The following is a 115343-nucleotide window of genomic DNA, read 5'->3' on the forward strand; positions in this document are numbered from 1 at the left end:
TGAGCTACGGTGATGGTGTCATCGCCCGCTTCGCCATATGCACGGCTGCCGGTGTCGTCGGCTGCGGTGAGAATCGTGTCGTTGCCATTGCCACCGTAGAGCGTGTCGGCCTGGGGCCCTGCATTGGGTGCTGAACTGGCCAACGGTCCGGCCAGGGAAACCAGGCCTCCATAAATGAAGTCGGCACCGTCGCCGCCATAGATCACGTCATCCCCCGTGTTGCCCTCAAGAAAATCGACGGCCGAACTTCCGGTCAACGTATCGTTGAATTGACTGCCGATCACTCGCTCGATATTGAGCAGCACATCACCTTGAGCATCTCCGCCTTCATTGACGTTGGTCTGCAGGTTGATGTTCACGGCAGCCATGCTGTTGATGTACCAGGCAGTGTCATGCCCTTCACGCCCATCAATGCTGTCCGCACCGGCGCCACCGATGAAGTTGTCACCGAATGCCGTTCCGGACAGGGTGTCGTTGAAGCGGCTGCCCTGGAAGAACTCGATTGCGGTGTAGGTATCGCTGGCTGCATCACCCGCATTGACTTTGGTTTTCAAATCAATGGTCACGGCGCTATCGGATTGCTCGTAGCTGACCATGTCCATGCCGTTCAATCCATCAAAGGCCATGGCCGCGCTGTCAGCGATAAAAATGTCGTTGGACAGTGTGCCGCTCAACCCCTCGATACTGACGTAGGTATCCCCGGCTGCAATCCCGGAATGAACGCCGGTTTTAAGGTTGATGGTCACGCCGACAGTGGAGTCGGCGTAGCCCACCGTGTCGAACCCGGCCCCGCCGATGAACCGGTCGGCACCTGCACCGCCATAGAAAGTGTCGTTGCCGACACCGCCGGTGATGATGTTGTCGAGCGCATTGCCGTAACCCGTGAAGGCGCCAGTACCGATATACGTCAGAATTTCGACGTTATCCCGCAGACTTTGCTGCCCGAACCCCGTGCGCACCTCGTCAATGCCACCGTCGACCTTCTCGATCACATCGCTGACATTGGTGCCATTGATGTAGTAAACATCGTCACCCGCACCGCCCTCGAGTGTCACGGCCCCGCCCGCCACATAGAATGTGTCGTTGAACGCTGTGCCGATCACCTTCTCGATGCCGGTCAAGGTGTCGCCCTGTGCGTCGCCACCGATGCCGGCGCGACCTGTGCCATTGGCGACGAGATCAACATTGATCGCCTCGGCGGACGTCGAGTAATCCACCACGTCAGCTGTTCCGGCACCGCCGTCAAAGGCGAACACCCGGCTATCGGCAATGAAGATGTCGTTGAAGCCAGAGCCCTTGATCACCTCGATGTCGGTGTAGGTATCCCCCGCCGCAATCCCGGAATTGACCCCGGTCTTGAAGTTGAGCGTGACCCCTACGGTGCTGTCGGAGTAATCCACGGTGTCCCGGCCCGCACCACCAATGAATTGGTCCGCGCCGCCGCCACCCTGAAAAATATCGTTGCCGATGCCACCCGTGAGGATGTTGTCGCTGGCGTTGCCATATCCGGAGAAATTGCCGGTTCCGGTATAGGTCAATCGTTCGACGTTGGCCGACAGGTATTGAACTGCATAATTGGTACGGACCTCGTCATTTCCGCCACCGGCCTGCTCGATCACTGTGGTGACCCGCGTATCGTTGATGATGTAAACATCATCACCCGCACCGCCTTCCAGGATCATGGTCCCGCCCGCCACATTGAACGTGTCGTTGAACGCTGTGCCGATCACCTTTTCGATGTTGGTCAAGGTGTCGCCCTGTGCGTCGCCACCGATGCCGGCGCGACCTGTGCCACCGGCGACGAGATCGACATTGATCGCCTCGGCGGACGTCGAGTAATCCACCACATCCGCCGTTCCGCCACCGCCATCAAAGGCAAACACCCGGCTATCGGCAATAAAGGTGTCATTGGCGCCCGACCCCTTGATCACCTCGATGTCGGTGTAGGTATCCCCCGCTGCAATCCCGGAATTGACCCCGGTCTTGAAGTTGAGCGTGACCCCTACGGTGCTGTCGGAGTAATCCACGGTGTCCCGGCCCGCACCACCAATGAATTGGTCCGCGCCGCCACCGCCCTGAAAAATATCGTTGCCGATGCCACCCGTGAGGATGTTGTCGCTGGCGTTGCCATACCCGGAGAAATTGCCGGTTCCGGTATAGGTCAATCGTTCGACGTTGGCCGACAGGTATTGAATTTCGTAATTGGTACGGACCTCGTCATTTCCGCCGCCGGCCTGCTCGATCACTGTGCTGGTTCGCGTACCGTTGATGATGTAAACATCATCACCCGCGCCGCCTTCCAGGGTCACGGTTCCGCCCGCCACATTGAACGTGTCGTTGAACGCTGTGCCGATCACCTTTTCGATGCCGGTCAAGGTGTCGCCCTGTGCGTCGCCACCGATACCGGCACGGCCCGTGCCATTGACGACGAGATCGACATCGATCGCCTCGGCGGACGTCGAATAATCCACCACGTCAGCCGTTCCGGCACCGCCGTCAAAGGCGAACACCCGGCTATCGGCAATGAAGGTGTCATTGCCATTCGAGCCGAGGATCCTTTCGATACCGGTATAGGTATCCCCCGCCGCAATCCCGGAATTGACACCGGTTTTCAGGTTGATGCTGACGCCGACCGTACTGTCGCCGTAGCTGACGGTATCGATGCCGGCGCCACCGATGAACTGATCGGCACCCGCGCCGCCATACAGCAGGTCATTACCGGCACCGCCGGTAATAATGTTGTCGCTGGCATTGCCCCAGCCGATGAATGCTCCGGTACCCGTATACGTCAGGCGCTCGACGTTCGCACTCAGGTAGATCTGGCCGAAGCTGGAGCGCACCTCGTCGTCACCGCCGCCTGCCTGCTCAATCACCGTTCCGCCATTGTCGAGAATGTAGACATCATTGCCGGCACCGCCTTCGAAGGTGAGACCGCCCTTCGGTGCCGTGAACGTGTCGTTGAATGCGCTACCGATAACCTTCTCGATATTGGTCAGGATGTCGCCCTGGGCATCGCCTCCCGTACTGGCAAGACCCGCAAGGTTTACGTTGACCGCCTCCGAGGACGCTGAGTAATCGACGGTATCGGTTCCATCCCCGCCATCTATCTTGTCCGCCCCTGCACTGCCCCTGATGAGATCATTACCCGCCAGCCCGTTGATCTCATCGTCACCCGAAGTACCGCTCAGCGTATCCGCGCCGTTTGTTCCGTTTATGACTGCCATTGTTTCTTCCTTGCCCTTGTATGAACCGGTACTGGTCAGCGTGGCGAACACATTTCATCGCGGTGCACTGATCATTCAGCGAATCTGTTGATATCGACAGGAAAATCCCACTGCTTGAGGCCGTCGAGCAAAAAAAGTATCGGGATTGATACAAAGACGATTTTCGCAACGCAAAAAAAAACAGGCGACTCGAAAGTCGCCTGTTTTCCAGAGGGGGCTGCACGAACCGGTCAGTCCGCCAGCCAGCCTGCTTCCCAGTAGCGCAGGTTATCGCCGCGCAGTACGTAATCGCGCAGTACGACTTCACGCAACTCATCGCCCATGCGGTAGCTGGCGTCCGGGTCGGCCAGGTGCATGCGGATCGCTTGCAGCCACTCATCCGTGGTGTTGGTCTTGATCCGCGTGCAAGGCAGGTAGCCGCGATAGGCCTCGGTGTCGGTGCAGATGACCGGATAACCGCAAGCGCCATACTCCAGCAGGCGCAGGTTGCTCTTGCAGTCGTTGAAGATGTGGAACTCCAGCGGTGCCAGGGCCAGGTCGAGGTTGAGGCTGGCCAGTTTCGCCGGGTACACGTCCAGTCCGATCACACCATGGAACTCATGCATATACGGACGCAGGTCGTCCGGGCACATGCCGAAGAACACCCAGTCGACTTCGTTGGCCAGTTCGCGAACCACATCGGCGATCACCGCCAGGTCACCGTGGTGACTGGTGCCGCCGCCCCAGCCGACCCGCGGCTTTTTCGAAGTGCGGCGCTGGCTGCGCAGGTCTGCCCACAAGTGCTTGGCCAACATGTTCGGAACAACGCGAATATCGTTGTGCATGCTCGACAGTGCATTACCCAGCGGCGCGGTGGAAACCACAACCCGATCGCACATCCCGATTGCACGACGCACCAGCGCCTCCATTTCGTCCTTGCCCGGCATGTTGCGAATGTGGGCATTGCGATGAGGAACATGGATCACGTAGTCGTCGAGTTCGTAGATCCTGCGGGCGTTGGAATACTTTTGCAGGCTCGGAATTTCGTTGATCGGGCCTTCGGAATAACGACCCTGCAAAATGATCACATCCGGGGACTGACGCTCGACCTCGATGATGCTCGGCAGGTTGTAATGAATGCGTCCCAACGCCCGACCTGCCGCTTCCAGCTCGATCAGCGGTTGCGTCACGCGGTAGTGACCGATGGCTGATGCGTTGACTGGCAGCGCGAGAATTTTCGGCAATTGCGGCTGCGAAAACGGACTCCAGCCAGTACGCAGTCCCGGATCGAGACGAAAGCTCGACCCGACAATCCCGTTCAACGACAGGTTGGCGTTATACGCCGGATCGCGCGCCACAATCGGCAGCCAGCGTTTGTAGAAGACTTCCTGCTCCTGGCTGTGCAACGCCACTTCAGCGTCGTTCGCCGCTACGACCGGCTGTGCGCCGAGCGCCAGCTGGGCAAATGGCGTCCAGACCACCAGATAGCCTTCCTGACCAACGCGCAAGCACAGGTCGACCTCGTGCAGCGACTGCGCCAGATGCTCCTCATCCAGCCCGCCGACCGCATCGAAAACCGACTTGCGCACCATCAGGCAATCGCTGCCGACAGCACTCAGATCCTGTGTGACCAGCAGTCGGTACATGTAACCCGTCGCATACATCGACTCGCCGTAGAACGGTACGCCCGCCGGTCCCTGCAGGCCGAGAATCAGACCGGCATGCAATACCCGACCATCCGGGTTGAAGATCTTGGCGCCCACCACGCCGACTTCCGGGCGTTGAGCGTGATTGAGCATTTCCGTCAGCCAGTCACCGTGTGTGATCACGCTGTACGGGTTGAGCAGCAGCACATACTCGCCACGAGCCTGGCTGACCGTAACATTGCGCACTGCCGCCACATTGTCCTGCAGCGGGCAGTCGAGCACGCGAATCCGCTCGCTGCCCAATTGCGACATGCCGTCAAACCAGGCTTTCGCCTCAGCGGTCTCGCTGCCATTGTCGACCAGCAGCAACTCATATTCGCCGTAGGTGGTTTTCTCCAGCAGGCTCTCGACGCAACGCTGTACGGCAGCCGTCTGATCCCTGCTGACGATGACGATCGACACCAGTGGCTGGCTCGCGTGGCGATAGTCCACACGGTTGAGCAACGCCGAACTGCCCCGGCGAATGTCATGCGAGATGCCCAGACGGTGCAGATGCGCCTCAAGCAATTGCGCGTTGTTGTCTGCCAGTTGCGGCTCCGACAACCACTTGGCCAGATCGAATGCCGACTCCAGCAGAATCTCGGAGATGTGACCGACCGCCTGCAAGCCGTCGTTCTCGACCATACGCAGCAAGACGTCGTGCGGGGCCAGCTCACCGAACACAGAGTCAAAACCACCCAGTGCCAGGAAGCGTTCACGCTCGAACGCCAGCGCCCTGCCCACATACGGATAGCTGCGCATCAGGTCCAGGTTGAAATCCGGTTTGAACACCGGCTCTGTGGATTCACCCTGGCTCAACCCGCCTTCATCGCTGTACAGGCACATCAGCGTACGCGAAAGCGCAATACGCTCAGCCATCACCAACAACGCCGGCACGACCAGTCGATCACCGGCACGCAGCAGATAGAACCAGTCAGCGCCGTCCAGTTGCGGCAGCAGTTCATTGAGCTGCTGGCGCCAGTCATCCTGCAGCGGCATGCGCACGACCCGCTCATCCAGCCGCGCTTCGGTGCAGGATGCCGACAATACGAGTGTCAGCTCAGGCACGTATTCCTGGGCGGCGAGCGATTGCAGGGTCAGTTCCAGGGCGGAAACGCTGCCCTGTTCGTCGATGATGACCGGCACGATCTTCGGAATGCGCGGCCAGTTGGCCATGGTCTCCGGGAGCAATTCACGCTGACCCTCGGTCAGGCTGCGGCACGCCAGCCATTGCGCGTACAGCTGGGCAAAGCTGACGCTGGCAATACCGACATGCCAATCCTGAGTGGTCTGTTTGGTGCCCAGCGTCCGGCTCAGCGGCAACTCTTCCCAGACCCGAGGCGATTCACCCGCCTTGGTGACCGGCAGATAGCGCACCCAACCCGGCGCAGGCGCCGACTCGCCACTGCGAGCCTTGAGCATCTGCGTCAACCATTGCCGCTCGACCATGGTCGCATCGCGCATCGCTTGCTGAGCGCTCAAACGCTCGGGGTACAGGCGCTCGACACTCAGAATGTGATTGGACACCACAAGGTTTGCGCGGCGCAGCAGGCACACATACAACGCAAAATCCAGGGAAGCGACAAAACAATGGCCCGGTTGTGTCAGGGCCGGAAGCAGTTCCAGCACATCGGCCCGGCGGAACAGGGCATTACTGAAGCCGCCAAGTATATTGACCGGGAAGTTTTCGAAAATCGCCAGCAGGTCTTCGCCCTTGAACAGACCGGACACCGGAGACAGCGGCGTATTTTCCAATCGCGACGGCAACGGCAGGTCGTCAGCGTCCCAAAACAGGCGCTGAGCCAATACCAGATTGACATCTGTCTGATCGATGAGCGTTTGTGCCTGACTTTCGATGCAGGTGATAAACAACTGATCGTCGTCGCACAGGAACTTGATGAACACACCCTGCGCCTGTTCCAGACACGCATGGAAGTTGCCGACCATCCCCAGCGTTTGGACATTGCGTACGTAGCGCACCGCAACCCCGGTACGCTCGGTGATCGACGCAACAGTTTGCTCGATCTCGTCGCCACGACTGTCGTCACAGACAATGATCTCAAGATTGCCGTAAGTCTGACTCACGGCACTGTTCAAGGCCCGTTCGAAAAAACGTGGATTGAAAGCAGGGATAACGAGACTGACAAGGGGGAGTGAATTCACGGCGGACTCGCAAGCGGCGGGAACCCGCCCGGAACAGCGAGCCCTTTGAAACCGCAAAAGAAGAACAATAAGTACAGAGCAGTCAGAGCAACCGGGCGCTCGCGCGCCCGGCCAGTATCAGATCTTGTTGAACAGGCCCAACTGGCTGATTTTGCTGAACGCCAGTTGCGAGGCCTGCAGCATGGTCTGCTGCAGGGTCAGGCGCGTCATCACGTCGGCAGGATCCGAATCACGGATCGAACCCTGAGTCGTGGTGTTGGCCTGGATCAGACTCTGGTTGGTGGTGTTCTGGTCGTCGAGCGACTGCCCGCGCGCACCGATCGACGTCACCGCCGTACCAATCTGATTGGACGCGCTGTCGATGTTGCCCAGCGCAGACTCCATTTGGCCCTGGAATTTCTGTTTGGCTACCGGATCGCCATCGATCGGCGCTTTCAGTGCAGTGACCATCTGGCCCAGGGTATCGAGCACGTTCTGGGTCTGGTGGTTGTTGGACTGGATCGAGAACTGATCACCTGCGCCCGGCGTACCGCCGATGGTGAAGGTCACGCCCGCCGCCGTGGCGTTTGCGCCAACCATGGTGCCCGACGAAATCGGCTTGCTGTCAGCGGTGACCGGCGCCGCGTACAGATCGAAGTCGGTGGCGCTGGTGAACTTCAGGATCGCACCGCCGCCCGACGGGAACGTGGCGTCGTAGGCGCCCTGGTTGGTCACGCCGGAGCCGGTGATGACCGCGGTGGACGGGTTGCCCGGGCTGCGCGCGGTGGTGAACGAGTCAGGCGTGGCCGACAGCTGGAAGCTGTGACCGGCGATGACGGCATCCGGGTTGGTGTCGCCGGCCTTGAGGTTGATGTTCAACTTCAGATCGACGCCGCGGAAGCTGACGGTCTGGTTCGCACCGTTGCTGTTGCTGATCAGACCGTTCTGGCTGGCTTCAGTCGTCACGTCGTTGCCCAGGGCATCGGTGATTTTCAACTGGGTGCTGCTGACGAAACTGACGGTGTACGGCTGGCCACCGGCAAACTTGGCGTTATAGGTAGCGCTGGAGCCGACGATACCGTTGGTCAATACCACGCGACCGTCATCGACAGCCGGGGCGGTCATGGTGGTCTGAGTGCGGTTGGTATTGATGGTCTGCTGGAAAGCATCCCAACCGGTGGTGTTGGTGCCGACCGACATGCCATCGCCGATGTTCAGGTTGATCTGGGTCTGGTCACCGTTATAGGTGTAGGTGCCATCGGCATTCTGCGAGTACGGCGCAGTATCGGTCTTGGAACCGGAAAACAGATAGTTGCCGTTGGCGTCCTTGGAGTTCATCAGGCCCAGCACCTGCTGCTGGATCTGGCTCAACTCGTCGGCGTAGGCCTTGCGGTCAGCGTCGGTGGCAATGCCGTTGTTGGCGGCCAGGCCGATTTCCTTGGCGCGCTGCAAGGCCGTGGTGATGGAGCCCAGCGTGGACTCCTGCACGGTCAGCGCACTCTTGGTGGTATCGATGTTGCCCTGGTATTGCTCGAGCATAGAAGCTTGCTGGCCAAGCTTGAGCAGGCGCCCGGCGCCGATCGGATCGTCGGCGGCGGTGTTGATGCGCTGCAGGCTGCTCGCCTCGTTCGCAGTGGCGACGGCCTTGCTGTAGTTGCGCTGATATTGAGCAGCTTGTGTCGCGTAATACTGAGCGGTGGAAATGCGCATGAATTACGACTCCTTAAAGACTGTTGATCAGCGTTGCGAAGGTTTCCTGCGCAGCCTTGATGATTTGCGAAGAGGCGGTGTAGTACTGCTGATACTTGACCAGGTTGCCGGTTTCTTCGTCCAGGTTGACCTGGGACAGCGAATCGCGCGCGCCTTGTGCCTGATCCAGAATCACCGTGGTGGCTGCGCTGTCGGACTTGCTCTGAGCCGCCTTGGTACCAACGTTGGTCACCAGTTTGTTGTAGGCGTCGGTCAGGCTGATGCCCTTGCTCGCCGTGCCGGTATCCACGGTCTGTTTGGTCTGCAGACCGACCAGCGCCTGCGCGTTGCGGTTGTCCGAAGAGGCCGCGCCGGTCAGGTTGATCGTGAAGGTTTCGCCTGGCTTCGGCGTCGCGCCCACGGTGGTCTGCACGGTGAAAGTTTTCTGCACGTTCGGCGTGACCGAGGTATCCATCACCGGAGCGCCGGTGGAATCGACCATGCCGATTTTCAGGTTCAGGGTGTTGGCCTGGCCCGGCACGATGGTGCCGGTACCGATGGTGAAACCCTTGGCATCGACCATGTTGTACGACTGGCTGCCGCTGGTGACCGCCCCCATGACCAGTTTGACCGGCGTCGAATACTTGAGCGCATTCTGCAGCTCGGTCTGGGAGGCCGGGTTGGTGATGTCGAGGGTGTCGACCAGCGTCGGCTGGGTGTAAGTGCCGGAGTTGTTGGCACTGGCCACGCCAGTCAATGGTGCCGCCGCCGCGATTTTCTTCGGATCGGTGAGCACGGTCTGAATCGTGGATCCTGCGTTGCGGGTCGGCGTCACCTTGAAAGTGTCACCAGCGCTCAGCGCGCCGCCATTGAGGGCCAGAGTGAAACCGTCGATCACTGGCGGTGGCGTGGTGGTGGTGCTGAACGAGCCCATGTCGGTGCCGTCCGAGCGCTTTACCGAATAGTTGGTGGCGCTGGTGAAGGTGACCTGGTAATCGCTGGTGGTCAGCTTGCCGGTGTCCTTGATGGTGACATTCAGGTTGCCCGAACCCGCGCTGTTGCCTGGCGAAGCAATGCTGCGCTGGCTGACGAGTGCGGCACTGTTGATGTCATTGAAGATCGGCGCGCCGAATTCACCGTTCTTGTCGATGCCCTGGGCTTGCTGGCGATTCATCTGGTCGGCAATGACCAGTGCTACACGGCCCAGCTCGTTGAGCGAAGGGTTCAGCACTTCATTGCGATAGGTCAGCAGACCGCCGATTTCGCCGCCGCTCATCGCCGAGGTGATGTCGATGGTGCTTGAACCACGGTCCATCTGGATACCCATGCGCGTCGGGTCATCCTTGCCCGGAACGGTGCTCAGGGTGTTGGTGGTGTTACCGACGACCAGTGGCTGGCCGGTGCCGATATACACGTCGAAACTGGTGCCACGCTCGACGACTTGTGCACCGGTCAACTCGGAGAGCTGGCGCACGGCTTCGTTACGGGTGTCGAGCAGATCGTTCGGCTGGCCGCCGCTGGTGGAAATCTCGCCGATCTTCTGGTTCAGGTTGGCAATCGAAGTGGCCAGCTTGTTCACCTGGGAAGCCATGTCCGTCAGGTTGCCGTTGATCGTGGTGTTCTGATCGTTCAGCTGTTTGGCCAGGGCGTTGAAGCGACTGGTCAGCGCCTGCGCACCGGTCAGCACCGACTGACGGGAAGTGTCGTCGGTCGCCGAGGTCGCTACACCTTGCATCGAGGTGAAGAACTTCTGCAGTACACCGGTCAGGCCAGTGTTGGTATCGGACAGCGAGGCGTCCAGCGCGGTCGCCTGGGCACCGTAGGCTGCCGCTTCGCTGTTGAGCGAGGTGGCGGTGTGCAGTTGAGTTTCGAGGTAAGAGTTGTACACCCGGCGCACGTCGGCCAGGGTCGTGCCCGTGCCGATGAAAACGTTGCCGACCTGCTGCGAGGCCTTGGTGCCCTGCACGGTTTGCTGGCGTGAATAACCGGCGGTGTCGACGTTGGCAATGTTGTTACCTGTCACAGCCAGAGAGGACGAACTCGCGGCCAACCCCGACATCCCGATATTGAGCAAACTCATGATTCAAACCTTACCTTGTGTTTATAAAGGCGTTGTTGAAACGCCGGCCGCAGCGTAGTTCTGATTTACCGTCATCTGCCTGGCAATCTGCGAAATCTTGCTTGCGTAGTTCGGGTCGGTTGCGTAACCGGCCTTTTGCAACTCGCGTACAAACTGTTCTGGGTTATCGGCCGACTTCAGCACATCTTGATAGCGATTATTGCTCTGCAGCAAAGTCACCAGATCGTGGAAGCTGTCCTTGTACGAGGCGTAGGAACGGAACTCGGCCGTCTCCTTGACCATCTGCCCGTTGCGGAACTCGCTGGTGATCGCCCGGGCCGAATCGCCCTTCCAGTTGCTGCTGGCCTTGATGCCGAACAGGTTGTGGCTGCTGGTGCCGTCCTGGGCGCGCATGACCGATTTGCCATAACCGGTTTCCAGTGCGGCCTGAGCCACCAGATAACGCGGATCGACGCCAATGCGCGCCGCCGCCTCTTTGGCCATCGGCAGCATGGTGTTGACGAATTCGTCGGCGTTGCTGAACGCCTTCTTCGCCGGCGCCAGCGGAATCTGCGCCATGGCCCGACCGTAAATCTGCATCTGTCCGCCGGAGGCCTTTTCCGCCTCGGCGCGGGCCAGCCAGTCGCCGTTGTACAGCGGACCGGAACCGGTGGCGGCAGCCATCGTGTCGCGCTGCGGCAATTGAGTGGCTGTGGTGTTCGTAGCCGAAGGCACCAGACCGGCGAGCAGGCGATCAGCCAGTTTCGGCGGCAGCGCCAGGCGACGCTGGTTGATCATTTCCATGTCATTGCGATGGGCCAGCTGGGTGTTCGGCGCATGCACCGAACGCGAAGCCCACAACGGACGCTCGCCATTGAGGCGCGACAGCGGACCATTGGTGGCCACGGTGCCGGCGGCAATCGGCGTTTCCACCGCAGCGGCCTTGGCCAGCGCTTCCTGCTGCTTGGCAGCGGACGCGGCGGCGGCCTCGCCCGGCGCCATCGGTTTGTTCTTCGACATCTGCTTCATCAGCACGTCGGCCAGACCGATACCACCACCCTCGCGGGACAGGGAAACGGCCAGTTGCTGGTCGTACATTTCCTGATATTGCTTGGCTGCCGGGGTGTTGAGCGGGTTGTCCTGGCCCAGTGCTTCAGTGGCCGAGCGCATCGACTTGAGCATCTCGCCCAGGAACAGCGATTCGAATTCCTGCGCCACCTTGCGCATGTTGCCGTCGCTGTTCTTGTCGCCGACCTTGAGCTGGTTCAGGCGATTGAGGTCGGAGTACGAACCCGAATCGCTGCTGCTGACCAGACCGCTTTTGCGCATATCCATGGGCGGCGTCCTCAGATCACGATCAGGTCGGCTTGCAACGCGCCGGCCTGCTTCAGTGCTTCGAGAATGGCCATCAGGTCACCCGGTGCCGCGCCGACCTGGTTCACCGCACGGACGATTTCGTCGAGGGTGGTGCCCGGGCCGAACTTGAACATCGGCTTGGCTTCCTGCTGGGCGTTCACGCGCGAGCGCGGCACCACGGCGGTCTGACCGTTGGACAACGGGCCAGGCTGGCTGACGATCGGGTCTTCGGTGATGGTCACGGTCAGGCTGCCGTGGGTCACGGCGGCCGGCGACACCTTCACGTTCTGGCCGATGACGATAGTGCCGGTACGGGAGTTGATGATGACTTTCGCCACCGCCTGACCCGGGTCGACTTCGAGGTTTTCCAGGATCGACAGATAGTCGACGCGCTGGCTCGGATCGAGTGGCGCGGTGACGCGGATCGAGCCGCCGTCGATGGCCTGGGCGACGCCAGGGCCGAGCATGTCGTTGATCTTGTCGACGATGCGCTTGGCGGTGGTGAAGTCGGAACGGTTGAGGTTCAGCGTCAGGCTGTTGCCCTGGTTGAAACCGCTCGGCACCGAACGCTCGACCGAGGCACCGCCGGGGATGCGACCGGCCGACGGAACGTTGACGGTGATCTTCGAACCGTCACGACCTTCGGCGTCGAAACCACCCACCACCAGGTTGCCCTGGGCGATGGCGTAGACGTTGCCGTCGATACCCTTGAGCGGGGTCAGCAACAGGGTGCCGCCGCGCAGGCTCTTGGAGTTACCGATGGACGAAACGGTGATGTCGACCTGCTGACCCGGCTTGGCGAACGCCGGCAGATCGGCACTCACCGACACCGCCGCGACGTTTTTCAACTGCACGTTGCCCGATCCCGGCGGCACCTTGATGCCGAACTGCGAGAGCATGTTGTTGAAGGTCTGCAGGGTGAACGGGGTTTGCGTCGTCTGGTCGCCGGTGCCATTAAGCCCGACCACCAGGCCGTAGCCGATCAACTGGTTGGAACGCACGCCGGAAATGCTGGCGATATCTTTCAGCCGCTCGGCTTGTGCGTTGAAGGCCGCCGACAACAAAACGGCAGCCACCATGAGGCTCTTGAAATTCAACTTGGCCACCTAGAAAGGGAACAGCGGGCTGAGGAAGAAACGGTCGAACCAGCCTGGCTGACTCGCATCGGCAAACGAACCGGTGCCCGAGTAGGTGATGCGCGCATCGGCGACCCGAGTCGACGACACGGTGTTGTCAGTGGCGATGTCATCGGCACGTACGAGGCCGGCGATCCGCACCAGTTCATCACCAGTGTTGAGGGTCATCCACTTCTCGCCGCGCACGGCGATGATGCCGTTGGGCAACACGTCGGCGACGGTCACGGTGATCGAGCCGGTCAGAGTGTTGCCCTGGGCCGCCTTGCTGTCGCCCTTGGTCGCGCGGTCGCCGCTGTAGCCGACGTCCAGGCTCAGATCGTTACCGCCCAACGGATTGTTGGTGGTGCCGCTGCCGCCGAACAGCGAAGTCAGGCCGATGCCGGTCTTGCTGTTCTTAGCCACTTGCGAGTTGGCGTTCTTGCTGGCCTGAGTCTTCTCATTCAGGGTGATGGTGATGATGTCACCGACCCGGAACGCCTTGCGGTCGCTGTACAGGTTCTGTTCGAAACCGGCCTGATAGATCGAGCCGTTGTTGGCGGCCGCCGGCAACGGCGTACGCGGCAACACCGGGGCGTAGTAAGGGTCATTGGGCTTGGGCGTCGGAGCGACGCAGCCCGCGAGCGAGACGACCCCACCCAATGCCAGAACAGATACGAAGCGTTTCATGACCCTTACCTCACGGTGTTGCAGGCGGCCTCATGGCCGCCTCATAGACTTGATTACAGATTCTGCGTTACGAACGAGAGCATCTGGTCGGCGGTGGAGATCACCTTGGAGTTCATCTCGTAGGCGCGCTGGGTGGTGATCATGTTGACCATCTCTTCCACGGTGCTCACGTTGGAGGTTTCCAGGGTGTTCTGCAGGGTGGTGCCGAAACCGTTCAGGCCCGGAGTACCGACTTGCGGCGCGCCGGAAGCGGCGGTTTCCAGGAACAGGTTGTTGCCCACGGCTTGCAGGCCGGCCGGGTTGATGAAGTCGGCGGTCTGCAGGTTGCCGATCACTTGGGACGCGGCGTTGCCGGCAACGGTGATCGACACGGTGCCGTCACGGCCGACGGTGAAGGTCTGGGCGTTGTTCGGGATGACAATCGCCGGCTCCAGAGCAAAACCGCTGGCGTTGACGATCTGGCCGTTGGAGTCGAGGTGGAAAGTACCGTCACGGGTGTAGGACGTGGTGCCGTCCGGCTGCAGGATCTGGAAGAAACCACGGCCGTCGATGGCCATGTCCAGCGGCTGCTCGGTGGTTTGCAGGCTGCCGGCGGTGAAGTTTTTCTGGGTGCCGACGATGCGCACACCGGTACCCACTTGCAGACCCGACGGCAGTTCGCTGTCCTGGGTCGACTGGGCGCCTGGCTGACGTTTGATCTGATACAGCAGGTCCTGGAACTCGGCGCGGTCACGTTTGAAACCCGTGGTCGACACGTTGGCCAGGTTGTTGGAAATGGTGGTCAGGTTGGTGTCCTGGGCGGACAGACCGGTTTTGGCAACCCATAGAGCCGGAAGCATTCGATTCTCCTCGTGCGCCTGTTTTACGGCGCGACGTTCTGATAATTAGCTGATCTGCAAGACCCGAGCCATGGCCTGGTCGTCGTCTTTGGCGGTGTTCATCATCTTGACGTGCAACTCGAACTGCTTGGCCAGGGCCAGCACCGAGGTCATCTCTTCCACGGCATTGACGTTGCTCGACTCCAGGAAACCCGACACCAGTTTGACGTTGGCATCGGCCGGCGCAGGCTGGCCGTCCTTGGTGTAGATCGAACCGTCCAGGCCCTTGTTCATGTTCTTGATGTCCGGGTTGACCAGCTTGATCCGGTCGACTTCGGCCATGACGCGCGGGCCCTCGCCCATCGCACGGATACTGATGGTGCCGTCTTCACCGACTTCCACCTGCTGCTCCGGCGGAATGGCAATCGGACCACCATTGCCCATGACCGGCATGCCGTTGCCGGCACGCAGCACGCCAAGGGCGTCGATATTCAGGCTACCGGTGCGCACGTAGCTTTCGCCGCCATTGGGATTCTGCACGGCAATGAAACCGTTGCCGCTGACGGCCACGTCGAGGTCACGCCCGGTCTGCACAAGGGAGCCCGGAGTGAAGTCGGTGGCAGGCCGTTCGCTCATGGCAAACGCACGCGCCGGAAAGCTGTCACCGAACACCGGCATCGAACGCGCCTGCTCCAGGTCGCGCTGAAAACCGTTGGTGGAGATGTTCGCCAGGTTGTTGGCATGAGCCTTTTGCGCCAGCGCGTTCTGGCTGGCGCCGGTCATTGCCACATAAAGGTACTTGTCCACACTCTTTCCTCTGCATGCCGGACGTTTGCCGCCCACCGCTGTACTGCTGAGCCACAAGCAATTTGCAGACCAACTTTTTTCTGGCGGCCAGGGACCCGATAAACAAAGGACTTGAGGGATTTTGCGGGAAAGAAGGAAATGTATCGAAGACGAAAAACCGGCGGTGTCATGCCGCTTCGCGGCAATCAACCGGGCCGGTCTAAATCACTCGGACGCGTCTTTGCCGACTTCGTATTCACGCAACTTGTTGGCAATGGTCGTATGGGAAACCCCAAGCCGCTTGCCCAGTTGCCGACTGCTCGGGTGCTCCGAATACAGTCGCTCCAGCACCGCTTTCTCGAAGCGACCGACGATCTCGTCCAGTCCGCCTTCGAGGGAGAAATCGCCAAGCGGCTGACGCACGCCATAGTCCGGCAGCCGAATATGCTCGGCCTTGACCGTCCCGCCATCGCACAGCGAAACCGCCTGGAACAGCACGTTCTCCAGCTGCCGTACGTTGCCCGGCCAGTGGTAATGACTGAGCCGGTCCATCGCCGCCGGTGCCAGTTTCGGCAGCGGGCAACCGATCTGCCGACTGGCCTGATCGAGGAAGTGCTCCACCAGCGGCGTCAAACCGTCGAGGCATTCACGCAGTGGCGGGATGTGCAGGGAAAGCACGTTGAGACGGTGATACAAATCCTGGCGGAACTCGCCACGGGCGCACAACTCGGACAAATCGACCTGGGTGGCGCAGATCACCCGCACATCCAGATAAACCTCTTCATCACTGCCTACACGCCGGAAGCAACCGTCCTGCAGGAAGCGCAGCAATTTCACCTGCAGGCGCGGGCTCATTTCGCCGACGCCATCGAGGAACAGCGTGCCGCCCGCCGTCAGCTCCAGCAGCCCGAGCTTGCCTTCCGCCCGCGCGCCCTCAAAGGCACCGGGGCCATAGCCGAACAGTTCGGTCTCGGCCATCGATTCCGGCAACCCCGCGCAGTTGAGCGCCATCAAAGGCGACTGGCCGCGCGGGCTCGCCAGGTGACAGGCCCGCGCCAGCAACTCCTTGCCGGTTCCGGTTTCGCCTTCTATCAATAGCGGCGCATCCAGTGGCGCCATGCGCCGGGCTTCGCGCACCACCGCCGCCATCACTTTCGAGCTCTGGAAGATGCTGTCGAAGCCACGCAGCTCCTGCTTGCGCACGTTATAGATGCGCTCACCGACCCGATCCGCCCGGTGCAAGGTCAATACCGCACCGGCCATGGCCTCGCTGTCATCGTGCTCCGATTGGAGGGGAGCGATGTCGGCCAGAAAGATGTCGCCCTTGACCTTGACCCGCATGCCGTTGATTCGCGACTTGTTGGCGCGCACCAGTTCCGGCAGGTCGAAGTCTTCGGCGTAACGCGACAGCGGAATCCCCGGCACCTCATCCACCCGCACGCCAAGCAACTGCGCCGCCGCACGGTTGGCGGCAACGATCGAGCCGCCCATGTCGATCGACAGCACCGGAAACTCCAGCGCACCGAGTAATGCATTCAGCTCCATGTGCCGACGCTCGCTGGGCATCAGCCCTACCCGCTTCACACCGAAAACCCCGGCGATGGCTTCGAATTTGGGCCGCAACGCCTGGAACTGCAGGTTGATCAGGTTCGGGCAATGCAGATAGATGGCGTTGCCGTGCTCACCGCCGACCTCGCCGCGGGCGACGTTGATCCCGTACTCCACCAGCAGATTGAGAATGTCGCGCAGGATGCCGATGCGGTTCTGGCAGTGGACTTTGATACGCATATAAAGGCCCGAAACAGGTAAAGGGGCGGATTTTTCTCTGCCGCCCGCAAGATAGTCGTCAAGATTATGTGACAGACACAGGTCGTTTCAAACCCGCGAATCACCGTAATCACGACTTATCGCACAAAGCGTAACGATAATTTTACGATTTAAAGAGATTTTTCCTACTCGAGCGATCTTCAACCTGCTGCAACACGGCACGCTCTGGGTTATTTCTCAGTCCATAGCAGGACATAACAAGAACGAATTCCCCTCGCAGGAGAGCAGTATGAAGCAGACGCAATACGTGGCCCGCGAGCCCGATGCGCAAGGTTTTATCGACTACCCCGCCGAAGAACACGCGGTGTGGAACACGCTGATCACCCGCCAGTTGAAAGTGATCGAGGGTCGGGCGTGCCAGGAATACCTGGACGGTATCGAAAAACTCGGCCTGCCCCACGACCGCATCCCGCAACTGGGCGAGATCAACAAGGTGCTCGGCGAGACCACCGGTTGGCAGGTCGCCCGCGTCCCCGCGCTGATCCCCTTCCAGACCTTTTTCGAATTGCTCGCCAGCAAGCAGTTTCCGGTGGCCACCTTCATTCGCACCCGTGAAGAACTGGACTACCTGCAAGAGCCGGACATTTTCCACGAGATCTTTGGTCACTGCCCGCTGCTGACCAACCCGTGGTTCGCCGAATTCACCCACACCTACGGCAAGCTCGGCCTGCAAGCGACCAAGGAAGAACGCGTTTATCTGGCGCGCCTGTACTGGATGACCATCGAGTTCGGCCTGGTCGACACCCCGCAAGGCAAACGCATCTACGGCGGCGGCATCCTGTCTTCGCCAAAAGAAACCGTTTATTCGCTGTCGGACGAACCTGAACATCAGGCCTTCGATCCGCTGGAAGCGATGCGCACGCCGTATCGCATCGACATCCTGCAACCGCTGTACTTTGTCCTGCCGAACCTCAAGCGCCTGTTCGACCTCGCCCACGAGGACATCATGGGCATGGTCAAGCAAGGCATGCAGCTGGGTCTGCACGCACCGAAATTTCCGCCGAAACCAAAAGCTGCGTGAACCGTGGCTTTTACTTACAAGTGAGTCTGTCAGTCGTCGCGGCTTTGGTTTAGCGTGACGACATTGTCAGCCAATATAAAAAAACACCTCTAGATTTCAGGAAGTACACCATGTCCACCTTGAACCAAGCCCATTGCGAAGCGTGCCGTGCCGATGCTCCACAGGTCAGCGATGAAGAATTGCCGATCCTGATCAAGCAGATCCCTGACTGGAACATCGAAGTACGTGACAGCATCATGCAGCTGGAAAAAGTCTTCCTGTTCAAGAATTTCAAGCATGCCCTGGCCTTCACCAACGCCGTCGGCGAGATCTCCGAGGCCGAAGGTCACCACCCGGGCCTGCTGACCGAGTGGGGCAAAGTCACCGTGACCTGGTGGAGCCACTCGATCAAGGGCCTGCACCGCAACGACTTCATCATGGCCGCGCGCACCGACGAAGTGGCCAAGACTGCAGAAGGACGCAAGTAATGCACTTCGACGCCATCGGCCGGGTGCCCGGCGACCCGATCCTCGGCCTGATGGAGGCCTACGCGCAGGATTCCAACCCGCGCAAGTTCGACCTCGGCGTGGGCGTCTACAAGGATGCCCAGGGCCTGACGCCGATCCCCGAGGCGGTGAAAATCGCCGAGGCGCGACTGGTCGAGACCCAGGACACCAAGACCTACATCGGTGGCCATGGCAATCCGCTGTTCGGCAAGGTCATCAATGAGCTGGTGCTCGGTGCCGATTCGGCACTGATCGCCCAGCAGCGCGCCGGTGCCACCCAGACCCCGGGCGGCACTGGCGCCCTGCGTCTGGCAGCGGACTTCATCGCGCAATGCCTGCCGGGCAAAGGCGTATGGCTGAGCAACCCGACCTGGCCGATCCACGAAACGATTTTCGCGGCCGCCGGGGTCAAGATCAGCCATTACCCTTACGTCGGCAGCGACAACCGCCTCGACGTCGATGCGATGCTCGCCGTGCTCAATGAAGTGCCGAAAGGCGATGTGGTGCTGCTGCACGCGTGCTGCCACAACCCGACCGGTTTCGACCTGAGTCACGACGACTGGCACCGGGTGCTGGACGTGGTGCGCAGCCGCAATCTGCTGCCGCTGATCGACTTTGCCTATCAGGGCTTTGGTGACGGTCTTGAGCAGGATGCCTGGTCAACCCGGCTGTTCGCCGCCGAGTTGCCCGAGCTGCTGATCACCAGCTCCTGCTCGAAGAACTTCGGCCTGTACCGGGACCGCACCGGTGCGCTGATCGTCTGCGCGAAAACCGCCGACAAGCTCATCGACATCCGCAGCCAACTGGCCCACATCGCCCGCAACCTGTGGTCGACGCCGCCGGATCACGGCGCGGCTGTGGTCGCCACGATCCTCGCCGACCCGGAGCTGAAACGCCGCTGGGCTGACGAAGTGGAAGCCATGCGTCTGCGCATCGCCCAGTTGCGCAGTGGTCTGGTGGAAGCGCTGGAGCCCCACGGCCTGCGCGAGCGTTTTGCGCACATTGGCGTGCAACGCGGGATGTTCTCCTACACCGGCTTGTCGCCGGAACAGGTGAAAAACCTGCGCGAGCATCACAGCGTGTACATGGTCAGCTCGGGCCGGGCCAACGTCGCCGGGATCGATGCGACGCGTCTCGACCTGCTGGCCGAAGCGATCGCCAACGTCTGCAAATAAACACAATTGTGGGAGCGAGCCTGCTCGCGATAGCGGTGTATCAGTCAGCACAAATGTAGACTGACACGCACTCATCGCGAGCAGGCTCGCTCCCACACTTGCCCTGCGTCACCCTGTCGCACTTGTCTAGACAATCCCGCCCGTCGCAACAAGCGGAATTAAAAATCTGTTTGTCATTTTTACTGCTGTATCCTTCGCAGGCTTTCTGAAAGCGCGGATCTACCAGATCTATCAACAGACTTAGCGAGGAGCGCAACCATGCACGAGATTCCCAATCTCCCCTTCCCAAGCCTGCACGTACCTGAGCAGACGACCACGCAACAAGCCGGTGCCCAACAGCCCGAGCCGAAAGAAGCCGCCGAAAGCCGTCCGGCCGACAGCAAAGAGTAAGTAACACCCGCCGTACAGACCGTGTGGAAAGCGCTAACATGCGCTTTCCACACTGCCTGAAACCGAGCCCGCCATGACCGACGAATCCTTCAACGAACACCAGGCTGAAATCCTCATCGGCGCCACCGAGAAGATGATCGAGATCTGGAGCCGCCTCTCGCCCGAGAAACAGGCCGCCCTGCTCGCCCGCTTCGGCAGCGAAGAAAACGCACTCGCGGCGCTGGTCACCACGCAACTGGTCGCCCCGGCCAAATAGTTTTACTTTTCCCCGCCGCAGCATCGTCCACGCCGGTATCATGAGCAGCCTATCTATTCTGCTCTCCCCGTGGATCGTTACCCATGTCGCCCTCTATGCCAGAACCCCAGCGCCCCCTGGCGGTCACGCTGCAAGTCGTTTCCATCGTCCTGTTCACCTTCATCGGCTATTTGAACATCGGCATTCCGCTGGCGGTGCTGCCCGGCTATGTGCATAGCGACCTGGGCTTCGGCGCGGTCATCGCCGGGCTGGTGATCAGCGTGCAATACCTCGCCACCCTGCTCAGCCGTCCGTATGCCGGCAAGATCATCGACAACCAGGGCAGCAAACGTGCGGTGATGATTGGTCTGGCCGGGTGCGGCTTGAGCGGTGTGTTCATGCTGATTTCGGCTTGGACACCGAACCTGCCGATGCTCAGCCTGATCAGCCTGTTCGTCGGGCGACTGGTGCTGGGCAGCGCGGAAAGTCTTGTCGGCTCCGGATCGATCGGCTGGGGCATCGGCCGCGTCGGCGCGGCCAACACGGCCAAAGTCATCTCGTGGAACGGCATCGCCAGTTATGGCGCGTTGGCCATCGGGGCGCCGCTGGGGGTGTGGTTGGTCAGTCATTTCGGTCTGTGGAGCATGGGCGTGAGCATTCTGTTGCTCGCATCGCTGGGCCTGCTGTTGGCCTGGCCGAAGACTGCTGCGCCGATTGTCGCCGGCGAGCGCTTGCCTTTCATGCACGTGCTGGGTCGCGTTTTCCCGCACGGCTGCGGACTGGCGCTGGGCTCGATCGGTTTCGGCACCATCGCCACTTTCATCACCCTGTATTACGCCACCCAGCATTGGGATAACGCCGTGCTGTGCCTGAGCCTGTTCGGCGCCAGCTTCATCGGTGCGCGACTGCTGTTCGGCAACCTGATCAACCGCCTCGGCGGCTTTCGCGTGGCGATTGCCTGCCTGTCGGTGGAAACACTGGGCCTGTTGCTGCTATGGCTGGCGCCGGACGCACACTGGGCACTGGCGGGCGCGGCATTGAGCGGTTTCGGCTTCTCACTGGTGTTCCCGGCACTGGGCGTGGAAGCGGTGAACCTGGTGCCGGCCTCCAGCCGTGGCGCGGCGGTCGGGGCCTATTCGCTGTTCATCGACTTGTCTTTGGGGATCACCGGGCCGCTGGCCGGGGCGATCGCGGCGGGCTTCGGTTTTGCTTCGATCTTCCTGTTTGCCGCGATCGCCGCGTTGAGCGGCCTGGCGTTGAGCGTGTACCTGTACAGACACACGGCAAAGTACCGCGAAGACTAGAAATCCACCTTGCCGCGCCCGGCCTTGATGCTGCCGCGCTTGGTTTTCGACTCGAGCCGACGCTTCTTTGAACCCAGCGTCGGCTTGGTCGGGCGGCGTTTCTTCTCGACCTTGGTGGCGCTGAGGATCAGCTCGGTCAGACGCTCCAGCGCATCGGCACGATTCTGTTCCTGCGTGCGGTATTGCTGGGCCTTGATGATCAGCACGCCGTCGCCGGTGATGCGACTGTCGCGCAGCGCCAGCAGCCGTTCCTTGTAAAACTCGGGCAAGGACGAGGCCGGAATATCGAAGCGCAGGTGTACGGCACTGGAGACCTTGTTGACGTTCTGCCCACCGGCGCCCTGGGCGCGGATGTACGTCAGTTCGATCTCGGCATCCGGCAGATGCACGTTGTTGGAAATCACCAGCATGGAAAAGCGTCCGTATTCAGAACCCGCAGGATACCGCGAAAGCACAAAAAACCCGGCACTTGGCCGGGTTTGTTGTTTTTTGCAACGACGCTTACTTGGCAGCGTTCGCCGCGTGCAGCGCCTGCTGTGCGCCGCGCTTGTTCTTGATCACGTAGCAGACCCACATGAACACGACCCACACCGGAATCGCATACACCGAGATCTGGATACCCGGGATCAGCAGCATCACGCCGAGGATGAACACCACGAACGCCAGGCAGATGTAGTTGCCGTACGGGTACCACAGCGCCTTGAACAGCGGCGTCTGGCTGGTCTTGTTCATGTGCTGGCGGAACTTGAAGTGCGAGAAGCTGATCATCGCCCAGTTGATCACCAGCGTTGCAACCACCAGCGACATCAGCAATTCCAGCGCGTGCTGCGGCATCAGGTAGTTGAGCAGCACAGCCACCAGCGTTACCGCTGCCGAAGCCAGGATCGAACGCACCGGTACACCGCGCTTGTCGATCTTCGCCAGACCTTTCGGTGCATCGCCCTGCTCGGCCATGCCCAGCAGCATGCGGCTGTTGCAGTAGGTGCCGCTGTTGTACACCGACAACGCTGCGGTCAGGACCACGAAGTTCAGGATGTGCGCCGCGGTGTTGCTGCCGAGCATCGAGAACACCTGCACGAACGGGCTGCCGCTGTAGGAGTCGCCCGACGCGTTGAGGGTTTCCAGCAGGCTGTCCCACGGGGTCAACGACAGCAGGATCACCAGTGCGCCGATGTAGAAAATCAGGATCCGGTAGATCACCTGGTTGATCGCTTTCGGGATCACGGTTTTCGGCTTGTCGGCTTCGGCTGCGGTGAAACCGAGCATTTCCAGACCGCCGAAGGAGAACATGATGATCGCCATGGCCATCACCAGACCGCTGACGCCGTTCGGGAAGAAGCCGCCGTGAGACCACAGGTTGCTCACCGACGCCTGCGGGCCGCCATGGCCGCTGACCAACAGGTAGCTGCCCAGGGCAATCATGCCGACGATCGCCACGACCTTGATGATCGCGAACCAGAATTCGGCCTCACCGAAGACTTTGACGTTGGCCAGGTTGATCGCGTTGATCAGCAGGAAGAACGCGGCTGCGGTGACCCAGCTCGGGATATCCGGGGCCCAGTAGTGGATGTACTTGCCGACTGCCGTCAGCTCCGACATGCCCACCAGGATGTACAGGATCCAGCAGTTCCAGCCCGACAGGAAACCGGCGAAGCCGCCCCAGTATTTGTGCGCAAAGTGGCTGAAGGAACCGGCCACCGGCTCTTCGACGATCATCTCGCCGAGCTGGCGCATGATCATGAAAGCGATGAAGCCGCAGATGGCATAGCCGAGGATCATCGACGGGCCGGCGGATTTCAGCACCCCGGCCGAGCCGAGGAACAATCCGGTACCGATCGCGCCACCGAGGGCGATCAGTTGAATATGGCGATTTTTCAGGCCGCGTTTCAGCTCGCCTGATTGCGAGTTTTGTCCACTCATGAAAAAGGTCTCACGCAAGGTTTGATGATGTTCAGTAGACGTTGCTGCAAGGTTGCGATTTCAACCAACCTTGATCAAACCCCAGCGCAGGCACCAGGAATTCAGCTTTCTTACAACGGTCATGCGTCACCTGTTTGTTTTTATCTGTGACGAAATCGAACCCGACACGCTTGTGACGCGGCGGAGTGAACAAGGCGGATAATCCTTGAGGTTTGCGCGATTACGCAGAGGGTCACAGTTAAAACGCGGCGTATTGTACACCGCTAACCCCCTGCTGCCAGACCCCGCTGGATCAGCGTGTCGGTTGCCGGGATTGCGTGTGTCCGCCCCGAGAGGCCCGGGCGGATGCAAAAATTGAGTCAGGCCTTTGCAGGCCATCGGCGTGGACGATGGAAAATCCGCCCCACGTGGAGAAGTGAAATTGGATATCGGCGTTCATTGCGCCTCCTTCTTGTTATGCACCTGCACGACAGGCATGGGGCGCATCTCACCTCTCAAACGAACCTGAAACAAGCACGCCAGAGCGCTGCGTCAGGCCCGGCGGACGGGGCTTCGGCAGATTTTCCTTACAGCCTGGCAGAGGCGCACGATTCACGGGACTTCGCGGGCTTTTCCGTAAATATTCACTGACAGCGCGTAACGTAAAGTTTCCACTCCAGACCCGTTGAAGCCGAGAGCGATGTTTGACGTTAGCTGGCTAACTATTTGAAAGACGTCAATTTTTTTGTTTTAAAACAAGAAAAAAACACCCAAAAAAAAGAAATAAAAAGTCCAAAAAAAAACGCCAACCCTGAGGTTGGCGTTTCTGTTTTCCGCTTCAAGCTTACCGCTCGAAGCTTACAACTGCCTTATTCCGGCTTCTTGCGACCGAAACCCGGACGCTGACCGGAACCGGCCGGCGCGCCACGACGCTTGCCCGACGGCTTGTCATCGTCAGCCAGTTTGATGCCTGGACGCTTCGGTGCCGGCTTGGCCGGACGCTTGGTCTCGGCAGGACGATCCGCCACCGGTGTACCGCGACCGGACGGTGCACGACCTTCACCGCGCTCGGTGCGGCCGCGTGGAGCGCGCTCGCCATCCGGACGCGCTGCCGGCTTGCGACCCGGACGCTCGCCTTCGATCTGCGGCTCACGCACGGTACGCGGGCCGGCAGCCGCCGGTGCGCCGTTGGCCGGACGCAAGGTACGCACGCGCTCGGTACGAGGCATCGGGCGCGACGACTTGCGCTGCATGCGGTCGAGCTTGTCTTTGCTCTTGGCGTTCAGTTGCGGCATGGCTACCGGGGTCAGGCCGACTTCGGCGCTCAGCACGTCGACTTCGTACTGGCTCATTTCGCGCCAGCGGCCCATCGGCAGGTCGGAGTTGAGGAACACCGGACCGAAACGCACGCGCTTCAGGCGGCTGACCACCAGACCCTGGGATTCCCACAGACGACGCACTTCACGGTTACGACCTTCCATCACCACGCAGTGATACCAGTGGTTGAAGCCTTCGCCGCCCGGTGCCTGTTGAATGTCGGTGAAACGCGCCGGGCCGTCTTCCAGCACGACGCCGGCCTTCAGGCGCTCGATCATCTCGTCATCGACTTCGCCGCGAACACGGACTGCGTACTCACGGTCCATCTCGTAGGACGGGTGCATCAGGCGGTTGGCCAGCTCACCGTCGGTGGTGAACATCAGCAGGCCGGTGGTGTTGATGTCGAGACGGCCGATGTTGATCCAGCGACCTTCTTTCGGACGCGGCAGCTTGTCGAACACGGTCGGACGGCCTTCCGGGTCGTCACGGGTGCAGATCTCGCCATCGGGCTTGTTGTACATGATCACGCGACGGACCGACTCGGCGGCCTCTTCGCGCTTGATGACCTTGCCATCGATAGTGATTGCATCGTGCATGTCGACGCGCAGGCCGAGGGTCGCCTCTGTGCCATTGACCTTGATCCGGCCCTGGCTGATCCACGCTTCCACGTCACGGCGCGAGCCGACGCCGATACGGGCGAGGACTTTCTGCAGTTTTTCGCCTGCTGGGCCGATTTCCTGGTCGTCTTTCTGGTTGTCACTCATCTGTGCACCTCCCGGTGTGATCTGTTCGGCGGCTCTGGATCGGGCCTGCCGAAGCATTGAAATCTGGGTTTTCAGGCGAAGGGATCGCCGAAGGGTCGAGAATCATACGCGGATGTGTTCGTTCGCGCATCAGAGACTAGTCGATCGAGGCCAGGTTATTTCTTTTTCCGCCGACCGGTGGCGCCGAGCTTGATCAGGCGCAACGCGGCTTCGGCCAGCACCGTGCGCTTGTCGTCCTTGTCGAGTTTCTTCCAGGCCCGGATCTCGCGTTTACTGCGGCCGCAGCCGAGGCAGATGTCATCGCTGAACTTGCAGACGCTGATGCACGGGTCCTTGGTCGAACTCATGCTCAATCTTCGAACTCGCGGCGTTCGGCTTCGATGGCCTCGGCCAGGGCGCGGGCTTCGGCTTCTTCTTCGCTCAGTTCTTCCTCAGGTTCTGGTGCGGGTTGTTCGAGACGGGCAACGGCGGCCAGCAGCTTTTCCCGGGCTTCGGCCACGCCGAGGACATCGTCTTCCTGCTCAGGCTCAGGCTCGCGCTCAAACTCCGGCTCAAATTCCGATTCAGGCTCGAAATCGACCTCCGGGTCCGGTTCGACATCGACCGGTGATTCAGTCGGATCGGATTCAAACCCGGACGGCATCGGCTCGCCATCCGCAACATCACGCAGCAAATCGTCGAAGTCGGTCTTGATCCCCTCCTCCATGCTGTCCAGCTCCAGCAGCAGCGAGTGGAAACTGGTTTCCTCCTTCGGCTCTTCCGGCTCGGCGCTGGCATCGGCCAGTTCCTGCAAGCCCGCAGGCACGGGGGCGTCGTCGAAGTCGAGTACCGGGTCCGGCTCGATCTCGCGCAGCTCCGCCAGCGGCGGCAATTCGTCGAGGCTCTTGAGGTTGAAATGATCGAGGAACAACTTGGTGGTGGCGAACATCGCCGGCTTGCCCGGCACGTCGCGGTAGCCGACGACGCGGATCCACTCACGCTCCATCAACGTCTTGACGATGTTGGTGTTGACCGCCACGCCCCGCACGTCTTCGATCTCACCGCGGGTGATCGGCTGGCGATAGGCGATCAGCGCCATGGTTTCCAGCAGGGCCCGGGAATAACGCTGTGGACGCTCTTCCCAAAGGCGACCGACCCACGGCGCGAACTTCTCGCGAATCTGCAGGCGATAGCCGGAGGCGACCTCCACGAGCTCGAACGCCCGCCCCTCGCAGGATTTGCCGAGCAGGGTCAGGGCTTTCTTGAAGACCGGCGGCTCCGGCCGTTCGCCTTCCTCGAACAACTCGTACAGGCGTTCAAGGGTTTGCGGCTTTCCCGAGGCCAACAGAAAGGCTTCAAGCAGGGGCGCCAGCTCGCGGGGTTCACTCAGGTTCATGTTCGGACTCGTTATTCGACTCGGGCTCGCACGTGGATCGCGGCGAACGGCTCATTCTGCACCAGCTCGACCAAGGATTCCTTGACCAGTTCAAGGATCGCCATGAAGGTCACCACCACACCGAGCCGGCCTTCCTCGGCGGTGAACAGCTCGACGAACGGCACAAAGCCGCCGCCCTTGAGCCGCTCCAGCACATCGCTCATGCGTTCGCGGGTGGACAGTGCCTCGCGGCTGACCTGATGGCTTTCGAACATGTCGCCACGGCGCAGCACTTCGGCCATGGACATCAGGATTTCTTCCAGTGCCACATCCGGCAGCAACTTGCGCACCGTGACCTGAGGGGCGTCGAGCTTGGGCACGATCACGTCGCGACCGACCCGGCTCAGGCCGTCGATGCCTTCCGCCGCGGCCTTGAAACGCTCGTATTCCTGCAGGCGGCGGATCAGTTCGGCGCGCGGGTCTTCCTCTTCCTCTTCGACGGTTTCGGCCCGGGGCAGCAACATCCGCGACTTGATCTCGGCCAGCATCGCGGCCATCACCAGGTATTCGGCGGCCAGCTCCAGGCGCACCGACTGCATCAGCTCGACATAGCCCATGTACTGGCGGGTGATTTCCGCCACCGGGATGTCGAGGATATTGATGTTCTGTTTGCGGATCAGGTACAGCAGCAGGTCGAGGGGGCCTTCGAAGGCTTCGAGGAAGACTTCCAGGGCGTCCGGAGGAATGTACAGGTCCAGCGGCATTTCCGTGACGGCCTGGCCATAGACCATGGCAAACGGCAGTTCCTGCTGGGCACCGGCCTGGGGATCAACGGTTTCTACTGCGGACATTCAGGCCTCGACCATGAACGGCGCAGGATCGCCGCAACCGACGCGGACCACTTCCGGATCGTCGCCGGTCAGGTCGATCACGGTCGACGCTTTGATACCGCCGAAACCGCCGTCGATGATCAAGTCCACCTGATGCTCCAGCAACTGGCGCATTTCGTACGGATCGCTCAACGGGTCTTCATCACCGGGCATGATCAGGGTCACGCTCATCAGCGGTTCGCCCAGTTCGGCGAGCAGCGCCAGGGCGATCGGGTGGCTAGGCACGCGCAGGCCGATGGTGCGTTTCTTTGGATGCAGCAACAGCCGGGGCACTTCGCGGGTGGCGTTGAGAATGAAGGTGTAAGGCCCCGGCAGATGGGCTTTCAGAATACGGAAGGTACCGGTGTCGATCTTGGCGTAATTGCCCAGTTGCGACAGGTCGCTGCAGATCAGCGCGAAGTTGTGCTTTTCGTCGAGCTGACGCAGGCGTCGAACGCGCTCGATGCCGTTCTTGTCACCGATCTGGCAGCCGATTGCGTAGGAAGAGTCCGTTGGATAGACCACCACCCCGCCCTTGCGGATGATCTCGACCGCCTGTTTGATCAGGCGCGCTTGCGGGTTTTCCGGATGGATCTGGAAAAATTGACTCACATTCTCTACCTGTTCAGACGGCGGCAATAACTGTGTCATGTTTGAACCGACACCACAGGGGTGGAAGGTCCTCAGGGAGCGGCCGGTACTGGCCGATCTCCGACCAGCCTCCAGGGCCATGAAAATCACTGCCGGCGCTGACCAGCAGACCGAACTCACGGGCAAGGATCGCCAGGCTGCCCACCTGTTCCGCAGGCTGATGGCCGTTGACCACCTCGAGCGCCTGCCCGCCCGCTTGAATATAGTCGGCAATCAGCTTTCGGCGCTTGCTGCGCGTGAAATCGTAGTGCCAGGGATGCGCCAGGCTGACCCAGGCCCCGGCGGCGCGCAGCGTGCCGACGGTGTCTTCGAGGGTCGGCCAGTGCTGCTTGACGTCCCCCAGCTTGCCGGCGCCGAGCCATTTGCGGAATGCTTCGGCGCGATCCTTTACAAAACCTTCACGCACCATCCAGTCGGCGAAATGCGGACGGGCCGGGGCGTTGCCGCTGTCGCCCAGTTCCTGCTGGATCTGCCGCGCGCCGTCGAGGGCGCCGGGCATGCCCTTGAGGGCGAGCTTGCGGCTTATTTCTTCAGACCGCAGCCAGCGGCCATCGTGCAGACTGGCGATCGCCTCGACCAACGGCGCGGCGTTGACGTCGAAACCGTAGCCCAGCACATGAATGGTCGCGCCGCCCCAGGTGCAGGACAGTTCGACGCCGTTGACCAGTTGCATGCCCAGCGCTTCGGCGGCCGTGCGCGCTTCGGCGAGGCCTTCGAGGGTGTCATGATCGGTCAGGGCCAGGACTCGCACGCCGTTTTCGAACGCACGCGCAACCAGTGCCGCAGGCGCCAGGGCGCCATCGGAGGCCGTGCTGTGGCAGTGCAAATCAACATTCACGGGGATGTGTAACCTCAAATCAGCTGGCGCTATCGCGCGCCCATATGTTTGTTATTATGCCGCCACATCCAGCTTCTGGCTCTCACTGTGAAACAATTCATCGATTTCATCCCGCTTCTGCTGTTTTTCATCGTCTACAAACTCGATCCCCGCACCGTCGACGTTGCCGGCCATGAGTTGACCGTAGGCGGCATCTACAGCGCCACCGCCGTGCTGATCATCAGCTCCCTGGTGGTCTACGGCGCGCTCTTCATCAAGCAGCGCAAGTTGGAAAAGAGCCAGTGGCTGACCCTGATCGCCTGCCTCGTGTTCGGCAGCCTGACCCTGGCCTTCCACAGCGAAACCTTCCTGAAATGGAAAGCCCCGGTGGTCAACTGGCTGTTCGCCCTGGCCTTCATCGGCAGTCATTTCATCGGTGACCGCCTGCTGATCAAGCGCATCATGGGCCACGCGCTGACCCTGCCGGATGCGGTCTGGACGCGTTTGAACATCGCCTGGATCGGCTTCTTCCTGTTCTGCGGCGCCGCCAACCTGTTCGTCGCGTTCACCTTCCAGGACTACTGGGTGGACTTCAAGGTGTTCGGCAGCCTGGGCCTGACCGTGCTGTTCCTGGTCGCTCAGGGCATCTACCTGTCCCGTCACCTGCACGACGCCGATACCACAACACCAAAAACCGAGGACTGACATGCTCTACGCAATCATTGCCACCGACGTCGCCAACTCCCTGGACGCGCGCCTCGCCGCCCGCCCGGCGCACCTTGAACGCCTGCAAGTGCTCAAGGGCGAAGGCCGTATCGTCCTGGCCGGCCCGCACCCGGCGGTCGACAGCAATGATCCGGGCGCAGCGGGTTTCACCGGCAGCCTGATCGTTGCCGAATTCGAATCCCTGAGCGCGGCACAGGCCTGGGCCGACGCCGATCCGTACATCGCCGCCGGCGTCTACGCCAACGTTGTCGTGAAGCCGTTCAAGCAAGTCCTGCCGTAATCCTTCCCCACGCGATGAACCTTGTCGGTTCATCGCGTTCTCAATCGCTCATTATTCTCGTTTGCCGGCCGACAACCTGCCCAATATCCATTTGGTAACAGGAGTCGCGATGCGCAAGGGTCCGTTGTGTCTGATGCTGGTCACGTTGTCGATCATGGCGCCCGCCCATGGTGAAGAAAGCACCGAAAGCGGCAATTCCACGCCGCTGTCGTTGAGCGCCGGCAGCCAGATCACCGAGTTGCAGCAGCGCCTGAAGGCCAGCGAGCAACAGCGGGAAGAACTGAGCAAACAACTGCAGAATGCCGATAACACCCGCGAAAGCGCCCAGCTTGCCCGGTTGCGCCAGGAGAACCAGCGCTTGAAGCTGCAACTCAAGGAAGCCCAGGCCAGCCCGCTGCCGCGCCTGCTGACCGAACAGCAGCAATGGTTCGTCACCGGCGCCGGGGTAGCGCTATTGGCCCTGCTCTGCGGTATCTTTGCCAGTGGTGCAAGTCGAAAACGTCGACAATGGCTAAATTGAGTGAGTCATGAGCGAGCTGTTACTGATTGATGATGACCAGGAGCTGTGTGAGCTTCTGAGCAGTTGGCTGAGCCAGGAAGGCTTTCAGGTCCGTGCGTGCCACGACGGCCAGAGCGCCCGCAAGGCTTTGGCAGAATCCGCCCCCGCCGCCGTGGTGCTGGACGTAATGTTGCCCGATGGCAGCGGTCTGGAGCTGCTCAAGCAATTGCGCAGCGAGCACGCCGATCTGCCGGTGGTGATGCTTTCGGCCCGTGGCGAACCGCTGGACCGGATCCTCGGCCTGGAACTGGGGGCCGACGATTACCTGGCCAAACCCTGCGATCCGCGAGAGCTCACCGCCCGCCTGCGCGCCGTGCTGCGCCGCAGTCATCCGGCCGCCGTGTCGACCCAGCTCGAGCTGGGCGATCTGAGCTTCAGCCCGGTACGTGGCGTGGTCAGCATCGACGAAAAGGAATTCACCCTCACCGTTTCCGAAAGTCGTCTGCTCGAAGCTTTACTCAAGCAGCCGGGCGAGCCGCTGGACAAACAGGAACTGGCGCAGATCGCCCTCGGCCGCAAGCTGACCCTCTACGACCGCAGCCTGGACATGCACGTCAGCAACCTGCGCAAGAAGATCGGCCCCCATGCCGACGGCCGCCCGCGCATCGTGGCCCTGCGCAGCCGTGGCTACTATTACAGCCTCTGAAGCCCCGCACGCGGACGCTTTGTCAGTTCGATGACAAAGCGTCTTTACCCAAGCTTTACCCAGCGCTGACCGCCGCTGACCTTGATCTCCGTAATCTGTACTCATCCGGAACGTACCGGGAACGAGACAAGGAGATACACCATGCGCAAGACTCTTATCGCTCTGATGTTCGCTGCCGCTCTGCCAACCGTCGCCATGGCCGTGCCGCAAGATGGTGGCCCGATGGGTGGGCCGGACGGCGGCTGGAGCCACGGCGGTCAGATGCACCGCATGCACGGCAAAGGCCCGTACAGCCAGCTGGACCTCTCCCGTGAACAGCGCGAGCAGATCCGCAAGATCATGGGCGAGCAGATGCACGAACGTAAGCAGACGGTCGAGAAGTACCTGGAGAAACTCTCGCCAGCCGACCAGAAAGCCATGAAGGACGAGATGGCGGCCAACCACAAGAAAGCCGAATCCGATGTCCGCGCCGTGCTGAAACCGGATCAACAGAAGAAATTCGACGAGATCCAGAAGAAACAGGCCGAGCGTCGTGCTGAATGGGCCGAGTTCAAGGCCTGGAAAGCGCAACAGCCGCAAAAGGCGCAATAATGTTCTAGCGTCACGCCCCGACCCAACGGCTAACTGCCGTTGGGTTTTCTTTGTTTGAGGATTTTCTGTGCGTTCATTGTTCTGGCGTATTCTCGCGAGCTTCTGGCTGGCCATCGCTCTGGTTGCGGGGCTTTCCATTCTGCTGGGGCACATGCTCAATCAGGACGCATGGATCCTCAGCCGCCATCCGGGCCTGAATACGCTGGCCGCAGACTGGACGCAGACCTACGAATCCCAGGGCGAGGACGCCGCTCAAGACATCCTCCAGCAGCGCAAACGCCAGTATCACATCGACGTCCAGGTGCTGAACGAAAGCGGCGACCCGGTGGTGCGCGGCACCTTCCCCCGTCGCGCGGCGGCGTTCGAGGCCCGGCAGAACAACGACGACCGACGCCTGCCCTGGCGGCGCCTGACCGATGAGTTCACCAGCGAAAAGACCGGTGACACCTACCTGTTCATCTATCGCATCCCGCACCCGGAACTCGACGCCTGGCACCGCGAAAGTCTGCTCTGGCCATTGAGTGCGCTGGGGATCGCGCTGGTGGTGCTGACCCTGTTCAGCCTGCTGGTGACACTCTCCATCACCCGCCCGCTCAACCGCTTGCGCGGCGCAGTGCATGATCTGGGACAGACCACCTATCAGCAGAACAGCCTGGCGAAACTGGCCAACCGCCGTGATGAATTCGGCGTACTGGCCAACGATTTCAACCGCATGGGCGCACGCCTGCAAAGCCTGATCGGCAGCCAGCGCCAGTTGCTGCGCGACGTGTCCCACGAATTGCGCTCCCCGCTGGCACGGCTGCGCATCGCCCTGGCACTGGCCGAACGGGCAAGCCCGGAAGAACGGGAAAAACTCTGGCCACGCCTGACCCGCGAATGCGACCGGCTGGAAGCGTTGATCAGTGAAATCCTGGTGCTGGCGCGGGTCGATGCCGACAATGCCAGCGCCGAAGCCGTGGATCTGAATGCCCTGCTGGGCACTCTGCAAAAAGACGCGCAACTCGGCTCCCCGGAGCAGACCGTACGCCTGGAAGCCGAACCGCAGCTCAATCTGACCGGCTGGCCGACCATGATCGAACGCGCCGTGGACAACCTGCTGCGCAACGCCCAGCGCTTCAACCCGGTGGGGCAGTCGATCGAAATGCAGGCTTCACGTCAGGGCGAGCGAATCGTGGTCAGTGTGCGCGACCATGGCCCTGGGGTGCAGGCCGAGCATTTGAGCCAGTTGGGTGAACCGTTTTATCGGGCACCGGGGCAGACCGCTGCCGGCCATGGACTGGGCCTGGCGATTGCCCGGCGGGCGGCGGAGCGCCATGGCGGGACGCTGGTACTGGCCAATCACCCGCAGGGCGGGTTTGTGGCCAGTCTTGAGTTGCCGTTGGAGCCGGGGGCGATTGTCCAGCCCTGATGGGGTTTTCAGTGTCAGGCTTTACCCGGCCAGGCACTGACAAACTCAGCCAGATCAACCTTCTCCGCCACCCGCGGTTCTTTCTGCGGCGTGCCGAGGTAAAGGAACGCAATCACCTCTTCGTCATCCGTCAGGCCCAGGCCCTTGGCGACGTGTTTCGAATAAGCCAGATCACCGGTGCGCCACACCGCGCCAATCCCCTGCGCGTAAGCCGCCAGCAGAATGCCGTGGGCGGCACAGCCTGCGGCCAGCAACTGCTCGGCCTTCGGGTATTTGACGTGATCCTGCAACTTGGCGATGACCACGACCACCAGCGGCGCCCGCAGCGGGCCGTTACGCGCCTTGTCGATCATCGCTTCGGTCACTTCGCCTTCCTGCATCTGCGCCGCTTCGGCCAGCAACTCGCCCATCTGCTCACGCGCCGCGCCTTCGACGGTCAGGAAACGATACGGCTGCAAATGGCCGTGATCCGGTGCACGGGTCGCGGCGGCAAACAGCACTTCGCGCTGTTCGGCGGTGGGGGCCGGGTCGATCAGTCGTGGAACGGAAACACGGTTGAGCAAAGCGTCGAGAGCCTGCATCGGCCACCTCCTGAAAAAAATGTCCGGCTATTCTAGCTGCAAGTGATCCGGCCGCGTCGGTTTACATGCCTTGCCCCGCAGGTAGAATGGCGCCTTTCCCACATCAGCCCGAGCGGACTTCATGGCGTTGCCGACCTTACGGATCATTGGTTTCATCATCGGCATCTTCCTGATCACCCTGGCCATCGCCATGGTCGTGCCCATGGCCACCCTGGTGATTTTCGACCGCACCGGCGACCTGCCGTCGTTCCTCTGGGCGAGCATGATCACCTTCGTCGCCGGCCTGGCACTGGTGATTCCGGGGCGCCCGGAACACATTCACCTGCGCCCCCGCGACATGTACCTGCTGACCGTCACCAGCTGGCTGGTGGTGTGCATTTTCGCCGCGCTGCCGTTTCTGCTGACCCAGCACATCAGCTACACCGATTCATTCTTCGAAAGCATGTCCGGCATCACCGCTACCGGTTCGACCGTTCTCAGCGGCCTGGACACCATGTCCCCGGGCATCCTGATGTGGCGCTCGCTGCTGCACTGGCTCGGCGGCATCGGCTTCATCGGTATGGCGGTGGCGATTCTGCCGCTGCTGCGCATCGGCGGCATGCGCCTGTTCCAGACCGAATCCTCGGACCGCTCGGAAAAGGTCATGCCCCGTTCGCACATGGTGGCGCGACTGATCGTGGTGACCTACATCGGCATCACCATTCTCGGCAGCCTGGCGTTCTGGTGGGCCGGGATGAGCCCGTTCGATGCGATCAACCACGCGATGTCGGCGATTTCCACCGGCGGGTTCTCGACCTCCGACCAGTCCCTGGCCAAGTGGACGCAACCGGCAGTGCACTGGGTGGCGGTGGTGGTGATGATCCTCGGCAGCCTGCCGTTCACCCTGTACGTGGCAACGCTGCGCGGCAATCGCCGAGCGTTGATCAAGGATCAGCAGGTGCAGGGCTTGCTCGGCATGCTGCTGGTGACCTGGCTGGTGCTCGGCACCTGGTACTGGTGGACCACCGACCTTCACTGGCTGGACGCGCTGCGCCATGTTGCGCTGAATGTGACATCGGTGGTCACCACCACCGGTTTTGCCCTGGGTGACTACAGCATGTGGGGTAACTTCTCGCTGATGCTGTTCTTCTATCTGGGTTTTGTCGGTGGTTGTTCCGGCTCGACGGCGGGCGGGATCAAGATCTTCCGTTTCCAGGTCGCCTACATCCTGCTCAAGGCCAACCTCAATCAGCTGATTCACCCGCGCGCGGTGATCAAGCAGAAGTACAACGGTCATCGCCTCGACGAAGAAATCGTCCGGTCGATCCTGACGTTTTCGTTCTTCTTCGCCATCACCATCTGCGTGATCGCCCTGCTGCTGTCGCTGATCGGTGTTGACTGGATGACGGCGCTGACCGGCGCGGCCAGTACCGTGTCCGGCGTCGGCCCGGGACTGGGTGAAACCATCGGGCCGGCGGGCAACTTCTCGACCTTGCCGGATGCGGCCAAGTGGATTCTGTCGTTCGGCATGCTGCTCGGCCGACTGGAGATCATTACGGTGTTTGTGCTGTGTATTCCGGCGTTCTGGCGTCACTGATCGCGTTCGGCGCCTCCAGCAAACGCGCCCGGTAATCGCCGGGCGTGGTGTCGAACCAGCGACGGAAGGCGCGGAAGAAATTGCTCGGGTCGGCAAATCCCAACAGGTAGGCAATCTCCAGCAGAGTCATGCTTGGCTGCGCCAGGTATTGTTCGGCGAGTTCGCGACGGGTGTCATCGAGCAACTGCTGAAAACTGGTGCCCTCCTCCTGCAGACGCCGTTGCAGGGTGCGTTGCGACAGGTGCAGGGTCTGCGCCACCGTATCGCGTTTGGGCTCGCCCTGGGGCAGTAAACGGCACAGCACTTGACGCGCCTTGTGGGTCACGCGGCTTTCGGAAAACCTTGCCAGATATTCCCCGGCAAACCGGTCATGCAGCAGCGCCATCGCCTCGTTGGCCGTGGGCAGCGGCGCTTCCATGTCGGCGCGTTCGAAGATCAGCGCGTCATACGGCGCGTTGAACACCAGCGGTGCATGGAAGGCTTGTTTATAAGGTTCAAGATCATCCGGCTCGTCGCCCTGCACCAGCACTTTGCGCGGATGTAACGTGCGTCCAGTCAGCCAGCCGCACAGCGCCAGCGCGCAGGCCAGCGAGGCTTCGGCACTTTGCCGGGTCGGCGGCAGATGATCGCCGTGCACCGTCAGGATCAGCGCATAACCTTCGTCGAGCAGGCGAAAACTCAAGTCGGCACTTTCGGCAATGATCCGCTGATACCGCACCAGTCGCTGAAAACCTTCGGCCAGGGTGTTGCTGGACATCAGCGCATAGCCCGCGACATGGAACGAGGCCGGTCGCACCACCTTGCCCATGTTCAGGCCGATCGCGGGATTACCGGACAGCTCGACCGCCCGCTGCCAGAGTCGAGTCATGGAATCCTGCGGGAAGCGTGCGTCCGGATCCTCCAGCGCCGCGTAGTCGAGCCCCAGCTGTTTGAACAGAACCCGGCAATCCAGGCCGTCCATTTCCAGTGCTTTGACAATCCCCATCGCCCAGCTTGCAGATGTCGTTCGTTCGCTCATGGCGTTTTTTCTTGGATGACATGGTGAGCCGCATACTACGGCCAATTTCCCAAGGATAGTAAAGTGGCGCCGATTGTCACTGGCCGACGCCAATGATCACTCTAGACTCAAATAAGCTACCCGCCGAACAACTTGCAATCAGAACAATAACCACAGAGATCGCGGTCGTGGAAACTATCAAGCCTTTCAACAGCTTCGCCGAGTTCTATCCGTATTACCTCAGCGAACACAGCAACAGCACCTGCCGTCGCCTGCATTTCATCGGCACGACACTGGTGATCTTCATTCTCGCCATGACCATCGCCAAGGGCGCCTGGCTGCTGTTGCTGGCCCTGCCGCTGGCCGGTTACAGCTTCGCCTGGGTCGGCCATTTTTTCTTCGAGAAAAACCGTCCGGCGACTTTCCAGCATCCGTTCTACAGCCTGCTGGGCGACTTCGTCATGTACCGCGACATGATCCTGGGCCGCGTGGCGTTCTAGAAACCTGACCAAGAGAATTGCCGATGAATGTCACTGCCCGTTTCACCCACATGAAGGATGGCACGCAGGAAGACTGGGCGATCATCGCGGCGGATTTCAGCGCCTACGCCCGTCAGTTGCCGGGCCGGATCATGGCGCACCTGAAACTGCTCGAGGGTGATTTCGGCGGGTTCCCGGTGGATCGTCTGACCCACTCGCTGCAGACCGCGACCCGTGCCCATCGCGACGGGCGCGACGAGGAATACGTGGTCTGCGCCCTGCTCCACGACATTGGCGACACCCTCGGCTCATACAATCACCCGGACATCGCCGCCGCGATTCTCAAGCCGTTTGTCAGCGCCGAGAACCTGTGGATGGTGGAAAAGCACGGGATCTTCCAGGGCTATTATTTCTTCCATCACCTGGGCATGGATCGGCACCTGCGCGAGCAGTTCAGCGGTCATCCGCAGTATCAGGCGACCGCGGAGTTCTGCGCGAAATATGACGCAGCGGCATTCGACCCCGACTACGACACCCTGCCGCTGAGCTTCTTCGAACCGATGATGGATCGGCTTTTCGCCCAGCCGAGGAACTCCATCTACAAAGCCGCGATGGAGGAACACTCCCCGGCTTGAGTTGATTTGAAAAACTCAGGCCAGCTCGGCAACCTTGGCCGCTTTCAGTTCGGCCTCCCGCGCCTGCGCATCCGCCAGGCGATACAGCTCGATCGTGCCGTCCCAGTGCTCGATCAGCGCCGTGCACGACTCCACCCAGTCACCGCAATTGAGGTAATCCACCTCGCCGACCTTGCGGATCTCGGCGTGGTGAATGTGCCCGCAGACCACACCGTGCAACTCACGTTTCACGCACTCGTGGGCGATGGCTTCTTCAAAGTCGCTGATGAAGCTCACTGCGGTCTTCACCTTGTGCTTGAGATAGGCCGACAGCGACCAGTAGCCGTAACCGTATTTCGCCCGCCAGTGATTGAGCCAGCGGTTGAGGGTCAGGGTGAATTCGTAGGCCGAGTCGCCGAGAAAGGCCAGCCAACGGTGATAACGGGTGATCACGTCGAACTGGTCACCGTGGATCACCAGCAGATGCCGGCCATCGGCGGTGACGTGCACGGCTTCGTCGACCAGCTGGATGTTGCCCAGGATAAGCTTCGAATAGCGCCGCAGGAATTCATCATGGTTGCCGGTGACGTAGATCACCTCGGTGCCGCGCTTGCTCATGGTCAGCAGTCGGCGAATGACGTTGGTATGCGCCTGGGGCCAGTACATGCCGCCGCGCAGTTTCCAGCCGTCGATAATGTCGCCGACCAGGTAGATCTTGTCGGCGTGATAGCCCTTGAGAAATTGCGACAGATGCTCGGCCTGGCAATCCCGCGTGCCCAGGTGCACGTCGGAGATCCACAAGGTGCGAACCCTTTGTTTACGGCTGGGTCTGGCGAGCTCGGCGCTGGTCATGGGCAACCCTCTGCGATGTTTTCGCCACTGTGCGCGAGCCCGGTTAATCGACCATGACAGGTGTGCGTCAGTCTTGTGACAAACGCGGCGCTCTCGCGCCGGTGTAGACTGGCAGCTCGCCCGGAGACCGCCATGCAACCGATCCTGACCCTGCGCCATTACACCCACGACCTGATCGTTCACAGTCACGACCACGCGCAACTGGTATTCGGCTTGTCCGGTGCGCTGGATTTCGAGGTCGAAGGACATGGCAGTCAGGTCTTGCAGCAGAGCTTCGTGGTGATTCCCTCCGGTGCGCATCACGCGTGCGGCAGCCCCAAGGGCAGCCGTTGTCTGGTGCTGGACGTGCCGGACGAGCAATGGCTGAACCGTTCGCTGGGCGATCACGCCGAGGCCAGCCGCCGTCTGCTGGATAACACCGCACGCCTGTCGCTGGATGCCGGCCAAGGCCAACTGGTCAACTGGCTGGCGAACAGTCCGGTGGACGATCCGCTAATCGCACAACAGGGCGCGGTTTTGTTGCTGGCGAGTCTGAACCACGCCCGGCCTGCCGAAGTCTGCGCCCGTCGCCTGCCCTACGCGGCACTCGATGCGCACATCGAGCAGTACGCGGCCTATCCGCTGCAAGTCGCGGATCTGGCGCGTGTCGCCGGACTGTCCAGCGCCCGATTGCATGCGCGATTCGTCGCCGAATGCGGGCAAACGCCCATGGACTACATTCGCAGTCGACGACTGCACAAGGCCGTCGCGCTGTTGCGGGAAACCACGCTGCCCATCGGCGAAGTGGCCAGCCGCGTCGGTTATGGATCGCAAAGTGCGTTCTCGGCCGCCGTCCTGCGCGAGTTCGGGACCTCTCCTACACAATTGCGACGCGAGGCTGACGACAAAAGTCGATAGTCTGCCGACAGACTTTTCGACGGGTACAGGCTTCAATGTGTGCCTGAAATGGTGTTTGGAAAAAGGACCGCAATGACTCCCCGTACCGCCCTTGGCGCCCTGCATATCGGCGCACTGATGTTCGGCCTCACCGGCGTCTTCGGCAAACTCGCCGCCGCAACCCCGGCGGTCATCGTCTTTGGACGGGCCGCGTTTGCCGTTGTCGCGCTGGCGTTTTTCGCCCGTTTCGCCCAACAGGGCGGCTGGCAGAAACTGCAAGCCGTGGACTGGCGACGCCTGGCCCTGAGCGGTGTTTTGCTGGCCGGGCACTGGGTGAGTTTCTTCATTGCGGTGAAGGTAGCCGGTGTTGCGGTGGCCACCCTGGGTTTCGCCAGTTTCCCGGCCTTCACGGTGATTCTCGAAGGGCTGATTTTCCGCGAACGTATCCGCGCCAACGAAATCATTCTGGTGGCACTGGTCAGTGTCGGTCTGGTGCTGGTGACCCCGGCGTTCGACCTGGCCAGCGGCGCTACCACCGGGTTGCTCTGGGCGATCCTGTCCGGCCTGCTGTTTTCCCTGCTGTCGCTGACCAACCGTGCCAGTTCCGGACGCATTCCGGCGGTGCAGGCAGCACTGTGTCAGAACGTGGTGGTGGCGTTGTGTCTGCTGCCGGTGGCGGCGCCGCAACTGAGCGACGTGCGCGCCATCGACTGGTTGTGGATCGCCCTGCTCGGGGTGTTCTGCACCGGCGTCGCCCACAGCCTGTTCGTTGCCAGCCTTGCGGTGATCAAGGCGCGCACCGCGGCAGTGGTGTTCGCCATGGAGCCGGTGTACGGCATCACCGTCGCGTGGCTGCTGTTCGATGAAAACCCGACCCTGCGCATGCTGGTCGGTGGCGCGCTGATCATCGTCGCCATCGTGGTGTCGAGCCAGATGTCAGGCAGCGCCAGCAAAAAAACGGTGGAGGCCGAGGCCGCGTCTCATTGAGTGCGATCGTTGTGTCCGAGGTCACGCTCAGGGTCGATCTGATCGCGGACTCGCTGCTTGAGCACCTTGGCTTCGGGGAAGCCACCGTCGGCCTTGCGCTCCCAGATCTGCACACCGTCGCAACTGATGTGAAAGATCCCGCCGGTGCCCGGCACCAGTGACACCTTGCCAAGATCGTCGCCAAAGGTGCTGAGCAGCTCCTGCGCCAGCCATGCGGCGCGCAACAGCCACTGGCATTGCGTGCAGTAGGTGATGACGATTTCCGGTTTTGTCGCGGTCATGATCGCTGAAACTCCTGAGCCAGAGGGCGCCGCTATAATAGCCGGCTTTAACGCTCGCCCCGAGACTCACAATGCGTCGTCTGCTGATCTGCCTTTTGCTTGGTTTCCTTCCGCTGTTCGTTCATGCCACTGAAGCGCCGCGACCGAAAGTCGGCCTCGTGCTGTCCGGTGGCGCGGCCCGTGGGCTGGCACACATCGGCGTGCTCAAGGCGCTGGAAGAGCAAGGCATCAAGATCGATGCAATTGCCGGTACCAGCATGGGCGCGGTGGTCGGTGGGCTGTATGCCTCGGGTTACAAGATCGACGAACTGGAAAAACTCGCCCTCAACATCGACTGGCAGCAAGCCCTGTCCGATGCGCCGCCCCGGGAAGACGTACCGTTTCGGCGCAAACAGGATGACCGCGACTTTCTGGTGAAGCAGAAACTGAGCTTTCGCGACGACGGCAGCCTCGGCCTGCCGCTCGGAGTAATTCAAGGGCAGAACCTGGCGCTACTGCTGGAAAGCCTGCTGGCGCACACCAGCGACACCCGTGATTTCGACAAGCTGCCGATCCCGTTCCGCGCCGTGGCCACCGACATCGCCAACGGCGAAAAAGTGGTGTTTCGCAAAGGCCATCTGCCCCAGGTGATCCGTGCCAGCATGTCGATCCCGGCGGTGTTCGCCCCGGTCGAACTGGATGGCCGGCTGCTGGTGGACGGTGGCATGACCGACAACATTCCTCTGGATGTGGCCCGGGAAATGGGTGTCGATGTGGCCATCGTGGTCGACATCGGCACCCCGCTGCGCAACCGCAAGCAACTGACCACCGTGGTCGATGTGCTGAACCAGTCGATCACCCTGATGACCCGGCGCAACTCCGAAGAGCAACTGGCGGCGCTGCATCCGGACGACGTGCTGATCCAGCCGCCGCTGGCCAGTTTCGGCGCCACCGATTTCGGTCGCGCCGAGGAAATGATCGATGCCGGTTATCGTGCAGCCAAGGCCCTCGACGCCCGCCTCGCCCGTTTGAAACCCGCAGAATCTCAGGACGCCGAGCTCAACGCTGCCCGCGCACCGGGCCAGCGCACGCCGATCATCACCGCGATCAAGGTCGAGAACGACTCGAAAGTCGGCGACGACGTGATCCGCTACTACATCCGCCAGCCCATCGGAGAGCCGCTGGACCTTGGGCGCCTGCACTCGGACATGGGCACCCTGTACGGCCTGGACTACTTCGAACAGGTGCAATACCGCGTGGTGCACAAGGGCCATGAACACACACTGGTGATCAGTGCCCGGGGCAAGCGCAGCGGCACCGACTACTTGCGGGTCGGCTTGAACCTGTCGGACGACATGCGCGGCGACAGCGCCTTCAACCTCGGCGCCAGCTACCGAATGAACGGTATCAACCGCCTCGGCGCCGAATGGCTGACCCGGGCGCAGATCGGTGACAAACAGGAACTCTACACCGAGTTCTACCAGCCGCTGGATGTTGGCTCACGCTACTTCGTCGCGCCCTATGCAGCCTTCGAAGCGCAGAACGTCGATTCGGTGCTCGACAACGATCCGATCGCCCAATATCGCGTCGAGCGCTACGGCTTCGGCCTCAATGTCGGCCGCCAGATCGGCAACAACGGTGAAATCCGCTTCGGTGTCGGTGAAGCCTGGGGCAAGGCTGATGTACGGATCGGCGATCAGAATCTGCCGAGCGAACACTTCAACGAAGGTTTCTATGCGCTGAAATATTCGTTCGACTCACTGGATAACGTGTACTTCCCCCACGACGGCAAGGACGTCAGCCTGACCCTGATGCAATTCGAACCGAGCCTGGGCTCCGACACGCGCTACCGGCAGTGGGAATTCAAACTGGACAAGGCCATGAGCAGCGGCCCGAACACACTGATTCTGGGCGGGCGTTACGGCCGCACGCTGGACGATGCGAATGTGGTGACGTCGAGCTTCCTGCTCGGCGGCGCCCGACAGCTGTCCGGCTTCCGCGAAGATGCCATCTCCGGGCAGAACGTCAGCCTGATGCGGGCCGTGTACTACCGCCGCCTGACGCCACGCGCCTACCTGCCGCTGGACTTCCCGTTGTATGCCGGCGGCTCGCTGGAGCGTGGCCGGGCCTGGAACAACGACAACGAGTTCGACAGCGGCTACATCAACGCGGCCAGCGTGTTCATCGGCTTTGACACACCGCTGGGCCCGCTGAATTTCAGCTATGGTCTCAACGACGCCAATGAACAGGCGGTTTATCTGAATCTGGGGCAGACCTTCTGACCCGGATCAGCGAATCCCCGCCAACAGGGTGCGGGCGGTCTGCCTGAGCGGCTCATCGCCCTCTTTCAGCAACTCATTGAGCAAGGCGATCGCACTGTCGAGGTCGCCATCGTCGATGCAGGTCTGGGCCTGTTCGAGCTTGCCGGCGTTGGCGGCTTCTGTCGGATCCAGCTCGGGCTCCGGCGCCTGCAGGTCCAGCGGTTCCAGGGCCAGTGACTGACCGGGATCGCCAAACTCGTTGAGAAAGTCTTCATCGATAGCCTGGACTTCAGGCTCGGCGATCCACTCCAGCTCTGTCGTTTCAACGTCATCGCCGGTGGTTTGCGGCAATTCGAAATCCTGCGGCAGGACTTGCAGGCTCGAGCCAAGTGCCGATGGCGCCAAGGACTGTGGGTTCGTTGCCGGGCGACTGTCTTCCAGATCCCAGCTGGAATCCATCGACAGTTGCTCCAGATTCAGCTCGAAATCATCCTCGGCCAGCGGTGTTGTGGGTGCAGGTTGCTCAACGGGTAACGCGGCAATGACCGGAGCCGCTGCAACCAAAGGTTCAGTCCTGGCCAGTTTCGGATATCGGGCGCGAATCTCCTGCAACCGTTGCTCCTCGACACCGAGCTGGCGCAAGTGGTTTTCCTGATCGTCATAGGCCACCTGATCGCCCTGGCGCCCCAGCACCTCGAGCAACTGCACGCCGAGATCAATGCGCTCCGGTTCTTTTTGCAAGGCGTCGCGCAGCAATCCGAGCGCTTCGCCCAGTCGTCCGTAAGCCAGATAAATGCCCACGGCTTCCAGCACATCGCCGTTTGTCTGCTCGTCTCGATGCTCGACGGCGCCATGGGCAGCATTCGGACGAACATGTTCGCTGTCATTGAGCTCCGGTTCGCTTCGCTGCGGCAGCACGCGTGCCGGCACGTCCGGGATCACTGCCGGCTGACGTCGGCGGCGAACGATCAGCCCCGCCACCAACCCTCCCAGTAGCACCAGCAAGCCACCGAGCAATGGCCAACTGACGGAGTCGTCTTGATTCTCCGCCGGCGCAATGACCGGCGCCGGGATCGAGGCAGGCGCCGCCGGGGTTGCGGGTGCCGGAGGTGCTTGCTGAACCTGTGCGAGATGCGCCTGCAGATCGGCAAGCTGTTTTTTGCCGTCGGCGATTTGCACGTCCTGAGCCTGAAGCTTCAGGTTCAGCTCATCGATGGTTTTCTGCAGTTGCTGGTTCAGCAACACGCTGGCCGCCAGCTGTTCCGCTTGGGCGTCGTTGGTTGCGGACGTTTGAGGCGTCGGCGCGGCCGGTGCTGCAGCAGGTTTGTTCTGGGGGGTGGCGGCAGGCGCCTCGGGCGTTGGAAACTCCGAAGACTGCGCATGGACATCAGGTTCGTCGGTGGCCGGCACGATGCCCGGCGAACCCGGCGGATCGATCAGCACTGTGTATTCGCGCAGCACATGGCCGTTGGGCTGATTGAGCTGCACCAGGAAGTTCAGGAAAGGTTCGTTGACCGGTTTGGTCGAGGTCACCCGGATCAGATTACGATTGCCATGCAGGATCGGGGTGAACTTGAGGTCGTTGAGGAAGAACACCCGCTCGACCCCGGCACGGCCGAATTCGTCCGCCGAGGCCAGGCTGGCCGACAGCTCGCCGGCACTGAGCCCTGCGGCGTCCACCAGGGCGATGTCGGCCTTGAGCGGTTGATTGAGCGCTGAATGCACGGTGATGTCACCGAGACCCAGCGCCAGTGATGCCGTGGACCAGGTGAGTACACCGGCCACCAGCAGCGAATTGGCGCAACGCAGTACTACGTGCCGACTGTCGAGCATGAGCATCCCTTAAATAAGCAAAACCGACTTCTATGGGTTCGCACATCCGGTACGAACACGATATTGCCCAGTAGTTCTTATAGTCTGCCCAGCGCGATCCCTCAAAAAAACGGCACGTCGTTGTGCCTCAAGATTTTTCCAGGTTGGCCAGAATGTGCCCGTGAACCCGCATGCACACCTTCATGTCAGCCTCATCGATGCCCTCGAACAACTCCGTGCGCAGTTGCGTGGCGATGGTTTCGATCTGTTCGATCAACGGGCGGGCCGGGGCACACAGTACGATCTTTTTCGCCCGACGGTCTTCCATCACGGACTGGCGTTGCACCAGCCCCTGGCTTTCCAGGCTGTCGAGCAATCGTGCGAGGGTCGGTCCTTCGACGCCGACGCTTTGCGCCAGCTCCCGTTGGGTCGGCGCCTCTTCGAAACGAGCCAGATGCAGCAGCACCAGCCAGCGCGCCTGGGACAGACCCAGACCGGCCAGCCGGCGATCCAGTTCGGCACGCCAGCCACGGGACATCTGGGCCAGTTGCATGCCAAAGCGGTGTTGATCGGTTAACGGCATAAAACACTCATGGTTAGACTGAAGAAATAGAGAAAAACTAATTATTAGTCAGCTAAGCATGACATTTGGCTATAGGCAAGAGCCGCCCTGTACTGAATCGTTACATCCGTATAACGGTTTGTGTAAGCAAATGCTCACATCTCGAATTCAGATTGCAGCGCAGCCCTTACGCAATACAGCACACCTTCCGGTACACGACCGGCGAACAGCTGCGCCACTTCGGCGACCGACGGCAACTCGCCCTCGCCGTCGAGGAACGCGTCCTGAACTTCGCCCATCAAGTCTTCCGGCAAATCCAGCGCCTGCTCCAGCGACAATTGCTGCTTGCCGATGGCTTCGGCGAGCATGGTGTAGACGTTCTTTTCCGAGCACTGCAACTGACCGGCAATCTGCAGCGGCGTCATGCCGGCGCGGGCCAGGGTGATCAGTTCGTGGCGCACGTCGGCCACCACTTTCGGCGCCTCGGCCTCGCCGCCCAGCACCTCGAGGAAGGCCTCGCCGTAGCGCTCCAGCTTGCGCGCGCCGACGCCGCTGACCCGGGCCATGTCCGCCAGCGAAGTCGGCTGGCTGCGGAGCATTTCCAGCAGGGTCGAGTCGGGGAAGATGACGTACGGCGGCACACCATGTTCTTCCGCCAGTTTGCGTCGCAAGGCACGCAAGGCTTCCCACTGTTCGCGTTCTTCGCCACGCACCAGCTGGCTGGCCTGGCTCTTGCTGCCGCTCTTGGCGGTGATTTGTGGCTTGAGGTCGCGGCGCAGCTCCAGGCTCACCTCGCCCTTGAGCAGCGGCCGGCACGTGTCGCTCAGACGCAGCCCGCCATAGCCTTCATGATCGACGTCCGCCAGACCACGGGCCACCAACTGGCGGAACAGCGAACGCCATTCGCTCTCCCCCAGCGCCTTGCCCACGCCGAACACCGACAGGTGCTGATGGCCGAAGCTGCGAACCTTTTCGTTGTCCTTGCCCAGCAGCACGTCCACCAGATGGCCGACGCCGTAACGCTGGCCGGTGCGATAGATCGCCGACAGCGCCTGACGCGCTGGCTCGGTGGCGTCCCAAGTCTGCACGCCGTCGATGCAGTTGTCGCAGTGGCCGCAAGGCTCCGGCATGTCTTCGTCGAAATACGCCAGCAGCGCCTGACGGCGGCAGCGGGTTTCTTCGCAAAGCGAGAGCATGGCATCGAGCTTGTGCTGCTCCAGACGCTTGTGGCGCTCGTCGCCCTCGGAGTTCTGCAGCATCTGCTTGAGCATCACCACGTCCTGCAGACCGTAGGCCATCCACGCATCCGCCGGCAGACCATCACGGCCGCCGCGTCCGGTTTCCTGGTAATACGCCTCAAGGGATTTCGGCAGGTCGAGGTGAGCAACAAAGCGCACGTTGGGTTTATCGATACCCATGCCGAACGCCACGGTGGCGACCATGATCAGGCCTTCCTCGTTGAGGAAGCGCTTCTGGTGATAGGCGCGCAGATCGTTGGGCAGACCGGCGTGATACGGCAGCGCCGGGAAGCCCTGTTCGGTGAGGAACGCGGCCACCTCCTCCACCTTCTTGCGCGACAGGCAGTAGACGATGCCGGCGTCGCTGCGTCGCTCGGCGAGGAACGCCAGCAACTGCTTGCGCGGCTGCTCCTTGGGCACGATACGGTAGAAGATGTTCGGACGGTCGAAGCTCGACAGGAAACGCTCGGCGTTCTGCAGGTGCAGACGGGTGACGATTTCTTCGCGGGTACGCTTGTCGGCAGTGGCGGTCAGGGCGATGCGTGGCACGTCGGGGAACATTTCCGCCAACTGGCCCAGTTGCAGGTATTCCGGGCGGAAATCGTGGCCCCATTGCGATACGCAGTGCGCTTCGTCGATGGCGAACAGGGCAATGTTCAAGCCTTGCAGAAATGACAGCATGCGCGGCTGCACCAGACGCTCCGGCGCCAGATACAGCATCTTCACTTCGCCGCGCTTGATCCGGTTGGCGAGGTCGCGCTGTTGTTCGGCGCTCAGGGTGGAGTTCAACGCAGCGGCTGCCACGCCCAGCTCTTCGAGGGTGGCGACCTGATCGTCCATCAGCGCTATCAGCGGCGACACCACCACCGCCAGGCCGTCGCGCAGCAGCGCCGGCACCTGGAAGCACAGGGACTTGCCGCCGCCGGTCGGCATCAGGACAAGGGCATCACCGCCACTGGCCACGCGCTCAATGATTGCACCCTGACGGCCACGGAAACTGTCGTAGCCGAAGATGTCCTTGAGGACGCGTTGAGCCTGTTCGAGCATAAAAACTCCAAAAATCCACCGAAACATCCCTGCACAGGCTGGTTCAAGACAGCCGAGGCTGCTTTAAACAAAACGTAAGGGCGCATTGCATGACGCCGTACGGATTCAGCCGCGACACCGGCAGGGATCGCAAAGCGCGGCAGTATACCCGAGCCCTCCCCGGCAAAGGGCACCGCCGATAAGAAGCTTGTGCGGGCAAATCTGCCGTGCGGCTGGCTTGAGGGCTCAAGAAGGCCTAGAATTCCCGCATTGTTTATTCCCCCAAGGTAGCCCTTTAATGTCCTTCGCCGAGCAACTAACCCGCCTGCAAGTCTTCCTCGACGCCGACGAGCTGCATGAAGAGGCGCTGGACTACGTGGCCGCTCACGGTTACCTGACCGCGCTGTCGATCTGCGCCGACGTGGTGCCGGACCGTGAGTGGATCGACGCCCTGTTCGCCGAAGAGCCGCATTACAGCAGCGAAGCCCAGCGCGAAGAGATCGAAGCCACGCTGATCGGCCTCAAGGCCCACATCGCCCGCCAACTGGCGTCCGATGAAGAGTTCGAGCTGCCATGCGAACTGGACCTGGGCGACGAGCCGGACGATTCGGAACTGCGCGGCTGGTGCATCGGCTTCATGGAAGGCGTGTTCCTGCGCGAAGCGGCCTGGTTCGAAACCGCCGAAGAAGAAGTCAGCGAAATGCTCCTGCCGATCATGGTCGGTTCGGGCCTGTTCGACGAACAGCCTGAATTCGAAGACATCGCCAAGGACGCCAACCTGATGGACGACATGATCGTGCAGATTCCGGAAGCCCTGACCGCGCTGTACCTGCTGTGCCAGGCACCCGACGAAAAACCGGCGATCCTCAAGCCACGTCACCACTAAGATCCAGCCTATGGACAGCCCCATAGGCAACCGCCCCCTGATGTTGCGCTACATCCTGCTGGCCATCGGCTGGCTCAGCGTGGCATTGGGGGTGATCGGGATTTTCCTGCCTGTTCTCCCCACTACCCCTTTCCTCCTGCTGGCAGCCGCCTGCTTCGCCCGCAGCTCTCCGCGTTTCTACCAATGGCTGGTCGAGCATCCCCGGCTCGGGCCATGGATCCGCGATTACCTCGATGGCAACGGCATACCGCTCAAGGGCAAGGTCTACGCGATCGGGCTGATGTGGACGAGCATTCTGTTCTCGTGCTACCTGGTGCCACTGGTGTGGGCGCGGGGTTTCATGCTGACCAGTGCGGTGCTGGTGACGGTTTATATCTTGCGGCAGAAGACGTTGCACAAACCCTGAATCACAGCGACATCAGCTCGCAGGTATTCACCTGTTTTCATTCACAGTAGAATTTGCGCCACATTGGTTCCCGCAAATACAGCGACTGCCGTAGCCTGACATCGGTCTACATGGAGGAAAGTCTTTGAAACTGATCAGGCTCGAGCTGGAAAACTACCGCTGTTTTCCTGCACTCACTCTTGAAATCGACCCGCAATTAACCTTATTGGTTGCCAAGAACGGGAAGGGAAAGACCAGTCTGCTCGATGCAGTAAAGGTTGCCTTATGGCCTTACGTTCGCGGATTCGACCTTGGCAGTATTACAAACGACTACACGGGTATACATCCTGACGATGTTTTCTTGCGCCCGCTCAAAGCACATCAGATGGAGCCTTCACTTCCCACTCGACTGACCGCTCACGCACTTATTCAGGAGAACCAGTATCAATGGTCGCGCCGCAGAGAAAGTATCCGAAAAGGCACGCAAACGCGTGAAGACTCTGCAGCTCTGGAATTAGTAGCTACAGCCCAGGCATTGGAAACCATAATATTTGACGGAACTTCAGATAAGCACCGTCAACCCTCATTATCCGTGCTCGCTTACTACGGCACCGGGCGACTCTGGCGCCAGAGGTGGAACACGCCTTCTGAGAAGACCGAGAATGCTGAACTATCCCGAACCTATGGATACAGAGATTGTCTGGACTCATCTTCAAGCTATAAACACTTCGCCAAATGGTACACGCGAATATTTCGCAGCTATCGCGAAGAGCAGATACGTAATATTGAACGCGGAAAGCTCAGCGTTGATGTGAAAGACGAATTCGCACATCCTGTTCTGGCTGTCCAGAACGCAGTGAATGCCGTTCTCGCGACGCAAACTGGCTGGCGAGATCTGGCCTATAGCAGCGAATTCTCCGATCTTGTACTGGAACATCCACTTCACGGCACGTTGAAGGTCAGCCAACTCAGTGACGGGATTCGCAGCATCGTCGCGCTTGCTGCCGATATCGCCTACCGCTGCGTCAAGCTCAATCCTCATATGGGTATTCACGCGCCAATTAAAAGCCGTGGTGTTGTATTGATCGATGAAGTCGATATGCATCTTCATCCTGCCTGGCAACAAACCGTGATACCTGATTTGCTGGGAGCGTTTCCTCTCCTCCAGTTCATAATGACATCGCACAGTCCGCAGACAATAACTTCCATCCCAGCTCACTGTATTCGTGTACTTCAAACCATCAAGGATGAAAACGGTCAGCACGTTTCGATAAGCAATGTCGATCAACAAACTCAGGGCGTTGCCAGCTCTCAAGTGCTGGCGCATGTAATGGGCATCGACCCGACACCCGATAATGAGCCTGCACGAAAACTGAGTTTGTACATGGGATTGATTCAGCAAAATCTACATGAGGGTGCGGAAGGACTGGAACTGCGAACCTATCTGGACAAGCACTTCACTCCCCAGCACCCAAGCATGCTGGACTGCGATCGGCTGATCCGACTCGAAGCCTTCAAGCGCAAGCAACTGACGAAACAGTAAGGACAAAGGAATCGGCAAATGCGAAAGCTTGTCCGGGGTGAAGGCCCACACTGTCTGACCCGCTATAGGCATGGAGTGCATAGATGGTCCCTCGAATCTCCGACACCACCCGAGCGCGAACAGGTATGGGAGCATCTTCGAACCATGCAGGGTACCCGTTGTGCCTACTGTGAAGCAGATATTGGTCGACCCGGTCGTTCTCATATTGAGCACTTTCGACAGAGAGACCGGCACCCACAAGGTACTTTTGACTGGTCGAATCTGTTTGGCTCATGCAACCGCGAAGATACCTGCGGTAAATTCAAGGACGCCTGCGGTCCCTATGAACACAGTGACTTGCTCAAACCTGACGTAGATGAACCTGATGATTTCTTCATCTACGTCAACGACGGCACTATCGCACCGCGCGACAACCTGGATGAACCAGCACGTAAAAGAGCTATCGAGACTCTGCGCATTTTCAATCTGGATGCTCAAAACGGAGCACTGCGTGAAATGAGGCGGGAGGCAATTCGCCCGTACCTGGATACGGCACAGACAATCATGGAGATGCTTGAAGAGTTCTCGCCGAGCGATATTCAAGCGTTCATAGATGGAGAGATTCAGAATATCGCGCACCTCCCTTTCGCAACTTCGATCCGGCACACGCTCTCCGTGATGGCCTGATCAAACCAATTAAATTGCTCAAAAAAGCCCATCCTCCAATTCAATAGAGAGTTTGGGCTTTTTCGTTTTTGCACAAACCCAAGCTGTTGTTGAAGAGTGTTGAATGTTATGTCCGCAAAGCCACGCCACCTTGCGCCTTTGCCTACGCATCCGCCAGAATCCGCCGGCTTGTGCGCCTTGGGGGCGGGTTCTATTGTTTGGCGGTCGCTGAAAAACAGCGATCGGGTTTAGCAGCCCGGATTCACTCTAGACGCACAATGCCGTTCGCTCGTGATCAGGCTGACGCCTGTCCGTTCACGTTATGGCGGCTTTGCGTGGGGCACTTCGGTGCGCCGGGTTCTAGAGTCCTGGTCTGCTAACCCGCGTACGGCCGCCACCTCTTTCGTTTAGCAGCGAAGCGTGGCGCCTCCACTACTCTAGAGGCTTTACCCATGATCAAACCAACGCCAAACCCGCCGGAAGTCGATTCGACTTCCCCCTACGAAACCCTCGATTCCAAGAAATTCCACGAAGCCGCCGAACGCGCCCTCGATCACTACCTCAACCCCTTCCACCCCAGAAAGCCGCTGCTCAAACCCAACACCTGCTACCTCATCGCCCCCGGTATGCCGAGCGAAGAACTGTTGGCCGACGCCTGCGAAACCCTGACCTCGGCCAAAACCATGGCCAGCGATTTCGCCGGGATGATCGATGCACCGCAGCGGCATGTGCTGCTGGGTATCGGGCAACTGATCATGCTGGCGGAACTGGCGGTGAACCGGGTGCTGGATAATCTGGAACTGAAGGCAGAGGCGCCGCTGTAGCCTTAGCAAAGAAAAAACCCGCCGCCCCGTTAGATCGGGACGGCGGGTTTTGTCGTTTCAGCCCCGGCTCACACCGTGTCCACCTTCAACGAATGATCATTCAACATCCCGTTGATGATGGTCGCCGTGTCATGGCCGCCGGCAATCACCCCGCCCGCCCCCGGTGTCACGCCGTAGTGGCTGGCGAGGTTGACGCCGGCCAGGTCGATGGTCTGGTTCGGCGTGGCGCCGGCCATGGCGCTGACGTCGATGGTGGTGACCACCGAAGCGCCGCTGCCGGTGACGGTGAAGTGCAGGTAGTCATCCAGTGACGCCGCGGTGCCGTTTTCACCTTGCAGCAGTTGCGACAGGTCGAGCTTGTCGGTGCCGGGGGTGAAGTCGGTGACCGTATCGTGGCCGCTGTTGCCCTTGAGCCACTGGAAGGTGTCGGCCCCCGGCCCGCCGGTCAGGGTGTTGTTGCCCATCCCGCCGATCAGCAGGTCATCACCGCCACCGCCATTGAGGATGTCGTTGCCCAGGCCTCCATTGATCACGTTGTTATTGTTGTCGCCGGTCAGGGTGTCGTTGAAGTTGGAGCCGACGAGGTTTTCGACGTTGCTGATGGTGTCGATGCCGGCGCCGATGGTGTTCTGCGCACCAAGCAGGCTCAGGTTGACCGTGACCCCGGCCGTCGCGTGGGCATAGCTGACCGTGTCGATACCGGTGCCGCCATCGAGGATGTCATTGCCCGGGCCGCTGTAGAGCAAGTCATTGCCGGCGCCGCCGTGCAGTTCGTTGTTGCCGGAGCCGGCGGTGAGCACGTCGTTGCCGTCGCCACCATTGAGGATGTTGTCGCCGCTGCCCGCCACCAGCACGTCATCGCCGGACGTACCGGTGAGGGTGTGGCCGTCCTGATAGCTGATGGTCACGTTGGCGGAGTCGCTGCCGCCGTGGTTGTCGTTGGCGGTGTAGGTGCCATGGAAGTCCGGGGTGACGTCGTGGGCCCCGGCGTAGTTGACCGTCATGGTCAGTTGGTAGTTTTCCGCAGCGTTGGTGTTACTGCCACTGGTGTTGGTGATGTTGGTGATGTTGGTGATGTGGATCTGATACGTGCCATCGGCGCTGGCGGTGATGGTGCCGCCATCGGCGATGCTGACGAACGCCCCACCGTTCACCGAATACTCCATGGTGATGTGCCCGGCCGCCAGGTTGTGATCGAGGTTGAGGGTCTCGCCCTGTTTCAGTTTGACGGTGATCAGGTCTTCATCGTTGGCATTGGCGTTGGTCACCGCGCCGAGGTAGCCACTGACCACCAGCACCGCCGTCATGGCCGCCGTGTTGGCCGCAAAGGAGCTGCGCACATCGGCCAGGTTCTGGTTGGCGCTGGTGTTGGTGGTGCCGGTGAAGCTGATCGCGCCGCTGCCGGTGAAGTCCGCACCCTTGGCGGCCCAACCGGTGTTGAAGGTGGTGGGCGAAGCACTGAGGGTATCGTTGTCCGGATCGGTGTCGTTGGCCAGCAGCAGCTCGCCCGGCACAGTCACATTGCTCGACAGCACGTTGGTGATGATGTGGTCATCCACCGCCACCGGTGGCGAGTTGGGGATCACTTTCACCGTCAGCGTGGAGCTGGCGAGGTCGCCGTCGTTGTCGCTGAGGGTGAAGCCAATGTTCTCGGTGATCACCGTCGTGGTGGTTTTCTGAGAGGTGTAGCTGTAGTCGCCGGTATCGAGGTTGACCACCAGCGTGCCGCTGTTGTTGGTGGCGATGCTCAGGGTGTTGTTCACCGTGTTGAAGGTGCCGTGGTTGGTGCCGCCGCTGGCGGTCAGCGAACCCTGGCCGCTGTTGGCTTTCGGATCGTAGGTGTAGGTCGTGCCGTCGACCACGATGGACTTGATGAAACCGCCATCGGCGCCGAACGAACCACTGTCACCCAACAGCGAACCGGTGACTGGTGCGCCTTCCACGGTTCCGGACAGCACCGAGTTCAGTTGATTGAGATCGGTGACCACCACCGCATTGGTGTTGGTGTGGCTGATGCCGTCGTAGGCCAGTGGATCGAGGTTGGCGTTGCTGACGCCGTTGCCCAGGCCGATCGCATAGTTCTTGATGTTGTTGGCATCGAGGAAGTTTTTCAGCGCGGTCTCGTCGGCGGTGCCGATTTCCTGGCCGGTGGTGGGTTTGCCGTCGGAGAAGAAGTACCCGACATTCTGCGCCCCGGTGAGTTTGCCCGAGGTGTTGAACGCGGTCTGCATGGTCGCCACGGCCGCATCGTAGTTGGTGCCGCCACCGGCGCTGAGGCCGGCGAGCAGGGTCTTGGCCGTCGCCACATCGACCCACACCGAAGTGCGATCGGTGGCGTTGCTGCTGAAGGTGACGAGTTGCACTTTCACATCGCCGAGATCGTCGTACTTGTCGAGCAAGGCACTGATCGCCTGCTTGGCCAGGTCCAGGCGCGACAGGCCCGGCACGCCGGAGGCGTCGGCCATGCTGCCGGAGATGTCGAGCACGATGAGGATGTTGGAGTCGATCTCCACCGCCGCCACCGAACGATCCGACGCCACAGCCTTGGGCACGTCGTCGACGATGTTGACCACGATGGTGCTGGTGGTGCTGTTGCCCAGCGCATCGGTGGCTTTGTAGGTGAAGCTTTCGCTTAGCGTGTTCGCACCGTCATTGGCGTTTGGCGTGGTTTTCGGTGCCGACGTCAGGGTGTAGGTGTAGGTGCCGTCGGCGTTGAGCTGGATCTGCCCGTACGTGCCGGTGCTGCTGCCGACCAGGGTGTAGGTGATCGCGCCGCTGCCGCCGGTGACCGCGCCGACCAGGGTGCCGCTGGCGGTTTCGCCGGTGTTGGTCGGGTCGCTGCCGATGACCGTGCCGGGGGCCAGGTCTTGCCCGTCCTTGGTCAGGTCGAGGGCTTTTTCGTAGACGGTCACGTCCTGATCCACCGAGGCCACGAGTTTGCTGTCAGCCACGTTGACGGTGATGGTGGTGGTGCTTTCGTCGCCGTCACTGTCGCGGATGGTGTAGGTGAACGTGTCGGTGGCGCCCGGCGGGCTCACTGAGTTCGGGTTGCTGTGATAGACCGCGTTGCCCGCCGCATCCAGGGTCAGGTAACCGTAGGTGCCGTTGATGTTGCTGTTGAGGCCGCCGATGGCCGAGGTCGAGGTGTCGCCGCCGGCCCTTACGCCCACCACCGCACCGCCCGCTGCCGGGCCGTCGGCACCGGTGACGTCGTTGCCCAGCACACTGATATTGACGGTGCCGCCCTCCACCACCGAGCCGGTGTCGGCCTTGGCGGTCGGCAGGTCATCGACGATGTTGACGTTGATCTGCCCCGACGCGGTGCTGCCATCGCCATCGGTAGCCACCACGTTGAAGTTTTCGGTGATGCTGTTGGCACCGTTGCCGGTCGGGTGCGCGTCGTTGTGCACCAGGGTGTAGCTGTAACTCACGACACCGGTTGCGGCGTTGAAGCCGGTGACCGTCAGCGTGCTGCCCAGCGGCGTGGTGACCGATTGCGGGAAGCCGGCGGCCACGCCGTTGGTGACCACCGCGATGCCGCCGACAGTGAGGGTTTGCAGACCGTCGAGTGCGGTGACGGTGAAGGTGCCGCTCTGGGTCAGGGCCGTGGCGTCCGGCGCAGTGCCGTTGCCGAGGTTTTTCTCGTAGACGGTGAGTTCGCCGCCGTTGACGTCGAGGCCGCTGAGAATCACCGGATCGTCGTTGTTGTGGATCTGCAGCACGAGGTTCGCAGTGCTGGTATCGCCGTCCGAGTCGGTGATGGTGTAGGTGAAGGTTTCGGTGCCGTTGCCACCGCCGTGCAGGTTTTTGAAGTCGGCGTCATTGGTGTTGAGGGTGTAGGTGTAAGTGCCGTTGGCGTTGAGCACCAGCGTGCCGTAAGTCCCGGTGAAGGTGCCGGCGGTGATCGGGCCGGCGTTGGGGCCGGTCGGAACGCGGTCGGCGCCTTGTACGTCGTTGGTCAGGACGTTGCCGGTCAGCGTGAGGTTGGTTTCCGAGGCGGTGCCGGTGTTGGTGTCGTTTACGGCTTTTGGAAGGTCGTCGACGATGTTTACATCCAACGAAGCATTCGCAGTAGTGCCGTTATCGTCCACCACCGTCACAGCGAATTGCTCACTCAGTGTGTTCGCGCCATTGGCGGTTGGGTGTGCATCGTTGTGGTCGAGGGTGTAGCTGTAGCTGACGACGCCGGTCGTGGCGTTGAAACCGGTGATGGTCAGCGTGCTGCCCAGCGGTGTGGTGACGGATTGCGGAAAACCTGCTGCTACACCGTTGGTGACGACGGCAATGCCGCCGACAGTCAGCGTGGTCACACCGTCCAGCGCGGTGATGGTGAACGTGCCACTTTGAGTCAGGGCGGTGGCATCCGGCGCACTGCCGGTGCTCAGGTTTTTCTCGAAAACCGTCAGCTCGCCACCGTTGACGTCGAGACCGTTGATGATCACCGGATCGTCGTTGTTGTGAATCTGCAGCACGAGGTTCGCGGTGCTGGTGTCGCCGTCCGAATCGGTGATGGTGTAGGTGAAAGTTTCCGTGCCGTTGCCGCCACCGTGCAGGGCTTTGAAGTCGGCATCATTCGGATTGACTGTGTAGGTGTAAGTGCCGTTGGCGTTCAACACCAGAGTGCCGTAAGTACCCGTAAAAGTACCGGCAGTAATCGGGCCAGCGTTCGGCCCTGTTGGCACGCGGTCAGCGCCTTGTACGTCGTTGGTCAATACGTTGCCAGTCAGCGTCAGGTTGGTCTCAGAAGCGGTGCCGGTATTGCTGTCGTCCACACCTTTTGGCAGGTCATCGACAATGTTCACATCCAGCGATGCATTGGCTGTGGTTCCATTGTCATCAACCACCGTCACAGCAAATTGTTCACTCAGGGTGTTAGCGCCGTTGGCAGTCGGATGCGCATCGTTGTGATCGAGGGTGTAGCTGTAGCTGACGACACCGGTCGTTGCGTTGAACCCGGTGATGGTCAGTGTGCTGCCCAACGGCGTGGTCACCGATTGCGGGAACCCGGCTGCCACGCCGTTGGTGACGACGGCGATTCCGCCGACAGTCAGCGTGGTCACACCGTCCAAAGCAGTGATGGTGAAGGTGCCGCTTTGAGTCAGCGCGGTAGCATCCGGCGCACTGCCGGTGCTGAGGTTTTTCTCGAAAACGGTGAGTTCACCACCGTTCACATCCAGGCCGCTGATGGTTACCGGATCGTCATTGTTGTGGATCTGCAAAACCAGACTCGCAGTACTGGTGTCACCGTCCGAATCGGTGATGGTGTAGGTGAAAGTTTCGGTGCCGTTGCCGCCGCCGTGCAGGTTTTTGAAGTCGGCATCATTGGTGTTCAGTGTGTAGGTGTAAGTGCCGTTGGCATTGAGCACCAGCGTGCCGTAAGTCCCGGCGAAGGTACCGGCAGTGATCGGCCCGGCGTTGGGGCCGGTCGGCACGCGGTCGGCGCCTTGCACGTCGTTGGTCAGGACATTGCCGATCAGGGTCAGGTTGGTTTCCGAAGCGGTACCGGTGTTGCTGTCGTCCACGGCTTTGGGCAAGTCATCGACGATGTTGACGTCGAGGCTGGCATTGGCGGTCGTGCCGTTGTCATCAACCACGGTGACAGCGAACTGCTCGCTCAACGTATTGGCGCCGTTGGCGGTTGGGTGCGCATCGTTGTGATCGAGGGTGTAGCTATAGCTGACGACACCCGTCGTGGCGTTGAAGCCGGTGATGGTCAGCGTACTGCCCAGCGGCGTAGTGACCGATTGCGGGAAACCGGCGGCCACACCGTTGGTGACGACGGCAATGCCGCCCACGGTCAGTGTGGTTACGCCGTCCAAAGCAGTGATCGTGAAAGTACCGCTCTGAGTCAAAGCCGCAGTATCCGGCGCACTGCCGGTGCCGAGATTTTTCTCGAAAACAGTGAGTTCACCGCCGTTAACGTCGAGGCCGCTGATAACCACCGGATCGTCGTTGTTGTGGATCTGCAGCACGAGGTTCGCGGTGCTGGTATCGCCATCGGAATCGGTGATGGTGTAGGTGAAGGTTTCAGTGCCGTTGCCACCGCCATGCAGATTCTTGAAGTCGGCGTCGTTAGGGTTGACGGTGTAGGTGTAGGAACCATCGGCATTCAGCACCAGGGTGCCGTAAGTTCCGGTGAAGGTTCCGGCGGTGACCGGGCCGGTCGGCACACGGTCGGCGCCCTGCACGTCGTTGGTCAGGACGTTGCCGGTCAGCGTGAGATTGGTTTCCGAAGCCGTACCGGTGTTGCTGTCGTCCACGGCTTTTGGCACGTCGTCGATGATGTTCACATCCAGCGAAGCATTGGCCGTGGTGCCGTTGTCATCGACGACGGTGACCGCGAACTGTTCGCTCAAGGTGTTGGCGCCATTGGCGGTTGGGTGTGCATCGTTGTGGTCGAGGGTGTAGCTGTAACTCACTACACCAGTCGTGGCGTTGAAACCGGTGATGGTCAGTGTGCTGCCCAAAGGAGTTGTGACCGACTGCGGGAAGCCTGCGGCCACACCGTTGGTAACGACCGCTATACCGCCCACGGTCAGCGTCGTTACGCCATCCAAAGCAGTGATGGTGAAGGTGCCGCTCTGAGTCAGCGCGGTAGCATCCGGCGCGCTGCCGCTGCTGAGGTTTTTCTCGAAAACAGTGAGTTCACCGCCGTTAACGTCGAGGCCGTTGATGATTACCGGATCGTCGTTGTTATGAATTTGCAGCACCAGATTCGCGGTACTGGTGTCGCCGTCAGAATCGGTGATCGTGTAGGTGAAGGTTTCAGTGCCGTTACCACCGCCATGCAGATTCTTGAAGTCGGCGTCGTTAGGGTTGACGGTGTAGGTGTAGGAACCGTCGGCATTCAGTACCAGCGTACCGTAGGTTCCGGTGAAGGTTCCGGCGGTGACCGGGCCAGTCGGCACACGGTCGGCACCTTGCACGTCATTGGTCAGCACGTTCCCGGTCAACGTGAGATTGGTTTCCGAAGCCGTGCCGGCATTGCTGTCGTCCACGGCTTTTGGCACGTCGTCGACGATGTTCACGTCCAGAGAAGCGTTAGCGGTGGTGCCGTTGTCATCCACCACAGTGACCGCGAACTGCTCACTCAAGGTGTTGGCGCCGTTGGCGGTCGGGTGCGCGTCGTTGTGGTCGAGGGTGTAGCTGTAGCTGACGACACCCGTGGTGGCATTGAACCCGGTGATGGTCAGCGTGCTGCCCAGCGGCGTCGTGACCGATTGCGGGAAACCGGCGGATACACCATTGGTGACGACGGCAATGCCGCCGACAGTCAGCGTGGTCACGCCGTCCAGCGCGGTGATGGTGAAAGTGCCGCTCTGAGTCAGCGCGGTAGCATCCGGCGCACTACCGGTGCTCAGGTCTTTCTCGAAAACCGTCAGCTCGCCGCCCTCGACGTTCAACCCGTTGATGAGCACCGGATCGTCGTTGTTGTGGATCTGCAGAACGAGGTTTGCAGTGCTGGTGTCACCATCGGAATCGCGCAGGGTGTAGGTGAAGGTTTCTGTCCCGTTGCCGCCGCCATGCAACGCCTTGAAATCCGCGTCGCTGGTATTGAGCGTGTAGGTGTAAGTGCCGTTGGCGTTCAGCACCAGCGTGCCGTAAGTCCCGGTGAACGTACCGGCAACTACCGGGCCGCTGTTGGGGCCGACAGGAATGCGGTCGGCGCCCTGCACGTCGTTGGTCAGCACGTTGCCGGTCAGGCTCAGGTTGGTTTCCGAAGCGGTGCTGGCGTTGCTGTCATCCACCGCTTTGGGCACATCATCGGTGATGTTCACATCCAGCGAGCCGGTCGCGGTATCGCCATTGATGTCACCGGCAACCACGGTGAAATGTTCGCTGAGGCTGTTGGCACCGTCGCCCGCAGGATGGGCATCGTTGCCGTTGAGGGTGTAGCTGTAAGTGACCGTGCCGTTCGCCGGGTTGTAACCGGTGATGGTCAAGGTGTTGCCCAGTTGCGTGGTGATCGATTGCGGGAAACCGACCGGCACGCCGCCTACGATGACGTTGATACCGCCGATGCTCAGGCTGGTCAGACCATCGGGCGCGGCGATGCTGAAGCTGCCGGCCTGGGTCAGCGCGCCGGGATTGGCGGCAGAACCGTCCGGCAGATTGGCTTCGTTGAGCGTCAGTTCGCCCCCGGGTACATCGAGGCCTGTGAGGGTGACCAGGTTATTGACCGGTGGCGGGATGACCGGCGCTGGCGTGTTGTCGCCGTTGTCGATCACCGCGTAGTGCCGCTCTTGCGGGAACTCGGGAATGCCATTGAAACCGGCGGTGGGAAAACCGACGACCGGATCGACCCGCCCGGCGACTTCTGTCAGCAATACGAAACTGTGGCCGCCGCCCTTGCCGCCATTGGCATCGCCCGGGGCATCGGGGCCTGCGGCAGTGGCCTCAGCAGATTTAGTCGGGTCTTCACCGGCGGCAATGGCTTTCTGGATCTGTGCCACGTCGGTGAGTTGGGCATCGCTCGGGGTCAGCGCTTCCGGGGCATCCACATGGGGCGCGTGGTTGGCCAGCAATTGGCCGGTCAGGGTCATGCTGCTGTCGCGGCCCAGGGTCAGTTCCTGACCGTTTTGCAGATGGACGGCGACCGCCCCTTCCGCACCGGTGATCAATTGATCCCCCGTAAACAGCCGATCGCCTTCGACCAATGCACGCCGACTTCCGTCAGCGGCTTGAGCGAAAACCTGACCAATGACTTTGGTGACGGTCCCGATGAGCGTTGCCATGTGCATTTCCTCCGCTGCCGACCACCGTCGGCACTGGTTCGCGAAGCAGCCCATGGCTCAAGCGGGTTGTCGGGGCGACGCTCGCACCTCGACAGTTCGTTTCGCAGGTTGTGCAAGTTCAGAAACTCCAGCGCCCTCAGGCACTTGGAATCCCTGATCGATGCAGCACGCCCACTAGCGCTACGTAACGGTGGTGAATCACCCGAGTGACAAAAAACTGTCGCCCATTTGCCGCTACGCGTCCCTCCCCTTTAGCAGTACTTCGCCCGTATGTCGCAAAGTGAGTGGAACTTTCCTCAAGCCTTCATGCGCTCCCTAAAGCACATAAAACAAAGGCTTTCGAATGGAACAATGTGCCGGATTCGGCGAAGCGCATAAGTTTTTTTTGGCATAAGCCATATGAAAAATTTTTCTTAGCTACGCTTCAGGATGTTCTTAGCTCTGTTGTAACAGCGATGAGACGCTAAACACTAAAAATATCGTCAATAAATTGGCGACAGCGGAATACCATCAGGACTCAGGGAGATGCACCCATGCGCGTTCTAACCCCCCTCTGCAGTGCGGTTTTGCTGGCCATGGCTTGCACATCCCAAGCTCAGGCCATGAACCTCACCGAAGCCATCCAGAGCACCATTGCGACCCACCCGGATCTCGCTTCGCGCGTCGACGCGAAACTGTCGGCGGATGAACAGGTGAACGTCGCCAAGGGCGGCTACTATCCGTCCGTCGATCTGAATGCTTCCTATGGGCGCGGCTACAGCGATAACACCAACACCCGGGCGCTGACCCCGAGCGGCCACAACACTGAAACCCTCAACTACACCCAGTCCGAGCTGCGCCTGCGTCAGATGCTGTTCGACGGTTTCAACACGTCCAACGAAGTCGCGCGCACCAAAGGCGTCTCCAATTCGCGCGCGTACTACGCGCAAGGCACCGCTCAGGATCTGGCCCTGCGCACCATCGAGGTCTACCTCGAAGTGCTCAAGCGCCGCGAACTGGTGACCCTGGCCAGGAACAACCTGCAGGCGCACCTGCGGGTCAACGACCAGATCGGCCTGCGTACCCAGCGCGGTATCGGCAGCACCGCCGACTCCGACCAGTCGGTGGCCCGTAAGGCGCTGGCGCAAAACAACCTCGACACCGCCGAGGTCGATCTGGCGGACGCCGAATCGAACTTCTACAGCGTCGTCGGACGCATGCCCGACGAGCTGGAAACGCCCGCCTCGACCCGTGGTGAATTACCCGCCACCCTGCCCGAAGCCCAGCAGAGCATGGTCGAGAACAACCCCTATCTGAAATCCGCCCAGGCCGACGTGCAATCGGCCGAGAGCCAGTACGAAGTCGCCAAGTCGCCGTTCTATCCACGCTTCGATGCGGAAGCGGCGGTCGGCGCCAACAACAACGTGCAGGGTGACGAGGGCCACGACAACGAATGGCGGGTCGGCGTGGTGATGAACTACAACCTGTTCCGTGGCGGCAGCGACAAGGCGCGCCTGGCCTCCGATGCGCACCAGATCAACCAGGCCATGGACATCCGCAACAACGCCCTGCGCCAGCTCAACGAGAACATTCACCTGGCGTGGAACGCCATGGTCAACGCCAAGAAACAGACCCCGACCGCCCGCGAATACGCCGAGACCACCAAGCGTGTGCGCGCCGCGTATCAGGATCAGTTCGGCCTCGGCCAACGCACCCTGCTCGACCTGCTCGACAGTGAAAACGAGCTGTACAACGCCAACCGTCGCTACACCGAAATCCGCTACACCGAGGAGTTTTCGATGTACCGCGTGCTGGCGAACATGGGTCAGTTGCTGAGCAAGCAACGGGTGGTGCTGCCAGCCGACGCGATTGCCGCTGCCGAAGTGAAGAACGAGGCGCGCTTGCCCGAACTGAAGTAGTCCCGATGATGTAGCCAGGGAGCGATCAATATGACCAGCATGGAACCCGGGGTTTCCGGGATCGATCCGCGGCTGAGCTTCGATGACCCGTTACTCGACGGTCTGTTGATCCTCTGCAAACTCCATGGCGCGACGGTCAGTCGCGCCAGCCTGAGTGCCGGGCTGCCCCTGGACAAACAACGCCTGAGCCTGGACCTGCTGCCCCGCGCCGCCGCCCGGGCCGGTTTGCAGGCGCGGCTGCTGCGCCGCGACCTCAAGGACATTTCCCCGCTCAACCTGCCGGTGCTGTTGCTGCTGGGCAATGGCCGCACGGCGGTGCTGCGCCGTTTTGCCGATGACGGCAAGGCCCTGATCCTGCCCAGTGAAGCCGATGGCGGCGAGCAGTGGGTCAGCCGCGAAGAACTCGCCGAACACTACAGCGGCCAGGCCCTCTTCGCCCGGCCACGGCATGAACTGGAAGACCTGCGTTCACCGCTGGTGCCACGGGTCCAGGCGTGGTTTCGCGACACGTTGAAGCTGTCGAAATGGCTGTACAGCGACGCGATCCTCGCCAGTTTCCTGATCAACCTGCTGGGCCTGATGGTGCCGCTGTTCGTCATGCAGACCTACGACCGCGTGGTGCCAAATCAGGCCACGTCGACCCTGTGGGTGCTGGCCATCGGGTTGCTGATCGGCACCGGTTTCGAACTGGTGCTGCGGGTGGTCCGCGCGCACTTGCTGGACACCGCCGGCAAGAAGACTGACGTGATCCTTTCCGCCACTTTGTTCGAGCGCATCACCGGCATGGCGATGAAGGCCCGGCCGGCGACCATCGGCGGTTTTGCCCAGAGCATTCACGACTTTCAGGGGCTGCGGGAGTTTCTCACCGCCGTGACCCTGACCAGCCTGATCGACCTGCCGTTCGTGGTGCTGATGCTGGTGGTGATCGGCCTGCTCGGCGGCTGGCTGGTGGTGATTCCGTTGCTGGCGTTTCCGATCACGATCGTGTTCGCGATGATCATTCAGGTTCGTCTGCGCGACACCGTGCAGAAAAGCCTGAGCCTAGGCGCCGAGCGTCAGGCGCTGCTGATCGAAACCCTCGGCGGCCTGGAAACCCTCAAGGCCTGCAGCGCCGAAAGCGAGCGCCAGCACAAATGGGAAAGCACCCACGGCGCCCTCACCCGCCTAGACAGCCATGCGCGCAACCTCTCGGCACTGGCCACCAACGGAACGCTGTTCATCCAGCAGTTCTCGGGGATGGCAACCATCGTCGCCGGGGTCTACAGCATCATCGCCGGCAACCTCAGCGTCGGCGCACTGGTGGCCAGTTACATGCTTGGCAGTCGCGTACTCGCGCCACTGGGCCAGATCGCCGGGCTGATCACCCGCTACCAGCAAGCGCAACTGACCATGAAAAGCACCGACGCCCTGATGGCCCTGCCTCAAGAGCGCGACGGCAAACAGCGGCCCCTGGAGCGCACGCAACTGCAAGGCGCGCTGGACGTCAGCGGTGTGACCTTCCATTACAACGGCCAGAATGCGCCGGCCCTGAGCAATGTCAGTTTCAGCCTCAAACCCGGCGAACGCATCGGCATCATCGGCCGCAGCGGTTCCGGCAAAAGCACCCTGGCGCGACTGGTGATGGGCTTCTACGAACCGGAAGAAGGCCAGTTGCTGCTCGACAACCTCGACCTGCGGCAACTGGATGTCGCCGACCTGCGCCAGCAGATCGGTTACGTCGCCCACGATCTGCCGCTGCTGGCTGGCAGCCTGCGTGACAACCTCACCCTCGGCGCCCGTTACGTCAGCGATTCGCGGATGCTCGAAGTCGCCGAACTGACCGGCGTCACCGAACTGGCCCGCCAGCACCCGCAAGGCTTCGACCGGCCAGTGGGCGAACGCGGGCAATTGCTCTCCGGCGGTCAGCGTCAGGCCGTGCTGCTGGCCCGGGCGCTGTTGCTCGACCCGCCGATCATGCTGCTCGACGAACCCACCAGCGCCATGGACAACAGCAGCGAAGACGTCCTGCGCCAGAAGCTCCACGGCTGGGTGCAGGGCAAGACGCTGTTGCTGGTCACCCACCGCACCTCGATGCTGAGCCTGGTGGACCGGTTGCTGGTGCTGGACAACGGCCGGATCGTCGCCGACGGTCCGAAGGATGCGGTCATCGATGCACTGCGCAAGGGCCGGGTCGGCTCGGCAGCGGTCTAGGAGTTGCACATGTCTGCTTCCTCCTCTTCAAAACAGCGCGGCTACTTCGACAGTTTCGGTAAAAGCGCCGAAGCCGAATTCATGCCGGAAACCGCCGGCGCGTCGTTGCAGGATTCGCCGCGCTGGTCGCGAATTACCGTGTGGCTGGCGGCAGCGTTGCTGATCAGCGCGCTGGTCTGGGCCAAGTTTGCGGTGCTCGAAGAAGTGACCATGGGCGAAGGCAAGGCGATTCCGTCGAGCAAGGTCCAGGTGATCCAGAACCTCGAAGGCGGGATCGTCACCGAGATCTTCGTGCGTGAAGGGCAAATGGTGAACAAGGGCGACACCCTGCTGCGCCTGGATGACACGCGGTTTCTGTCGAACAAGGGCGAGAGCGAGGCGGATCGCTATGCGTTGATGGCGCAGGTCGAGCGTTTGTCGGCGGAGTCCGAAGGCCGGCCGATGAAGCTCTCGGACGAGATCGTCAGCAAGGCGCCGCAAGTGGCCGAAGACGAACGTGCGCTCTACGACCAGCGCCAGCGGCGCTTGGCCAGTGAGCAACGCACCCTCACCGAGCAACTGCGGCAGAAGACCCAGGAACTGGCGGAGTTTCGCTCCAAGCAGGGTCAGTACAGTTCCAGCCTGGCGCTATTGCAGCAAGAGATGAACATGTCGTCGCCACTGGTGGGCACCGGGGCGGTGTCGCCGGTGGAGATCCTGCGGCTCAAGCGTAGCGCGGTGGAAATTCGTGGCTCGTTGAACGCCACGACCCTGGCGATTCCCCGGGCTGAATCGGCGATCAACGAGATCAAGAGCAAGATCGACGAATCGGAACAGACCTTCCGCTCTGACGCGGCCAAGGACCTCAACCAGAAGCGCACCGACCTGTCGAAAATCACCGCGTCGAGCATCGCCATCGACGACCGCGTCAGCCGCACCACCGTGACCTCGCCGGTACACGGGGTGATCAAGCAATTGAAGGTCAACACCATCGGCGGCGTGGTGCAGCCGGGCAGCGACATGGTGGAAATCGTGCCGCTGGAAGACAACCTGCTGATCGAAGCCAAGGTGCGTCCGCAGGACGTGGCGTTCCTGCACCCGGGCCAGAAAGCCATGGTCAAGTTCAGTGCCTATGACTACACGATCTACGGCGGGCTCAGCGCCAAGCTGGAGCTGATCGGTGCCGACACCATCACCGACGACAAGGGCAACAGCTTCTACCTGATCCAGGTGCGTACCGACAAAAACCATTTGGGCGGGGATGTGAAGCCGTTGCTGATCATCCCGGGGATGGTCGCCACGGTGGACATCATTACCGGGGAGAAAAGTGTGCTGGATTACTTGCTCAAACCGGTGCTGAAGGCCCGGACCGAAGCGATGCGCGAGCGTTAGCCGCACTCGTTCCCACGCAGTGGGAACGATCAGCCTACGTGATTCTTCTGGAAGGTCTCCTCCCCCATCGCCGCAATCTGCCCCTCGATCAGCGCCTCGAAAGGCTTGAGCAACGGATCGAAAGAGGCCGGGGCTTCCAGGGTCTGCAACGCCTGCACAATCGCCTCGATAGTCGACAACGCCCCCGGCCCCGGTGCCTTGCGCAGCCGATACCGTGATACCCCGCCTTGCGCCAGCGTCACCCGTGGCAACGCCGCCAGCAACGGATTCAGGTGCAGCATCTTGCGCGCCTTACGCCACGTGCCGTCCGGCACCACCAGCAACAGCGGCTCATCCGATGCGGTGTAAGCCTGCATCGGCTGCGCATCGTCCGCCGGGAACAATAATCGCGCCTGATAGCCCGGCCGATTCAACAGCGCGGGCAGATCCTCGAACACCTCGCCGACGATCAGTTCGGCATTGTTCAAACCGAGCGCCGCCAGCCGTGCGGTGTTGAGCGCGTGATTGACCTCGCTCGGGTGCTGCAACAGCAACACCCGGGTGCGGCTGTCGAGGCTCGGGATCAACGGACACAGGCAGTGGGTTTGTGGGCGCAGGCAGCGCGGGCATTGAGGTCTGGACATGAATTCTTATGCCTGATTGAGCTGCGCTTTGAGCAGATCGCGGAAAGTCTGGATCAGCGGCTCGCGGCTGCGGCCCCGGCGCATGATCATGGAAAACGGCGCCTGATAACCGAAGGTCGCCGGCAGCAAAACCCGCAAATCGCCCTTGTCGGCCCAGGCCTGGGCGTAGTGCTCCGGCAGGTAGCCGATGTAGGCGCCGGACAGCACCAGAATCAGCTGCGCCTCCATACTTTCCACGGTGGCGGCGCTGTGTTTGAAACCGTGGCGCGCCAGTTCCGCCTGGCTCCAGTAGCCGCGCCCGACCATGCGTTGCTGGGTGATGACCTGCTCGGGAATCCGCCGTTCGTTGAATAACGGGTGACGGCTGCTGCAATACAGCCAGTGCTGTTCGCGGTACAGCGGCATATACACGAGACCGCTCATGCGCGTGGAAAACGCGCCGATGGCCAGATCGAGGCGGTTGTCCTGCACGCCGAGTTGCAATTCGTAGGGACTCATCACCGACAGATGCAAATGCACCGCCGGGTGTTCCTGGCTGTAGGCGCCGATGGCTTCGGCGAACGGCAAGGCCTTGTCGCTGACCGTGGAGTCGATCACCCCCAGATTGAGCGTGCCGCGCAGTTCACCCTTGAGCGCAGCGGCGTATTGCTCGAACCCTTCGAGTTCGGCCAGCAGGCGCAGGGTTTCCTGATGGAACAGCTCGCCCTTGCTGGTCAGGCTGAACCCGCCGCGCCCGCGATGGCACAGCACCAGACCAAGCGCGGCTTCGAGCTGGCTCATGTAGGTGCTGATCGCCGAGGTCGACAGGTTGAGTTCCTGCTGCGCGTTGGCAAACCCCTGATGCCGCACGACGCTGACGAAGATGCGCAAAAGTTTCAGGTCGGGTAAAGCGTTGGCCATGGGGACTCCACTGATCGGGCAACGAGCATGGGCGAGAAGTCTATCTCCAGCCTTTCGATTAGTTTAGAAAAATCTGAACTAAGTTTTTGTTCGTAGCGATTCTTCCGCCCCACTACATTTCGCAGAATCGGCCCACAGCGGTGCCCGTGACCTTGCGAATGCGGCGCGCCGACATAAATAAAACAAAGACGATGAGGCCCTACCCGTGGACAAGATTCTTCACCAACCACTGGGCGGCAACGAAATGCCGCGCTTCGGCGGCATCGCCACCATGCTCCGACTCCCCCATGTACCGACCGCTGCCGGCCTGGACGCTGCCTTTGTTGGCGTGCCCCTGGACATCGGTACTTCGCTGCGCCCCGGCACCCGCTTCGGGCCGCGCGACATCCGCACCGAATCGGTGATGATCCGCCCGTACAACATGGCCACCGGCGCCGCGCCGTTCGACTCGCTTTCGGTTGCCGACATCGGTGACGTGGCGATCAACACCTTCAACCTGCTCGACGCCGTGCGCATCATCGAAGAAGCCTACGACAACATCCTCGAGCACAACGTGATCCCGATGACCCTGGGTGGCGACCACACCATCACCCTGCCGATCCTGCGTGCCATCCACAAAAAGCACGGCAAGGTCGGTCTGGTGCACATCGACGCTCACGCTGACGTCAACGATCACATGTTCGGCGAGAAGATCGCCCACGGCACGACCTTCCGTCGCGCCGTCGAAGAAGGTCTTCTGGACTGCGACCGCGTGGTGCAGATTGGTCTGCGGGCGCAGGGTTACACCGCTGACGACTTCAACTGGAGCCGCGATCAGGGCTTCCGCGTGGTGCAGGCCGAAGAGTGCTGGCACAAGTCGCTGGAACCGCTGATGGCCGAAGTGCGCGAGAAAGTCGGTGGCGGTCCGGTGTACCTGAGCTTCGACATCGACGGCATCGACCCGGCCTGGGCACCGGGCACCGGCACCCCGGAAATCGGTGGTCTGACGACCATTCAGGCGATTGAAATCGTTCGCGGCTGCCAGGGCCTCGACCTGATCGGCTGCGATCTGGTAGAAGTCTCGCCCGCTTATGACACCACCGGCAACACCTCGCTGCTGGCCGCCAACCTGCTGTACGAAATGCTCTGCGTACTACCGGGCGTGGTCCACCGCTGAGGGTCGGGTCATGAACGAACGTGATCAGGTTCTGAAAGCGGCCGCCGATCTGGTGTCCGCCTTCGCCCGCAACGATCGCGAAGCCTACTTCGGCGCGTTCAGCGCCGATGCGAGCTTCGTGTTCTACACCCTCGAACAGCCCCTGCTGTCGCGCGATGCCTATCAGGCGTTGTGGGACAGCTGGCGCGCCGAGGATGGCTTCGAGGTGCTGTCGTGCACTTCGAGCAACGCCTTCGTCAGCCTGCAGGGTGACGTGGCGATTTTCATCCATGACGTGGCCACCGAGCTGCGCATGCAAGGGGAGCAACACTTCAGCCAGGAGCGCGAGACGATTGTTTTCAAGAAACAAGCGTCGAGCCTAGAACAACAAGGCCATTGGCTGGCCTGCCACGAACATTTGTCCGCAATGCCGGAAGGGCTGCCACCCCCTTAGCCAAGACAGGTGACGCTCACGCACGATGAGCGCGCCTTTATGATCGGAGCAGATCATGAATAACAACAACAAAGACCAAAGCCTTACGCAGATTGAAACCCACGGGGTCGAACAGATCCCGGACAACGAACGCACCGCCGGTCCCGTGGACTTGTTCCGCATGATCTTTGGCGGCGCGAATACCTTTGCCACCGCCGTGCTCGGCAGTTTCCCGGTGCTGTTCGGCCTGTCCTTCCAGGCAGGCGTCTGGGCGATTGTCTCGGGCGTGCTGCTCGGCTCGCTGATCCTCGCACCGATGGGCCTGTTCGGTCCGCTCAACGGCACCAACAATGCCGTGTCGTCCGGTGCGCACTTCGGCGTGCACGGGCGGATTGTCGGTTCGTTCCTGTCGCTGCTGACCGCCATCGCCTTCTTCTCGCTCTCGGTGTGGAGTTCGGGGGATGCGCTGATCGGGGGGGCCAAACGCTTGATCGGCCTGCCGGAAACCGACCTGACCCTGGGCCTGGCCTACGGTCTGTTCGCGGTGCTGGTGCTGACCGTGTGCATCTACGGCTTCCGCTTCCTGCTGTGGGTGAACAAGGTCGCGGTGTGGAGCGCGAGCCTGCTGTTCCTGCTGGGCATCTTCGCCTTCGCCGGTCCTTTCGATTCGCACTACGCCGGCACCGTCAGCCTCGGCCAGCCGGGCTTTTGGGCCGCGTTCATCGGCGCCGCGCTGGTGGCCATGAGCAACCCGATTTCCTTCGGCGCGTTCCTCGGCGACTGGGCCCGCTACATTCCGCGTGAGACCTCGCGCAAGCGGATCATGGCGGCAGTGATTTTCTCGCAGGTCGCCACGTTCATTCCGTTCCTGTTCGGCCTGACCACTGCGACCATCGTAGCGATCCAGGCACCGGACTACATCGCGGCCAACAACTACGTCGGCGGTCTGCTGGCGGTGTCGCCGAGCTGGTTCTTCCTGCCGGTGTGCCTGATCGCAGTGATCGGCGGCATGTCCACCGGCACCACGTCGCTGTATGGCACCGGGCTGGACATGTCCAGTGTGTTCCCGCGCCTGCTGTCGCGAGTGAAAGCGACGCTGCTGATCGGCGTGCTGTCGATTGCCTTCATCTTCATCGGGCGCTTCGCGGCGAACCTGGTGCAGAGCGTGTCGACCTTCGCCGTGCTGATCATCACCTGCACCACGCCATGGATGGTGATCATGATCATCGGCCTGGTGGTGCGTCGCGGCTTCTACTGCCCGGACGACCTGCAAGTGTTCACGCGCGGCGAGCAAGGCGGACGCTACTGGTTCAGCCACGGCTGGAACTGGCGCGGTCTGGGTGCCTGGATCCCGAGCGCGGCGGTCGGCCTGTGTTTCGTCAACCTGCCGGGGCAGTTCGTCGGTCCGCTGGGTGAACTGGCCGGCGGCATCGACATCAGCCTGCTGGTGACCCTGGGCCTGGCCTCGGTGATGTACCTGATGCTGCTGAGCCTGTTCCCGGAACCGGCGCTGGTCTACGGGCCGAAGGATCAACGGAGCAAAGGCGCCCATGCGCCGGCGGAAGCGGCGCTGCGTCAGGCCGCCTGAAGAAACGAATCGCCTGTGGGAGTCAGCCTTCTCCCACAGTGTTCCACCCCATAAAAAAGACAATCGGAGACACGCCATCATGGCTTTGGATTTATTCGTCGTCCTCATCTACGCGGCCGGCATGCTGTTGCTCGGCTATTTCGGCATGCGCAAAGCCAAGACCAACGAGGACTTCCTCGTCGCCGGGCGTAACCTCGGCCCGAGCCTGTACATGGGCACCATGGCCGCGACCGTTCTCGGTGGCGCGTCCACCGTCGGCACCGTGCGTCTGGGCTACGTGCACGGCATCTCCGGTTTCTGGCTGTGCGCGGCACTGGGTTGCGGCATCGTGGCGCTGAACCTGTTCCTGGCCAAGCCGCTGCTGAAGCTGAAGATCTACACCGTTACCCAGGTCCTGGAAAAACGCTACAACCCGATGGCCCGCTCGGCGAGCGCGGCGATCATGCTGGCCTACGCGCTGATGATCGGCGTGACTTCGATCCTCGCCATCGGCACCGTGCTGCAAGTGCTGTTCGGCCTGCCGTTCTGGGTCTCGGTACTGCTCGGCGGCGGCGTCGTGGTGGTGTACTCGGCCATCGGCGGCATGTGGTCGCTGACCCTGACCGACATCGTCCAGTTCATCATCAAGACCGTGGGCCTGATGTTCATCCTCCTGCCAATCTGCCTGTACAAAGTCGGTGGCTGGGACGAACTGGTACTGAAACTGCCGGCCACCGCCTTCAGCTTCACCACCATCGGCTGGGACACGATCATCACCTACTTCATGATCTACTTCTTCGGCATCCTGATCGGTCAGGACATCTGGCAACGGGTGTTCACCGTCAAGACTGCCAAAGTCGCCCAGTACGCCGGCAGCATCGCGGGCATCTACTGCATCCTCTACGGTCTGGCCTGTGCCCTGATCGGTATGGCGGCGCACGTACTGATCCCGGATCTGGACAACGTCAACAACGCCTTCGCCGCCATCGTCAAACTGTCGCTGCCGGACGGCATCCGTGGTCTGGTGATCGCCGCTGCCCTGGCCGCAATGATGTCCACCGCCAGCGCCGGCCTGCTCGCCGCCGCCACCACCCTGACCGAAGACCTGTTGCCGAAACTGCGTGGCGGCAAACAGTCGAGCCTGGGCATCAACCGCCTGTTCACCCTGCTGACCGGTGTCGTGGTGTTGTGCATCGCGCTGGTGGTCAACGACGTGATCAGCGCCCTGACCCTCGCTTACAACCTGCTGGTGGGCGGCATGCTGATCCCGCTGATCGGTGCGATCTTCTGGAAGCGCGCCACCACCGCCGGCGCCATCGCCAGCATGGGCCTGGGTTTCGCCACCGCCCTGCTGTTCATGGTCAAGGACGGTCTGGACGCCAACACCCCGATCTACTACAGCCTGGCTGTGGGTCTGGTGAGTTTTGTGGTGGTCAGCCTGATGTCCCGCCGCCCAAACGTGGTGGCCAGCGCGATCTAAGCTGAACATAACGACTTGATGCTTTCTTCGACGGGTGTGGCGTCGGTTGCCACACCCGTTTTTTTTCGTCTGGAGAAAATGCTTGATGAAGATTGTTTCTCGCGATCAGTGGTTCGAAGTGCAAACCCTGAGCGACGGCATTCGCCTGATTCATGAGCCGTATATCCGTCCCTTCTACCGCTGCAACCTCTGGCACGTTCAGGGGCGGGACAAGGATCTGCTGCTCGACAGCGGTTCCGGTCTGGTGAGCTTGCGCGAGCAACTGCCGTGGCTGACCGAACGGCCGCTGGTGGCGGTGGCCAGTCATTGCCATTTCGACCATATCGCCGGTCACCACGAATTTGCCGAACGGCTGGTCCATCCCGCCGAGGCAGACATTCTGGCGGCGCCGGATGGCGAGAACGACTTGAGCCGGGCTTTTGTCGGCGACGACATGTTCGAAGCGCACCCCGATTGCCCGTTGTGCTACGCCGAATACCGGGTCAAGGCTGCGCCGGCCACCGGATTTGTCGAGGACGGTGATGTGCTGGACCTGGGCAATCGCACGTTGCAGGTGCTGCACACGCCGGGTCATTCACCGGGCGGGATCAGCCTCTATGAAGCGGCCACCGAAACCCTGTTCAGCGGCGACATCATCTACGACGGGCCGTTGATCGAAGACGCCTACCACTCCAATCTCGAGGACTACGCCGCCAGCCTGCGACGCTTGCAGGCCCTGAGGATCCGCACGGTGCATGGCGGGCATTTCGGCAGTTTCTCGGGAGAGCATTTGCGTTCGATGATTGACGAATGGTTGCGCCGACACGCCTGAGGCCTGCTGTACTCCAGTCAGATCCCGCCACTTTTTGAACATCTGCCATGAGAAGAGCTGCCGTGCGTGCCGCCGTGCACCGATTCATCAAACGCCTGCTGGAACACCGCGACTTCAATGACAACACCAGTCTGGCGGAACTGGGTCTGGAGAAGGCGGACATCGAGGATCTGATCTTCCATCTGGAAGATGAATTCGGACTGACGGCCTTCACCGCAGAAGAAGACCGCATGCTCAAGAGCGCGAAAACCGCGAATGACTTGAGCCGGTTTCTGTTGGAAATCGGGCGGCACTGAAAAGCAAAAGGCCGCCGTTTCGAGCGGCTCCAGCCTCTTTCTGCCGGAGCCGCCCGAAACGGCGACCTCTCTAATCTTTAATCCTTGAAGCCGGAAGGCATTACCGCCGACGCTGCTGACGCCGACGCTGTTCGTCGTCAGTGCGAATCGGGACCGGTTGCAGAGGCGGTTCGATCAAGCCGAGGGCAACACCCAAATCGTGCAGCCAGTTCTGAATTTTCTCTTTCATCGTCATGCCCCCTTCAGGGTGGTGCTGAGCGGCCGGAATTCTGTAGCCGCTTCGCACTGATAATAGTCCGAAGTCCTACGCAATGCTCGGCGAAATCCGCAATGATCTGTTACTGAATGGATCAGAATCCCTGACCGATCGTTCAAGCCGTTTCCCGGGTATCTTCGCCAGCCACGGGATAGAGCGCCTGCTGCTGCTCAATCCACGCATTGAGGTTGGCGCCGACCATGCCCCGACGCCACATGAGCCACGTTGTCGCACTGGCAAAAGGTTCGGCCAGCGGGTGCACCGCGACACTTTCACGGCCCGGCAGGCTGGCGAGCATCGACTCCGACATCAGCGCCACGCCGCTGCCGGCAATCACGCAAGCCAGCATCCCTTGGTAGGACTCGATCTCCATCGCCCGGCCCATCGCCGCTTGATAGTGGGCGAACCACGACTCCAGCCGCGCGCGGTAGGCGCAGCCATGACGAAAGGTGAACACCGCCCGCCCCTCGACATCCTTGGCACTGCGCACCGGCGGATGATCGGCCTCGCTGATCAGCACCAGCCGCTCGTTGCACAACGGCACCCCGTCGATCCCGGCCAGTTGCGGCGGGCCGTCCACCAGCGCCGCATCGAGCCGCCCGGTAAGCAGCCCCTCAAGTAACTCGCCACTGGGCCCGGACTGCACCTGCAGATTCACCGCCGGATACTGCTTGTGATAGCGCGCCAGCAACGCCGGCAAGTGAATCGCGGCAGTGCTGTACAAGGTGCCAAGCACGAAATCCCCCGCCGGTTGCCCGCCCATCACCGCCGCACTGGCCTGATCGCGCAGGGCGAACAGTTTGCCGGTGTAATCCAGCAGGACTTTTCCCGCAGGCGACAACTGCAAACGCTGACGTTCGCGGACGAACAGTTCGACGCCCAGTTGCTCTTCGAGCTGTTTGAGCCGGGTCGACAGGTTCGACGGCACGCGGTGCAGGCGTTCGGCGGCGCGAGTGATCGAGCCTTCCTCCGCCACGGCCTGGAAGATCCGCAATTGGCTGAACTCCACAACCTTTCTCCTGAACAGAACAAGTTACTCACTATTATTCAATTTTAAAGAAAGTCAATCAGTCCTAGCCTGACGGTCATTGAACCTCTAACGGAAGCCAGACCATGTCGCCGCTGATTCGCTTATCCGCCAGCTTCATTGCCCTGATGATGGCCATGGGCATCGGGCGTTTCGCCCTCACACCGCAGCTTCCCCACCTGATCAGCGAAGGGCAGATCGACCTGACTGCCGCCGGTCTGATTGCAGCGGCCAACTACCTCGGCTATTTGCTTGGAGCGGTGGATGCGATGTTTTCCCGCCGGCCGGATCAGGTGCAGCGGCGCCTGCATGGCGGCTTGTGGTTGTGTGTACTGCTGACGCTGGCGTCGTTCTGGGCCAATGGTTTCTGGTCGCATCTGCTGCTGCGCTTCGGCACGGGTGTGGCGAGTGCCTGGGTGCTGGTGATGATTACGGCGCTGAGCCAGCCACTGGCTGCGGCGGCGGGTCGCCCGAGACTGGGCGCGTTGGTATTTGCCGGGCCGGGGCTGGGGATCTTTCTGACGGGGTTGCTGGCGCTGTTCTCACATCTGGCGCAGCAGACTTCCGCCACTTTGTGGCTGATCTATGCCGCCGTGGCGCTGGTGATGTTGCTGGGGATCGTGCGGATCCTGCCGCAACCGGGCGTCGGCGCAACCGTCGCCCCTGCCGCCGTCAATCATTCAGATCGCGGCATCGGACGTTTGGCAGTGGTGTATGCCTTGTACGGCGTGGGCTACATCATTCCGGCCACGTTCCTGTCGCAGATGGCCAACGCGCAGTTTCACGGACAATGGCAGGCCGATCTGTTCTGGCCATGCTTCGGCCTTGCTGCTGCGATTGGCGTATTGCTGGTGAGTTTGCGCCGGCACGATCCGGAAACCACCCGTCACTGGCTGATGGCGACGTTGTGGCTGCAGGCCGCCGGAGTGTTTGCCTGCCTGCTGGGCAGCGGCCTCGGCCTGGCTTTGGGCGTGATCCTGTGCGGCACGCCGTTCCTGGCCTGCATGCAACTGGTGATGCAGCGCTCCCGGGAGCTGGCGCCCCACGCCACCCAGCGCAACGCCGGCCTGCTCACCGCGTGCTTCGCTGTCGGTCAGCTCAGCGGGCCGTTGCTGGCGGCGCTCAGCAGCCACTTCAGCGGCGGCCTGCAACCGGCGCTGGTGATCGCCGGCAGCGGCCTGCTGATTGCCGGCGGCCTGGCGTGGAAACCGCTTACGACTGGCCGAGCGCTTTGCGCAAACGCCGACGCACCCACTGTTCCGCGCTGACGAAGGTGATGCCGAGCAACACCAGCACGGCGCCGATGATGAAGTTCAGGCTCAGTTCTTCGCCGAGCAGCACCACGCCGAACGTGACGCCGAACAACGGCGTCATGAAGGAAAACACCGCCAGATTGGCCGCGAGATAACGGCGCAGCAGCCAGAACCAGGTCAGGTAACTGAAGAACGACACCACCAGGCCCTGGAACAGCACGCTGCCCACCGCCACGGCGGTCAGGCTGACATGGGTGATCTGACCACTGAGCAGCGCGATCAACAGCAGGCCGACGAAACCGACGATCAGTTGATAAAACAGCGTCAACGTCACCGGCGCTTCCGACAGGCGCGAGGCGCGCACTACCACGGTGGTCGCGCCCCAACTGGCCCCGGCCAGTACGCCGAGGGCATCACCCAGCAGCATGCGGTGATCGAGGCTGTCCCATGACACGCCGCCGGCAAACACTACCGCGATCCCGACAAATGCCATGAAGATTCCCAGCCATTGCACCGGTCGCAGACGCTCGCTGGGCAACAGGAAATGCACGCCCAGCGCGGTGAAGATCGGCGCGGTGTAGAGGAACACCGACATGTGCGCTGCCGTGGTCAACTGCAAGCCTTCAGAGATGAACAAGAACTCCAGCCCGAACAAGGCGCCGGCCAGCAAACCGCCGCGCCATGTGGTGCCGACCAGATCCCAGCCGCCCTTCCAGCAGATGAGCAGTCCTACAAGCAACGCGGAAATTCCCGACCGCCCCGCCGCCTGCATCACCGGCGCAATGTCGCTCGCCGCCCACTTGATCAGCACCTGCTGCACGCCCCAGATCAGGCACAGGCCGATCATCACTTGCAGAGCAAAGCCGTCGGCACTGCGCCGACTGACGCTCACCGCAACACCTCGAACACACACAACATGGCAGTTTTTCCAAAGGTCAAACAAAGCCCCGGCTCTTTGTCCGGGGCGAAAAGTAGTAAGTGGATTATTAACCAGTCAGCCAGAAAAAGCCGTCTGGAAAAGACATTTGATGCTCCTGCAACGTCAGCGGTGAAGGGCTGATCTGCCAAACCGGCTGACCACGACAAATCCGACCGTACAGGCCAGCGCCGTGGCAAACGTCCCCCATGCCCAATCCAGCAACGTCACCTGCACCGACCAGTCGCGCAGCGTCGCCCAGTTGGTCAGGTCATAGGTGCCGTAAGCGACCAGCCCGAGCAGCGCACCCATGCGGGCGGCGCGTTGCCAGGTCAGCGCCGGCAACACCACGAACGCCACGCAGCCGAAAACATACAGGCAATAAAAAACCGCTGCTGGCACCAGCAACGGTTTTTCGAGCATCAGCGGACCGAGCAGTTCGCGATAGGTCGGCGCCATCAACACGCCGAGCCAGAGGCCGTCGAGCAAAAGAAACGTCAGCAGCGTGGCGACGTAGGCAATCAACGCTTTTTTCATCTGCCCGACCTCAGGTTGGCCCATGCAACATGGGCCACGTCAGGCTCAGGTTAGTTCAATGCGATCGGCATGAATGACGATCTTGCCTTCCTTGTACAACGAACCGATGGCCTTCTTGAAGTTGCCCTTGCTGACACCGAACAGGCTGCTGATCAGCGCCGGGTCGCTCTTGTCGCTGACGGCCAGGGTGCCGTTGCTTTCGCGCAACTTGGCGAGGATCTTCGAACTCAGGCTGCTGGCCGCTTCCTGCCCCACCGGTTGCAGGCTCAGGCTGATCTTGCCATCGGCGCGCACTTCCTTGATGAAACCTTTCTCGCGCATGCCGGAACGCATGAACTTGAAGATTTCATTCTTGTGGATCAAACCCCAGTGCTTGTTGTTGATGACGGCCTTGAAACCCATGTCGGTGGCTTCGGCCACCAGCAGATCGACTTCCTGGCCCACGCTGTAGTTGGCCGGGGTCTTGTCGAGGTAGCGATCAAGACGCGCGGTGGCGGTGATGCGGCGGGTGTGTTTGTCGAGGTAGACATGCACCACGCAGTATTCGCCGGCGGTCATCTGGCGTTTTTCTTCGGAGTAAGGCAGCAGCAGATCCTTCGGCAGGCCCCAATCGAGGAACACACCGATGCTGTTGACTTCAACAACTTTCAAACTGGCAAATTCACCGACCTGAACTTTTGGTTTTTCAGTGGTGGCAATTAGTTTGTCATCGCTGTCCAGATAAATGAAAACATTGAGCCAGTCTTCATCTTCGCTGGGAATATCTTTGGGGATATAACGGTTGGGCAAAAGAATTTCGCCGTCGGCACCGCCGTCCAGATATAAACCGAAGTTAGTGTGTTTAACCACTTGCAAACTGTTGTAGCGCCCGACTAAAGCCATTTCCAATACCCTCATTGCGTGGGCGGCATTCTACCCGGTTTTGCCGGGTTCGTTGGCCGGCAGATGCTCCCGCAAACTGAAATTTGCGCGAAGCCTTGATTTTCCTTGGTTTGCCGCCGCGCAGGCGCCACTCGTCAGACCACCTCGGCGGCTTCGCGGCGCACCGCCCCCGTAAAAAAGCCACCGATGCCGATAAATGTTGTTATTTAAAACAGCAGGTTAGCAGGATATTTCTAATAATTAATCGAGAATAATCCACCCGCACGCTGGGTTATTCCGGGGGATATTTACCAAGCAATTGTCAAGTTATTCCTGTACGATGCCTGGCCGAGTTACTTTTCTACAGGTTAATGGCCGCCATGCGTGTAAAAGCATCCACCAGCAAAGCAAAGCCAGCTCCAGCCGTTGAAACCAGCGAATCGATCAACGATCAGATCGCGGCATTCCTCAAGTCCGGCGGCGAGATCCAGCAAATTGCCAAGGGCGTCAGCGGCCAGACGTTCGGCCCGTCCAAGCAGATCAGCCTGGGCAAGAAGTAACACCCCGCAACACACCAGTCCCAAGACGCTTTGAGCTTCGAAGCGTCTGGACCGGAACCCTCGCAAGACCTCTCTCGCGTTTAATCAAACCGACAAAACAACAGAAATCGACGAACGGCCCTCGATGCCGATCATTCGCCGGTATCCTTGCACGCGTCTGGATCAAGCGTTTCAGCAGGTACGTCACCCTGCGCTCGCTGTTCAAGGAGTGACGCATGCTCAAAACCCTCTGTTTATTTCTTGCAGGACTGCTGGCGAGTCCGGTGGCGCACGCGCAGATTTTCCAGCGCGAACTCGGCGACTTCGACCTCAAGCTCGGCACCACGCCCAGCCGCAGCATGGCCCAGGGTCTGGTCAAGCCCTCGGCGGCCGGTTCGTTCCACGGCGGCCTCGATCTGAGCCACGACAGCGGCCTCTACGTCGGCCAGTACGCACCGAGCATGGGACTGACGCCGGGCAAGAATCTGGAGATCGACTCCTACGTCGGTTTCAAACAACCCTTCGATCAAACCCTCGGCTACGAAGTCGGGATGATCCATTACAGCTATCCCAAGGTAGACACCCTCGACAGCCAGGAACTGTTCGGCGGCCTGACCCTGCTCGGCAGCCGTTTCGGCATCGCGTTGAGCAACGACCCGGACAAACAGAACAACACCCTGTTTGCCGATCTGGGCGGCAACCAGCCGTTCGGCATCGGGATCAGCATGAAATACACCACCCACCAGCTCAACACGCCGGTCTCGGTGGACGGCGGGTATGTCAGCAGTTTTACCGATTGGTCGGTGAAATTTTCCCGGCCGGTGATGGGCATCGACCTGGACCTGATCTATAGCAATTCCAGCCTCAGCGGCAGCGATTGCTCCGCCTATTCCGGGCACAACAGCCAGTGCGACGGGCTGGTCACGCTCAAGGCCGAACGCGCGTTCTATTGATTGGCTGAACTGCCGGGAGCATCCTGCGTTCACATAAGAATCAGACGCCAGGCTTTCGCAAGGACTCGCTCATGTCTCGCTGGTTCAAACACTGCGCCACCCTGTTGATCTTCGCCCTCGCCCTCGGCGCTTGCAGCCGCGTCGGCCTGGCCTATCGCAATCTCGACGTGATCATTCCATGGACGCTCAGCGACTACCTGGACATGACCGGCGAGCAGAAAGGCTGGTTCAACGAACGCCTCAAGGAACACCTGAGTTGGCACTGCACCACGCAATTGCCGGGTTATCTGGACTGGCTGGATCGCCTGCAGACCATGGTCGAAAGCAACCAGGTCACCGACGCCGCACTTCAGGCCCGCACTCTGGAAGCCAAGCAGGCGATTGCCGAAACCGCCCGGGAGATCACCCCGTCGGCCATCGAGCTGCTGCAAGGGCTGGACGACAAACAGGTCGCCGACATGAACGATGCGTTCGCCAAGGACCTGCGCAAACGTCAGCAGGAGTATGTGAAGCCACCGCTGGCTCAGCAGATCGCCGAGCGTGGCGCCCGCATGGACAAGCGCCTCAACGACTGGCTCGGGCCATTGAGTGTCACGCAAGAGCAACGGGTGATGGCGTGGTCGACCGCACTGGGCGATCAGAACACTCAATGGATCGCCAACCGTGCGCACTGGCAACAGCAATTCAGCGCCGCCGTTGCCCAGCGTAAAAGTCCGGATTTCCCACAGCGGATCGAGACCCTTCTGGTCTATCGCGAGCGTTTATGGACAGCGGATTACCGCAAGGCCTACGCCGACACCGAGGCCCAGGCCCGCTCGCTGGCGGTGGATCTGATGGCAGAAAGCACACCGCAACAACGCCAGCGCCTGTTGAAGAAAATCGAAGGGGTGCGCAAGGACTTCAATGATTTGAAGTGTTTGAAGGCTGCGAAAGCAGGCTGAGGTTCATTGAACCTGCGGGAGCCGGAAAACCCGGCCCCAGAGGGATTACAGCAGGCGCTCAGGCAATCTGCGCTTTTGACGCCACACGGTCGAAGGTCGCCTCATCCAGCGCATCCTCCTGTTCATCCAGCACCTGACGCGGATGATCATTACCAGGAATGCTGCTGTCGATCAGGCTCAACAGGCTCGAGCCGCGCGGGGTCAGGCTGAAATTGTTGCCGGTGCTGCCTTCATCGTCGCCACGAGGCTCGATAAAACCGCGCAGCAACAGCTTCTGCTCGTATTCACAGGCGATGGTTTTCAGATGATCCAGATTCTCGATCGGCTCGCCTGCCGCGGCTTTTTCCGCTGCGTAGTCTTCGGCATAGGACCGCGGTGCGAAGCTGTGGCCTGCGCCGTTCTGCACTTCATGCAGCAGGCGTTCAATCAAATCCCAGTTATAAGTCGTCATCCTGATTCAACCTCCGGTGCGCGTGATTAATGGCGCTGTCCTAGGTTGTGACCCGAGCGGGCAATAGCCGTTCAGCTTCATTTGCGGCCCCGACCGACCGGCGGTCTGTCGAATCCCGTGGGCCTCGAGCGACTAGTCTGAAACAGACGGTTTCAACCCCGCAGGAGAAATCATCATGAACGTTGAGAATCATCCGGTGGTGTCGCGCGAAGAATGGCTCGCGGCCCGCAAGCAGCATCTGGCCGATGAAAAGGCCTTCACCAAAGAACGCGACCGCCTCAGCGCCAAACGTCGCGCCCTGCCCTGGGTGAAGGTCGACAAGGACTATCGCTTCATGGGGCCGGACGGCGAATTGAAACTCGCCGACCTGTTCGGACAACACAGCCAACTCGTCGTTTATCACTTCATGTTCGCCAAAGGCTGGGAGGAAGGCTGCCAGGGCTGTTCGTTCCTCGGCGACCACTTCGACGGCGCCAACCTGCACCTGGCCCATCACGACATTGGGCTGGTGGCGGTATCCCACGCGCCATTCGCCGAATTCCAGGCGTTCAAGCGGCGGATGGGCTGGAAGTTCGACTGGGTGTCGTCGGACGGTTCCGATTTTAACTACGACTTTGGCGTGTGCGCCCGTGCTGAAGACGCCGAAGCCGGAAAGGCCACATACAACTATGAAAAGACTGACAGTGGCGAAGAGGAAATGCCGGGGCTGAGCGTGTTCTATCGCGCCAATAACGGCGAGATATTCCACACCTATTCAACCTACGCCCGGGGTCTGGACATGCTGGTGGGCGCCTACAACTTTCTCGACCTCACGCCCAAGGGGCGGAACGAGGACGAGATCATGGAGTGGGTGCGGCATCATGATCGGTATGACGGAGAACAAAAATCCAGTTGCTGCCACGGCGACTGAGCCGGCAAAGACACTGAACTTTTCACTGGTCACGGCCCTCAACCGGTTAACCCGCCTTAACCGGATCCGAGGCCTGCCCCCATGAAAACCCTGCTCACACTCACACTCGCCACCACCTTCGCCTGCGCCCTGCCCGTCTGGGCCTGCACGCCCGAAGAAGCCACCGCCAAACGTGAACAACTGGCTCAGGAAGTGGCAAAGCTCACCGAGCAAAACCCGACCAAGGCCAAGGAAATCAATGCCGAGCTGCAGAAAATGGACTTGGGCACCGCCTCTGCCGATCTGCCGGACAAATGCCAGTTGATCGACCAGCGCTTGAAGGAGCTGGATTCGGCCGAGCACAAAACCGAGGGTTAACGGCCTCGGGCTTCAGCCTCCACCACAAAGGACATGCTCAAAGCAGTGTCCTTTCGTCCGTAGAATTGCATTTGTGCATTTATTTATTTGCACAGATGCATATTCAGACCTAGGGTTACCTCGAGCCTGCTCGGAACCCGCCGCAGAAGTGGCACCCCTTAACCGCCGACGGCTCGCAAATCTACGCAGGACATTTGTTTTCATTCATGGAGGATTGAAAAATGTTAACCACTGAAACAACGCAATACACCGGCAACACCCTGCCCGGGTGCCTGACCGGCCATCTGCTCGACGCGCAACTGGTCGAGGTCGAAGCCGCTCCACAGGCCGAGGCCCTGGCGGCCTCAAGCCTGAACTTCACGATGCAGCAACAGACCCAGACCAACTGGTGCTGGGCCGCGGTTTCCGCTTCGGTCGGCAACTATTACGGCACCGGGTCCTGGACTCAGTGCGGCGTTGCCAGCACCCAGTTGAACCGCAACTGCTGCAGCCAGCCGGGGCCGTGCAACGTCTACGGCTATCTGGATTCGGCCCTGCAAACCACCCGCAGCTACAACGGGATGAATCAGGGTTCGTTACAGATGTCGGCCATCCAGAACCAGATCAACATGGGCCGGCCTGTCGGTCTGCGCTGTGCCTGGTACGGCGGCGGTGCGCACTTCCTGACGATCTACGGCACCAACGGCAACTACGTGCTGGTCGCGGATTCGATCTACGGCTATTCGACCCGCGCACTGAGCTCGTTCCCCGGTTCCTACAACGGTGGCGGCAACTGGACCCACACTTACTTCACGGCAAAAAACTAGGAGGGCGACATCATGCAACTGACTTATCCAAAGGCGCCTTCCAACGGCGTACAGACCTTGCGTCCGGTGCTGCAAGCGGCGCTGCAAACCCAGGGGTTTGGCATCAATCGCCAGTTCGCCAGTGCGGCGCCGGCGAAAATCAGTCTCAGCGAGGCCTATCGCGGCTACTCGCTCAGCCTGGAGGATCTGAGCCAGGGCAAAGGCCTCAAGGACGCCCGACTCGGCGACTGGCATTACCTGGTGTTTGCCGACGGCGTGTCGATTGCCGATGCGCAATTGGCCGAAGTCCGCGGTCACGTCGAGTTTGCCTCGTTGAACCACGGCAACCTGGCGGCGGCCACGGTCGATGCGCTGAAACTGGCCGAGCAATCGCCGCAGCTGCAGGGCAAAACCGTCGAGCTGCGAGTGCTGTTCGTTTCGGCGCTGCATGTCGTAGCCATCTGGCTGCACGCGGCCGGCGAAGATGTGCTGATCCCGATCGAGCCGACGCCCAAGGAGCTGGCCCTGACCGGGCTGTACAGCGAGGCAGCCCTGCTCGCACAGCTCAAACCGAAGGCGGATCAGACAAAGCAGCGCTTTGATGCCGACACCCGTGGACAGCTGGGCAGCTGATAAACGCAGGCAATAAAAAACCCGGACAGTGTCCGGGTTTTTTATTGCCTGCTTGAAACGCCTTACTCGGCCGCAGGTGCAGCCGGCTTGCGGCGCTTGAGCGGGGCCATGCCGTCGCTGCTCACCAGAGAATCCGGCTTCGGACGGTTGGCGCTCTTGCGCTTGGTCGGGGTCTTGGCGGCGGCTTTTTTCTTGTCGCCCTTGGCGTCGGTCTTTTTCTTCTTCACGCCGACGGCCTTGCCCGAGGCCTTGACCTTTTTCGGTCCGCCGTAGGTGCCTTTGACTTCCTTGATGGTGCGGCGCTCGAAGCTCTGCTTCAGATAACGCTCGATGCTCGACATCAGGTTCCAGTCGCCGTGGCAGATCAGCGAGATCGCCAGACCGTCGTTGCCGGCACGGCCAGTACGACCGATGCGGTGTACGTATTCGTCGCCGCTGCGTGGCATGTCGAAGTTGATCACCAGATCCAGGCCATCAACGTCCAGACCACGGGCCGCCACATCGGTGGCCACCAGGATCTTCACGCCGCCCTGCTTCAGACGGTCGATCGCCAGTTTGCGATCCTTCTGGTCTTTTTCGCCGTGCAGCACGAACGCCTTGTATTCCTGGGCGACGAGGCGACCGTAGATGCGGTCGGCCATGGCCCGGGTGTTGGTGAAGACGATAGCCTTCTGATAGGTCTCGTTGGCCAGCAGCCAGTTGACGATCTGTTCTTTGTGCTGGTTGTGGTCGGCGGTGATGATCTGCTGACGGGTGGTGTCGTTCAGCTGGCTGACCGCGTTGAGCTGCAGGTGCTCAGGGTTGTTCAGCACCTTGGCGATCATCTCGCGCAGGCCGGAACCGCCGGTGGTGGCGGAGAACAGCATGGTCTGCTGACGGTTCGGGCATTCGTCGACCAGACGCTGCACGTCTTCGGCGAAACCCATGTCGAGCATGCGGTCGGCTTCGTCGAGCACCAGCACTTCGACTTCTTTCAGATCGAGGTTGCCGGCGTTCAGTTGCTCGATCATCCGGCCCGGGGTGCCGATCAGGATGTCCGGCACCTTGCGCAGCATGGCGGCCTGGACCTTGAAGTCTTCACCGCCGGTGATCAGGCCGGACTTGATGAAAGTGAACTGCGAAAAGCGCTCGACTTCCTTCAGGGTCTGCTGGGCCAGCTCTCGGGTCGGCAGCAGGATCAGGGTCTTGATGCTGACGCGGATCTTGGCCGGGCCGATCAGGCGATTGAGGATCGGCAGGACAAACGCGGCGGTCTTGCCGCTACCGGTTTGTGCCGTCACCCGCAGGTCACGCCCCTGAAGCGCCAGCGGAATGGCCGCGGCTTGCACAGGCGTTGGCTCGACAAATTTCAGCTCGGCCACGGCTTTGAGCAGGCGTTCGTGCAGGGCGAATTGGGAAAACACGGGTGCTACCTCGAAGATATGCAAAAAATCAGCTGCATAGGTTACCGGTTTCGAGCGCTCAGGCCGAGTTTCTTTGTGAAATCAGCCGTAATCAGTGGCTTTTTTGTTGCTCGATTTGTCTCCAACGGTAATACACAGCGTCTTAAATGCTCTAATCGCCCGTCGCGTCCTACAGAAGAATCGTCGCCCTCATGGATTTCAAACAGCTCTGGCTCAACGCCCAAGACCTCTGGGGTGCCCTCGATCAGCACCCGCTCCTGCACGCCGGCCTGGCGCTGATCCTGCTCCTGGTGATCGCCCTGGTCCTCGGACGAGTGGCGCGTTACCTGATCCTGCATGCCAGCCGCATGCTCGGTCGCCAGCCCGCGCTGCACTGGATCAACGACTTTCGGCATAACAAGGTGTTTCAGCGCCTGGCGCAGATGACGCCGTCGCTGGTGATCCAGTTCGGCCTGCACCTGGTGCCGGAGCTGAGCAAGACCGCCATGGTGTTCCTCGGCAACGTGGCGCTGGCGTTCACCATTCTGTTCCTGCTGCTGTCGGTCAGCGCCCTGCTCAATGCGCTGCTGGACATCTACGCCCGCACCGAACACGCCCGCACCCGCTCGATCAAGGGTTATGTGCAACTGGCGAAAATGGTTTTGTACGTGTTCGGCGCGATCATCATCGTCGCCACCCTGATCGACCGCTCGCCGCTGTTGCTGCTGTCGGGTCTGGGTGCGATGTCGGCGGTGATCCTGTTGGTCTACAAGGACACCCTGCTGTCGTTCGTCGCCAGCGTGCAACTGACCAGCAACGACATGCTGCGGGTCGGCGACTGGATCGAAATGCCGCAAGTCGGCGCCGATGGCGACGTGGTCGACATCACCCTGCACACGGTCAAGGTGCAGAATTTCGACAAGACCATCGTCTCGATCCCGACCTGGCGCCTGATGTCCGAGTCGTTCCGAAACTGGCGCGGCATGCAGCAGTCCGGCGGGCGACGGATCAAGCGCAGTCTGTTCATCGACGCCAGCGGTGTCCGCTTCATCCGCGATGATGAAGAAGAAAAACTGTCCCAGGTGCACCTGCTGACCGCCTACATGGGCCGCAAGAAAGCCGAGCTCAAGGCCTGGAACGAAGCCCAGGGCAACGTCGCGGCGATGTCGGCCAACCGCCGGCGCATGACCAACATCGGCACCTTTCGCGCCTATGCGCTGGCCTATCTGAAGAGTCACCCGGAGATCCAGCCGAACATGACCTGCATGGTCCGCCAGATGCAGACCACGGCCCAGGGCATACCGCTGGAAATCTACTGCTTTACCACCACCACGGTGTGGGCCGATTACGAGCGGATCCAGGGGGATATTTTCGATTACCTGCTGGCGGTGTTGCCGGAGTTCGGGTTGAGTCTGTATCAGCAGCCGAGTGGTGGGGATTTGCGTTCCGGGATATTGCCGGCAGTCCTTGGCGCGAGCCACATTCCACAAGCCGAGAAACATCTGATGTAGCGCTTTCTTCAGCGCAAAAAAAGACGCAACCCAGGTTGCGTCTTTTTTGTCCGGCCGATTTGTCAGGCCTGCCGCTGCGGTGCCTTGTGCACCATGGTGTAGGCATAGTCGACGCCCATGCCGTACGCGCCACTGTGTTCCAGCACCAAGTCCATCACCGCCTGATAAGTGTCTTTGTGCGCCCAGTCACGCTGGTACTCGAGCAGCACTTGCTGCCAGGTCACCGGTACGGCGCCTGCCTGAATCATCCGTTGTACCGACATGTCGTGGGCTTCCTTGGTGGTGCCGCCGGACGCGTCGGTGACGATGTACACCTCGTAGCCTTCAGCCAGCGCTTCCAGGGCCGGGAAAGTCAGGCAGACCTCGGTCCACAGTGCGGCGATGATCAGTTTCTTGCGGCCGGTGGCCTTCACTGCGTCAACCAGCGCCTTGTCTTCCCAGGAGTTCATCGAGGTGCGCTCGATCGGTTTCTGCTCCGGGTGCACCGCCAGCAGTTCCGGCCAGATGTAGCCGCTGAAGCTTTCGGTTTCGACCGAGGTGTAGATGGTCGGTACGTTGAAGATCTTCGCTGCCTTGGCCAGGCCGACGGTGTTGTTCTTCAGGGTCTGACGGTCGATCGACTGTACGCCGAAAGCCATTTGTGGCTGGTGGTCGATCAGGATCAGGGCGGAGTTGGTCGGGTTCAGCAGTTCACGGATAGACATGGCGCGTTCCTTTTGATGTCGATTCAGAGTTTCGATTGGGTAATGGGTGAGTCGAGTGGCTTGCCGTCTTCGGCGTTGTTGTCTCGGCTTGGATGTCACTTTAGGGGCTAGCCGATAAAGGGACAATTACCTAAAATCGAGAATCATTGATTCTAAAAAAGGGACAATCATGGATCGCATCGAATGCATGCGTGCCTTCGTGGTAACGGTCGGCGAAAACGGCTTTGCAGCCGCCGCCCGGGCCATGGACGTGCCCCGGTCGAAAGTCAGCAAACAGATTCAGGCACTGGAAGAAGCCATCGGCGTGCAGTTGCTGCAACGCACCACCCGCAGCCTGCACCTGACCGAGGCTGGTGCCGAGTATTTCGAAGCGGCGCGGGAAGTGATTGCGGCGCTGGACGAGGCCGAGCAGCGGGCACGGGACGGGGTGGGCGAATTGCGCGGTGTGTTGCGGGTCAACGCACCGATGTCGTTCGGCCTGCGACGGTTGGGCAAATTGATTCCGCTGTTCCACGAGCAGCACCCGAACATCGAGCTGCAACTGGTGCTCAGCGACCAACAGGTCGATCCGGTGCGCGGCGGGTTCGACGTGACGATTCGCATCGCCAGCCTGCCCGACTCGACCATGATCGCCCGACAACTGGCGCCGGCCCCACGGATCATGGTCGCTTCCCCCGCTTACCTCGAACGCGCGGGCACGCCGCAGACCCCGCAGGATCTGCGCTCGCATCAATGCTTGAACTACGGCTATCTGCAGAGCGGCGTCAGCCTGCAACTGTGCAACGGCAAGGAGACGCAGCGGGTCAACGTCACCGGCCCGCTGCACGCCAACAACGGCGACTTGCTGGCGCAAGCGGCCGAGGCCGGCATGGGCATCGCGCTGCTGCCGGACTTCATCGTCGAAGAGGCGTTGGCCGCCGGGCGACTCGTGCCGGTGCTGTGCGAATGGCAAGCCCCGGCGATCACCATCAACGCGGTGTATTCGTCAGCGCGGCGGGTGCCGCAGAAGACCCGGGTGTTTATCGAGTTTCTGGTGGGGCAACTGGCGCCGGAGTAGTGCCGGCCGCCTGAGCAAACTCCAATGGGTTCCTGAACATGACATACACAGGTTCCAGGCCTGAATCGGCAGGAAACACCACAACATAGTCATCGAAGACCACGGTTGAAGGTTCGGTGAATGTTTCCAGTAATGGCACCGCCAACGAGCGCAGAAACCCCAGGCGATGATCGGCGAACGTTGTCCGTTTCGGGGAACTCTCATTTTCGCCCGGAAGAGCCCAAATCACAGTCAGCGGAGCAGTTCCTTCGGCTGTGAACGAGTAAGTTTGGGTGATCTCACTCCAGACTGCCGGGCGAACTCTGACACCCGACGACGAGTCGCCCGTACTCACCGGTGAAAGGGCCACCTGGTGCAAAGTCTCGATTTCCCTGATGCCCTGGGACAACGTTCCGGGCGGAACGGAACAGGTGCCACTGCTCAATCTGAACGGGACATCGACCGCACCCTGCGTTTGCGCAAGGTAGTGCCAATCCAGCCCTTCAATCGGGAGAAGGTCCGCCAGCGGAACGCAAACCCCAAACCGGCCCACCTCGGCGCGACTGCGAAACTCGAATTGCAGCACTGCGGCATACTGATCTTGATGCGTCGGAGCATTGGAGGTGATCTGCCAGGTGAACTCCGCCACCGCCGAACGAATCGCCTTTTGCAGATCGACGCGATGGTTTTCCAACGGTGGCGACAGTGCGCCTTCAACGATGATGGCCGGACGCGCATCGGCGAAAACCAGAGGGGAAAACATCTGAGCCCCGACCTGCGCGGGCCCGAGTTGCTGCTGATTGCGCAGCCCTACAAGCTGAGTCTGCGCCGTAGACAACAGCGCTTCGGCCTCCACTTGAAGTTGCCTGAGACGCGGATTGAGGTGATTCAACATCGCCACATAACCGTCGTAAATGGAACCGATCTGCTGCGCAAGGCTTTGCCATTGCCCTCGCTCCGCGCCTGCGTACGTGACTTCGCGCTGCGTGTTGTCTCTTTTGAGTTGCACGTGCAATTGCCAGAATCGAAAGCGTTGCATGGCAAGACGGGAATCAAATTCGCTTCCTTCCAGCGCACGGATATCCAGCTCTCGTTGGGCAATGAGCGTTTGCGTACTCAGTTGCTGACGAAGATGGCTGATGCGCAGTTGCAGATCCGCGAGTGCCGCCTGGGCGTCGCGCTCGGAAACAGCCAGATCGGCGACGAGTTTTTGTACCTCGGCCTGAGTCTGGGCAATGCGTTGTCGGGTGATCTGCGCCCAGTCCATCGGCGCCGGAGGCCATTGCGCAGGCGCAACCGCCGGGGACGCGGCCTGTCCCTTGAACGCAACGCGGCCCTGTTTGCGATGCCAGTCTTTGACGTAATAAACGACCGAGCCACTGGAGTTCGGATTGGGATCATCCTCGGGGTGATAGAACAACAGATCCGCCCCTTTGGGATGACCTGAAATCCGGTCGAAGTGATTGATCAATCGGTCGTGATCCGCTTTGGGTACATCGACAGCCCAGATCCGGTCGACCAGTGCCTGGAACTCCGGCTCGGTGTAATCGCCGAGGGTTGATTTGAGTTTCATGGTTTTTAACTTCCTTGTTTGTCCGCATGACTCCGGAGGGCATTCAAGCGAATGCCCTCCATCCTTGGTCACTTGCTTCATAGTTACTCAGGTTTGAAGCCAGGTTTGTTATTGAGCGCGCGCCACTCTTTCACTTCTTTCAGGATGCCTTCGGGGCTGTCTTCACGTCCTTCCTTGGGGTAGAAGATGACGTCCGAGCGATCGGGGTGTTCGGTGACTAACTCGAAATGTATTACGCGCCTCATCATGTAGCGATCAAACTCGTCACCTGACAGCTCCTCCCCTCCCTCAAAAAGCTCTGTAAGAAACGCTCGGAATTCGGACTCTGTGTAGTCTTCGATGCGTGCAGTATTTTTCATTGCGAACCCTCCCCTCTATGCACCGATATATGTCGCTTTGGCGTCATCACCAATATGTTTTCCACGTCATAAACCGCGCCTCCCTTCGCTACTGGAATTTTATGATGAAGCTCAAACTTCACTCTTCCGCCATGCTGATCTTCCAGCGCGGGAAAAGGCGCAGTTCCCTTACGCATGAATCTAAGATTGGTCTTATTAAACTGCGATACAAGAAACTCATCTGCCGCCACAGCTTTCCAAAACGCCTCCCTGAATCGATGGAAATTGGCAAATTCCTTCCCTCTTAACTGGTCAGCAATTTGCGCTGGAATAGGCGCCCCCTCGGCCCTGGCATTGTCTCCCAACCAAACTCCCGTAACCTGCTGCCCGGTTCCCGTCGCAACCCCCGGATCATCCCTACGATCCAGAAACAGCACATCCGGCGAAGGCAGCTCCATATCCCCCGGGAACCCCGGAATACTCGCACCCGCCTGCCCTTCATCAACAGCCGGAAACGTCTCGTTTGCCGGTAGGATCGGGATGAGTGGGTTGCCGGGATAAGCCGTGGGTGTCGAGGGGGAAATCGGTGTGGTGGTCGGCCCGAGGTGTTCGCTGCCCGGTGGCACCAGAGGTGTCCAGGTTCCAATGCCCACTGGAGGAATCGGCCAAGGCTGGACGGCAGGTAGAACGCCACGTCGTCCGTGGGCACTTTGCGGCGCAACGATGCTGACCCGGTCGAGATTGAACGGGTTCTCGCCGACTGATGCATCGTCCTGAAAGCGCAGTTCGAACTCGCGGCGTTCGCCCACCCAGGTGCTTTTCGGCGCATAAGGGGCGAAACCTTGCTCGACGCGTTTTTTGTTGACCTCATCGAACTGGCTGGTGAGTGCAGATTGCTCACCCAATGTCCGCCACAGCGCGTCACCAAATGCGCCGAACGACTGAATCTCACGCCCGCGCATCTGGTCGCCGATCTGACTGGGAATGGCTGCACCGGTGCTGCGGCTGGCGGTGTTCCACCAGTCAGCCGTGGCGGGTTGACCCTTGCCGGTGACGACGCCCGCACCCAACGGTGGCAGGTTGAAGGACAGGTACATCGGCGCTGAGCCCGGCACGTAGATGATGCAGTCCTGAATGCGCAGGTCGACGCCCTTCGGCAAGTCCTGAACAACCGGTGGCAGCAGCGCTATCCGGCCCTGGCTCGGAACCTCTTTGGCGATGCTCGCATCGGGCGTGAACTGCAGGTGTCGGGGTGGTGAACCGGGGACTTCTGCGGTGTAGTTGCCCGTCAGCGGATCAAGCAGCGCGTTGATGACCGGCACACTGGCGCTGATCTCATTGCCGGTGGTGACGGCAATGACGGCGGTGCCTTGCGCAACGGCCTCAGGCTTGAGCCGATAAGGCATGTCCGCAGACCCGCCGGAATCGGCGATCGTGCGCAGCGCCTGCTCATCGGAAAGTCCCAGCGCCTGGGCAGGTACGGCGACGGACTGAAACAATCGTCGTCGCTGCTCCGGCGTCAGTTCTCCATCGCCCAGCGTTGGCGAGTACACCAACCCGCCGATCAATACCGTGGAAGGATGGGGAACAAGCATGGCGAGGGGAAGGTGTTTGACCGCTTGCCGTACACCGGCCTCGATGAGTGCCCCCGCTTGCTGGGCGACGAGTGCTCCGGAACGCGTCAACACCATCGCACCATGCGTCATCGACGACAGCGGAACGGTCAGCGTATTGGCCTGTCGGCTTCGACTTATCCGCGCATCTTCATCGGCCTGTTGCTTGAATCGAACCCGTGATTCGCGCTGCGCAGCGTATTGGCGCTGAGCCTCCCAGACCGCTTCCCTGGCACGCCAGACCACGGTCTGCTCGGCATGATGCGTGGCCAGCGCAGCAGACTTTTCCCGCAGGGTATGAATCTGCGAGGTCAATAAGCGCGCTTCATGGGCGGCGTTGTACGCGCTTTCCCAGATCCGGTGGCCGTCATCGAGTGCTTCGCCGAACTGGCTGAGTCGGGTCAGGTAATCGTTGGAAGTTCGAATCAGCGGATCCTGACCATCGAAGGCGCGGGCGGTCGCGCTCTTTGCATCGAGGTCTATGGACTTGCGGGCAATCAGCCCGTCGATTTCATTTTTTTCCTTGGAAATAAGATAGAGCTGCCAGCGCTCGCTGTAGCGGCTGTCAGGGGCCCTGCGCGCCGCCAAAATCTCCTGATCCAGAAGCGGCGCAAGTTGCCTGGCCCGTTCGGCAAAGCGACGATCGACCTCGGCCCTGATGGCGTCATGTCGTTGCGCCAATCCCGCCAGGAACTGCATCAGCGCTTGATGACGCGCCTGTTCCTGAGCCTGCGTAGCGGCGGCCTGGGCCTGGGCTGCCGCTTCTTGTGCCTGAGCCGCCGCTTGAGCCTGCTCTTGCTGTTGTTTTTGCCGGTGCGCCGCTTTGGCCCGGGCCCGAGCCTTTTGCTTGCTCTTGCTGACCTTGCCGAAGCCGCCCGATACCCCGCCGCCACCGCCAAAACCGCCACCCGGTCCGCCACCCGACGCGGGTGGCCCGGTTCGGATGACGACGCTTCCCGACGTTCCATCGTTGAAATTGTTCTGTGCCATACAGTCACTCCTTGTCTGTAGGGCACAGCGTGTCGATCAAGCGGTAGTCAGTTGCGGTACATAGTTATGTGGTGGAAATAAAGGGGTGATTAATGATTCAGCCAATGGCCTGCGGCTTGCGAATCCCCAACCGGCTGATCCATACCGCTGCCAGAATCACGCCGCCACCGAGGAACAACCGCCCCAGTTCTTCATGCTGATTCCAGATCAACAGGTTCAGCAGCAAGCCCACCGGCACGTGCAGGTTGTTCATCACCGCGAGGGTGCCGCCGTTGACCAGGCACGCACCTTTGTTCCACCAGTACAGACCGAGTGCGGTCGAGACCAGGCCAAGGAACACCAACACGCCCCATTGCAGCGGCGCTTCGGGCAGGAAACTGGATTTGCCGAACAGCAGGAACGCCGGGAGTGCCACCGCCAGTGCGCCGAGGTAGAAGAAACCGAAGCGCCGGTAGTGCGGCAGATCGCTCGGGTGCTTCGCCACCAGATGCTTGTACAGCACCTGCCCGGCGGCGTAGGTGAAGTTGGCCAATTGCAGCAACAGGAAACCCATGAAGAAGTCCGGGTTGATCCGGTCGTAGCGGATCACCGCAGCGCCTGTGACCGCCACCAGTGCGGCGATCAGTGCCCACGGGTTGAAGCGGCGGTTAAGCGCGTCTTCGATCAGGGTCACGTGCAACGGCGTGAGGATGGTGAACAGCAACACCTCTGGCACCGTCAGCACCCGGAAGCTCAGGTACAGGCAGACGTAGGTCACGCCGAACTGCAACGCGCCGATCAGCAGCATGCCGCGCATGAACGCCGGCTCCACCGAACGCCAGCGCGTCAGCGGGATGAACACCAGCCCGGCCAGCACCACACGCACCAGCACCGCGAAGTAGCTGTCGACATGCCCGGCCAGGTATTCGCCGATCAGACTGAAGGAAAACGCCTGGATCAGCGTGACAATAAGTAGATAGCCCATGGTCGCCTCGATTTCGAATGGCGGCGACGATAGCGGTTTTTCCCGGCCATCGCTAAATCCCGGGCAAAAAAAAGCCCGATCTCGCTAAAGCGTTCAATCGGGCTACAGCACTCAGGAGCAACAAGTGCAAAGGGAGGTTCGATGCGCGTAGAGCCTTGAAGGGGTTGCGCCAGGTCACTAGAACAATCGGCGATTATCTGGCGATTAACATATCAAGCGACCTGGGACAGTTTGGCGTTGGCCTGGTTGAGGCCTTTCTCCTGGAAGTCGCCGCCCAGGTTCATGCCTTCAGCGTGGATGAAGGTCACGTCGTGGATGCCGATGAAACCCATCACCTGGCGCAGGTACGGTTCCTGGTGATCCGCCGGGCCGCCGGCGTAGATGCCGCCGCGAGCGGTCAGCACGTAGGCACGCTTGCCGCTGAGCAGGCCTTGCGGACCGGTTTCGGTGTACTTGAAGGTCACGCCGGCACGCAGCACGTGGTCGAGCCAGGCTTTCAGGGTGCTTGGAATCGCGAAGTTGTACATCGGCGCGGCCATCACCAGCACGTCGGCGGCCAGCAGTTCATCGGTCAGCTCGTTGGAGCGATCCAGCGAGGACTGTTCGTTGGCATTGCGCTGTTCGGCGGGTTTCATCCAGCCGCCCAGCAGGTTGCTGTCCAGGTGTGGCACCGGGTTCACGGCGAGGTCACGGACGGTGATCTGATCGGCCGGGTGTGCAGCTTTCCACTGACTGATGAAGGTCTGGGTCAGTTGACGGGATACCGAGTCTTGCTGGCGGGCGCTGCTTTCGATGATCAGAACGTGGGACATGGTGTGTAGCCTCCATCCGAGAATGTTGTAAGTCGATGGAGTGAAGGTTAAACAGAGTTGTATCGATGAAAAAGCGCAAATAATTGCTGCAAACCATCGAAATATTCGTTTAGATGCAAGCTGCACCTGTAGGAGCGGGCTGACTCGCTCCCACAGAGAGGCAAAACCGCTATTTCGGGTTGCAGCTCAGCTCGACGCGCAGCTTGATGATCTCGCGGGAGAACTTGGCGGTGGCGTTGGTGTGTTTGCCGGCCGGCACCTCGATATTGCGGGTGCGCGGCGCCTCCGGGCCGTTGCTGAACACGACTTTGCAGACCGCGTCGACTTCGCCGTAGTTGGCGACCCGGATGGAGCCGATGTCTTTATCGGTATCGAAGGACTCGTAGTCGATCTTCAGGCCATTGAGATTCTTCTGCACATCGATCGGATACGCAAACGCGGTCAGCGGCAGCAGCGCCAGTACCACACAACAGAATTTTTTCATTCGGCAGTCTCCATGAGGGACCGCCAGCTTAGGACAAGAGGAGCTATCGATGAAAGCGCCCCGCGTGACCCTAGATCAATGGCGAACGTTGCAGGCAGTGGTCGACCACGGCGGATTCGCCCAGGCCGCCGAAGCGTTGCACCGTTCGCAATCGTCGGTGAGCTACACCGTCGCCCGCATGCAGGACCAACTCGGTGTGCCGTTGCTGCGCATCGACGGCCGTAAAGCCGTACTGACTGAAGCCGGCGGCGTGTTGCTGCGGCGTTCGCGACAACTGGTGAAACAGGCCAGCCAACTGGAAGACCTCGCTCATCACATGGAGCAAGGCTGGGAAGCCGAAGTGCGGCTGGTCGTCGATGCCGCCTACCCGAGCGCCCGCCTGGTTCGCGCACTGACCGCGTTCATGCCGCAAAGCCGTGGCTGCCGTGTGCGTCTGCGTGAAGAAGTGCTGTCGGGTGTCGAGGAAGTGTTGCTCGAAGGCGTGGCCGATCTGGCGATCACCGGCCTGAGCATTCCCGGCTACCTCGGCGCAGAGCTGAGCGATGTGGAATTTGTCGCCGTCGCCCACCCCGAACACGCACTGCATCGGCTGAACCGTGAACTGAATTTCCAGGACCTGGAAACCCAGATGCAAGTGGTGATCCGCGACTCCGGCCGCCAGCAACCCCGGGATGTCGGCTGGCTCGGCGCCGAACAGCGCTGGACCGTCGGCAGCCTCGCCACCGCCGCCAACTTTGTTTCCAGCGGCCTGGGGTTCGCCTGGCTGCCACGGCACATGATCGAACGGGAATTGAAGGAAGGCCTGCTCAAGCTGCTACCGTTGGATCAGGGTGGCAGCCGCAATCCGAGTTTCTATCTGTATTCGAACAAGGACAAACCGCTGGGCCCGGCTTCGCAGATCCTCGTCGAACTGTTGCGCACCTTCGACACCTTGCCGCTGGACGCACCGTTCGCCGCCCCCGAACAAGCCTGACACGGAGTTCACCGATGGCGTATTTCGAGCATGAAGGCTGCAACCTGCACTACGAGGAATATGGCCACGGCGATCCGTTGCTGCTGGTTCACGGGCTCGGCTCCAGCACGCTGGACTGGGAAATGCAGATCCCGGCACTGGCCGCGCAATACCGGGTGATCGTCCCGGACGTGCGCGGTCATGGCCGCTCCGACAAGCCCCGCGAGCGCTACAGCATCGCTGGCTTCAGCGCGGACATCGTCGCCCTGATCGAACACCTGAAGCTCGGCCCGGTACATTACGCCGGCCTGTCCATGGGCGGCATGATCGGCTTCCAGTTCGCCGTCGATCAGCCACAGATGCTCAAGAGCCTGACCATCGTCAACAGCGCACCCGAGGTCAAGGTGCGCAGCCGCGACGATTACTGGCAGTGGTTCAAGCGCTGGAGCCTGATGCGCCTGCTGAGTCTGGCCACCATCGGCAAGGCCTTGGGCGCCAAACTGTTCCCCAAACCGGAGCAGGCGGATTTGCGACAGAAGATGGCCGAGCGCTGGGCAAAAAACGACAAACGTGCTTATCTCGCCAGCTTCGATGCGATTGTTGGCTGGGGGGTTCAGGAACGACTTTCGAGGATCTCCTGTCCAACGCTCGTCGTCAGCGCCGACCGGGACTACACCCCCGTCTCGCTGAAAGAAACCTATGTCAGACTGCTGCCCGATGCGCGGCTGGTGGTGATCGCCGATTCGCGCCACGCCACCCCGCTCGATCAACCCGAACGCTTCAATCAAACGCTGCTGGCGTTTCTCGCCACAGCCGATATTCACCCTCAGGATCACTGAACCATGCTGAAAAAACTCGCCCTCGCCGCCGGCACTGTGCTGTTCGCCGCCAACCTGATGGCTGCCACGCCGGCCAAGGCGCCACACGTCGAACTGGTGACCACCAACGGCACCATCGAAATCGAGCTGGACCCGGTCAAGGCGCCGATCAGTACCAAGAACTTCCTCGATTACGTCGACAGCGGTTTCTACACCAACACCATTTTCCACCGCGTGATCCCGGGCTTCATGGCCCAGGGCGGCGGTTTCACCCAACAGATGCAACAGAAAGAAACCAAGGCACCGATCAAGAACGAAGCCAGCAACGGTCTGCACAACGTTCGCGGCACCCTGTCGATGGCCCGCACTTCCGATCCGAACTCGGCCACCAGCCAGTTCTTCATCAACGTCGCCGACAATGCGTTCCTCGATCCGGGCCGCGACGCCGGTTACGCGGTGTTCGCCAAAGTGGTCAAGGGCATGGACGTGGTCGACATCATCGTCAACTCCCAGACCACCACCAAACAGGGCATGCAAAACGTGCCTGTCGACCCTGTGATCATCAAGTCGGCCAAGCGCATCGACTAAGCTTTACAGGGCATATCGAGCGGCGGCGGTTGAACACCGCGCCGCTCACACTGATAAAAGGAGAGCCCGTACTCCGGGCGGTTATCTGATGCTCTATCGCCGTTTCGAACAACTGATCGACATATTCCGTGACGCGCCTACGGCATCCCCGCCGGACCGTGTTCTGCCCTTCTATACCTATTACCTGAAGCAGGTCTGGCCGAGTTTCGCCGCCCTGCTGATCGTCGGCCTGTTCGGTGCCCTGATCGAAGTGGCGCTGTTCAGCTACCTGAGCCGCATCATCGACCTTGCCCAAGGCACGCCGAACGTCGATTTCTTCAAGGTGCATGGCGCCGAACTGGCGTGGATGGCCGTGGTGGCCCTGCTCCTGCGGCCGCTGTTCCTGGCGCTGCACGACATGCTGGTGCACCAGACCCTGAGCCCGAGCATGACCAGCCTCATCCGCTGGCAGAACCACAGTTACGTGCTCAAGCAGAGCCTGAATTTCTTCCAGAACGACTTCGCCGGGCGCATCGCCCAGCGCATCATGCAGACCGGCAACTCGCTGCGTGATTCCGCGGTGCAGGCAGTGGATGCGTTGTGGCACGTGCTGATCTATGCGATCAGCTCGCTGGTGCTGTTCGCCGAAGCCGACTGGCGCCTGATGATCCCGCTGCTGACGTGGATCGCCGCCTACATCGGCGCGCTCTATTACTTTGTGCCACGGGTCAAGGATCGCTCCGTCGCCGCTTCCGACGCGCGCTCGAAACTGATGGGGCGCATCGTCGACGGCTACACCAACATCGCCACCCTGAAACTGTTCGCCCACACCAACTTCGAACAGCACTACGCCCGCGAAGCGATCCAGGAACAGACCGAAAAAGCCCAACTGGCCGGCCGCGTGGTCACCAGCATGGACGTGGCCATCACCACCATGAACGGCCTGCTGATCGTCGGCACTACGGGGCTGGCCCTGTGGCTATGGACGCAATCGGTGATCAGTGTCGGCGCCATCGCCCTGGCCACCGGCCTGGTGATCCGCATCGTCAACATGTCCGGCTGGATCATGTGGGTGGTCACTGGCATCTTCGAGAACATCGGTATGGTCCAGGACGGCCTGCAGACCATCTCGCAACCGGTCAGCGTCACCGACCGCGAACAGGCCAAACCGCTGGCCGTGGCCCGTGGCGAGGTGCGTTTCGAGCACGTGGATTTTCACTACGGCAAGAAGAAAGGCATCATCGGCGACCTCAACCTGACCATCAAACCCGGCGAGAAAATCGGCCTGATCGGCCCGTCCGGCGCCGGCAAATCGACCCTGGTCAACCTGCTATTGCGCCTGTACGACGTCGAGGGCGGGCGGATCCTGATCGACGGCCAGAACATCGCCGAAGTCGGCCAGGAAAGCCTGCGTGCGCGGATCGGCATGATCACCCAGGACACGTCGCTGCTGCACCGTTCGATCCGCGACAACTTGCTGTACGGCAAGCCTGACGCCACCGATGCCGAACTCTGGGAAGCGGTGCGCAAGGCCCGGGCTGACGAGTTCATTCCACTGCTATCGGATGCCGAAGGACGCACCGGATTCGATGCCCATGTCGGCGAGCGCGGGGTGAAGCTGTCGGGCGGCCAGCGCCAGCGGATCGCGATTGCGCGGGTGCTGCTCAAGGACGCGCCGATCCTGATCATGGACGAAGCGACCTCGGCGCTGGACTCGGAAGTCGAAGCGGCGATCCAGGAAAGCCTGGAAACCCTGATGCAGGGCAAGACGGTGATCGCCATCGCTCACCGTCTTTCAACCATTGCCCGCATGGACCGGCTGGTGGTGCTGGAGAACGGCAAAATCGCCGAGACCGGCAACCATGCCGAACTGCTGGCCCATGGCGGATTGTACGCACGGCTATGGGCGCACCAGACCGGAGGGTTTGTCGGCATCGACTGATCTGGCACGAAACGCAAAAACCGCCACAGCCCTTCCACCACGGGCTCTGGCGGTTTTTTCATGGCTGCTGGAAATCCCCGCATTCCCTGCTGTACTCAGCGAAGGCTCTGGAGATGAACCTGTCGTAATTGCAAGGAAGCACAACTCGATGCAGTCTCGATAGCGCGTCTATCAAGGACTCTCTCATGTCTCTGTTAAAACGTTCAGCCACGGAGTTGTTGGGTACGTTCTGGTTGGTGCTGGGTGGTTGCGGCAGTGCGGTGATCGCCGCGTCGTCACCTGTGGGGATCGGCGTGCTGGGGGTCGCCCTGGCGTTTGGCCTGACGGTGCTGACCATGGCATTTGCCATCGGCCACATCAGCGGCTGTCATCTCAACCCGGCCGTGTCGGTCGGTCTGGTGGTCGGTGGTCGGTTCCCGGCCAAAGAACTGCCCGCCTACATCATCGCCCAAGTGATCGGCGGGATCCTGGCAGCGGCGCTGCTGTATCACATCGCCAGCGGCAAGGAGGGTTTCGACATCGCCGCCGGCCTTGCTTCAAACGGTTATGGCGAGCACTCGCCGGGCAAATACTCGATGGCCTCCGGGTTCATCACCGAGCTGGTCATGACCGCGATGTTCGTGCTGATCATCCTCGGCGCCACCGACAAACGCGCCCCTGCGGGACTGGCACCGATCGCCATCGGCCTGGCCCTGACGCTGATCCACCTGATCTCGATTCCGGTGACCAACACCTCGGTCAACCCGGCCCGCAGCACGGGCCCGGCGCTGATGGTCGGCGGCTGGGCAATCGCGCAGTTGTGGATGTTCTGGGTCGCGCCGCTGCTGGGTGCGGTGGTGGGCGGCGTGGTCTATCGCTGGCTGGGCAAGGAAGACAGTTGAAGGCAGAAGAGGCGAGGATCAGGCTTGCCGATACGGCAAGGCGTTCCTCGCCTCTTCCGCGTAAGCCAGCACACCGGTGCGTTCCTGCTGAAGAAAATCCTTCACGGCGGCTTTCAGGCCGGGATGGCGCAGGTAATGCCAGGAATGAGTGATCACCGGTTCAAAGCCGCGAATCAACTTGTGTTCACCCTGGGCGCCGGCGTCGAAACGTTGATAACCCTGGGCAATCGCGTAATCCATGCCCTGGTAGAAACAGGTTTCAAAATGCAGCCGATCGAACTCTGCAAGGCATCCCCAGTAACGCCCGTAGAAACTGTCGCCGCCCACCAGACTGAACGCCATCGCCACCGGCCTTGAGCCCTGCCTGGCCAGCACGACACGAATCGATTCCGGCATGCGCTCGGCCAACAGACTGAAGAACTCCCGCGTCAGGTACGGCGCCTGACGACGCACCGCATAAGTGTTGGCGTAGCAGGCATAGACAAAATCCCACTGCGCCTCATCCAGCTCTCGCCCCTCAAGCCATTCGAATTCGAAGCCCTGCCCCGCCACTTGCTCGCGCTCCTTGCGCATCTGCTTGCGCTTGCGCGAACTGAGCACGTCGAGAAAGTCCTGGAAGTCGCGATAGCCGCGATTCTGCCAGTGGTACTGACAGCCGATGCGTTGCAGCCAGCCCGGCTGCTCGGCCATGGCGGCATCGGTAAAGGCATCGGTGAAGTTGATATGGGCGCCGGAGAGCTCTTCGATTTCCAGATAACCCGGCAGGCTCTTGAGCAGTTCGAATCCATCCTCGACGTTAGCCGCCAACAGACGTGGCCCGGTGACCGGGCTGAACGGCACCGCACTCAAAAACTTGGGGTAGTAATCGATGCCGGCACGGGCGCAGGCATCGGCCCAACCGTGATCGAACACGTATTCGCCGTAGGAATGCCACTTGCGATAACCGGGCAGCGCCGCGATCAGACGGCCGTCTTCGACGTGCAGCAAATGCTCCGCCTGCCAGCCGGTGTGCGGGCCGACACTGCCGCTGTCTTCCAGCGCGCCTAGGAAGGCATGGCGCAGAAACGGCTGGTTGTCCGGCACCAGTGCATCCCAGAGTGCCGGTTCGATTTCCGACAGTTTTTGCAGGCGCTGCAACGGCATTTTCCTCTCCACTTTTGGCCCTGAAAGCCTCGCGAGTATCGCTGATCGGCCCTGTCTTGCCCACGTCCGATTGCGCGACAGCGCTCTAGATCAATAGTTCACGCAAGTTTTGTATCGTCATCAACCTGCCATCACCGTGCCACTGCTCTGTCATAAACCATCGCGATACTGGCGCCTGTTTTTAGAGCGCCGGGTTCTACCCGGACACAGTTTTCCGACGTTCAAATCGTCGGTTGTGCCCAGGATGGTTCAGCCATCCCTCTCATCTTCGGAGATTGCTATGCGTCTTGCTTCCACGAAAACTGCGGCGGCCCTGTGCGGTGGCCTGTTGCTGGCCATGAGTGTTCCGGCCAGTGCCGCAGTCGACGCCAAACTGCTCGACATGCTCAAGGCTAACGGTTCCATCACCCAGGCGCAGTACGTAGAACTGCAAACCGAACTGGCCCAGGATCAGAAGGCCCAGCAAATCGCGCAGCAGGCGCAGCAAGAGACCAACGAGCAAATCGCGGCAACCGCGAAGAAAACCAACGAGCTGAGCAGCTTCGACCAGAAGCTGGCCTGGGCTGCCAAGACCCAGTTCAAGGGTGACGTACGTTTCCGTCAGGAAACCGTGAAGAACGATGGCGTGCCGAACGCCAAGGACCAGGACCGTCAGCGCATTCGTGCCCGTCTGGGCGCCTACACCGAAATCAACCCGCAGGTGGACACCGGTATCCGTATCGCCACCGGCAGCAGCGACGACGCCCGCTCCACCAACCAGGACCTGAACAACTACTTCGACAAGAAGCAGATCTGGCTCGACCAGGGTTACGTCGACTACCACCCTGACGCCATCAAGAACCTGCACCTGATCGCCGGTAAGATGAACCAGCCTTGGGTAAGCATGGGCGACATCATCTGGGACAGCGACATCAACCCGGAAGGCCTGGCCGTCACTTACAAGTACCCGCTGAACGGCAGCGCCGAACTGTTCGGTAGCGCCGGTCACTACACCCTCAAAGACAACGTCGACGGCGAAGGCGTGCAGTTCAAGCACGACCTGCGTCTGTACGCTGGCCAGTTGGGCGGTCGCTTCGCACTGACCGACAGCCTGAAACTGACCCTGGGCGGCAGCATCTACTCCTACGACAACGACAAGGACAGCGCCTGCCCTACCAGCGGCACCGTGACTGCGCCATGCGCCCTGGCCGTCAACGGCAACAGCCCGAACGAAACCTTCAAACTGTATGAAGGCTTCGGTCAGCTGGACGTCGCCAACCTGCCGGTTCCGCTGTCGATCTACGGTCAATACGTGAACAACAACGACGCCAGCAACGACCAGGACACTGGCTGGCTGGCCGGCGTGAAGACCAAGGTCTATGGCTTCGGTATCGACTACAACTACCGCGACGTACAGCGTAACGCGGTGGTGGGTGCCTTCACCGACTCCGACTTTGCCAACGGTTACACCGGTTCCCGCGGCAGCAAGCTGAAAGTGAGCTACGAGCTGGACAAGAACTTCACCCTAGGCGCCACCTACTTCATGGCTAACTCGGACTACACCAACGCCAGCCTGAAGAAGACCGACTCCGACATCAACACCCTGCAACTGGATGCTGAAGCCAAGTTCTAACACCGCAGTGACAAGCTTCAGGCAACCAGTGAATGCCTCATTTGTAGCCTGAAGCTGATTTTCTCCTACAGCCCGGCGCCGCAGCAGCGATCCCCATCATCCGTTCGCTGCTGTTACGCCGGGCTGTTTTTTTTCCTCAGGAATTGTCTTTGCGGCGCTGCGCCGCCAGCCGCTCGGCCAACGCATCCACACCCTCCTCCGGTTTCTCCGGCATCACCCGCAATGTCGCCTGCATCAAACGCATCTGGCGGATGAAGCGCCGGCAATTTCGGCAGAACATCAGGTGATGACGCACCATCAGCTTCTCGCGAAAGCTCAACTGGCCATCGAGATAATCGCTGGAGCGCGCCACTTGTTCTTTACAGGTCAGCATTCGCCGGTCTCCTCGAAATGCTCCACGGTGGCGAAGACTTTCAGCCGCGCACGATGCAGCAGCACACGGACATTGGAGAGCGAGATCTCCAGAAGATTACAGATCTCTTCCAGCTCCAGGCCCTGACGCTCGCGCAGCAACAGCACACTGCTTTGCAGTTCTGACAGGCTGAGCAACGTGTGCTCCAGGCATTCGCGCAGTTCATTTTCAGTCAGCAACGCTTCGGGCGTGTCCTGATGCCAGGCGAACGGTGCGATCAGCCAGTGGCCGTCGCCGGGGGAAAAGCGATCATCGTCGATGGTGCCGTGGGGCGATGGCAGATCATCCATCAGCACTTCACGACGGTTCTGCTTGTAGCGGCCCTTGGCCGAATTGGCGGTGATGGTCAGCAGCCAGGTCTTGAGACTGGAGCGTCCCTCGAAGCTGCCAATATGGCGCACCACCGACAGCCAGGCATCCTGTACCACTTCCTCGACATGACGCTGGCCAACAATCGCGTACGCCACTGCACGCATGGCGCTCTGGTAGGTGGTGACCAGTTCCTTGAAAGCCCTCTGCTCGCCAGCCAGCAAACGTGCCAGCAGTTGGGTGTCGTCAGCCGCCATCCCTCAATCCCCTTGTCCTGACTTCGAAAATGATAACGGCAGGATGGCGCGCAACACACCATCCTGCCGTCAACGTCGAAAATTACAGCGTTATAGCTGATTAGGCTGTAGGAAAGATCAGCGCGGTTAAGAGGAAATTAACCTCAATCTCAGCGCTTGCGCAGAATCACGCTACCAATCGAATAACCGGCACCGAACGAACTCAGCACCGCCAGCGATCCGGCCGCCAGATCGTCCTGATACTTGTGGAACGCGATCACGGAACCGGCGGAGCTGGTGTTGGCGTAGGTGTCGAGAATCACCGGTGCTTCTTCTTCGGTCGCTTCGCGGCCCAGCAGCTTGCGCACGATCAGGTGGTTCATGCTCAGGTTGGCCTGGTGCAGCCAGAAGCGTTTCACATCACCGACGTTAAGCTTGTTCTCTTCCAGATGCTCACCGATCAGCTCGGCCACCATCGGGCACACGTCCTTGAACACCTTGCGGCCTTCCTGCACGAACAGTTTGTCCCGGGCACCGATGCCCTCTTCCGCTGCGCGGTTGAGGAAGCCGAAGTTGTTGCGGATGTTGTTGGAAAACTTGGTCAGCAATTTGGTGCTGACTACGTCGAACTGGTGCTTCGACGTTGCCGTATCGGCTCGCTCGATGACGACGGCGGTAGCGGCGTCACCGAAGATGAAGTGGCTGTCGCGGTCACGGAAGTTCAGGTGACCGGTGCAGACTTCCGGGTTGACCATCAGGATCGCCCGGGCCTGGCCCAGTTGCACAGTGTTGGCGGCTTGCTGGATGCCGAAGGTCGCCGACGAGCAGGCAACGTTCATGTCGAAACCGAACCCCTGGATGCCCAGTGCTTCCTGGACTTCGATGGCGATGGCCGGGTAGGCACGTTGCAGGTTGGAGCAGGCGACGATCACGCCGTCGATGTCGGCGGCGGTCTTGCCGGCGCGCTGCAAGGCTTGCTCGGCAGCGCCGATGGCCATCTGGCAGAGCACCGACCATTCGTCGTTGGAACGCTCCGGCAGGCGTGGCGCCATGCGTTGCGGATCAAGGATGCCGTCCTTGTCCATGACAAAGCGGCTCTTGATGCCCGAGGCTTTTTCAATGAACGCGGCGCTGGATTCGGTCAGGGCCTGGATCTCGCCGCTGGCGATGGCATCGGCGTTGTCCGCGTTGAACTGCGCGACGTAGGTATTGAAAGACTGCACCAGCTCTTCGTTGGAGATGCTGTTGGCCGGGGTGTACAGGCCGGTGCCGCTGATGACGACGTTATGCATGGTCGTTTCTCTAATCTGTTCAGGCAGAAAGTGCTGGCACCGACGTGCCAACACGCAAAGGGTCTATTCCCATAGAGGGGACGCAAAAACCTGGCATCGCTTTATTCCGACCTCGCCCGCGGCTGACAAGGCTCAAAACCGCGGGGCCGGCGTTTATAGGCGCGAAGTTTGCCATAAACCTTGGCATTTGGCGCCTTTTGCAGGATCGGAGGTCAGGCCTCGACCTGCGTCCACTGCTTGTTCAGGCGCTTGTCGGAGATCGGCACTTTCGTCCCCAACTGCTGGGCGAACAGCGAAACCCGGTACTCCTCCAGCCACCAGCGGTACAGCTCGAGCTGCGGATCGCGCTTGCCTTCCTGGGCATGTTTGGCGGCGCGAGTCTGATATTGCGTCCAGAGGCCGGCGAGTTCGCCGCTCCAGACCCGATCCTTCTGCACCTGCGCGCCCAGTTTCTCGAAACGTTGCTCGACGGCCTTCAGATAGCGCGGCAGCTCCTTGAGCCACAGCATCGGTGTTTCCCGGACGAAGCCTGGGTACACCAGATGACTGAGCTGCTGCTTGATATCGTTAAGCGCCACCGCCTGAGCCAGGTCGATCTTGCCCTTGAAGCGTTTTTGCAGACCGTGCCAGAGCTTGAGGATTTCCAGGGTCAGACGCGCCACGCGCTCCGCATGCTCGGTCCAGCTGCCACGCTTGCGCTCGGCCAGTGCCGCCAGGCCTGCGCCGTCGCGAGGCAACGGGTCTTCGCCATCGAGAATGCAGCTGTCGAGGCTCGCCAGCAGAATGTCTTCGACCAGCGCATCGACCCGGCCCAGTTCGCGGTACAGCAGGCCCAGTTCGGTCAGGCCCGGCAACTTGCCGCGCAGAAATTTGGCCGGTTCAGCCAGTTGCTGCATCAGCAGACGTTGCAAGGCGCGGCGATGCTGGAACTCGGCTTCGGCCGGGGTCGAGAAGCGTCCTTCCTTGACCGTGCCGCCCTCTTCCACCAACGCCGGATAGACCGTCATCGACAGCCCGGCAATCTTCTGTTGCGTCTTTTCCGCCACCGGGGCGAAGACCTTGGCTTCCACCGGTTGCTGACTTTTCGCACTTTGCGGCACGGCCAATGCGGCCTGACTGGCTTCGGCGAAACGCGCCGTCAACTCCGCCAGATCCCGCCCTTCGCCGAGGAACTTGCCCTGGCCGTCGACGATTTCCAGGTTCATCCGCAGATGGCTTTCGACCTGTTGCGCCGCTTCGGCCCAGGCCTCATCACTGACCCGCGCACCGGTCATGCGGAGCAGCTCACGGCCCAGCGCTTGCGGCAACGAACCTTCGGCAAACGTCATGCGTTGCAGCGCAGCCTTGATGAAGTCCGGCACCGGCACGAAGTTCTTGCGCAGGGCCTTGGGCAGGTTGCGCACCAGCGCGATGCACTTGGCCTCGATCAGCCCCGGCACCAGCCATTCCAGGCGCTCCGGCGGCAGCATCGGCAACAGCGGTGCCGGTACGCGCAGGGTCACGCCGTCGCGCGGGTGATTGGGTTCGAAGTGGTAACTCAGCGCCAGTTCAAGATCGCCGATGTGCAGCGTGTCCGGGTAATGCTGGGCGGTGACTTCGCTGGCTTCGCGGGCCAGCACGTCCTCTTCACGCATGATCAGCAGTTGCGGGTCTTTCTGGCTGTTGACCCGATACCAGCTGTCGAAGGTCGCGGTCTGGTGAATCTCCGCCGGCAGTCGCGCATCGTAGAACGCGTAGAGGGTTTCCTCGTCGGCCAGAATGTCCCGGCGACGGGCCTTGGCTTCCAGTTCGTCGAGTTGTTCCAGCAATTGCTTGTTGGCGGTCAGGCACTTGGCCCGGGACTGAATCTCGCCCCGCACCAGGCCTTCGCGGATGAACAGTTCCCGCGAGACCACCGGATCCACCGGGCCGTAATGCACCGGTCGGCGACCGACCACGATCAGCCCGAACAAGGTGATCTGTTCGAATGCGACGACCTGACCGCGCTTCTTCTCCCAGTGCGGTTCGAAGTGGTTCTTCTTGATCAGATGCCCGGCCAGTGGCTCGATCCAGTCGGCGTCGATCTTCGCCACCATCCGCGCGTAGAGCTTGGTGGTTTCCACCAGTTCGGCGGTCATCACCCACTGCGGGCGCTTCTTGCCGATGCCCGACGACGGGTGAATCCAGAAGCGCCGCTGACGGGCGCCAAGATAGTCGCCGTCTTCGGTTTTCTGGCCGATCTGGCTGAGCAGGCCGACCAGTACTGCCTTGTGCAGTTTCGGATAGTCCGCCGGCTCTTTGTTCAGGCTCAACTGCAGGTCACGGCAGATCAGGCTCAACTGGCGATGGGAATCACGCCACTCGCGCAAACGCAGGTAATTGAGGAAATTCTTGCGGCACCAGTTGCGCAGCGGGTTGGCGGTCAACGCCTGGCGTTGTTCTTCGAAGCCACGCCACAGATTGACCAGCCCGGCGAAGTCCGAATCGGCGTCCTTCCACTGCGCATGGGCCTGATCGGCGGCTTGCTGACGCTCCGGCGGACGCTCGCGCGGGTCCTGAATCGACATGGCACTGGCGACGATCAGCACTTCCTGCAAGCTGCCGAGTTTCGCCGCTTCCAGCAGCATGCGGCCCATGCGCGGGTCCACCGGCAGGCGCGCCAACTGGCGGCCGAGCGGGGTCAGCTGACTGTTACGATCCACCGCCGACAGTTCTTGCAGCAGATTGAAACCGTCGCTGATCGCCTTGCCGTCGGGCGGCTCGATGAACGGGAAATCCGTGATCTCGCCGAGGCGCAGATGCAGCATCTGCAAGATGACGGCCGCGAGGTTGGTGCGCAGGATTTCCGGATCGGTAAACTCCGGCCGACCGAGGAAATCCTCTTCGCTATACAAGCGCACGCAAATGCCCGGCTCGACCCGGCCGCAACGACCTTTACGCTGGTTGGCGCTGGCCTGGGAAATCGCTTCGATCGGCAGGCGCTGGACCTTGGCGCGGTAGCTGTAGCGGCTGATGCGCGCAGTGCCGCTGTCGATCACGTAACGGATGCCCGGCACGGTCAACGACGTTTCGGCGACGTTGGTCGCCAGCACCACGCGACGGCCTGGGTGGGACTGGAAAATCCGCTGCTGCTCGGCCGGCGACAGGCGGGCGTACAGCGGCAGGATTTCGGTGTGTTTGAGCTGGGCCTTGCGCAGCATGTCGGCGGCGTCGCGAATCTCGCGTTCGCCCGGCAGGAACACCAGCACATCGCCAGGGCTGCGGCGTTCACTGCGCTCATACGCGGCGATTTCGTCGAGGGTGGCGAGGATCGCCTGATCCACGGTCAGGTCGTCCTCGACGCGGTTGCCCTCTTCGTCCTGCTCCAGGGTCAGCGGGCGATACCAGGTTTCCACCGGGAAGGTGCGGCCGGACACTTCAACAATCGGTGCGTCATCAAAATGTTTGGAGAAACGCTCCAGATCGATGGTCGCCGAGGTGATGATGACCTTCAGGTCCGGACGACGCGGCAGCAGGGTTTTCAGGTAGCCGAGCAGGAAGTCGATGTTGAGGCTGCGTTCGTGGGCTTCGTCGACGATGATCGTGTCGTAGCGTTCGAGGTAGCGGTCGTTCTGGGTTTCCGCCAGCAGGATGCCGTCGGTCATCAGTTTGATCAGGGTGTTGGCATCGCTCTGATCCTCGAAGCGCACCTGATAGCCGACCAGCGCGCCCAGCGGAGTACCGAGTTCTTCCGCGACCCGACTGGCCACGCTGCGCGCCGCAATCCGACGCGGCTGGGTGTGGCCGATCAGACCATGCTGGCCGCGACCGATTTCCAGACAGATTTTCGGCAACTGCGTGGTTTTGCCCGAGCCGGTTTCGCCGGCGATGATCAGCACCTGGTGCTTTTCCAGGGCCTTCTTGATTTCGTCACGCTTGGCCGCAATCGGCAGGCTGTCGTCGTAACGGATCACCGGCAGGCTGGCCTTGCGCGCCAGCACCTGATCGCAGGACGCCTGCATGCGCGCCACCCACTGGGCCAGCTTGGCCTCGTCGGGTTTCTTGCGCAGCTCAAGCAACTGCCGCCGCAGCCGGTGGCGGTCGGCGAGCATGGCGTGATCGAGGTTTTTCAGCAGTTTGTCGATGGAGGGCGATTCGTCGGTCATCGGGTACGCAATTCGGTCGTCTAGTGGCGCAAGGACGCGATTGTGGCAGAAAAGCAGCGGCAAGCGGCAAGCTGCGAGCCGCAAGTTGAAAGCGGAGCCTGTAGTTTGCTGCTTGTGGCGGCTTTATTCGTTTTCAAGGCCCTTGCGCCGATACGGGAAGACGTCGATGACTTTTCCGGCCCGAATCGCCTCCTGCAGGCCCTTCCAGTAATCGGCGTTATACAGCTCGCCATGCAACTGATCGAACAATTTGCGCTGCGCCGAGTCGGCAAACAGAAACGGCGGAAACTCCTCAGGGAACACGTCCAGCGGCCCGATCGAGTACCACGGTTCGGAGGCCATTTCGTCCTCAGGCGTGCGCGGTGGCGGGATATGGCGGAAGTTAGCTTCAGTGAGGAAGCAGATTTCGTCATAGTCGTAGAACACCACCCGGCCATGGCGGGTGACGCCGAAGTTCTTCAACAGCATGTCGCCAGGGAAGATGTTGGCTGCCGCCAGTTGCTTGATCGCCAGGCCGTAATCCTCCAGCGCTTCGCGCACCTGGGCTTCGTTGGCGTTGTCCAGATACAGATTCAGCGGGGTCATCCGGCGCTCGGTCCAGCAGTGGCGGATTAGCACGGTTTCGCCTTCCAGCGACACAGTGGACGGCGCGACTTCCAGCAATTCCGCCAGACACGCCGGATCGAACTTGCTCAGCGGGAAACGGAAATCGGCGAATTCCTGGGTATCGGCCATGCGCCCGACGCGGTCGACGCTTTTCACCAGTCGGTACTTTTCGATCACCGTGGCGCGGTCGACGTTTTTCGACGGTGAGAAGCGGTCCTTGATGATCTTGAACACGGTGTTGAAACCCGGCAGCGTGAATACGCTCATGACCATGCCGCGCACGCCCGGGGCCATGATGAACTGGTCGTCGGTGTTGGCCAGGTGGTTGATCAGCGCGCGATAGAACTCGGATTTGCCGTGCTTGTAGAAACCGATTGAGGTGTACAGCTCGGCGATGTGCTTGCCCGGCAGGATGCGTTTGAGGAAACCGATGAATTCCGCCGGCACCGGCACATCCACCATGAAATACGAACGGGTGAACGAGAAGATGATCGACACATCCGCTTCGTCGGTGATCAGCGCATCGATCTGAATCCCCCGCCCCTCGCGGTGCAGCAGCGGAATCACCAGCGGCCATTGATCGTCGTTGGTGTAGATGCGCCCCACCAGATAGGCGCCCTTGTTGCGGTACAGCACCGAGGAAAACAGCTCGACGCTCAGTTCCGGATCCTTGCACACCCAGTCCGGCAGGTTCTCGCGCAGTTGCGCTTCAAGGCGCTGCAGATCCCGGGGCAGATCGGCGTAATCCTCGCTGAATCGGTAATCGGCAAAGATGCTCGCGAGCATGCCCGACAACTGTCCTTGCGGCTTGTAGGTGCGGGTTTGCGCAGCCCGGGCCCGGCGCAGGCTTGGCCGGGTGGTATGGATGAACATGCAGCCGTCGCTGATCAGGTCGTGGCTGAACAGACCGCAGAAAATCGAGTTGTACCAGGTCTCGGAGAGTTCATCGTCGAAGCGCAGGTCGATGATGCTGATGTAGGCGCTTTTCACCAGCGGCCAGCAACTGACTTCCATCAGCGTGTCAGCCTCGAAATACTCGCGCAGACGCACGACGGTTTCGTTGACCTTGTCTTCGTAGAGGTTGATCCGCGCCGCCGACGCGGTTTGCGTGTCCTGCCAGCGCGCCTGTTCGAAACGTTCCCTGGCGCCGTCGGTGATCCGCCGGAAATGCTCGCGGTAATCGTCAAAGCCATCGAGGATCATGCGGGCGATGTCGGTGGCTGGCCATTGCTGCGGCATAGATGAGACCTCTGCGGGAATTGAAGAATCTGTGCTCGAAGGCCTGAGCTTAGCCACGGAACCGGGGACAGGAGAAGCGTAATTTCTGCCAAATCCGCGACCGGGTTGTACAACGACACAGTTTTTATCAAAGTTTTTTTAATCGACCGTTCGGTCAGCAAACACGTCCATCAGTCTTTCTCTCCGTTCGGCGCCAGCCCGCGAATTCTCTGGGTTTCGGATCCAATCACAACGTGACATCTCTATTCCGCGGCTTTGCCCCACCTGCGCATTCCTGTCCATCGTCCGTGACCTTGATTGCTGAGTGACCTTACCAAGGTGATGGCACTTTGATATACAGCCCGCCATCACCCGCCTCACAACAAGATCCTCGGCCCACGAGGACGCCCTCTTTCTCAACGTTCAAGGAGCACATTGATGTCTATCCGGAATCTGCGCATAGGTTTGCGCGCCAGTTTGAGTTTTGCCGTTCTGGCCGGTCTGCTGATGGTGGTGGGCCTGTTCGGTCTGGGCCAGATGAAGGCCCTGCGTGAAAGCGCAGCGGTGATCGAAGAATCGTGGATGCCCAGCATCGAAAGCATTCATGACGCAGCGGCGAACATCGCCAGCATCCGCCTCGAATCCCTGCGCCTGATCACCAGTACCCAGGCCGCTGTGCGCGAACGCAGCAAGGGCATCCTCACGGCGCAGCGTCAGGAGTTGCTCAAGCGCCTCGACGATCACAATACCCTGATTGCCAATGATCAGGAACGGGCGATGCTGGAAGGTCTGGGCGCCGACACCGCCAAGTACCTGAGCATCCTCGACCAGATCATCAAACAGATCGATGCCGGGCAGAACGATCAGGCCTACACGCGGCTGACCACTGAACTGGCGCCTCAGGGCAGCGTGCTCGACAAGACCCTGGAGCAAATGATCACCCTCAATCAGCAAGGCGCCGATGCCGCCGCAAAATCCGCTGCCGCGACCTATCAGCAGTCGCTGTGGATCGTCGCGACAATCATCGTCATCGCCCTGATTGCCACATTGCTGCTGGCCTGGCTGCTGACCCGCAGCATCACCGCGCCGATCAATCAGGCGCTGAGCGTGGCCCGGCGGATTGCCTCCGGTGATCTCAGCGGCCGCATCGACAGCGAGGGCCGCGATGAAGCGGCGCAGTTGCTCACCGCGCTGGCCGAAATGCAGGGCAATCTGCGCTCGACCATTCGCGGTATCAGCGAGTCGGCCCAGCAACTGGCCTCCGCCGCCGAGGAGATGAGTTCGGTGATGGAACAGAGCACTCGCGGCCTGCAACAGCAGAATGACCAGATCGAACAGGCCGCCACGGCCGTCACCGAGATGAGCACGGCGGTGGATGAAGTCGCAGCCAACGCGGTGTCCAGCGCCGAAGCGTCCGAAGCCTCGAACGAGGACAGCAAGCACGGGCATGTGCAGGTCAGCGAGACCATCAGTTCGATTCAGGAACTGGTCAGCGCGGTGCTCGGTGCGTCCGAACAGGCCGAGGGCCTGGCGACCCAGGCCCAGGACATCAGCAAGGTGCTGGAAGTGATTCGCGGCATCGCCGGGCAGACCAACCTGCTGGCGCTCAATGCCGCCATTGAAGCGGCGCGGGCCGGTGAGGCAGGACGTGGCTTTGCAGTCGTTGCCGACGAAGTCCGTTCGCTGGCCCAGCGCACGCAGAATTCCACCGAAGAAATCGAGCTGATGATCAGCAGCATCCAGCAAGGCACCGGTGCCACCGTCGGCGCGTTGCAAAGCAGCGCCGAACAGGCCAGCCAGACCCTGCGCCGGGCCAACAGTGCCGGCCATGCGTTGGAGAAAATCACCGCGTCGATTTCGCAGATCAACCAGCGCAACCTGGTGATCGCCAGCGCTGCCGAGCAACAGGCACTGGTGGCCCGGGAAGTCGATGAAAACCTGGTGACCATCCGCGACCTGTCGACTCAGACCGCCGCTGGCGCGACCCAGACCTCTGCCGCCAGTCAGGAACTGTCGCGCCTGGCCGTCGACCTCAACGGGCTGGTGACGCGCTTCGTGCTCTGACGGGGAAATTAAATGCCCGATTAGCGGTTGCCATCGTCAGGGCGCTCGGCAACACTCTCGTCCCCATCAAGGAAGGAGTTACCCGTGAGCCCTGTCGATATTTTCCGCATGTTGTCGCTGGCTGCGATCTGGGGTGCGAGCTTCCTGTTCATGCGCATCATCGCCCCCGCGATAGGCACCGTTCCGACCGGATTTTTCCGGGTCTCGATCGCGGCGGTCGGTTTGCTGGTGATCCTTGGCCTGATGCGCATCAGCTGGGATTTCAAAGGCAAACTCAAGACCGTGATGATGCTGGGGGTGATCAACTCCGGCGTTCCGGCCACTCTGTATTCCGTCGCCGCCCAGGTGCTGCCGGCCGGGTACTCCGCAATCTTCAATGCCACCACGCCGCTGATGGGCGTATTGATCGGCGGGCTGTTCTTCAGTGAAAAACTCACGGTGGCCAAACTTGCCGGGGTTTTCCTTGGCCTGCTCGGCGTGGGCGTGCTGACCCGCGCCGGCCCGGTCGCGTTCGACCTGCCTCTGTTGATGGGTGCCGTCGCCTGCCTGCTTGCAACGACCTGCTACGGCTTCGCCGGTTTCCTCGCCCGGCGCTGGCTGGATCAGGCCGGCGGGCTCGACAGCCGTCTATCAGCGCTGGGCAGCATGCTCGGTGCGACACTGTTCCTGTTGCCGCTGTTCGGTTACAACGTCATCACCCAGCCACCTGTGAGCTGGGGCGGCTGGAACGTCTGGCTGTCGCTGCTGGGCCTGGGTCTGGGCTGCACCGCGTTTGCCTACATCATCTACTTCCGCCTGTTGAGTTCCATCGGGCCGGTGAAATCGATGACCGTGACGTTCATGATCCCGCCGTTTGGCGTGTTGTGGGGGGCACTGTTTCTGGATGAACCGCTGTCGATGGCCCACGTGTATGGCGGAGTGTTGATCGCAATTGCGCTGTGGCTGGTATTGAAGCCGGCGGCAGTGAAACCGGCAGAAGTCGTGACTCGCTGATCGACAGATGCACAAAGGCCCGGGAGTTTCCTCCCGGGCCTTTTTTATGTGCGGCTGTTACGCCGACTTACGGAACACGAATACCAGACCGACGATGATCAACAGCATCCCCAACACGCTCAACGCTGCCAGGCGGTTGCCGAAGATCAGGTAGTCCATCACCGCCGTCACGGCTGGCACCAGATAGAACAGACTGGTGACATTCACCAGATTGCCCCGGGCGATCAGTCGGTATAGCAGCAAGGTTGCCAGCACCGACACCACCAACCCCATCCAAAGCACCGGCACGATGAAACCTGCGCTGTGTTCGAAGTGGAACGGCTGGAACGGCACGAAGATCCCGCACAGCAACAGTCCCGCCAGATACTGCACCGGCAGCGTACCGAGAGGATTGTCGGTGATGCGTTTCTGCATGATCGAGCCGAACGTCATGCTCGCCAATGCCAACAAACCGAACAGCATCCCCGCCAGCGACATCCCGGCCAGGCCGATGCCCTGGTAAACCACCATGATCAGACCGGCCAATCCCAGCGCCAGGCCGAAAATACGGCTCGCCGAGCGCTGCCGCTCCATGATGACCACCGTGAGGATCGGTTGCACGCCCATGATGGTCGCCATCACCCCGGGGGTGACCTTCAGGTCCAGCG

General features: G+C 61.0%; 99 protein-coding genes (2 of these 99 running past the window's edge). 50 read left to right on the plus strand and 49 right to left on the minus strand.

Annotation, left to right across the window (positions count from 1 at the left end; translation table 11 throughout):
• The 10 genes from AC07NR_RS00830 to AC07NR_RS00875 all read right to left on the minus strand — a co-directional run.
• Positions 1 to 3224: the 5' portion of a beta strand repeat-containing protein gene (locus tag AC07NR_RS00830; RefSeq protein ID WP_495077935.1), read on the minus strand. It extends 424 nt beyond the left edge of the window; 3224 of the gene's 3648 nt are visible here — the first part of the coding sequence; its start codon is at positions 3222 to 3224; the stop codon falls past the left edge of the window.
• A 230-nt stretch (positions 3225 to 3454) separates the two neighbouring features.
• Complete coding sequence (locus AC07NR_RS00835) at positions 3455 to 7051, minus strand: glycosyltransferase (protein WP_495077613.1); 3597 nt, start codon at positions 7049 to 7051, stop codon at positions 3455 to 3457.
• 117 nt (positions 7052 to 7168) lie between these two features.
• On the minus strand, positions 7169 to 8740 hold the full coding sequence (locus AC07NR_RS00840; RefSeq protein WP_495077614.1) for a flagellar hook-associated protein 3: 1572 nt from the start codon (positions 8738 to 8740) through the stop codon (positions 7169 to 7171).
• Between the two features lie 13 nt (positions 8741 to 8753).
• Positions 8754 to 10799 (minus strand): flagellar hook-associated protein FlgK, encoded by a 2046-nt coding sequence (gene flgK / locus AC07NR_RS00845; RefSeq protein ID WP_495077615.1) that lies wholly within the window; start codon positions 10797 to 10799, stop codon positions 8754 to 8756.
• Positions 10800 to 10820: 21 nt separating this feature from the next.
• Positions 10821 to 12113 carry a flagellar assembly peptidoglycan hydrolase FlgJ gene (flgJ, locus tag AC07NR_RS00850; protein ID WP_248737974.1) on the minus strand — a complete coding sequence of 431 codons (1293 nt, stop codon included), beginning with the start codon at positions 12111 to 12113 and terminating at the stop codon, positions 10821 to 10823.
• An 11-nt stretch (positions 12114 to 12124) separates the two neighbouring features.
• On the minus strand, positions 12125 to 13213 hold the full coding sequence (locus tag AC07NR_RS00855) for a flagellar basal body P-ring protein FlgI (protein WP_065260802.1): 1089 nt from the start codon (positions 13211 to 13213) through the stop codon (positions 12125 to 12127).
• Positions 13214 to 13240: 27 nt separating this feature from the next.
• On the minus strand, positions 13241 to 13936 hold the full coding sequence (gene flgH, locus AC07NR_RS00860) for a flagellar basal body L-ring protein FlgH (RefSeq protein ID WP_007965503.1): 696 nt from the start codon (positions 13934 to 13936) through the stop codon (positions 13241 to 13243).
• A 53-nt stretch (positions 13937 to 13989) separates the two neighbouring features.
• Positions 13990 to 14775 (minus strand): flagellar basal-body rod protein FlgG, encoded by a 786-nt coding sequence (gene flgG / locus AC07NR_RS00865; protein WP_007958342.1) that lies wholly within the window; start codon positions 14773 to 14775, stop codon positions 13990 to 13992.
• Between the two features lie 45 nt (positions 14776 to 14820).
• Positions 14821 to 15561 (minus strand): flagellar basal body rod protein FlgF, encoded by a 741-nt coding sequence (locus AC07NR_RS00870; RefSeq protein ID WP_248737975.1) that lies wholly within the window; start codon positions 15559 to 15561, stop codon positions 14821 to 14823.
• A gap of 204 nt (positions 15562 to 15765) precedes the next feature.
• Positions 15766 to 17328: a sigma-54-dependent transcriptional regulator gene (locus AC07NR_RS00875; protein ID WP_085710425.1), complete on the minus strand. Its 1563-nt coding sequence runs from the start codon at positions 17326 to 17328 to the stop codon at positions 15766 to 15768.
• A 223-nt stretch (positions 17329 to 17551) separates the two neighbouring features.
• Between AC07NR_RS00875 and phhA the strand changes: the two genes are divergently transcribed.
• From phhA to AC07NR_RS00905, 6 genes are all read left to right on the plus strand, one after another.
• Positions 17552 to 18388 (plus strand): phenylalanine 4-monooxygenase, encoded by an 837-nt coding sequence (phhA, locus tag AC07NR_RS00880; protein WP_225739972.1) that lies wholly within the window; start codon positions 17552 to 17554, stop codon positions 18386 to 18388.
• 110 nt (positions 18389 to 18498) lie between these two features.
• Positions 18499 to 18855 carry a 4a-hydroxytetrahydrobiopterin dehydratase gene (locus AC07NR_RS00885; protein ID WP_003222798.1) on the plus strand — a complete coding sequence of 119 codons (357 nt, stop codon included), beginning with the start codon at positions 18499 to 18501 and terminating at the stop codon, positions 18853 to 18855.
• Complete coding sequence (locus AC07NR_RS00890) at positions 18855 to 20048, plus strand: amino acid aminotransferase (RefSeq protein ID WP_495077616.1); 1194 nt, start codon at positions 18855 to 18857, stop codon at positions 20046 to 20048. The genes AC07NR_RS00885 and AC07NR_RS00890 overlap by 1 nt, the downstream gene beginning before the upstream one ends.
• A 258-nt stretch (positions 20049 to 20306) precedes the next feature.
• On the plus strand, positions 20307 to 20438 hold the full coding sequence (locus tag AC07NR_RS00895) for a hypothetical protein (RefSeq protein ID WP_255261961.1): 132 nt from the start codon (positions 20307 to 20309) through the stop codon (positions 20436 to 20438).
• A 73-nt stretch (positions 20439 to 20511) separates the two neighbouring features.
• Positions 20512 to 20694 carry a hypothetical protein gene (locus AC07NR_RS00900; protein WP_085710421.1) on the plus strand — a complete coding sequence of 61 codons (183 nt, stop codon included), beginning with the start codon at positions 20512 to 20514 and terminating at the stop codon, positions 20692 to 20694.
• Positions 20695 to 20789: 95 nt separating this feature from the next.
• The gene (locus AC07NR_RS00905) at positions 20790 to 21977 is read left to right on the plus strand and encodes an MFS transporter (RefSeq protein ID WP_495077936.1); all 1188 of its coding nucleotides are present in this window, start codon (positions 20790 to 20792) and stop codon (positions 21975 to 21977) included.
• On the opposite strand, the gene arfB is transcribed toward AC07NR_RS00905, so the two are convergent.
• The 8 genes from arfB to AC07NR_RS00945 all read right to left on the minus strand — a co-directional run bounded on the left by arfB (position 21974) and on the right by AC07NR_RS00945 (position 29669).
• Positions 21974 to 22387: an alternative ribosome rescue aminoacyl-tRNA hydrolase ArfB gene (gene arfB, locus AC07NR_RS00910; RefSeq protein WP_011333010.1), complete on the minus strand. Its 414-nt coding sequence runs from the start codon at positions 22385 to 22387 to the stop codon at positions 21974 to 21976. The genes AC07NR_RS00905 and arfB overlap by 4 nt on opposite strands.
• 91 nt (positions 22388 to 22478) lie before the next feature.
• Complete coding sequence (locus AC07NR_RS00915) at positions 22479 to 23897, minus strand: amino acid permease (RefSeq protein ID WP_495077617.1); 1419 nt, start codon at positions 23895 to 23897, stop codon at positions 22479 to 22481.
• 848 nt (positions 23898 to 24745) lie between these two features.
• Positions 24746 to 25957 (minus strand): 23S rRNA pseudouridine(2605) synthase RluB, encoded by a 1212-nt coding sequence (gene rluB, locus AC07NR_RS00920; RefSeq protein WP_495077618.1) that lies wholly within the window; start codon positions 25955 to 25957, stop codon positions 24746 to 24748.
• A 155-nt stretch (positions 25958 to 26112) separates the two neighbouring features.
• A complete protein-coding gene (locus tag AC07NR_RS00925; protein ID WP_007958358.1) occupies positions 26113 to 26304 on the minus strand; it encodes a DUF1289 domain-containing protein in 192 nt (63 codons plus the stop codon).
• 2 nt (positions 26305 to 26306) lie between these two features.
• Positions 26307 to 27332, minus strand: a complete 1026-nt coding sequence (gene scpB, locus AC07NR_RS00930) for an SMC-Scp complex subunit ScpB (protein ID WP_495077619.1) — start codon at positions 27330 to 27332, stop codon at positions 26307 to 26309.
• 11 nt (positions 27333 to 27343) lie between these two features.
• Entirely contained in the window at positions 27344 to 28162 is an 819-nt protein-coding gene (locus AC07NR_RS00935) for a segregation and condensation protein A (protein WP_085710413.1), read from the minus strand.
• Complete coding sequence (locus AC07NR_RS00940; protein ID WP_096822250.1) at positions 28163 to 28792, minus strand: L-threonylcarbamoyladenylate synthase; 630 nt, start codon at positions 28790 to 28792, stop codon at positions 28163 to 28165.
• Positions 28793 to 28805: 13 nt separating this feature from the next.
• Positions 28806 to 29669 carry a PHP domain-containing protein gene (locus AC07NR_RS00945; protein WP_134825861.1) on the minus strand — a complete coding sequence of 288 codons (864 nt, stop codon included), beginning with the start codon at positions 29667 to 29669 and terminating at the stop codon, positions 28806 to 28808.
• 87 nt (positions 29670 to 29756) lie between these two features.
• On the opposite strand from AC07NR_RS00945, the gene AC07NR_RS00950 reads away from it, so the two are divergent.
• From AC07NR_RS00950 to AC07NR_RS00975, 6 genes are all read left to right on the plus strand, one after another.
• Entirely contained in the window at positions 29757 to 30353 is a 597-nt protein-coding gene (locus AC07NR_RS00950) for a septation protein A (RefSeq protein WP_085710410.1), read from the plus strand.
• Position 30354: 1 nt separating this feature from the next.
• On the plus strand, positions 30355 to 30654 hold the full coding sequence (locus AC07NR_RS00955; RefSeq protein ID WP_085733792.1) for a YciI family protein: 300 nt from the start codon (positions 30355 to 30357) through the stop codon (positions 30652 to 30654).
• A 109-nt stretch (positions 30655 to 30763) separates the two neighbouring features.
• Entirely contained in the window at positions 30764 to 31174 is a 411-nt protein-coding gene (locus AC07NR_RS00960; protein ID WP_085710407.1) for an SH3 domain-containing protein, read from the plus strand.
• A 7-nt stretch (positions 31175 to 31181) separates the two neighbouring features.
• Complete coding sequence (locus tag AC07NR_RS00965) at positions 31182 to 31859, plus strand: response regulator transcription factor (protein ID WP_085710405.1); 678 nt, start codon at positions 31182 to 31184, stop codon at positions 31857 to 31859.
• Between the two features lie 141 nt (positions 31860 to 32000).
• Positions 32001 to 32450: an LTXXQ domain protein gene (locus AC07NR_RS00970; protein ID WP_134825859.1), complete on the plus strand. Its 450-nt coding sequence runs from the start codon at positions 32001 to 32003 to the stop codon at positions 32448 to 32450.
• A gap of 67 nt (positions 32451 to 32517) precedes the next feature.
• Positions 32518 to 33858 carry a sensor histidine kinase gene (locus tag AC07NR_RS00975; RefSeq protein ID WP_134825858.1) on the plus strand — a complete coding sequence of 447 codons (1341 nt, stop codon included), beginning with the start codon at positions 32518 to 32520 and terminating at the stop codon, positions 33856 to 33858.
• 14 nt (positions 33859 to 33872) lie between these two features.
• Here AC07NR_RS00975 and AC07NR_RS00980 read toward each other — a convergent pair whose 3' ends face one another.
• Positions 33873 to 34439, minus strand: coding sequence for a nitroreductase family protein (locus AC07NR_RS00980; protein ID WP_115076968.1), 567 nt, complete (start codon positions 34437 to 34439; stop codon positions 33873 to 33875).
• 121 nt (positions 34440 to 34560) lie between these two features.
• Between AC07NR_RS00980 and AC07NR_RS00985 the strand changes: the two genes are divergently transcribed.
• A complete protein-coding gene (locus AC07NR_RS00985; RefSeq protein ID WP_085710400.1) occupies positions 34561 to 36015 on the plus strand; it encodes a TrkH family potassium uptake protein in 1455 nt (484 codons plus the stop codon).
• Here the strand turns inward: AC07NR_RS00985 and AC07NR_RS00990 are convergent.
• Positions 35972 to 37033: an AraC family transcriptional regulator gene (locus tag AC07NR_RS00990; protein ID WP_248742897.1), complete on the minus strand. Its 1062-nt coding sequence runs from the start codon at positions 37031 to 37033 to the stop codon at positions 35972 to 35974. The two genes, AC07NR_RS00985 and AC07NR_RS00990, sit on opposite strands and share 44 nt — an antisense overlap.
• A gap of 167 nt (positions 37034 to 37200) precedes the next feature.
• Here AC07NR_RS00990 and AC07NR_RS00995 point away from each other — a divergent pair, with 167 nt between their 5' ends.
• Complete coding sequence (locus AC07NR_RS00995) at positions 37201 to 37512, plus strand: Mpo1-like protein (RefSeq protein WP_096822233.1); 312 nt, start codon at positions 37201 to 37203, stop codon at positions 37510 to 37512.
• A gap of 23 nt (positions 37513 to 37535) precedes the next feature.
• Positions 37536 to 38126 carry an HD domain-containing protein gene (locus tag AC07NR_RS01000; RefSeq protein ID WP_495077620.1) on the plus strand — a complete coding sequence of 197 codons (591 nt, stop codon included), beginning with the start codon at positions 37536 to 37538 and terminating at the stop codon, positions 38124 to 38126.
• Between the two features lie 15 nt (positions 38127 to 38141).
• Here AC07NR_RS01000 and AC07NR_RS01005 read toward each other — a convergent pair whose 3' ends face one another.
• A complete protein-coding gene (locus tag AC07NR_RS01005) occupies positions 38142 to 38957 on the minus strand; it encodes a UDP-2,3-diacylglucosamine diphosphatase (RefSeq protein WP_007958385.1) in 816 nt (271 codons plus the stop codon).
• A 132-nt stretch (positions 38958 to 39089) separates the two neighbouring features.
• Between AC07NR_RS01005 and AC07NR_RS01010 the strand changes: the two genes are divergently transcribed.
• On the plus strand, positions 39090 to 39854 hold the full coding sequence (locus AC07NR_RS01010; protein WP_495077621.1) for a helix-turn-helix transcriptional regulator: 765 nt from the start codon (positions 39090 to 39092) through the stop codon (positions 39852 to 39854).
• A gap of 72 nt (positions 39855 to 39926) precedes the next feature.
• Positions 39927 to 40820: a DMT family transporter gene (locus tag AC07NR_RS01015; RefSeq protein ID WP_495077622.1), complete on the plus strand. Its 894-nt coding sequence runs from the start codon at positions 39927 to 39929 to the stop codon at positions 40818 to 40820.
• Here the strand turns inward: AC07NR_RS01015 and AC07NR_RS01020 are convergent.
• Positions 40814 to 41101: an Rdx family protein gene (locus AC07NR_RS01020; protein ID WP_192560071.1), complete on the minus strand. Its 288-nt coding sequence runs from the start codon at positions 41099 to 41101 to the stop codon at positions 40814 to 40816. The two genes, AC07NR_RS01015 and AC07NR_RS01020, sit on opposite strands and share 7 nt — an antisense overlap.
• Before the next feature lie 71 nt (positions 41102 to 41172).
• On the opposite strand from AC07NR_RS01020, the gene AC07NR_RS01025 reads away from it, so the two are divergent.
• Positions 41173 to 43362: a patatin-like phospholipase family protein gene (locus AC07NR_RS01025; RefSeq protein ID WP_495077623.1), complete on the plus strand. Its 2190-nt coding sequence runs from the start codon at positions 41173 to 41175 to the stop codon at positions 43360 to 43362.
• Between the two features lie 6 nt (positions 43363 to 43368).
• Here AC07NR_RS01025 and AC07NR_RS01030 read toward each other — a convergent pair whose 3' ends face one another.
• From AC07NR_RS01030 to recQ, 3 genes are all read right to left on the minus strand, one after another.
• Positions 43369 to 45174, minus strand: coding sequence for a motility hub landmark protein FimV (locus tag AC07NR_RS01030; RefSeq protein ID WP_495077624.1), 1806 nt, complete (start codon positions 45172 to 45174; stop codon positions 43369 to 43371).
• 127 nt (positions 45175 to 45301) lie between these two features.
• Positions 45302 to 45736 carry a MarR family transcriptional regulator gene (locus AC07NR_RS01035; RefSeq protein WP_085710387.1) on the minus strand — a complete coding sequence of 145 codons (435 nt, stop codon included), beginning with the start codon at positions 45734 to 45736 and terminating at the stop codon, positions 45302 to 45304.
• A 134-nt stretch (positions 45737 to 45870) separates the two neighbouring features.
• Entirely contained in the window at positions 45871 to 48000 is a 2130-nt protein-coding gene (gene recQ / locus AC07NR_RS01040) for a DNA helicase RecQ (RefSeq protein WP_495077625.1), read from the minus strand.
• A gap of 277 nt (positions 48001 to 48277) precedes the next feature.
• On the opposite strand from recQ, the gene AC07NR_RS01045 reads away from it, so the two are divergent.
• From AC07NR_RS01045 to AC07NR_RS01065, 5 genes are all read left to right on the plus strand, one after another.
• Positions 48278 to 48865, plus strand: coding sequence for a UPF0149 family protein (locus AC07NR_RS01045; protein ID WP_085710385.1), 588 nt, complete (start codon positions 48278 to 48280; stop codon positions 48863 to 48865).
• Between the two features lie 10 nt (positions 48866 to 48875).
• Positions 48876 to 49271 (plus strand): YbaN family protein, encoded by a 396-nt coding sequence (locus AC07NR_RS01050; protein ID WP_495077626.1) that lies wholly within the window; start codon positions 48876 to 48878, stop codon positions 49269 to 49271.
• A gap of 124 nt (positions 49272 to 49395) precedes the next feature.
• Positions 49396 to 50793, plus strand: a complete 1398-nt coding sequence (locus AC07NR_RS01055) for an AAA family ATPase (protein ID WP_305834682.1) — start codon at positions 49396 to 49398, stop codon at positions 50791 to 50793.
• An 18-nt stretch (positions 50794 to 50811) separates the two neighbouring features.
• Entirely contained in the window at positions 50812 to 51459 is a 648-nt protein-coding gene (gene ptuB / locus AC07NR_RS01060) for a retron Ec78 anti-phage system effector HNH endonuclease PtuB (RefSeq protein ID WP_263860086.1), read from the plus strand.
• Positions 51460 to 51890: 431 nt separating this feature from the next.
• Positions 51891 to 52262, plus strand: a complete 372-nt coding sequence (locus tag AC07NR_RS01065) for a DUF6124 family protein (RefSeq protein WP_495077627.1) — start codon at positions 51891 to 51893, stop codon at positions 52260 to 52262.
• 68 nt (positions 52263 to 52330) lie between these two features.
• On the opposite strand, the gene AC07NR_RS01070 is transcribed toward AC07NR_RS01065, so the two are convergent.
• Entirely contained in the window at positions 52331 to 60997 is an 8667-nt protein-coding gene (locus AC07NR_RS01070; protein ID WP_495077628.1) for a retention module-containing protein, read from the minus strand.
• 533 nt (positions 60998 to 61530) lie between these two features.
• On the opposite strand from AC07NR_RS01070, the gene AC07NR_RS01075 reads away from it, so the two are divergent.
• The 3 genes from AC07NR_RS01075 to AC07NR_RS01085 are packed head-to-tail and all read left to right on the plus strand — an operon-like array spanning position 61531 to position 66456.
• On the plus strand, positions 61531 to 62895 hold the full coding sequence (locus tag AC07NR_RS01075) for a TolC family outer membrane protein (RefSeq protein ID WP_192553078.1): 1365 nt from the start codon (positions 61531 to 61533) through the stop codon (positions 62893 to 62895).
• Between the two features lie 30 nt (positions 62896 to 62925).
• Positions 62926 to 65085 (plus strand): type I secretion system permease/ATPase, encoded by a 2160-nt coding sequence (locus tag AC07NR_RS01080; RefSeq protein WP_495077629.1) that lies wholly within the window; start codon positions 62926 to 62928, stop codon positions 65083 to 65085.
• A 9-nt stretch (positions 65086 to 65094) separates the two neighbouring features.
• A complete protein-coding gene (locus AC07NR_RS01085) occupies positions 65095 to 66456 on the plus strand; it encodes an HlyD family type I secretion periplasmic adaptor subunit (RefSeq protein WP_248737993.1) in 1362 nt (453 codons plus the stop codon).
• 29 nt (positions 66457 to 66485) lie between these two features.
• On the opposite strand, the gene AC07NR_RS01090 is transcribed toward AC07NR_RS01085, so the two are convergent.
• A complete protein-coding gene (locus AC07NR_RS01090) occupies positions 66486 to 67079 on the minus strand; it encodes a tRNA-uridine aminocarboxypropyltransferase (protein ID WP_495077630.1) in 594 nt (197 codons plus the stop codon).
• A 6-nt stretch (positions 67080 to 67085) separates the two neighbouring features.
• Complete coding sequence (locus AC07NR_RS01095; RefSeq protein ID WP_007956593.1) at positions 67086 to 67979, minus strand: LysR family transcriptional regulator; 894 nt, start codon at positions 67977 to 67979, stop codon at positions 67086 to 67088.
• Positions 67980 to 68184: 205 nt separating this feature from the next.
• Here AC07NR_RS01095 and speB point away from each other — a divergent pair, with 205 nt between their 5' ends.
• From speB to AC07NR_RS01125, 6 genes are all read left to right on the plus strand, one after another.
• Positions 68185 to 69135 carry an agmatinase gene (speB, locus tag AC07NR_RS01100; RefSeq protein ID WP_007956591.1) on the plus strand — a complete coding sequence of 317 codons (951 nt, stop codon included), beginning with the start codon at positions 68185 to 68187 and terminating at the stop codon, positions 69133 to 69135.
• Positions 69136 to 69145: 10 nt separating this feature from the next.
• Positions 69146 to 69568: a YybH family protein gene (locus AC07NR_RS01105; RefSeq protein ID WP_217831332.1), complete on the plus strand. Its 423-nt coding sequence runs from the start codon at positions 69146 to 69148 to the stop codon at positions 69566 to 69568.
• A gap of 55 nt (positions 69569 to 69623) precedes the next feature.
• The gene (locus AC07NR_RS01110; protein ID WP_495077631.1) at positions 69624 to 71135 is read left to right on the plus strand and encodes a purine-cytosine permease family protein; all 1512 of its coding nucleotides are present in this window, start codon (positions 69624 to 69626) and stop codon (positions 71133 to 71135) included.
• Between the two features lie 79 nt (positions 71136 to 71214).
• Positions 71215 to 72594: a sodium:solute symporter family protein gene (locus tag AC07NR_RS01115; RefSeq protein ID WP_495077632.1), complete on the plus strand. Its 1380-nt coding sequence runs from the start codon at positions 71215 to 71217 to the stop codon at positions 72592 to 72594.
• A gap of 85 nt (positions 72595 to 72679) precedes the next feature.
• Entirely contained in the window at positions 72680 to 73405 is a 726-nt protein-coding gene (locus tag AC07NR_RS01120; RefSeq protein ID WP_495077633.1) for an MBL fold metallo-hydrolase, read from the plus strand.
• 47 nt (positions 73406 to 73452) lie between these two features.
• Entirely contained in the window at positions 73453 to 73701 is a 249-nt protein-coding gene (locus AC07NR_RS01125; protein WP_085710356.1) for a phosphopantetheine-containing protein, read from the plus strand.
• A gap of 100 nt (positions 73702 to 73801) precedes the next feature.
• On the opposite strand, the gene AC07NR_RS01130 is transcribed toward AC07NR_RS01125, so the two are convergent.
• On the minus strand, positions 73802 to 73930 hold the full coding sequence (locus tag AC07NR_RS01130; RefSeq protein ID WP_007914492.1) for a PA1414 family protein: 129 nt from the start codon (positions 73928 to 73930) through the stop codon (positions 73802 to 73804).
• Positions 73931 to 74072: 142 nt separating this feature from the next.
• On the minus strand, positions 74073 to 74966 hold the full coding sequence (gene ptrR / locus AC07NR_RS01135; RefSeq protein WP_495077634.1) for a putrescine utilization regulator PtrR: 894 nt from the start codon (positions 74964 to 74966) through the stop codon (positions 74073 to 74075).
• Positions 74967 to 75070: 104 nt separating this feature from the next.
• On the opposite strand from ptrR, the gene AC07NR_RS01140 reads away from it, so the two are divergent.
• Positions 75071 to 76252: an MFS transporter gene (locus AC07NR_RS01140; protein WP_495077635.1), complete on the plus strand. Its 1182-nt coding sequence runs from the start codon at positions 75071 to 75073 to the stop codon at positions 76250 to 76252.
• On the opposite strand, the gene AC07NR_RS01145 is transcribed toward AC07NR_RS01140, so the two are convergent.
• From AC07NR_RS01145 to AC07NR_RS01155, 3 genes are all read right to left on the minus strand, one after another.
• Positions 76197 to 77129, minus strand: coding sequence for a DMT family transporter (locus AC07NR_RS01145; RefSeq protein ID WP_495077636.1), 933 nt, complete (start codon positions 77127 to 77129; stop codon positions 76197 to 76199). The two genes, AC07NR_RS01140 and AC07NR_RS01145, sit on opposite strands and share 56 nt — an antisense overlap.
• 150 nt (positions 77130 to 77279) lie before the next feature.
• Positions 77280 to 77690 (minus strand): DUF2177 family protein, encoded by a 411-nt coding sequence (locus tag AC07NR_RS01150; RefSeq protein ID WP_495077937.1) that lies wholly within the window; start codon positions 77688 to 77690, stop codon positions 77280 to 77282.
• Between the two features lie 45 nt (positions 77691 to 77735).
• A complete protein-coding gene (locus AC07NR_RS01155; protein ID WP_085710349.1) occupies positions 77736 to 78572 on the minus strand; it encodes a CvfB family protein in 837 nt (278 codons plus the stop codon).
• Positions 78573 to 78922: 350 nt separating this feature from the next.
• Here AC07NR_RS01155 and AC07NR_RS01160 point away from each other — a divergent pair, with 350 nt between their 5' ends.
• From AC07NR_RS01160 to AC07NR_RS01170, 3 genes are all read left to right on the plus strand, one after another.
• Positions 78923 to 79111, plus strand: a complete 189-nt coding sequence (locus tag AC07NR_RS01160) for a PFL_1563 family small protein (RefSeq protein WP_016985943.1) — start codon at positions 78923 to 78925, stop codon at positions 79109 to 79111.
• 215 nt (positions 79112 to 79326) lie between these two features.
• Complete coding sequence (locus AC07NR_RS01165) at positions 79327 to 80043, plus strand: TorF family putative porin (protein ID WP_495077637.1); 717 nt, start codon at positions 79327 to 79329, stop codon at positions 80041 to 80043.
• 71 nt (positions 80044 to 80114) lie between these two features.
• Positions 80115 to 80984, plus strand: a complete 870-nt coding sequence (locus AC07NR_RS01170) for a DUF6279 family lipoprotein (RefSeq protein ID WP_495077638.1) — start codon at positions 80115 to 80117, stop codon at positions 80982 to 80984.
• A 58-nt stretch (positions 80985 to 81042) separates the two neighbouring features.
• On the opposite strand, the gene AC07NR_RS01175 is transcribed toward AC07NR_RS01170, so the two are convergent.
• Positions 81043 to 81435 (minus strand): transcriptional regulator, encoded by a 393-nt coding sequence (locus AC07NR_RS01175; RefSeq protein WP_085710345.1) that lies wholly within the window; start codon positions 81433 to 81435, stop codon positions 81043 to 81045.
• Between the two features lie 175 nt (positions 81436 to 81610).
• Between AC07NR_RS01175 and AC07NR_RS01180 the strand changes: the two genes are divergently transcribed.
• The 4 genes from AC07NR_RS01180 to AC07NR_RS01195 all read left to right on the plus strand — a co-directional run bounded on the left by AC07NR_RS01180 (position 81611) and on the right by AC07NR_RS01195 (position 84120).
• A complete protein-coding gene (locus AC07NR_RS01180; RefSeq protein ID WP_495077639.1) occupies positions 81611 to 82345 on the plus strand; it encodes a DUF899 domain-containing protein in 735 nt (244 codons plus the stop codon).
• Positions 82346 to 82426: 81 nt separating this feature from the next.
• Entirely contained in the window at positions 82427 to 82702 is a 276-nt protein-coding gene (locus AC07NR_RS01185) for a hypothetical protein (protein WP_085710342.1), read from the plus strand.
• 221 nt (positions 82703 to 82923) lie between these two features.
• Positions 82924 to 83508, plus strand: coding sequence for a C39 family peptidase (locus AC07NR_RS01190; RefSeq protein ID WP_265811994.1), 585 nt, complete (start codon positions 82924 to 82926; stop codon positions 83506 to 83508).
• 12 nt (positions 83509 to 83520) lie between these two features.
• Positions 83521 to 84120 (plus strand): hypothetical protein, encoded by a 600-nt coding sequence (locus tag AC07NR_RS01195; RefSeq protein ID WP_423205112.1) that lies wholly within the window; start codon positions 83521 to 83523, stop codon positions 84118 to 84120.
• A gap of 62 nt (positions 84121 to 84182) precedes the next feature.
• Here AC07NR_RS01195 and AC07NR_RS01200 read toward each other — a convergent pair whose 3' ends face one another.
• Positions 84183 to 85523 (minus strand): DEAD/DEAH box helicase, encoded by a 1341-nt coding sequence (locus AC07NR_RS01200; protein WP_085710336.1) that lies wholly within the window; start codon positions 85521 to 85523, stop codon positions 84183 to 84185.
• A gap of 191 nt (positions 85524 to 85714) precedes the next feature.
• Here AC07NR_RS01200 and AC07NR_RS01205 point away from each other — a divergent pair, with 191 nt between their 5' ends.
• A complete protein-coding gene (locus tag AC07NR_RS01205; protein ID WP_495077640.1) occupies positions 85715 to 87013 on the plus strand; it encodes a mechanosensitive ion channel family protein in 1299 nt (432 codons plus the stop codon).
• A gap of 62 nt (positions 87014 to 87075) precedes the next feature.
• Here AC07NR_RS01205 and AC07NR_RS01210 read toward each other — a convergent pair whose 3' ends face one another.
• Positions 87076 to 87717, minus strand: coding sequence for a hydrolase (locus AC07NR_RS01210; protein WP_007956548.1), 642 nt, complete (start codon positions 87715 to 87717; stop codon positions 87076 to 87078).
• 169 nt (positions 87718 to 87886) lie between these two features.
• Here AC07NR_RS01210 and AC07NR_RS01215 point away from each other — a divergent pair, with 169 nt between their 5' ends.
• The gene (locus AC07NR_RS01215; RefSeq protein ID WP_495077641.1) at positions 87887 to 88774 is read left to right on the plus strand and encodes a LysR family transcriptional regulator; all 888 of its coding nucleotides are present in this window, start codon (positions 87887 to 87889) and stop codon (positions 88772 to 88774) included.
• On the opposite strand, the gene AC07NR_RS01220 is transcribed toward AC07NR_RS01215, so the two are convergent.
• The 6 genes from AC07NR_RS01220 to AC07NR_RS01245 all read right to left on the minus strand — a co-directional run bounded on the left by AC07NR_RS01220 (position 88737) and on the right by AC07NR_RS01245 (position 95527).
• Entirely contained in the window at positions 88737 to 90326 is a 1590-nt protein-coding gene (locus AC07NR_RS01220) for an S-type pyocin domain-containing protein (protein WP_495077642.1), read from the minus strand. The genes AC07NR_RS01215 and AC07NR_RS01220 overlap by 38 nt on opposite strands.
• Before the next feature lie 83 nt (positions 90327 to 90409).
• A complete protein-coding gene (locus AC07NR_RS01225; RefSeq protein WP_192560051.1) occupies positions 90410 to 90685 on the minus strand; it encodes a bacteriocin immunity protein in 276 nt (91 codons plus the stop codon).
• Positions 90682 to 93267, minus strand: coding sequence for a pyocin-S2/colicin E7-DNase domain-containing protein (locus AC07NR_RS01230; RefSeq protein ID WP_495077643.1), 2586 nt, complete (start codon positions 93265 to 93267; stop codon positions 90682 to 90684). Before AC07NR_RS01230 ends, AC07NR_RS01225 begins: the two co-directional genes overlap by 4 nt.
• Before the next feature lie 97 nt (positions 93268 to 93364).
• Positions 93365 to 94231: a carboxylate/amino acid/amine transporter gene (locus AC07NR_RS01235; protein WP_495077644.1), complete on the minus strand. Its 867-nt coding sequence runs from the start codon at positions 94229 to 94231 to the stop codon at positions 93365 to 93367.
• A 212-nt stretch (positions 94232 to 94443) separates the two neighbouring features.
• Positions 94444 to 95043, minus strand: a complete 600-nt coding sequence (locus AC07NR_RS01240; protein WP_495077645.1) for an FMN-dependent NADH-azoreductase — start codon at positions 95041 to 95043, stop codon at positions 94444 to 94446.
• Between the two features lie 169 nt (positions 95044 to 95212).
• Positions 95213 to 95527: a 3-phosphoglycerate kinase gene (locus AC07NR_RS01245; protein ID WP_085710332.1), complete on the minus strand. Its 315-nt coding sequence runs from the start codon at positions 95525 to 95527 to the stop codon at positions 95213 to 95215.
• A gap of 49 nt (positions 95528 to 95576) precedes the next feature.
• On the opposite strand from AC07NR_RS01245, the gene AC07NR_RS01250 reads away from it, so the two are divergent.
• From AC07NR_RS01250 to aqpZ, 5 genes are all read left to right on the plus strand, one after another.
• The gene (locus AC07NR_RS01250) at positions 95577 to 96500 is read left to right on the plus strand and encodes a PA3225 family LysR-type transcriptional regulator (protein WP_007956543.1); all 924 of its coding nucleotides are present in this window, start codon (positions 95577 to 95579) and stop codon (positions 96498 to 96500) included.
• 14 nt (positions 96501 to 96514) lie between these two features.
• Positions 96515 to 97318, plus strand: a complete 804-nt coding sequence (locus AC07NR_RS01255; protein ID WP_085710330.1) for an alpha/beta fold hydrolase — start codon at positions 96515 to 96517, stop codon at positions 97316 to 97318.
• A gap of 3 nt (positions 97319 to 97321) precedes the next feature.
• Positions 97322 to 97885 (plus strand): peptidylprolyl isomerase, encoded by a 564-nt coding sequence (locus tag AC07NR_RS01260; RefSeq protein WP_085700647.1) that lies wholly within the window; start codon positions 97322 to 97324, stop codon positions 97883 to 97885.
• Positions 97886 to 97973: 88 nt separating this feature from the next.
• Complete coding sequence (locus AC07NR_RS01265) at positions 97974 to 99806, plus strand: ABC transporter ATP-binding protein (protein WP_085710329.1); 1833 nt, start codon at positions 97974 to 97976, stop codon at positions 99804 to 99806.
• A gap of 185 nt (positions 99807 to 99991) precedes the next feature.
• Positions 99992 to 100687, plus strand: coding sequence for an aquaporin Z (gene aqpZ, locus AC07NR_RS01270; protein ID WP_432218903.1), 696 nt, complete (start codon positions 99992 to 99994; stop codon positions 100685 to 100687).
• An 18-nt stretch (positions 100688 to 100705) separates the two neighbouring features.
• Here the strand turns inward: aqpZ and AC07NR_RS01275 are convergent, their stop codons facing one another.
• Positions 100706 to 101830 (minus strand): GNAT family N-acetyltransferase, encoded by a 1125-nt coding sequence (locus AC07NR_RS01275; RefSeq protein WP_495077646.1) that lies wholly within the window; start codon positions 101828 to 101830, stop codon positions 100706 to 100708.
• Between the two features lie 280 nt (positions 101831 to 102110).
• On the opposite strand from AC07NR_RS01275, the gene AC07NR_RS01280 reads away from it, so the two are divergent.
• A complete protein-coding gene (locus AC07NR_RS01280; RefSeq protein ID WP_495077647.1) occupies positions 102111 to 103442 on the plus strand; it encodes a putative porin in 1332 nt (443 codons plus the stop codon).
• Between the two features lie 136 nt (positions 103443 to 103578).
• On the opposite strand, the gene AC07NR_RS01285 is transcribed toward AC07NR_RS01280, so the two are convergent.
• From AC07NR_RS01285 to aceK, 5 genes are all read right to left on the minus strand, one after another.
• On the minus strand, positions 103579 to 103815 hold the full coding sequence (locus AC07NR_RS01285; protein ID WP_134825817.1) for an anti-sigma factor family protein: 237 nt from the start codon (positions 103813 to 103815) through the stop codon (positions 103579 to 103581).
• Complete coding sequence (locus AC07NR_RS01290; protein ID WP_305834696.1) at positions 103809 to 104420, minus strand: RNA polymerase sigma factor; 612 nt, start codon at positions 104418 to 104420, stop codon at positions 103809 to 103811. The genes AC07NR_RS01285 and AC07NR_RS01290 overlap by 7 nt, the downstream gene beginning before the upstream one ends.
• Before the next feature lie 149 nt (positions 104421 to 104569).
• The gene (locus tag AC07NR_RS01295) at positions 104570 to 105691 is read right to left on the minus strand and encodes a beta-ketoacyl-ACP synthase III (RefSeq protein WP_114881826.1); all 1122 of its coding nucleotides are present in this window, start codon (positions 105689 to 105691) and stop codon (positions 104570 to 104572) included.
• A gap of 212 nt (positions 105692 to 105903) precedes the next feature.
• Positions 105904 to 109815 carry an ATP-dependent RNA helicase HrpA gene (gene hrpA, locus AC07NR_RS01300; RefSeq protein WP_495077648.1) on the minus strand — a complete coding sequence of 1304 codons (3912 nt, stop codon included), beginning with the start codon at positions 109813 to 109815 and terminating at the stop codon, positions 105904 to 105906.
• Between the two features lie 123 nt (positions 109816 to 109938).
• Positions 109939 to 111660 (minus strand): bifunctional isocitrate dehydrogenase kinase/phosphatase, encoded by a 1722-nt coding sequence (gene aceK / locus AC07NR_RS01305; RefSeq protein ID WP_495077649.1) that lies wholly within the window; start codon positions 111658 to 111660, stop codon positions 109939 to 109941.
• A 486-nt stretch (positions 111661 to 112146) separates the two neighbouring features.
• Here aceK and AC07NR_RS01310 point away from each other — a divergent pair, with 486 nt between their 5' ends.
• On the plus strand, positions 112147 to 113703 hold the full coding sequence (locus tag AC07NR_RS01310) for a methyl-accepting chemotaxis protein (RefSeq protein ID WP_495077938.1): 1557 nt from the start codon (positions 112147 to 112149) through the stop codon (positions 113701 to 113703).
• Positions 113704 to 113787: 84 nt separating this feature from the next.
• Positions 113788 to 114696 (plus strand): DMT family transporter, encoded by a 909-nt coding sequence (locus AC07NR_RS01315; RefSeq protein WP_495077650.1) that lies wholly within the window; start codon positions 113788 to 113790, stop codon positions 114694 to 114696.
• Positions 114697 to 114753: 57 nt separating this feature from the next.
• Here AC07NR_RS01315 and AC07NR_RS01320 read toward each other — a convergent pair whose 3' ends face one another.
• Positions 114754 to 115343, minus strand: partial view of a DMT family transporter gene (locus AC07NR_RS01320; protein WP_495077651.1) — the 3' portion only. Its footprint extends 274 nt past the window's final position; only the last 590 of its 864 coding nucleotides appear in the window; its start codon lies beyond the right edge, outside the window — the gene reads right to left on this strand; the stop codon is at positions 114754 to 114756.

The sequence above is a fragment of the Pseudomonas sp. GW821-FHT09C09 genome, assembly GCF_059418105.1.

What these genes read in the sequence shown, in the direction of transcription:
- AC07NR_RS00840 (WP_495077614.1), bottom strand. Translation starts at nt 8,740, where the DNA reads ATGCGCATTTCCACCGCTCAGTATTACGCGACACAAGCTGCTCAATAT.
- flgK (WP_495077615.1), bottom strand. Translation starts at nt 10,799, where the DNA reads ATGAGTTTGCTCAATATCGGGATGTCGGGGTTGGCCGCGAGTTCGTCC.
- flgJ (WP_248737974.1), bottom strand. Translation starts at nt 12,113, where the DNA reads ATGGATATGCGCAAAAGCGGTCTGGTCAGCAGCAGCGATTCGGGTTCG.
- AC07NR_RS00855 (WP_065260802.1), bottom strand. Translation starts at nt 13,213, where the DNA reads ATGGTGGCTGCCGTTTTGTTGTCGGCGGCCTTCAACGCACAAGCCGAG.
- flgH (WP_007965503.1), bottom strand. Translation starts at nt 13,936, where the DNA reads ATGAAACGCTTCGTATCTGTTCTGGCATTGGGTGGGGTCGTCTCGCTC.
- flgG (WP_007958342.1), bottom strand. Translation starts at nt 14,775, where the DNA reads ATGCTTCCGGCTCTATGGGTTGCCAAAACCGGTCTGTCCGCCCAGGAC.
- AC07NR_RS00875 (WP_085710425.1), bottom strand. Translation starts at nt 17,328, where the DNA reads ATGCGTATCAAAGTCCACTGCCAGAACCGCATCGGCATCCTGCGCGAC.
- AC07NR_RS00885 (WP_003222798.1), top strand. Translation starts at nt 18,499, where the DNA reads ATGTCCACCTTGAACCAAGCCCATTGCGAAGCGTGCCGTGCCGATGCT.
- AC07NR_RS00890 (WP_495077616.1), top strand. Translation starts at nt 18,855, where the DNA reads ATGCACTTCGACGCCATCGGCCGGGTGCCCGGCGACCCGATCCTCGGC.
- AC07NR_RS00895 (WP_255261961.1), top strand. Translation starts at nt 20,307, where the DNA reads ATGCACGAGATTCCCAATCTCCCCTTCCCAAGCCTGCACGTACCTGAG.
- AC07NR_RS00900 (WP_085710421.1), top strand. Translation starts at nt 20,512, where the DNA reads ATGACCGACGAATCCTTCAACGAACACCAGGCTGAAATCCTCATCGGC.
- AC07NR_RS00905 (WP_495077936.1), top strand. Translation starts at nt 20,790, where the DNA reads ATGCCAGAACCCCAGCGCCCCCTGGCGGTCACGCTGCAAGTCGTTTCC.
- arfB (WP_011333010.1), bottom strand. Translation starts at nt 22,387, where the DNA reads ATGCTGGTGATTTCCAACAACGTGCATCTGCCGGATGCCGAGATCGAA.
- AC07NR_RS00915 (WP_495077617.1), bottom strand. Translation starts at nt 23,897, where the DNA reads ATGAGTGGACAAAACTCGCAATCAGGCGAGCTGAAACGCGGCCTGAAA.
- rluB (WP_495077618.1), bottom strand. Translation starts at nt 25,957, where the DNA reads ATGAGTGACAACCAGAAAGACGACCAGGAAATCGGCCCAGCAGGCGAA.
- AC07NR_RS00925 (WP_007958358.1), bottom strand. Translation starts at nt 26,304, where the DNA reads ATGAGTTCGACCAAGGACCCGTGCATCAGCGTCTGCAAGTTCAGCGAT.
- scpB (WP_495077619.1), bottom strand. Translation starts at nt 27,332, where the DNA reads ATGAACCTGAGTGAACCCCGCGAGCTGGCGCCCCTGCTTGAAGCCTTT.
- AC07NR_RS00935 (WP_085710413.1), bottom strand. Translation starts at nt 28,162, where the DNA reads ATGTCCGCAGTAGAAACCGTTGATCCCCAGGCCGGTGCCCAGCAGGAA.
- AC07NR_RS00955 (WP_085733792.1), top strand. Translation starts at nt 30,355, where the DNA reads ATGCTCTACGCAATCATTGCCACCGACGTCGCCAACTCCCTGGACGCG.
- AC07NR_RS00960 (WP_085710407.1), top strand. Translation starts at nt 30,764, where the DNA reads ATGCGCAAGGGTCCGTTGTGTCTGATGCTGGTCACGTTGTCGATCATG.
- AC07NR_RS00965 (WP_085710405.1), top strand. Translation starts at nt 31,182, where the DNA reads ATGAGCGAGCTGTTACTGATTGATGATGACCAGGAGCTGTGTGAGCTT.
- AC07NR_RS00970 (WP_134825859.1), top strand. Translation starts at nt 32,001, where the DNA reads ATGCGCAAGACTCTTATCGCTCTGATGTTCGCTGCCGCTCTGCCAACC.
- AC07NR_RS00980 (WP_115076968.1), bottom strand. Translation starts at nt 34,439, where the DNA reads ATGCAGGCTCTCGACGCTTTGCTCAACCGTGTTTCCGTTCCACGACTG.
- AC07NR_RS00985 (WP_085710400.1), top strand. Translation starts at nt 34,561, where the DNA reads ATGGCGTTGCCGACCTTACGGATCATTGGTTTCATCATCGGCATCTTC.
- AC07NR_RS00990 (WP_248742897.1), bottom strand. Translation starts at nt 37,033, where the DNA reads ATGAGCGAACGAACGACATCTGCAAGCTGGGCGATGGGGATTGTCAAA.
- AC07NR_RS01000 (WP_495077620.1), top strand. Translation starts at nt 37,536, where the DNA reads ATGAATGTCACTGCCCGTTTCACCCACATGAAGGATGGCACGCAGGAA.
- AC07NR_RS01005 (WP_007958385.1), bottom strand. Translation starts at nt 38,957, where the DNA reads ATGACCAGCGCCGAGCTCGCCAGACCCAGCCGTAAACAAAGGGTTCGC.
- AC07NR_RS01010 (WP_495077621.1), top strand. Translation starts at nt 39,090, where the DNA reads ATGCAACCGATCCTGACCCTGCGCCATTACACCCACGACCTGATCGTT.
- AC07NR_RS01015 (WP_495077622.1), top strand. Translation starts at nt 39,927, where the DNA reads ATGACTCCCCGTACCGCCCTTGGCGCCCTGCATATCGGCGCACTGATG.
- AC07NR_RS01020 (WP_192560071.1), bottom strand. Translation starts at nt 41,101, where the DNA reads ATGACCGCGACAAAACCGGAAATCGTCATCACCTACTGCACGCAATGC.
- AC07NR_RS01025 (WP_495077623.1), top strand. Translation starts at nt 41,173, where the DNA reads ATGCGTCGTCTGCTGATCTGCCTTTTGCTTGGTTTCCTTCCGCTGTTC.
- AC07NR_RS01030 (WP_495077624.1), bottom strand. Translation starts at nt 45,174, where the DNA reads ATGCTCGACAGTCGGCACGTAGTACTGCGTTGCGCCAATTCGCTGCTG.
- AC07NR_RS01035 (WP_085710387.1), bottom strand. Translation starts at nt 45,736, where the DNA reads ATGCCGTTAACCGATCAACACCGCTTTGGCATGCAACTGGCCCAGATG.
- recQ (WP_495077625.1), bottom strand. Translation starts at nt 48,000, where the DNA reads ATGCTCGAACAGGCTCAACGCGTCCTCAAGGACATCTTCGGCTACGAC.
- AC07NR_RS01045 (WP_085710385.1), top strand. Translation starts at nt 48,278, where the DNA reads ATGTCCTTCGCCGAGCAACTAACCCGCCTGCAAGTCTTCCTCGACGCC.
- AC07NR_RS01050 (WP_495077626.1), top strand. Translation starts at nt 48,876, where the DNA reads ATGGACAGCCCCATAGGCAACCGCCCCCTGATGTTGCGCTACATCCTG.
- ptuB (WP_263860086.1), top strand. Translation starts at nt 50,812, where the DNA reads ATGCGAAAGCTTGTCCGGGGTGAAGGCCCACACTGTCTGACCCGCTAT.
- AC07NR_RS01065 (WP_495077627.1), top strand. Translation starts at nt 51,891, where the DNA reads ATGATCAAACCAACGCCAAACCCGCCGGAAGTCGATTCGACTTCCCCC.
- AC07NR_RS01070 (WP_495077628.1), bottom strand. Translation starts at nt 60,997, where the DNA reads ATGGCAACGCTCATCGGGACCGTCACCAAAGTCATTGGTCAGGTTTTC.
- AC07NR_RS01075 (WP_192553078.1), top strand. Translation starts at nt 61,531, where the DNA reads ATGCGCGTTCTAACCCCCCTCTGCAGTGCGGTTTTGCTGGCCATGGCT.
- AC07NR_RS01080 (WP_495077629.1), top strand. Translation starts at nt 62,926, where the DNA reads ATGACCAGCATGGAACCCGGGGTTTCCGGGATCGATCCGCGGCTGAGC.
- AC07NR_RS01085 (WP_248737993.1), top strand. Translation starts at nt 65,095, where the DNA reads ATGTCTGCTTCCTCCTCTTCAAAACAGCGCGGCTACTTCGACAGTTTC.
- AC07NR_RS01090 (WP_495077630.1), bottom strand. Translation starts at nt 67,079, where the DNA reads ATGTCCAGACCTCAATGCCCGCGCTGCCTGCGCCCACAAACCCACTGC.
- AC07NR_RS01095 (WP_007956593.1), bottom strand. Translation starts at nt 67,979, where the DNA reads ATGGCCAACGCTTTACCCGACCTGAAACTTTTGCGCATCTTCGTCAGC.
- AC07NR_RS01105 (WP_217831332.1), top strand. Translation starts at nt 69,146, where the DNA reads ATGAACGAACGTGATCAGGTTCTGAAAGCGGCCGCCGATCTGGTGTCC.
- AC07NR_RS01110 (WP_495077631.1), top strand. Translation starts at nt 69,624, where the DNA reads ATGAATAACAACAACAAAGACCAAAGCCTTACGCAGATTGAAACCCAC.
- AC07NR_RS01115 (WP_495077632.1), top strand. Translation starts at nt 71,215, where the DNA reads ATGGCTTTGGATTTATTCGTCGTCCTCATCTACGCGGCCGGCATGCTG.
- AC07NR_RS01120 (WP_495077633.1), top strand. Translation starts at nt 72,680, where the DNA reads ATGAAGATTGTTTCTCGCGATCAGTGGTTCGAAGTGCAAACCCTGAGC.
- AC07NR_RS01125 (WP_085710356.1), top strand. Translation starts at nt 73,453, where the DNA reads ATGAGAAGAGCTGCCGTGCGTGCCGCCGTGCACCGATTCATCAAACGC.
- AC07NR_RS01130 (WP_007914492.1), bottom strand. Translation starts at nt 73,930, where the DNA reads ATGAAAGAGAAAATTCAGAACTGGCTGCACGATTTGGGTGTTGCCCTC.
- AC07NR_RS01140 (WP_495077635.1), top strand. Translation starts at nt 75,071, where the DNA reads ATGTCGCCGCTGATTCGCTTATCCGCCAGCTTCATTGCCCTGATGATG.
- AC07NR_RS01150 (WP_495077937.1), bottom strand. Translation starts at nt 77,690, where the DNA reads ATGAAAAAAGCGTTGATTGCCTACGTCGCCACGCTGCTGACGTTTCTT.
- AC07NR_RS01155 (WP_085710349.1), bottom strand. Translation starts at nt 78,572, where the DNA reads ATGGCTTTAGTCGGGCGCTACAACAGTTTGCAAGTGGTTAAACACACT.
- AC07NR_RS01160 (WP_016985943.1), top strand. Translation starts at nt 78,923, where the DNA reads ATGGCCGCCATGCGTGTAAAAGCATCCACCAGCAAAGCAAAGCCAGCT.
- AC07NR_RS01165 (WP_495077637.1), top strand. Translation starts at nt 79,327, where the DNA reads ATGCTCAAAACCCTCTGTTTATTTCTTGCAGGACTGCTGGCGAGTCCG.
- AC07NR_RS01170 (WP_495077638.1), top strand. Translation starts at nt 80,115, where the DNA reads ATGTCTCGCTGGTTCAAACACTGCGCCACCCTGTTGATCTTCGCCCTC.
- AC07NR_RS01175 (WP_085710345.1), bottom strand. Translation starts at nt 81,435, where the DNA reads ATGACGACTTATAACTGGGATTTGATTGAACGCCTGCTGCATGAAGTG.
- AC07NR_RS01180 (WP_495077639.1), top strand. Translation starts at nt 81,611, where the DNA reads ATGAACGTTGAGAATCATCCGGTGGTGTCGCGCGAAGAATGGCTCGCG.
- AC07NR_RS01185 (WP_085710342.1), top strand. Translation starts at nt 82,427, where the DNA reads ATGAAAACCCTGCTCACACTCACACTCGCCACCACCTTCGCCTGCGCC.
- AC07NR_RS01190 (WP_265811994.1), top strand. Translation starts at nt 82,924, where the DNA reads ATGTTAACCACTGAAACAACGCAATACACCGGCAACACCCTGCCCGGG.
- AC07NR_RS01195 (WP_423205112.1), top strand. Translation starts at nt 83,521, where the DNA reads ATGCAACTGACTTATCCAAAGGCGCCTTCCAACGGCGTACAGACCTTG.
- AC07NR_RS01205 (WP_495077640.1), top strand. Translation starts at nt 85,715, where the DNA reads ATGGATTTCAAACAGCTCTGGCTCAACGCCCAAGACCTCTGGGGTGCC.
- AC07NR_RS01210 (WP_007956548.1), bottom strand. Translation starts at nt 87,717, where the DNA reads ATGTCTATCCGTGAACTGCTGAACCCGACCAACTCCGCCCTGATCCTG.
- AC07NR_RS01215 (WP_495077641.1), top strand. Translation starts at nt 87,887, where the DNA reads ATGGATCGCATCGAATGCATGCGTGCCTTCGTGGTAACGGTCGGCGAA.
- AC07NR_RS01220 (WP_495077642.1), bottom strand. Translation starts at nt 90,326, where the DNA reads ATGAAACTCAAATCAACCCTCGGCGATTACACCGAGCCGGAGTTCCAG.
- AC07NR_RS01225 (WP_192560051.1), bottom strand. Translation starts at nt 90,685, where the DNA reads ATGAAAAATACTGCACGCATCGAAGACTACACAGAGTCCGAATTCCGA.
- AC07NR_RS01230 (WP_495077643.1), bottom strand. Translation starts at nt 93,267, where the DNA reads ATGGCACAGAACAATTTCAACGATGGAACGTCGGGAAGCGTCGTCATC.
- AC07NR_RS01235 (WP_495077644.1), bottom strand. Translation starts at nt 94,231, where the DNA reads ATGGGCTATCTACTTATTGTCACGCTGATCCAGGCGTTTTCCTTCAGT.
- AC07NR_RS01240 (WP_495077645.1), bottom strand. Translation starts at nt 95,043, where the DNA reads ATGTCCCACGTTCTGATCATCGAAAGCAGCGCCCGCCAGCAAGACTCG.
- AC07NR_RS01245 (WP_085710332.1), bottom strand. Translation starts at nt 95,527, where the DNA reads ATGAAAAAATTCTGTTGTGTGGTACTGGCGCTGCTGCCGCTGACCGCG.
- AC07NR_RS01250 (WP_007956543.1), top strand. Translation starts at nt 95,577, where the DNA reads ATGAAAGCGCCCCGCGTGACCCTAGATCAATGGCGAACGTTGCAGGCA.
- AC07NR_RS01255 (WP_085710330.1), top strand. Translation starts at nt 96,515, where the DNA reads ATGGCGTATTTCGAGCATGAAGGCTGCAACCTGCACTACGAGGAATAT.
- AC07NR_RS01260 (WP_085700647.1), top strand. Translation starts at nt 97,322, where the DNA reads ATGCTGAAAAAACTCGCCCTCGCCGCCGGCACTGTGCTGTTCGCCGCC.
- AC07NR_RS01265 (WP_085710329.1), top strand. Translation starts at nt 97,974, where the DNA reads ATGCTCTATCGCCGTTTCGAACAACTGATCGACATATTCCGTGACGCG.
- aqpZ (WP_432218903.1), top strand. Translation starts at nt 99,992, where the DNA reads ATGTCTCTGTTAAAACGTTCAGCCACGGAGTTGTTGGGTACGTTCTGG.
- AC07NR_RS01275 (WP_495077646.1), bottom strand. Translation starts at nt 101,830, where the DNA reads ATGCCGTTGCAGCGCCTGCAAAAACTGTCGGAAATCGAACCGGCACTC.
- AC07NR_RS01280 (WP_495077647.1), top strand. Translation starts at nt 102,111, where the DNA reads ATGCGTCTTGCTTCCACGAAAACTGCGGCGGCCCTGTGCGGTGGCCTG.
- AC07NR_RS01285 (WP_134825817.1), bottom strand. Translation starts at nt 103,815, where the DNA reads ATGCTGACCTGTAAAGAACAAGTGGCGCGCTCCAGCGATTATCTCGAT.
- AC07NR_RS01290 (WP_305834696.1), bottom strand. Translation starts at nt 104,420, where the DNA reads ATGGCGGCTGACGACACCCAACTGCTGGCACGTTTGCTGGCTGGCGAG.
- AC07NR_RS01295 (WP_114881826.1), bottom strand. Translation starts at nt 105,691, where the DNA reads ATGCATAACGTCGTCATCAGCGGCACCGGCCTGTACACCCCGGCCAAC.
- hrpA (WP_495077648.1), bottom strand. Translation starts at nt 109,815, where the DNA reads ATGACCGACGAATCGCCCTCCATCGACAAACTGCTGAAAAACCTCGAT.
- aceK (WP_495077649.1), bottom strand. Translation starts at nt 111,660, where the DNA reads ATGCCGCAGCAATGGCCAGCCACCGACATCGCCCGCATGATCCTCGAT.
- AC07NR_RS01310 (WP_495077938.1), top strand. Translation starts at nt 112,147, where the DNA reads ATGGTGGTGGGCCTGTTCGGTCTGGGCCAGATGAAGGCCCTGCGTGAA.